This is a genomic window from Streptomyces sp. SID12488 (genome assembly GCF_010548275.1).
In the GTDB taxonomy this organism is placed as follows: Bacteria; Actinomycetota; Actinomycetes; order Streptomycetales; family Streptomycetaceae; genus Streptomyces.
Window position 1 is genome coordinate 1 of the sequence record NZ_JAAGLT010000030.1, and the last position, 114,317, is coordinate 114,317.

General features: G+C 69.9%; 96 protein-coding genes and 8 pseudogenes. 46 read left to right on the forward strand and 58 right to left on the reverse strand.

The annotated features are described in order from the left end of the window. Positions 1-562, reverse strand: a pseudogene (locus tag G3I56_RS33575) (aminoglycoside phosphotransferase family protein); the annotation flags it as partial. A 297-nt stretch (positions 563-859) separates the two neighbouring features. On the opposite strand from G3I56_RS33575, the gene G3I56_RS33580 reads away from it, so the two are divergent. The 6 genes from G3I56_RS33580 (at position 860) to G3I56_RS33605 (ending at position 6,446) form a co-directional block, all read left to right on the forward strand. Continuing rightward, complete coding sequence (locus G3I56_RS33580; RefSeq protein WP_343240126.1) at positions 860-1,651, forward strand: HAD family phosphatase; 792 nt, start codon at positions 860-862, stop codon at positions 1,649-1,651. Continuing rightward, entirely contained in the window at positions 1,632-3,062 is a 1,431-nt protein-coding gene (locus tag G3I56_RS33585) for a ferritin-like domain-containing protein (RefSeq protein WP_164415694.1), read from the forward strand. Before G3I56_RS33580 ends, G3I56_RS33585 begins: the two co-directional genes overlap by 20 nt. An 86-nt stretch (positions 3,063-3,148) precedes the next feature. Further along, complete coding sequence (locus G3I56_RS33590) at positions 3,149-3,991, forward strand: hypothetical protein (RefSeq protein WP_164415696.1); 843 nt, start codon at positions 3,149-3,151, stop codon at positions 3,989-3,991. Next, positions 3,988-5,673, forward strand: a complete 1,686-nt coding sequence (locus G3I56_RS33595; protein ID WP_164415698.1) for an alpha-amylase family glycosyl hydrolase — start codon at positions 3,988-3,990, stop codon at positions 5,671-5,673. Before G3I56_RS33590 ends, G3I56_RS33595 begins: the two co-directional genes overlap by 4 nt. A gap of 179 nt (positions 5,674-5,852) precedes the next feature. After that, a complete protein-coding gene (locus G3I56_RS33600) occupies positions 5,853-6,044 on the forward strand; it encodes a hypothetical protein (protein WP_164415700.1) in 192 nt (63 codons plus the stop codon). 99 nt (positions 6,045-6,143) lie between these two features. Then, entirely contained in the window at positions 6,144-6,446 is a 303-nt protein-coding gene (locus G3I56_RS33605) for a helix-turn-helix transcriptional regulator (RefSeq protein WP_164415702.1), read from the forward strand. A 138-nt stretch (positions 6,447-6,584) separates the two neighbouring features. On the opposite strand, the gene G3I56_RS33610 is transcribed toward G3I56_RS33605, so the two are convergent. The 3 genes and pseudogenes from G3I56_RS33610 to G3I56_RS33620 all read right to left on the reverse strand — a co-directional run. Then, positions 6,585-7,700, reverse strand: coding sequence for a prephenate dehydrogenase (locus tag G3I56_RS33610; protein ID WP_343240128.1), 1,116 nt, complete (start codon positions 7,698-7,700; stop codon positions 6,585-6,587). Between the two features lie 65 nt (positions 7,701-7,765). Continuing rightward, a complete protein-coding gene (locus tag G3I56_RS33615; protein WP_164415704.1) occupies positions 7,766-9,040 on the reverse strand; it encodes a hypothetical protein in 1,275 nt (424 codons plus the stop codon). A gap of 222 nt (positions 9,041-9,262) precedes the next feature. Then, positions 9,263-9,433 (reverse strand): annotated as a pseudogene (locus tag G3I56_RS33620) (MFS transporter); the annotation flags it as partial. 478 nt (positions 9,434-9,911) lie between these two features. Between G3I56_RS33620 and G3I56_RS33625 the strand changes: the two are divergent. Further along, positions 9,912-10,535, forward strand: coding sequence for a hypothetical protein (locus tag G3I56_RS33625; protein ID WP_164415706.1), 624 nt, complete (start codon positions 9,912-9,914; stop codon positions 10,533-10,535). Between the two features lie 13 nt (positions 10,536-10,548). On the opposite strand, the gene G3I56_RS33630 is transcribed toward G3I56_RS33625, so the two are convergent. Further along, positions 10,549-11,676 (reverse strand): helix-turn-helix transcriptional regulator, encoded by a 1,128-nt coding sequence (locus G3I56_RS33630; protein WP_343240129.1) that lies wholly within the window; start codon positions 11,674-11,676, stop codon positions 10,549-10,551. A gap of 488 nt (positions 11,677-12,164) precedes the next feature. Between G3I56_RS33630 and G3I56_RS33635 the strand changes: the two genes are divergently transcribed. The 5 genes and pseudogenes from G3I56_RS33635 (at position 12,165) to G3I56_RS33655 (ending at position 16,490) form a co-directional block, all read left to right on the forward strand. Further along, on the forward strand, positions 12,165-13,166 hold the full coding sequence (locus G3I56_RS33635; RefSeq protein WP_164415708.1) for an amino acid ABC transporter permease: 1,002 nt from the start codon (positions 12,165-12,167) through the stop codon (positions 13,164-13,166). Then, positions 13,163-13,957 carry an amino acid ABC transporter ATP-binding protein gene (locus G3I56_RS33640; protein ID WP_164415710.1) on the forward strand — a complete coding sequence of 265 codons (795 nt, stop codon included), beginning with the start codon at positions 13,163-13,165 and terminating at the stop codon, positions 13,955-13,957. Before G3I56_RS33635 ends, G3I56_RS33640 begins: the two co-directional genes overlap by 4 nt. A gap of 98 nt (positions 13,958-14,055) precedes the next feature. Further along, positions 14,056-15,066 (forward strand): transporter substrate-binding domain-containing protein, encoded by a 1,011-nt coding sequence (locus G3I56_RS33645; RefSeq protein ID WP_164415712.1) that lies wholly within the window; start codon positions 14,056-14,058, stop codon positions 15,064-15,066. Between the two features lie 392 nt (positions 15,067-15,458). Continuing rightward, positions 15,459-15,950: pseudogene (locus tag G3I56_RS33650) on the forward strand (radical SAM protein); the annotation flags it as partial. A gap of 12 nt (positions 15,951-15,962) precedes the next feature. Then, the gene (locus G3I56_RS33655; RefSeq protein WP_164415714.1) at positions 15,963-16,490 is read left to right on the forward strand and encodes a GNAT family N-acetyltransferase; all 528 of its coding nucleotides are present in this window, start codon (positions 15,963-15,965) and stop codon (positions 16,488-16,490) included. 13 nt (positions 16,491-16,503) lie between these two features. On the opposite strand, the gene G3I56_RS33660 is transcribed toward G3I56_RS33655, so the two are convergent. After that, complete coding sequence (locus G3I56_RS33660; RefSeq protein ID WP_164415716.1) at positions 16,504-17,085, reverse strand: adenylosuccinate lyase; 582 nt, start codon at positions 17,083-17,085, stop codon at positions 16,504-16,506. A 415-nt stretch (positions 17,086-17,500) separates the two neighbouring features. Here G3I56_RS33660 and G3I56_RS33665 point away from each other — a divergent pair, with 415 nt between their 5' ends. The 9 genes from G3I56_RS33665 to pssA all read left to right on the forward strand — a co-directional run bounded on the left by G3I56_RS33665 (position 17,501) and on the right by pssA (position 28,443). After that, on the forward strand, positions 17,501-19,306 hold the full coding sequence (locus tag G3I56_RS33665; protein WP_164415718.1) for a 3-hydroxyacyl-CoA dehydrogenase: 1,806 nt from the start codon (positions 17,501-17,503) through the stop codon (positions 19,304-19,306). Between the two features lie 172 nt (positions 19,307-19,478). Next, the gene (locus tag G3I56_RS33670; RefSeq protein WP_203691291.1) at positions 19,479-20,291 is read left to right on the forward strand and encodes a TetR family transcriptional regulator; all 813 of its coding nucleotides are present in this window, start codon (positions 19,479-19,481) and stop codon (positions 20,289-20,291) included. A 413-nt stretch (positions 20,292-20,704) separates the two neighbouring features. Continuing rightward, entirely contained in the window at positions 20,705-22,048 is a 1,344-nt protein-coding gene (ccrA, locus tag G3I56_RS33675) for a crotonyl-CoA carboxylase/reductase (RefSeq protein WP_164415723.1), read from the forward strand. Between the two features lie 15 nt (positions 22,049-22,063). Then, positions 22,064-24,091 (forward strand): protein meaA, encoded by a 2,028-nt coding sequence (locus G3I56_RS33680; protein ID WP_164415725.1) that lies wholly within the window; start codon positions 22,064-22,066, stop codon positions 24,089-24,091. Beyond that, a complete protein-coding gene (locus G3I56_RS33685) occupies positions 24,088-25,053 on the forward strand; it encodes a CoA ester lyase (protein ID WP_164415727.1) in 966 nt (321 codons plus the stop codon). The genes G3I56_RS33680 and G3I56_RS33685 overlap by 4 nt, the downstream gene beginning before the upstream one ends. Before the next feature lie 5 nt (positions 25,054-25,058). After that, on the forward strand, positions 25,059-25,571 hold the full coding sequence (locus tag G3I56_RS33690; protein WP_164415729.1) for a MaoC family dehydratase: 513 nt from the start codon (positions 25,059-25,061) through the stop codon (positions 25,569-25,571). Between the two features lie 2 nt (positions 25,572-25,573). After that, on the forward strand, positions 25,574-26,779 hold the full coding sequence (locus tag G3I56_RS33695) for an acyl-CoA dehydrogenase family protein (RefSeq protein WP_164415731.1): 1,206 nt from the start codon (positions 25,574-25,576) through the stop codon (positions 26,777-26,779). A 169-nt stretch (positions 26,780-26,948) separates the two neighbouring features. Beyond that, positions 26,949-27,605 carry a phosphatidylserine decarboxylase gene (locus G3I56_RS33700; protein WP_053747193.1) on the forward strand — a complete coding sequence of 219 codons (657 nt, stop codon included), beginning with the start codon at positions 26,949-26,951 and terminating at the stop codon, positions 27,603-27,605. Positions 27,606-27,621: 16 nt separating this feature from the next. Then, entirely contained in the window at positions 27,622-28,443 is an 822-nt protein-coding gene (gene pssA, locus G3I56_RS33705) for a CDP-diacylglycerol--serine O-phosphatidyltransferase (protein ID WP_164415860.1), read from the forward strand. Between the two features lie 93 nt (positions 28,444-28,536). Here pssA and G3I56_RS33710 read toward each other — a convergent pair whose 3' ends face one another. The 5 genes from G3I56_RS33710 to G3I56_RS33730 are packed head-to-tail and all read right to left on the reverse strand — an operon-like array spanning position 28,537 to position 33,530. Beyond that, positions 28,537-29,808: an ABC transporter substrate-binding protein gene (locus G3I56_RS33710; protein WP_164415734.1), complete on the reverse strand. Its 1,272-nt coding sequence runs from the start codon at positions 29,806-29,808 to the stop codon at positions 28,537-28,539. Next, entirely contained in the window at positions 29,805-30,869 is a 1,065-nt protein-coding gene (locus G3I56_RS33715; protein WP_343240131.1) for a branched-chain amino acid ABC transporter permease, read from the reverse strand. The genes G3I56_RS33710 and G3I56_RS33715 overlap by 4 nt, the downstream gene beginning before the upstream one ends. A gap of 34 nt (positions 30,870-30,903) precedes the next feature. Beyond that, positions 30,904-31,794, reverse strand: a complete 891-nt coding sequence (locus tag G3I56_RS33720; RefSeq protein ID WP_164415737.1) for a branched-chain amino acid ABC transporter permease — start codon at positions 31,792-31,794, stop codon at positions 30,904-30,906. Beyond that, entirely contained in the window at positions 31,791-32,561 is a 771-nt protein-coding gene (locus G3I56_RS33725) for an ABC transporter ATP-binding protein (protein ID WP_164415862.1), read from the reverse strand. The genes G3I56_RS33720 and G3I56_RS33725 overlap by 4 nt, the downstream gene beginning before the upstream one ends. Positions 32,562-32,612: 51 nt before the next feature. Next, a complete protein-coding gene (locus G3I56_RS33730) occupies positions 32,613-33,530 on the reverse strand; it encodes an ABC transporter ATP-binding protein (protein ID WP_239135263.1) in 918 nt (305 codons plus the stop codon). A 198-nt stretch (positions 33,531-33,728) separates the two neighbouring features. Between G3I56_RS33730 and G3I56_RS33735 the strand changes: the two genes are divergently transcribed. Then, the gene (locus tag G3I56_RS33735; RefSeq protein ID WP_164415739.1) at positions 33,729-34,970 is read left to right on the forward strand and encodes a helix-turn-helix domain-containing protein; all 1,242 of its coding nucleotides are present in this window, start codon (positions 33,729-33,731) and stop codon (positions 34,968-34,970) included. Positions 34,971-35,002: 32 nt separating this feature from the next. Here G3I56_RS33735 and G3I56_RS33740 read toward each other — a convergent pair whose 3' ends face one another. Beyond that, the gene (locus G3I56_RS33740) at positions 35,003-36,121 is read right to left on the reverse strand and encodes a glycerate kinase (RefSeq protein ID WP_164415864.1); all 1,119 of its coding nucleotides are present in this window, start codon (positions 36,119-36,121) and stop codon (positions 35,003-35,005) included. A gap of 257 nt (positions 36,122-36,378) precedes the next feature. On the opposite strand from G3I56_RS33740, the gene G3I56_RS33745 reads away from it, so the two are divergent. Beyond that, on the forward strand, positions 36,379-36,870 hold the full coding sequence (locus G3I56_RS33745; RefSeq protein WP_164319242.1) for an NUDIX hydrolase: 492 nt from the start codon (positions 36,379-36,381) through the stop codon (positions 36,868-36,870). Between the two features lie 20 nt (positions 36,871-36,890). Here the strand turns inward: G3I56_RS33745 and G3I56_RS33750 are convergent, their stop codons facing one another. After that, positions 36,891-37,097 (reverse strand): DUF2191 domain-containing protein, encoded by a 207-nt coding sequence (locus tag G3I56_RS33750; RefSeq protein WP_164415741.1) that lies wholly within the window; start codon positions 37,095-37,097, stop codon positions 36,891-36,893. Between the two features lie 106 nt (positions 37,098-37,203). On the opposite strand from G3I56_RS33750, the gene G3I56_RS33755 reads away from it, so the two are divergent. Next, a complete protein-coding gene (locus tag G3I56_RS33755; protein ID WP_164415743.1) occupies positions 37,204-37,941 on the forward strand; it encodes a Sir2 family NAD-dependent protein deacetylase in 738 nt (245 codons plus the stop codon). Between the two features lie 11 nt (positions 37,942-37,952). On the opposite strand, the gene G3I56_RS33760 is transcribed toward G3I56_RS33755, so the two are convergent. From G3I56_RS33760 to G3I56_RS33770, 3 genes are all read right to left on the reverse strand, one after another. Next, the gene (locus tag G3I56_RS33760) at positions 37,953-40,526 is read right to left on the reverse strand and encodes a sugar-binding domain-containing protein (protein WP_239135264.1); all 2,574 of its coding nucleotides are present in this window, start codon (positions 40,524-40,526) and stop codon (positions 37,953-37,955) included. Positions 40,527-40,724: 198 nt separating this feature from the next. Further along, the gene (locus G3I56_RS33765) at positions 40,725-41,207 is read right to left on the reverse strand and encodes a methylated-DNA--[protein]-cysteine S-methyltransferase (protein ID WP_164415745.1); all 483 of its coding nucleotides are present in this window, start codon (positions 41,205-41,207) and stop codon (positions 40,725-40,727) included. A gap of 33 nt (positions 41,208-41,240) precedes the next feature. Then, complete coding sequence (locus tag G3I56_RS33770; protein WP_164415747.1) at positions 41,241-42,797, reverse strand: AlkA N-terminal domain-containing protein; 1,557 nt, start codon at positions 42,795-42,797, stop codon at positions 41,241-41,243. 72 nt (positions 42,798-42,869) lie between these two features. On the opposite strand from G3I56_RS33770, the pseudogene G3I56_RS43390 reads away from it, so the two are divergent. Further along, a pseudogene (locus tag G3I56_RS43390) lies at positions 42,870-42,989 on the forward strand (transcriptional regulator); the annotation flags it as partial. Between the two features lie 127 nt (positions 42,990-43,116). Here the strand turns inward: G3I56_RS43390 and G3I56_RS33775 are convergent. Beyond that, entirely contained in the window at positions 43,117-43,629 is a 513-nt protein-coding gene (locus G3I56_RS33775; protein WP_164415749.1) for an O-acetyl-ADP-ribose deacetylase, read from the reverse strand. Beyond that, a complete protein-coding gene (locus G3I56_RS33780) occupies positions 43,626-45,035 on the reverse strand; it encodes an NAD(P)/FAD-dependent oxidoreductase (protein ID WP_164415751.1) in 1,410 nt (469 codons plus the stop codon). Before G3I56_RS33780 ends, G3I56_RS33775 begins: the two co-directional genes overlap by 4 nt. A 96-nt stretch (positions 45,036-45,131) precedes the next feature. Here G3I56_RS33780 and G3I56_RS33785 point away from each other — a divergent pair, with 96 nt between their 5' ends. Continuing rightward, positions 45,132-45,794 carry a hypothetical protein gene (locus G3I56_RS33785; RefSeq protein ID WP_164415753.1) on the forward strand — a complete coding sequence of 221 codons (663 nt, stop codon included), beginning with the start codon at positions 45,132-45,134 and terminating at the stop codon, positions 45,792-45,794. On the opposite strand, the gene G3I56_RS33790 is transcribed toward G3I56_RS33785, so the two are convergent. The 3 genes from G3I56_RS33790 to G3I56_RS33800 form a co-directional block, all read right to left on the reverse strand. Then, the gene (locus G3I56_RS33790) at positions 45,730-46,575 is read right to left on the reverse strand and encodes an inositol monophosphatase family protein (RefSeq protein WP_164415755.1); all 846 of its coding nucleotides are present in this window, start codon (positions 46,573-46,575) and stop codon (positions 45,730-45,732) included. The two genes, G3I56_RS33785 and G3I56_RS33790, sit on opposite strands and share 65 nt — an antisense overlap. Positions 46,576-46,661: 86 nt before the next feature. Then, positions 46,662-48,536, reverse strand: a complete 1,875-nt coding sequence (locus tag G3I56_RS33795) for a gamma-glutamyltransferase (protein WP_164415757.1) — start codon at positions 48,534-48,536, stop codon at positions 46,662-46,664. Positions 48,537-48,646: 110 nt separating this feature from the next. Beyond that, positions 48,647-49,480 (reverse strand): class I SAM-dependent methyltransferase, encoded by an 834-nt coding sequence (locus G3I56_RS33800; RefSeq protein ID WP_164415759.1) that lies wholly within the window; start codon positions 49,478-49,480, stop codon positions 48,647-48,649. A 285-nt stretch (positions 49,481-49,765) separates the two neighbouring features. Between G3I56_RS33800 and G3I56_RS33805 the strand changes: the two genes are divergently transcribed. After that, on the forward strand, positions 49,766-50,428 hold the full coding sequence (locus tag G3I56_RS33805; protein ID WP_164415761.1) for a hypothetical protein: 663 nt from the start codon (positions 49,766-49,768) through the stop codon (positions 50,426-50,428). Positions 50,429-50,459: 31 nt separating this feature from the next. On the opposite strand, the gene G3I56_RS33810 is transcribed toward G3I56_RS33805, so the two are convergent. The 9 genes from G3I56_RS33810 to G3I56_RS33850 all read right to left on the reverse strand — a co-directional run bounded on the left by G3I56_RS33810 (position 50,460) and on the right by G3I56_RS33850 (position 61,869). Further along, a complete protein-coding gene (locus tag G3I56_RS33810; protein ID WP_164415763.1) occupies positions 50,460-52,010 on the reverse strand; it encodes an NCS1 family nucleobase:cation symporter-1 in 1,551 nt (516 codons plus the stop codon). 169 nt (positions 52,011-52,179) lie between these two features. After that, the gene (locus G3I56_RS33815) at positions 52,180-53,199 is read right to left on the reverse strand and encodes a TIGR03842 family LLM class F420-dependent oxidoreductase (RefSeq protein ID WP_164415765.1); all 1,020 of its coding nucleotides are present in this window, start codon (positions 53,197-53,199) and stop codon (positions 52,180-52,182) included. Between the two features lie 16 nt (positions 53,200-53,215). Then, positions 53,216-54,619 carry a dihydropyrimidinase gene (gene hydA, locus G3I56_RS33820; RefSeq protein ID WP_164415768.1) on the reverse strand — a complete coding sequence of 468 codons (1,404 nt, stop codon included), beginning with the start codon at positions 54,617-54,619 and terminating at the stop codon, positions 53,216-53,218. A 127-nt stretch (positions 54,620-54,746) separates the two neighbouring features. Next, positions 54,747-55,589, reverse strand: a complete 843-nt coding sequence (locus G3I56_RS33825) for a nitrilase-related carbon-nitrogen hydrolase (RefSeq protein WP_164319275.1) — start codon at positions 55,587-55,589, stop codon at positions 54,747-54,749. Positions 55,590-55,778: 189 nt separating this feature from the next. Beyond that, the gene (locus G3I56_RS33830) at positions 55,779-57,347 is read right to left on the reverse strand and encodes a PucR family transcriptional regulator ligand-binding domain-containing protein (RefSeq protein WP_164415770.1); all 1,569 of its coding nucleotides are present in this window, start codon (positions 57,345-57,347) and stop codon (positions 55,779-55,781) included. Between the two features lie 33 nt (positions 57,348-57,380). Beyond that, a complete protein-coding gene (locus tag G3I56_RS33835; protein WP_164415772.1) occupies positions 57,381-58,667 on the reverse strand; it encodes an aspartate aminotransferase family protein in 1,287 nt (428 codons plus the stop codon). Further along, positions 58,664-59,506 (reverse strand): nitrilase-related carbon-nitrogen hydrolase, encoded by an 843-nt coding sequence (locus tag G3I56_RS33840; protein WP_164415774.1) that lies wholly within the window; start codon positions 59,504-59,506, stop codon positions 58,664-58,666. Before G3I56_RS33840 ends, G3I56_RS33835 begins: the two co-directional genes overlap by 4 nt. 173 nt (positions 59,507-59,679) lie before the next feature. After that, positions 59,680-61,446, reverse strand: coding sequence for a hypothetical protein (locus tag G3I56_RS33845; RefSeq protein ID WP_164415776.1), 1,767 nt, complete (start codon positions 61,444-61,446; stop codon positions 59,680-59,682). Positions 61,447-61,608: 162 nt separating this feature from the next. Then, positions 61,609-61,869 carry a helix-turn-helix transcriptional regulator gene (locus tag G3I56_RS33850; protein ID WP_164415778.1) on the reverse strand — a complete coding sequence of 87 codons (261 nt, stop codon included), beginning with the start codon at positions 61,867-61,869 and terminating at the stop codon, positions 61,609-61,611. 32 nt (positions 61,870-61,901) lie between these two features. Here G3I56_RS33850 and map point away from each other — a divergent pair, with 32 nt between their 5' ends. Together map and G3I56_RS33860 are read left to right on the forward strand one after the other, a co-directional pair. Continuing rightward, positions 61,902-62,693 (forward strand): type I methionyl aminopeptidase, encoded by a 792-nt coding sequence (map, locus tag G3I56_RS33855; protein ID WP_164415780.1) that lies wholly within the window; start codon positions 61,902-61,904, stop codon positions 62,691-62,693. Positions 62,694-62,704: 11 nt separating this feature from the next. Continuing rightward, positions 62,705-63,271 (forward strand): GNAT family N-acetyltransferase, encoded by a 567-nt coding sequence (locus G3I56_RS33860; RefSeq protein WP_164415782.1) that lies wholly within the window; start codon positions 62,705-62,707, stop codon positions 63,269-63,271. A gap of 1 nt (position 63,272) precedes the next feature. On the opposite strand, the gene ggt is transcribed toward G3I56_RS33860, so the two are convergent. Further along, positions 63,273-65,081, reverse strand: a complete 1,809-nt coding sequence (gene ggt / locus G3I56_RS33865) for a gamma-glutamyltransferase (protein ID WP_164415784.1) — start codon at positions 65,079-65,081, stop codon at positions 63,273-63,275. Positions 65,082-65,184: 103 nt separating this feature from the next. Between ggt and G3I56_RS33870 the strand changes: the two genes are divergently transcribed. Further along, positions 65,185-65,946, forward strand: a complete 762-nt coding sequence (locus G3I56_RS33870; RefSeq protein ID WP_203691295.1) for a hypothetical protein — start codon at positions 65,185-65,187, stop codon at positions 65,944-65,946. Positions 65,947-65,978: 32 nt separating this feature from the next. Beyond that, entirely contained in the window at positions 65,979-66,311 is a 333-nt protein-coding gene (locus G3I56_RS33875; RefSeq protein ID WP_164415787.1) for a hypothetical protein, read from the forward strand. A gap of 105 nt (positions 66,312-66,416) precedes the next feature. On the opposite strand, the gene G3I56_RS33880 is transcribed toward G3I56_RS33875, so the two are convergent. Together G3I56_RS33880 and G3I56_RS33885 are read right to left on the reverse strand one after the other, a co-directional pair. Beyond that, on the reverse strand, positions 66,417-67,160 hold the full coding sequence (locus tag G3I56_RS33880; RefSeq protein WP_164415788.1) for an amino acid ABC transporter ATP-binding protein: 744 nt from the start codon (positions 67,158-67,160) through the stop codon (positions 66,417-66,419). 124 nt (positions 67,161-67,284) lie between these two features. After that, positions 67,285-67,725, reverse strand: a complete 441-nt coding sequence (locus G3I56_RS33885; RefSeq protein ID WP_164415790.1) for a DUF6278 family protein — start codon at positions 67,723-67,725, stop codon at positions 67,285-67,287. A gap of 260 nt (positions 67,726-67,985) precedes the next feature. On the opposite strand from G3I56_RS33885, the gene G3I56_RS33890 reads away from it, so the two are divergent. Beyond that, positions 67,986-69,701, forward strand: coding sequence for an SGNH/GDSL hydrolase family protein (locus G3I56_RS33890; RefSeq protein WP_239135265.1), 1,716 nt, complete (start codon positions 67,986-67,988; stop codon positions 69,699-69,701). Between the two features lie 121 nt (positions 69,702-69,822). On the opposite strand, the gene G3I56_RS33895 is transcribed toward G3I56_RS33890, so the two are convergent. From G3I56_RS33895 to G3I56_RS33910, 4 genes are all read right to left on the reverse strand, one after another. Beyond that, positions 69,823-70,602 (reverse strand): exodeoxyribonuclease III, encoded by a 780-nt coding sequence (locus G3I56_RS33895; RefSeq protein ID WP_164415794.1) that lies wholly within the window; start codon positions 70,600-70,602, stop codon positions 69,823-69,825. A 46-nt stretch (positions 70,603-70,648) separates the two neighbouring features. Then, positions 70,649-71,281, reverse strand: coding sequence for an MBL fold metallo-hydrolase (locus G3I56_RS33900; protein WP_164415797.1), 633 nt, complete (start codon positions 71,279-71,281; stop codon positions 70,649-70,651). 85 nt (positions 71,282-71,366) lie between these two features. Then, positions 71,367-72,662, reverse strand: coding sequence for a 4-carboxymuconolactone decarboxylase (pcaC, locus tag G3I56_RS33905; protein ID WP_164415799.1), 1,296 nt, complete (start codon positions 72,660-72,662; stop codon positions 71,367-71,369). A 32-nt stretch (positions 72,663-72,694) separates the two neighbouring features. Then, the gene (locus tag G3I56_RS33910; RefSeq protein WP_203691296.1) at positions 72,695-73,792 is read right to left on the reverse strand and encodes an IS110 family transposase; all 1,098 of its coding nucleotides are present in this window, start codon (positions 73,790-73,792) and stop codon (positions 72,695-72,697) included. Positions 73,793-74,613: 821 nt separating this feature from the next. Here G3I56_RS33910 and G3I56_RS33915 point away from each other — a divergent pair. Next, entirely contained in the window at positions 74,614-74,817 is a 204-nt protein-coding gene (locus G3I56_RS33915; RefSeq protein WP_164319327.1) for a cold-shock protein, read from the forward strand. Between the two features lie 620 nt (positions 74,818-75,437). On the opposite strand, the pseudogene G3I56_RS33920 reads toward G3I56_RS33915, so the two are convergent. Together G3I56_RS33920 and G3I56_RS33925 are read right to left on the reverse strand one after the other, a co-directional pair. Next, positions 75,438-75,719, reverse strand: a pseudogene (locus G3I56_RS33920) (hypothetical protein); the annotation flags it as partial. Between the two features lie 98 nt (positions 75,720-75,817). Continuing rightward, the gene (locus G3I56_RS33925) at positions 75,818-76,042 is read right to left on the reverse strand and encodes a hypothetical protein (RefSeq protein WP_164415801.1); all 225 of its coding nucleotides are present in this window, start codon (positions 76,040-76,042) and stop codon (positions 75,818-75,820) included. Between the two features lie 1,183 nt (positions 76,043-77,225). Here G3I56_RS33925 and G3I56_RS33930 point away from each other — a divergent pair. From G3I56_RS33930 to G3I56_RS44285, 4 genes and pseudogenes are all read left to right on the forward strand, one after another. Then, positions 77,226-77,600, forward strand: coding sequence for a hypothetical protein (locus G3I56_RS33930; RefSeq protein WP_164415803.1), 375 nt, complete (start codon positions 77,226-77,228; stop codon positions 77,598-77,600). A gap of 259 nt (positions 77,601-77,859) precedes the next feature. Continuing rightward, complete coding sequence (locus G3I56_RS33935; protein WP_164415805.1) at positions 77,860-78,579, forward strand: hypothetical protein; 720 nt, start codon at positions 77,860-77,862, stop codon at positions 78,577-78,579. Between the two features lie 348 nt (positions 78,580-78,927). Beyond that, positions 78,928-79,062 (forward strand): annotated as a pseudogene (locus G3I56_RS45140) (DUF4158 domain-containing protein); the annotation flags it as partial. A 428-nt stretch (positions 79,063-79,490) separates the two neighbouring features. Then, a complete protein-coding gene (locus tag G3I56_RS44285; protein WP_239135268.1) occupies positions 79,491-80,903 on the forward strand; it encodes a hypothetical protein in 1,413 nt (470 codons plus the stop codon). Between the two features lie 264 nt (positions 80,904-81,167). On the opposite strand, the gene G3I56_RS45145 is transcribed toward G3I56_RS44285, so the two are convergent. After that, a complete protein-coding gene (locus G3I56_RS45145; RefSeq protein ID WP_343240132.1) occupies positions 81,168-81,641 on the reverse strand; it encodes a transposase in 474 nt (157 codons plus the stop codon). Further along, positions 81,530-82,879 carry a transposase gene (locus G3I56_RS45150; RefSeq protein WP_203691298.1) on the reverse strand — a complete coding sequence of 450 codons (1,350 nt, stop codon included), beginning with the start codon at positions 82,877-82,879 and terminating at the stop codon, positions 81,530-81,532. Before G3I56_RS45150 ends, G3I56_RS45145 begins: the two co-directional genes overlap by 112 nt. Before the next feature lie 97 nt (positions 82,880-82,976). Between G3I56_RS45150 and G3I56_RS33955 the strand changes: the two are divergent. Further along, a pseudogene (locus G3I56_RS33955) lies at positions 82,977-83,960 on the forward strand (IS630 family transposase); the annotation flags it as partial. Between the two features lie 21 nt (positions 83,961-83,981). Here the strand turns inward: G3I56_RS33955 and G3I56_RS45155 are convergent. Continuing rightward, a pseudogene (locus tag G3I56_RS45155) lies at positions 83,982-84,149 on the reverse strand (IS982 family transposase); the annotation flags it as partial. Between the two features lie 7 nt (positions 84,150-84,156). Continuing rightward, complete coding sequence (locus tag G3I56_RS33960; protein WP_164415807.1) at positions 84,157-84,663, reverse strand: MarR family transcriptional regulator; 507 nt, start codon at positions 84,661-84,663, stop codon at positions 84,157-84,159. Positions 84,664-84,755: 92 nt separating this feature from the next. Between G3I56_RS33960 and G3I56_RS33965 the strand changes: the two genes are divergently transcribed. The 4 genes from G3I56_RS33965 to G3I56_RS33980 are packed head-to-tail and all read left to right on the forward strand — an operon-like array spanning position 84,756 to position 87,526. Then, positions 84,756-85,604, forward strand: a complete 849-nt coding sequence (locus G3I56_RS33965; RefSeq protein WP_164415809.1) for an alpha/beta hydrolase — start codon at positions 84,756-84,758, stop codon at positions 85,602-85,604. Between the two features lie 16 nt (positions 85,605-85,620). Further along, positions 85,621-86,118 carry a hypothetical protein gene (locus G3I56_RS33970; protein ID WP_164415811.1) on the forward strand — a complete coding sequence of 166 codons (498 nt, stop codon included), beginning with the start codon at positions 85,621-85,623 and terminating at the stop codon, positions 86,116-86,118. Continuing rightward, positions 86,115-87,128 (forward strand): hypothetical protein, encoded by a 1,014-nt coding sequence (locus G3I56_RS33975; protein WP_164415813.1) that lies wholly within the window; start codon positions 86,115-86,117, stop codon positions 87,126-87,128. Before G3I56_RS33970 ends, G3I56_RS33975 begins: the two co-directional genes overlap by 4 nt. Then, the gene (locus tag G3I56_RS33980) at positions 87,125-87,526 is read left to right on the forward strand and encodes a hypothetical protein (RefSeq protein ID WP_164415815.1); all 402 of its coding nucleotides are present in this window, start codon (positions 87,125-87,127) and stop codon (positions 87,524-87,526) included. The genes G3I56_RS33975 and G3I56_RS33980 overlap by 4 nt, the downstream gene beginning before the upstream one ends. A gap of 335 nt (positions 87,527-87,861) precedes the next feature. Here G3I56_RS33980 and G3I56_RS33985 read toward each other — a convergent pair whose 3' ends face one another. The 7 genes from G3I56_RS33985 to G3I56_RS34015 form a co-directional block, all read right to left on the reverse strand. Then, the gene (locus G3I56_RS33985; protein ID WP_164415817.1) at positions 87,862-88,065 is read right to left on the reverse strand and encodes a hypothetical protein; all 204 of its coding nucleotides are present in this window, start codon (positions 88,063-88,065) and stop codon (positions 87,862-87,864) included. Between the two features lie 29 nt (positions 88,066-88,094). After that, positions 88,095-89,429: an alpha-L-fucosidase gene (locus G3I56_RS33990; protein ID WP_164415819.1), complete on the reverse strand. Its 1,335-nt coding sequence runs from the start codon at positions 89,427-89,429 to the stop codon at positions 88,095-88,097. A gap of 252 nt (positions 89,430-89,681) precedes the next feature. After that, positions 89,682-92,156 carry a carbohydrate binding domain-containing protein gene (locus G3I56_RS33995; RefSeq protein WP_164415821.1) on the reverse strand — a complete coding sequence of 825 codons (2,475 nt, stop codon included), beginning with the start codon at positions 92,154-92,156 and terminating at the stop codon, positions 89,682-89,684. Between the two features lie 109 nt (positions 92,157-92,265). Further along, positions 92,266-93,123, reverse strand: a complete 858-nt coding sequence (locus G3I56_RS34000) for a glycoside hydrolase family 43 protein (RefSeq protein ID WP_164415823.1) — start codon at positions 93,121-93,123, stop codon at positions 92,266-92,268. Positions 93,124-93,163: 40 nt separating this feature from the next. After that, on the reverse strand, positions 93,164-94,114 hold the full coding sequence (locus tag G3I56_RS34005; protein ID WP_239135269.1) for a carbohydrate ABC transporter permease: 951 nt from the start codon (positions 94,112-94,114) through the stop codon (positions 93,164-93,166). A gap of 25 nt (positions 94,115-94,139) precedes the next feature. Beyond that, the gene (locus G3I56_RS34010; RefSeq protein ID WP_164415825.1) at positions 94,140-95,012 is read right to left on the reverse strand and encodes a sugar ABC transporter permease; all 873 of its coding nucleotides are present in this window, start codon (positions 95,010-95,012) and stop codon (positions 94,140-94,142) included. 86 nt (positions 95,013-95,098) lie between these two features. Further along, positions 95,099-96,367, reverse strand: a complete 1,269-nt coding sequence (locus tag G3I56_RS34015; RefSeq protein ID WP_164415827.1) for an extracellular solute-binding protein — start codon at positions 96,365-96,367, stop codon at positions 95,099-95,101. A 330-nt stretch (positions 96,368-96,697) separates the two neighbouring features. Here G3I56_RS34015 and G3I56_RS34020 point away from each other — a divergent pair, with 330 nt between their 5' ends. The 3 genes from G3I56_RS34020 to G3I56_RS34030 all read left to right on the forward strand — a co-directional run bounded on the left by G3I56_RS34020 (position 96,698) and on the right by G3I56_RS34030 (position 100,135). Then, positions 96,698-97,783 carry a LacI family DNA-binding transcriptional regulator gene (locus G3I56_RS34020; protein WP_343240130.1) on the forward strand — a complete coding sequence of 362 codons (1,086 nt, stop codon included), beginning with the start codon at positions 96,698-96,700 and terminating at the stop codon, positions 97,781-97,783. A 394-nt stretch (positions 97,784-98,177) separates the two neighbouring features. Further along, positions 98,178-99,158 (forward strand): acetylxylan esterase, encoded by a 981-nt coding sequence (locus tag G3I56_RS34025; RefSeq protein ID WP_164415831.1) that lies wholly within the window; start codon positions 98,178-98,180, stop codon positions 99,156-99,158. Between the two features lie 527 nt (positions 99,159-99,685). Next, a complete protein-coding gene (locus G3I56_RS34030) occupies positions 99,686-100,135 on the forward strand; it encodes a hypothetical protein (protein WP_164415832.1) in 450 nt (149 codons plus the stop codon). Positions 100,136-100,158: 23 nt separating this feature from the next. Here the strand turns inward: G3I56_RS34030 and G3I56_RS34035 are convergent, their stop codons facing one another. Both G3I56_RS34035 and G3I56_RS34040 read right to left on the reverse strand, forming a co-directional pair. Further along, positions 100,159-101,754: a hypothetical protein gene (locus G3I56_RS34035; RefSeq protein WP_164415834.1), complete on the reverse strand. Its 1,596-nt coding sequence runs from the start codon at positions 101,752-101,754 to the stop codon at positions 100,159-100,161. Positions 101,755-102,321: 567 nt separating this feature from the next. Further along, positions 102,322-102,516, reverse strand: coding sequence for a hypothetical protein (locus tag G3I56_RS34040; RefSeq protein WP_164415836.1), 195 nt, complete (start codon positions 102,514-102,516; stop codon positions 102,322-102,324). A gap of 283 nt (positions 102,517-102,799) precedes the next feature. Between G3I56_RS34040 and G3I56_RS34045 the strand changes: the two genes are divergently transcribed. Continuing rightward, positions 102,800-102,976, forward strand: a complete 177-nt coding sequence (locus tag G3I56_RS34045) for a hypothetical protein (RefSeq protein ID WP_164415838.1) — start codon at positions 102,800-102,802, stop codon at positions 102,974-102,976. Between the two features lie 316 nt (positions 102,977-103,292). On the opposite strand, the gene G3I56_RS34050 is transcribed toward G3I56_RS34045, so the two are convergent. The 6 genes from G3I56_RS34050 to G3I56_RS34075 form a co-directional block, all read right to left on the reverse strand. Further along, the gene (locus G3I56_RS34050; RefSeq protein WP_164415840.1) at positions 103,293-104,030 is read right to left on the reverse strand and encodes a hypothetical protein; all 738 of its coding nucleotides are present in this window, start codon (positions 104,028-104,030) and stop codon (positions 103,293-103,295) included. A 236-nt stretch (positions 104,031-104,266) separates the two neighbouring features. Further along, positions 104,267-107,242, reverse strand: a complete 2,976-nt coding sequence (locus tag G3I56_RS34055) for a restriction endonuclease (protein WP_164415842.1) — start codon at positions 107,240-107,242, stop codon at positions 104,267-104,269. A 187-nt stretch (positions 107,243-107,429) separates the two neighbouring features. Next, the gene (locus tag G3I56_RS34060) at positions 107,430-108,614 is read right to left on the reverse strand and encodes a Wadjet anti-phage system protein JetD domain-containing protein (protein ID WP_164415844.1); all 1,185 of its coding nucleotides are present in this window, start codon (positions 108,612-108,614) and stop codon (positions 107,430-107,432) included. Position 108,615: 1 nt separating this feature from the next. After that, on the reverse strand, positions 108,616-112,032 hold the full coding sequence (locus tag G3I56_RS34065) for an ATP-binding protein (RefSeq protein ID WP_164415846.1): 3,417 nt from the start codon (positions 112,030-112,032) through the stop codon (positions 108,616-108,618). Continuing rightward, a complete protein-coding gene (locus G3I56_RS34070) occupies positions 112,029-112,655 on the reverse strand; it encodes a DUF4194 domain-containing protein (protein ID WP_164415848.1) in 627 nt (208 codons plus the stop codon). Before G3I56_RS34070 ends, G3I56_RS34065 begins: the two co-directional genes overlap by 4 nt. Continuing rightward, positions 112,652-114,136 carry a DUF3375 domain-containing protein gene (locus G3I56_RS34075; RefSeq protein ID WP_203691299.1) on the reverse strand — a complete coding sequence of 495 codons (1,485 nt, stop codon included), beginning with the start codon at positions 114,134-114,136 and terminating at the stop codon, positions 112,652-112,654. The genes G3I56_RS34070 and G3I56_RS34075 overlap by 4 nt, the downstream gene beginning before the upstream one ends. Positions 114,137-114,317: the final 181 nt, after the last annotated feature.

Below are 114,317 nucleotides of genomic sequence, written 5' to 3' on the forward strand. Positions count from 1 at the left end.
GCAGCCGGGTGCCGGCCTCGTCCAGAGCGGCCTGCCAGTTCTCCTCGGCGACCAGCGTGGGCAGGGGTACGGGGGCCAGCCGGGCGGCGAGGTCCGCGGGGACGTCGTCCAGGGCGGCGCGCAGGGCGAGCCCCGTGCCGACGACGGCCGCGGCCTGCTCGGGCGTGGGCCGCGCGGCGGCGGTTCCGGGGACGAGCGGGATCACCTCGCACGGGTGCCCGTCGTGCCAGGCGGCCGCCTCGCCCGCGGCGGTCGGCAGGGCCAGCGGCAGCGGGACGCCCCGGTCCGCGCAGCCCGCCATGACCTGGTACTTCAGCGCAGGGAACGCGGGGCCGCGCACCGCCTCCTGGGTCAGCTGGACCTTGAAGAGGCAGGGGGCGCCGCGGTGCGTGACGCGCCACAGGCCGGCGGTGTGGGAGAGCGGCGGGTCGCCGCCGGGGCCGCACAGGGGGCGCGGCGCGCCGTCGGCCCACGAGGGTCCCCAGTGCCGTGCGAGCGCCTCGCCCACCCAGCGGGCGTCGCCCGCCCGCAGGGGAGCGCGGTGGTCCTGATCGACCGACATCCTGGGTCAACCCCTTTCCGGCCTCGGGGGCCTGCCGCGGCGGCTCGGGCGCCGCGGCGGCTTCAGCACTGCGGCGTCAGAGTCGCCCGCCGCCGCCGGATGTCACATCACCCCATCGGGTAGGCCCCTCGGCGGCCGCCGGCCGGGGATGTGCCGCCTGCCCGCCCGGGTGGTGTGGGGCGCCCGCGGGCGCGTCCAGCATGAGCGGCGGGCCGGGAGGGTGCCGCGGACCGGCCGGGGCGTGAACGGGCCCCGGGCCGCGGGGCGTTGCCCTCCGCGACGACAAAGGAGCTCGATGTGCAGGTGGATCCGGATCCGCTCGGGACGCGGGAGGCATGGCCGCGGGCGGTGGTCTTCGACCACGACGGGGTGCTGGTCGACTCCATCCGCCCCGACTTCCAGGCGTGTCTGCGGGTGTTCGCCGAACACGGCGTGGAGCTGCCGGCGGAGCGCTGGGGCCGGGAGGTGTGCGGCAACACCGGTGGCTACACGGCGCTGTTCCAGCTCCTGACGGACCCGGCCGACTGCACGGGTGACGCCCGCGTCAGCGACGCCGGGGCCCTCGTTCCGTCGCGCGAAGGTGTGTCCCGGCCCACCGTCGAGGAGTTGCGTGCCCGGCTCGAGGCGTACTGGGACGAGCTGCTGGTCCCGGCGAACGTGCCGCTCATGCCCGGCGTGCGCGAGCTGCTGACCCGGCTGACCGCCCGCGGCGTCCGGCTGGCCGTGGCCTCCTCGGCCGACCGCCGCTGGGTGACGCGCATGCTGGCCCACCACGGGCTGGCCGGCTTCTTCGAGACCGTGGTCGGCGGCGACGACGTCGCCCGCGCCAAGCCCGCCCCCGACGTCTACCGGGAGGCGCTGTCCCGGCTCGGCGTGGCGCCGGAGCACGCGCTGGCCGTGGAGGACTCGCTGACCGGCGTGTCGGCGGCCCGCGCGGCCGGACTGCGGGTGGTGGCCGTGCCCACCCCGTACACGCGCTCCCTGGACTACGGCGCCGCACACGCGCGCATCACCGGTCTGCCCCTGCTCACCGACGACCTGCTGAACCGGCTCCTGGAGGAGGACGAGCATGTCCCCTACGTCCGCTGAACCCGTCTCCCTCGGCGCGCCCGACGTCCGCGCCCGACTCGTGGAGTACCTGTGCGAGGCCGCCGAGGTCGAGCACTCGCTGTGCCTGCAGTACCTGTACGCCGCGTTCTCGCTGCGGGCGAACCCGCCCGAGGACGGGCTCGACGAGGTGCAGATCGAGACGATCCGCGAGTGGAAGGGCCAGCTGCTGCGGCTCAGCCGCGAGGAGATGCTCCACCTCGGCCTGGTCCTCAACCTGCTGGCCGGGGTGGGCGGCGCCCCCTATCTCCAGCGCCCCAACTTCCCGCAGCCCGAGCGCTACTACCCGCTCGGCGTGGTCTCCTCCCTCACCCCGTTCTCCCGCGAGTGCGTCGAGCGGTTCCTCGTCTACGAGATGCCGACGGTGCTGCTCTCCCGGATCAACGCCGGGCTCGGCGCGGGCCCCGCCGCCACCGATGCCGGCGCCTCGCCGGAGACCGGTGACAAGCAGATGACGGTCGGCCTGCTCTACGAGCGCATCCGCGAACTCGTCCTGAGCGTCCCCGAGAAGGAGCTGTTCATCGGTCCGCCACACCGGCAGATCGACACCGCGGCCGTCATCGACCCCGACCATGTCTTCGAGGACGACGTGCTGGTCGGATACGGCGTGGAGCCCTTCCCGGTGAACAGCCACGCGTCGGCGATGCGCGCCATCGACCTGATCATCGAGCAGGGCGAGGGCGCCGAGGAGGACACCGAGGACTCGCACTACGGCCGGCTGCTGCGCATCCGCGAGGAGTACGACCGCGAAGAGGCCGCCGCCCGCGCGGCGGGACGCGACTTCGTGCCGGCCCGCCCGATGCTGGACAACCCCGCGGTGCGCACCGCTCCGGACGCGCACGGGGTCGGCCTGATCACCGAGCCGCTCGCCCGGGAGGCGGCCGAGTTGTTCAACGCGGGCTACGGCCTGATGGTGCTGATGCTGCTGCGCTTCTTCGGCCGGTCCGGGGAGTCGAGGGCGGAGCTGCGGACCCTGCAGTCGGTGGTGTTCTTCCCGCTGATGACCATGTTCGTACGGCCGCTGGGCGAGCTGCTGGGCGAGCTGCCCGCGGTCGCCGGCGACCCGGCCACGACCGCGGGGCCGCCGTTCGAGTTCGGGCGCGGCATCCAGCTGATCCCCGAGCGCGAGGTCGCCGAGCGGGTCTTCCTGGAGCGGCTGCGGGACCTGGCCGCCCGGGCGCACCGGGTGGCGGGCCTGGCCCGCTCCGGAGACACCTCCGGCCGGGTGGTGCGCCGCCTGGAGTTCCTGGCGGAGAACGTGCGGCGGATGGCCGACCAGTACGCGGTGGACACCGGACCGGACGCCGTCACGCCGGACACCGCGGGCCCGCACGGGTCCGGCCCGCACGCCGCCGGTCCTGCCGCGCCCCACCCCCTCGCACCCACCGTCTGAGCCGTCCGAACAGCACGAGCAGTCCGAGCAGTCCGAGCAGTCCGAGCAGTCCGAGCAGTCCGAGCAGTCCGACAAGGAGTCCCGCCATGGCACGTGAGCTGACCATCGAGTACGGCGGCTGGTTCATCGCCCGTCTCGCCACCGACCCCGACCCCACCGACGAGCCTCGCGGCGTCAGCGGCAGCACCTTCGCGCTGGCCGGCGAGCCCGACCTGGACCGGGTCATCGTCCTCAACGACCCCGACCCCGCGGTGCTGCGCAGCCACATGCCGCCCATTGGCGTGTCGGTGACGCGGGCCACCGCGGACGGCGCGCAGGTGTCCGGCCTCGCCGGGGCCAAGGTGGACCTGCTGGGGGACCCGGTCTTCGAGAACCGCAACTTCGTGCTCACCTTCGCGGGCCGTGAGCCCATCGTCCCCTTCCACCTGGAGATCACCGGGCCGGAGCTGCGGCTGGAGCGCCGGATGGTGATGTGGGACGAGCAGCCCGACGCGGCGGTGTACGAGATCCCGCGGACACAACTGGAGAAGTTCGGCGGCCGCACCTTCCGCACCGACGCCGAGCTGGTCCTGGGCGAGACCGGCATCGGTGACCCGCACACCAGCCGGATCGAGCGCCGCGACCTGCTCCGCGCCGACCTCGCGGCCGAGCCGGACCCGGTGCGCCGGGCCGGTCTGGAGAAGCGGATCCGGGAGCTGGAGATTGCCGTCGGCGACCCGGCCGACGAGCGGGTGGTCAACCTGACGGCCCTGGAGGAGTTCTGCTTCCCGCTGACCGGCAAGGTGGTGGCCGACGGCGCGGTGCTCGCCCCGCTGCCGCTGGACCAGGAGGCGCCCTGGACGGCCGAGTTCTGGATGGGCGGCTGGGACGCGGACCTGATGTGCGCCTACCTCAAGGGCACGCTGACCGTGCCGCTGCTGGACGCATGACGCCCCGCTCCCCCGCACCGTCCGCGGCCGGTGCGGTCGCCGAGGCCGCGCCCTGGTGGCGCGAGGCGGTCTGCTACCAGGTGTACCCGCGCTCCTTCGCGGACGGCGACGGCGACGGCGTCGGGGATCTGGCCGGGCTGCTCGGCCGCCTGGAGCACATCGCCGCGCTGGGCGTGGATGCCCTGTGGGTCACCCCGTTCCACCCGTCCCCGCTGGCCGACGGCGGCTACGACATCACCGACCACACGGCCGTCGCGCCGGAGCTGGGCACCCTGGCCGGCTTCGACGCGCTGACCGCCCGGGCCCACGCCCTGGGCCTGCGGGTCCTGGTCGACCTGGTGGCCAACCACACCTCCGTGGAACATCCGTGGTTTCGCGCGGCCCTGGCCGCCGGGGAGGGCCCGGACGGTGCGGCGGCCCGCGACCGCTACGTCGTCAGGACCGGCCGGGGCCCCGACGGCGAGGAGCCCCCCAACGACTGGCGGTCGGCCTTCGGCGGCCCGGCCTGGACCCGGCTGCCGCACACCGGGAGGGGACCGGCCCGCTGGTACCTGCATCTGCACACGGCCGACCAGCCGGACCTGAACTGGCGCAACCCCGAGGTGACCGCGGAGTACGACCGCGTCCTGCGGTTCTGGATGGACCACGGCGCCGACGGCTTCCGCATCGACGTGGCCCACACCCTGTTCAAGGCCGAAGGGCTGCCCGACGCGGGCCCGGGCCAGCACAGCGAGCCGTGGCGCAACCACCTGCTGCCGTACCACGACCAGCCGGAGCTGCACGAGCTGTACGCCCGGTGGCGCGAGCTGGCCGACGGGCATCCGGGCCCGGACGGCACACCGCCCGCGGGCGGGCGCCTGCTGGTCGGCGAGGCGATCCTCTTCGACCACGCGCGGCTGGCCCGGTACGTACGCCCCGGCGGCCTCGGCCACGTCTTCGACTTCGCCTGGACCGACGCCCCCTGGGAGGGCCGGGCGCTGCGCGGGGTGATCGAGGGGTCGAGTGCCGCCGTGGCCGCGGTGGGCGCCCCTGCGACCTGGACCCTGGCCAGCCATGACGCGGTCCGTACGGTCACCCGGTTCGGCGGCGGTCGGGCCGGGCTGCGCCGGGCGCGGGCCGCGGCCCTGGTGACCCTTGCGCTGCCCGGCGCCGCCTACGTCTACCAGGGCGAGGAACTGGGTCTGCCGCAGGCACCCGTGGCCGAGGAGCGGCGGCGCGACCCGGTATGGACGCTGTCCGGCGGCACCGACGAGGGCCGGGACGGCTGCCGGGTCCCGCTGCCCTGGAGCGGCCCCGTCGCCCCCTACGGGTTCAGTACGGCGGACCCCGGGCACTGCTGGTTCCCGCAGCCCGCCGACTGGCCGCCGCTGACGGTGGCCGCCCAGGAGGGCGACCCGGCCTCGACGCTCTCCCTGTACCGGGCGGCGCTGCGGCTCAGGCGCGCCCACCCCGCGCCCGCCTCCGCTCCCGTGCGGGTGACGGGCCCGGAGAGCGGGGCATGGTTCTCCTTCGACCGGGGACCCGGACTTCGCTGCCTGGTCAACTTCGGTCCGGCGCCGCTGGACCTGGACCCGGCTGACACGGTGCTGCTGTCGAGCGCCCCACTGGCCGGCCCGACCCTCCTGCAGGACACCGCGGTCTGGCTGCGACCCGCGGAAGGTGCCCGTTTTCCTCTCACATGACACCGTCTGCTCTATTTCGCCCCCCGCTCTCTTTAGTGCTGAACAACTTGGTGAACAGGCTCAGCGGTGGCTTCGGGGGGACGGCGGCGATCATCCTGGAACGGCGGAGGGGAAAGGAAGTGAACCACCGGCTCCTTCCCCTCCAGGGACCACGATCGGTTTACCTTCCAGGAGAAGTCATGAAGATTGCCCGGATCCTCGGTGTCGCCTTCCTCGGCATGTCGGCGCTCGTCGGTTTCGCTACCGAAGGAATCTCCGCGCAGTCCGGCGGCGACCGCGTCAGTGTCGCCTCGCCCACCGCGGACACCGTGGTCTCCTCCCGTGCCATCACTGAGGGCGACAGCGGTTGGGGCCGCCGGAGCGGAGGCTGAGAAACAAGGTGTCACGCAGGTGCCGGGCCGCGTCGCGGGGGAAGCCGCCCACTCCATGCACCGGTGCGGAGAACGACGAAGGGAAAGGGACGCGACTCCGTGAGCGATGAATTCCAGCAGGTCGTCAGCAGACTCAGCGACCGGGAAAAAGAAGTGCTCGGGCACCTCGTACACGGGGACACTTACGCGGCGATCGCCCACCGTATGAACGTAAGTCCGCACACCGTGGACACCTATCTGCGCAGAATCCGCGCGAAGACCGGGGCACGCAGTCGTATGCATCTGCTGCTGCTCGCGCTGTCCACGGGGAACGCCCGGGCCGGCGCCGCCGGCGGTGCCCCCTTCGACGAGGCTCCGCACCTGCCCGCCCGCCCCGGCTGGGCCGACGGACACCCCGTCTGAGCCCCGGCACCCGCACGAGCGGCACCAGCCGGACCTGGGCCGAGGGGGCCGACCGCACCGGTCGGCCCCCTCCCCGTGCGCCCGTACCCGCCGTCCCCCTCCCGGCGCGGAGAGGGGGACGGCGGTGCCGCGTCGCGCTCAGCCCACCGAAGCGGCCGGGGCAGGAGCGGGGGCCGGGGCAGGAGCGGGGTCGGGAGTACGGCCGGGCAGCACGGTGCGGTTGCGGGGACCGGGCGCGAGGCGGGCGCCCTCCAGCCGGACGCGGCCGGTCCGCCCGCGCTGCAGCACATCGGCGAGCTGCCGGCCGCCCAGCGCCGTACCGGCGCCGGCCAGGGCGCGTAACGCGGCGACGGCCTGGCCCAGGTCCTCGGCCAAGCCGTCGAGCACGTCGGCGACCGCCTCGGCGTTGGCGGCGAGGATGTCCGTCCACAGGACGGGATCGCCCGCCGCGATCCGGGTCATGTCGCCCACGCCGCGCCCCGACAGGCGCAGCGCGCCCGGCGGTGCCTGCACGAGCCGGGCCGCCATGAGCGACGACACCAGGTGGGGCGCGTGGGAAACCAGGGCCACCGCCCGGTCGTGGTCCCCCGCATCCATCACCACGGGCGTCGCGCCGCACGCGGTCACCACGTCGAGGGCTGCGTTCAGCGTGTCGGTACGGGTCCGCGGCAGCGGGGTCAGCGCCCACGGGCGGTCGCGAAACAGGTCCGCGCGGGCCGCCGCGGGCCCGGAGACCTCCCGGCCTGCCATGGGGTGCCCGCCGATGTAGTGCGTGGTGTCGCAGCCCAGGGCGGCGACATCGGCGAGGGGCGCGGACTTGACGCTGGCCACGTCCAGTACGTGGGTGGCGAGGCGGCGGCGCTGGCAGTCGCGGACGACCGTGCCGACGGCGGCGGGCGGCACGGCGACGACGGCGATGTCCACCGGCGCGCCGGGCGGGTCGAGCGTGCCCGCGCCGAGCGAGGCGGCCACGGCGGCGGCCTCGGGGTCGGCGTCCTCCAGGTGGACCCGCACACCGCCCGCGGTGAGCGCCAGCGCGACGGAGGTGCCGATCAGACCGGTCCCGACGACCACGGCGGTGCGCAGCGACAGCTGCGGCCGCACGGGCGGCGGGCCGCCGAGGTCGACGGACCGGGGGAAGGGCGGTACGGCGGCGGCACGGACCGGTGCCCCGGACACGGTGACAGCGTCGCCCGGCGGGGCCGGTCCGGACGGCGGCGGTACGGCCGGCACGGGGGACGGTATGGCCGACACGGATGGCTCCTCGCTCTGAACGGCCGACACGGGCGGCTCCTGGGTCGTCGGACGGAAGGCGGGCCTCACGCGGTCAGGAGCCCGTAGGTGACGCCGTAGACCGACCAGGTGTGCCGGGCGTCGGCGGTGACCTGCTCCGTGGAGCCGCCGACGAAGGTGAACCGGCCCGCCGCCCGGTACAGTTCGCCGACGCCGGTGAAGGTGTCGCCCATCCGGGCGAGGCTGCTGCGGACCACGGACCCCGGCAGCCGGTCGGCACCGTCGACCCGAACCACCCGCTGGTCGCCGCCGGTCGGCGAGAGCACGTGCAGCCAGCCGGAGGCGGCGACACCGGTCTCGAGGATGGTGCGCGGGCCGTCGTGGCGGGGCGGCTCGCCCAGGCAGACGCGCAGCGCCTCCTCGGCCAGGTCGACCCCGTACGCGTAGTGGATGTGGTCCGCTATGCCGCCGCCACCGGGCCGCCCGGCGACCTCCAGGAAGGTCAGCCGGCCGTCGGGGCGGACGAAGAGCTCCAGGTGGAAGACGCCGTCCGCCAAGCCGACCGCGTCCAGCACCCGCGTGGTCAGCTCCTCCATGGCGGCCAGCAGGGCGGGGTCGTCGACGCTGACCGAGCCGAGCGGGAGCCCGCCCTCGGTGACCACGTCGTAGGGGGGTGCCAGGTACGTGGCGGCGCCGATGAACAGGACGCGGCCGCCGCGGACCAGGCCGTCGACGTGGCACAGGTCGCCGGAGACGAACTCCTCGACCTGGTGGCCGGCCGCCAGGCCGCCGTCGCGCACCCGGTCGACGAAGCGGGCGGGGTCGGTGAAGACCTCGACGCCCATCGCGGCCGCCTGCGAGCGGGGCTTGAGGACCACGCCGCCGGGCATCAGCGCCGCGATCCGGGCCGCCTCACCGGCCGTGGTGTCCGGGCCGACGGGCAGGAAGTGCGGGGTGTCCACGCCTGCGGCGCGCACCGCCTCCTTCATCCCCACCTTGTCGCGCAGCAGCCGGGCCGTGTCCGGGCGCATCCCGGCCAGTCCGAGGTGTTCGCGCAGTCGGGCGGCGGGCAGTACGGACTCCTCCGTCAGGCCGACCACGGCGGCGGGCGCCCCGAACTCGGCCGCGAACTTGTCGGCGTGGGCGGCAATCTGGTCGAAGGCGGAGTCGTAGTTGCCGAGGTCCGCCTCGGCCGGCACCTCCAGCTCCCCGACCGCGGCGAAGCGGTCGCGGAGCCCGGCCGGCAGGGCCCCGGCCGACGCCTCGTCGAGCAGCAGGGTCGAGCGGTGCTCGGGGCGGAACAGCCTCTCGTGCTTCCGGTCGAATCCGATGTGGACGACGTGGGAAGGCTGTCGGTTCATGGGTACTCCGATGAGACATGCAGGCCGTCGAGGATCGGGCCTGCGGGCATGTCCCCAAAAGCGTGCCGCTGCCCCGGCGGCCCCACATCACCCATGCGGGCAGGTGCCCTCGCGACCGGTGGAGTGCGGGGCCGCGGGCACGCCGTGCGGCGGCCCGGCACCCCCGGACACGCCGGTTCGGCCCGGCACCAGCCCGAGGCTGAACTCCCTGCGGGCGGCGGGGCTGACGAAGCCGCTGGCGAAACCGGTCAGCAGCCGCACCGCCATGAAGACGCCCGCGGCACCGGGGCTGCCCGTCACCTGGTACACGAAGACGTTCAGAGCCACCATGTTGAGGTAACTGCCGTACGCCGATATCCCGTTGCCGAGCACGAGCAGCCGGAAGTGCTTCACCCGCACGACCTCCCGAGCGACGGTCGGCAGGCCCGAGCGGTACGGCAGCAGGAGCGGGGCGGCCTCTCGCGCCTCCCGTTCGGGTCCGGTGCGCACGACGCGGCGGGGCTGGTCGGTCCATGGGTACTCCGGTGAGGGACGTGCGGGCCCGTCGGGGAAAGGCCCGCGGGCACATTCCCCGAAGCGTGCTCCTGTCACGGCGGCTCCACACCCCCCACGGGGGCAGGTGCCCTCACGGTCCTCGGCGCCCTCCCGGGAGCGGCCCGCGCACCCGGCCCACGTGGCCGCCGCGGCCGGAAGCCGTGCCCCGTGAACGCGTGACTACGCACAGCGCCCCCGGCGCGGCACAATACTGCCGATACGACCGTCAAGCAGACGCGGTACGTCCCGCAGCTCCGGGCCGAGGGCACGAAAGCATCCGAACCCGGCGGCCTCCCTCACCTCCCCGCGGCCGCGCGCCGTGGGAGATCGGAGAACAGTGCCCGGCCACAACCGGCTCCCCCGGCCGCTCCAGTCCTTCGTCGAGGAACTGGCGCTGTGCGTGGCGACCAACGGCGACAAGGGACCCGCGCTGCTGTGGCCCGAGGACGCGGAGTCGCTGCCCGCGCTGCTCCGGCTGTGGCCGCCGGCCGAACTCGGCGACGGCGGCACGGCCTCGCCGGACGGGCCGGTACGCACCTCGGCCGGGCCCGCGGCCGACCGGCTGACGGCCGCGCTCGGCACCCTGCTGGGGCTGCACGTGGTGGCGTACCGCCATTTCCTGACGGCTCGTCAGTCCAGCCCACCGCACGCGTCCGGGCCCGCCGAGCGCACCCTCACCGTCCTGGAGAGCGCCTGCCGCTGCGGGCTCTCCAGGACGACCGGGGGCCCGCGCCGGGCCGCCGCCCCGGACGGCACGGACGGCGTCGACGGCCCGGTTGCGGCACTGGGGGGCGACACCCTCGAAGCGGTGGCGCAGGAGGACGGCGCCCTCGAAGAGGTGCTATCCCTGCGGCTGCGGGCGGGCGACACACTCTTCGTCCCCAGGGGCTACACCTACCGCCTGTCGGACGTGCACACCCCCACCGTGCTGCTGGAGCTCGTCCTGGGCGATCCGGTCTGACCCGCGCGCCCGGTCAGGATACGGCTGGTGCGCCGACGCCGTCCCCGGCGCCCGTGGGGTTCCCGGGGTTCCCGGACGGTTCCTCGTCGCAGGCGAGCAGACCGCGCGTGGCCACGGCCACGCCCGCCTGGAAACGGCTCTCCGCGCCCAGGGTCTGCATGATGTCGGCGATGTGTTTGCGTGTCGTCCGGAGCGACATCCCGAGCCTCCGGGCGATCGTCTCGTCCTTCAGGCCGGTCGCGAGCAGGCGCAGGATCGTGCGGTCCAGGTCCTTGGCGACCGCCTCGAGACCGTCGGCCGCGGCGTCGGAGAACGGCTGGGCCTGCGACCACGTCTGCTCGAACAGCTCGCACAGGAAGTGCACGATCGACGGTTCGCGGATGACGACCGCGCCCCAGTTGCCGTGCCGGTCGGGCAAGAAGGCCAGTTCCCGGTCGAAGACGATGAGCCGGCCGAACAGCTGGTGGGCGGTGCGGTACTGGGCGCCGAGGGCACTGGCCGTGGCCACGTACGCCTGGCTGGGGCCGTTGAACCGCGCGGTGTGGTGGTAGAGGGTGCGGATGCTCACCCCGCGGGCGAGGAGTTCGCTGTCCCGGGCCAGCGCGTCCTTGAGGACCTCCGGCGCCCGGGTGCCCCCCGGCTGGACGGTGATCATTTCCTCGCGGCACCGCTCCGCGGCCCGGTTCAGGGCCGCCCGCACCTCGGTCAGACCCGGGATGGTCTGGAGTTCGGCGGGCGCACCCCGCAGCCCCTCCTCGTAGTGCTCGGCCAGTTGGGCGAACTGGTCACGGAAGGCCCGTAGCCGGGTCTGCTGTTGACGGATCGTTTCCTCCAGAGGGCCGGTGACCACGGCGGCCACCAGGTGCGGGTCGACCGCCCACACCCGGCCGCCGTCGCCTTCACCAGGGTCCTCGGACTGCACCAGGCCCAGCCCCACCCCGCCCTGGTGGGGCTGCACCAGGCCCAGCCCCATCAGGGCGTCCACGGCCTCCTGGGCCTGCTCCCGGTCGAGGCCGAGATCCTGGGCCATCCGGGCGAGGCTGAGCCGGCCGTGTAACGCGAGCCACCGGTAGACCTCCACCTCCGCGGCGCTGAGCTGGTTCCCCGCAGTGAACAGGTCGTCACTCGCCTGCTGACCCACATCTACCCCCGCCTGTGCTGCCTCGTGCCGCGGCTGCGCGCCACGTTCTGGTCCCCCGGTTTCACTCTGACCGTCTCCGCTGCCGGATTCCGCCGCCTTCCGCCCGTCACCCGCCCGGTGCCGAGTTCTCCTCGTACGACTCTTCTCGTACGACGGGACACGTCGAAAGCAGTGGATCGCGGTGACCTGCGGTGCAAGGCAATCCTAAGGCGGCGGGCACGGCCGGCGGTGGCGTGGCTCTCTTCACACCCGTTCCGACGCCCCTCGCCCCGGACGTCCTACGAACTCCCCATGTTTTCACGCAGGTTGCGCCTACCCGGGGTCGGCGCGCCGCGGCCTGTCGATCCCACCCGATCGAACGTGGTGGCCGCCCTCCCGCACTGCCGACAGTGATCGTCAGCCCTTCGGCCCGCCCAATCGTCCCCTGTCCCCCCGTTCCCCGGCCCGTGCGCCCACGGGTGTCCGGGGCACCCCCAGTGGAGCCACCCATGCAGCGACCCCCAGGTACGATCGCGGCCCCGGCCGACCCCGCCGACCGGCGCGCGGATCCACCGCCCCCGGCGGACAAGAGCGGGGACCCTGGGACGGCCCGGGTGCTGCCGCTGCGCCACCCCGGCCGCTGGCTCGCCACCGCCGTGGTGACCGTGCTGGCCGCCCAGTTCGTCCACGGTCTGGTGACCAACCCCTTCTACCAGTGGGACCGATTCGGCTACTGGATCCTGCGCCCCGCCGTCCTCGACGGGCTGGTCATCACCCTCGAAGTCACCTCCCTCAGCGCCGTGTTCGGTCTCCTGGGCGGCATCGTGCTGGCCCTGTGCCGGCTCTCCCGCAGCCCGGTAACGCGCGCCGTGTCCTGGACCTACATCTGGCTGCTGCGCTCCGTCCCGCTGATCGTGGTGCTGCTCTTCCTGTACAACTTCAGCGCCCTGTACCGCACGCTGAGCCTCGGCATACCGTTCGGCCCGGCGTTCTTCACCTTCGACGAGTCCCGGCTCGCCACCGACATGGCCGTGGCCGTCTTCGGCCTCAGCCTCACCGAGGCCGCCTACGCCGCCGAGGTGGTCCGCGGCGGCATTCTCTCCGTCGACCAAGGCCAGCACGAGGCCGCCGCCGCGCTCGGGCTGCCCAGGACGTATCAGTTCCGTCGGATCGTCTTCCCCCAAGCGCTGCGGTCGATCACCCCGAACTACGTGAACCAGCTCGTCGGCCTCATCAAGAGCACCTCGCTGGTCTTCTACGTCTCCCTGCTCGACCTCTTCGGCACCGTGTCGAGCCTGGGCAGCACCTACCCCGGTGACATCGTGCCGCTGCTGATGGTGGCCACCGTCTGGTACCTGGTGCTCACCAGCCTGCTGTCGGTCGTCCAGTTCTACGTGGAACGCCACTTCTCCCGCGGTGCCCTGCGCGCCCTGCCGCCCACCCCGCTGCAGAACACCCGCTCCGCCCTGCGGAATCTGCGCACCCACCTGCGCAAGGAGTCCCTCGCATGACCCCCACCGCCACCGGCGCTCCGGCCCCGCAGCCCGCCGCGGTCGAGGTGCGCGGCGTACGCAAACGCTTCGCCGCCCACACCGTCCTGGACGGCGTCGACCTCAGTGTGCGCCCCGGCGAGGTCACCGTGATCCTGGGCCCCTCCGGCTCCGGCAAGTCCACCCTGCTACGCGTCATCAACCACCTGGAGAAGCCCGACGCCGGCCATGTGGAGGTGGGCGGCGAACCGGTCGGCGTCCGCCGCAGCGGCCGGCACTTCAAGGAGCTGAGCGAGCGTGCCGTGCTGGCCCAGCGCACCCGTATCGGCTTCGTCTTCCAGAACTTCAACCTGTTCCCGCATCTGACCGCCCTGGACAACGTGGCCGCCGCACCCGTGGCCACCGGTCGGCTGACGCGGCCGCAGTCGCGCGAGCGGGCCCGTGAACTGCTCGGCCGGGTCGGACTCGCCGACAAGGCCGACGCCTATCCGCGCCAGCTCTCCGGCGGGCAGCAGCAGCGCGTGGCCATCGCCCGCGCGCTCGCCCTGGATCCCAGCCTCATCCTCTTCGACGAGCCCACCTCCGCCCTCGACCCCGAGCTGGTCGGCGAGGTTCTCCAGGTCATCAAGGACCTAGCGAACGGCGGCACCACGCTCCTCGTGGTGACCCACGAGATCGGCTTCGCCCGCGAGGCCGCCGACCGCGTCCTCTTCTTCGACCGGGGCCGCATCGTCGAGGACGGCACCCCCGCCGAGGTGCTGGACCGCCCGCGCCACGAGCGCACCCGCCACTTCCTCAGCCGCGTGCTCTGAAGACCGTCGTGGTTCTGCGACGCCTGCCGCCACCCTCCCACCCGTTCCCCGGCGGGCCAGCCGGCCCGCCGGCCGTCCACCACACGACCAGGACCGCCATGCACACTTCCCGTCCCCGTTCCGTCCCCCGCTGGCGCGCTCTCGCCGCTGCCGCCGGGCTCTCCCTCGCCGTGGCCCTCACCGGGTGCGGCGCCGGTACCGACGCCGCCCGGGCCGACGCCGCGGGCACCGTCACCGTGGGTCGCTTCTCCAACGGCGCCGCCACCGAGACCGCGCTGAGGATCGCCGAGGTGAAGTCGATCAGCGCGGAACTGCCCGAGGAGGTCGCCCGCACCGGGAAGCTCGCCATCGGCCTGGGCGGACTGCCCGACGGGATCGCCCCTCTGGTCTTCACCGGCGACGACCAGAGGACCGCCACCGGCGCCGAGCCCGACCTCGGCCGCATGGTCGCCGCCGTCCTCGGTCTTGAGGCGGAGGTCACCAACGCCACCTGGGACAACATGTTCGTCGGCCTCGACAGCGGCAAGGTCGACGTGGCGTTCTCCAGCGTCACCGTCACCGAGGAGCGTAAGAAGAAGTACGACTTCGTCGCCTACCGCAAGGACGACCTCGCCTTCGAGGTGACGAAGAACAGCGACTGGCGCTTCGACGACTGGCACAGCCTGGCCGGCCGCACCGTGGCCGTCGGCGCGGGCACCAACCAGGAGAAGATCCTCCTCGGCTGGAAGAAGAAACTGGCGGCCGAGGACGAGGACCTCACCGTCAAGTACTTCCCGAACAACAACAGCCTCTATCTGGCCCTCGGCGGCGGCCGCATCGACGCCCACTTCGGGCCCAATCCGACGGTCGCCTACCACGCCACCCAGACCGCGGGGACCCCGAACGCCACCCGCAACGCGGGCACCGTCTCCGGGGCGGGCGACACCCTCCAGGGGCTGATCGGCGCCACCACGGCCAAGGGCGACGGGCTGGCCGCGCCGATCGCGAAGGCGGTCCAGTACCTCATCGACCATGGCCAGTACGTCTCCTGGCTCAAGGCCTGGCACCTGTCCGACGAGGCCGTGGAGAAAGCCGAGACCAACCCGCCGGGGCTCCCCGAGGGATCCTGACCCGGTCCGCCGCGCAGGACGCGGACACGCTGGTGCGCGCCGGCGGACGGATCCGGTGGCGCGCACGGGAGCGGGGCGGCCGGTGGCGGGAGACCTCCCACCCGCATCGGCCGCCCTCCTCCGAGGGGTCAGCCGGTCGAGGACACGAAGGTCGAGGGGGAACCAGGTGGCGGAGCCCCGGTCCTCCCTCGACCGGTTCAGCACGGCGGACGCGGCGATCAGCGCTCGGTCGTCCCCGACGTCGTTGGCGCAAGGCCTCACGCTCGGCCGCTGGAAACAAGGTCGCCGCCCGCCGATCACGCGGGGACCGCTCGCCGTCAGCCGCAGCTCGACGTGAAGCACCCCCAGCTCCGGCCCAGAGCCCGGACTGCGGCGGCCACGACCCCTTCAACTTCACCGACCCCGACCTGTGGCGCACGGTGGAGCCGGGCGCCCCCGCTCCGGAACGGCGCCTGGACGTCGTACGGGCACTGGGCGAGCACGGCATCGGCTGCGGGGTGCTGATGGCGCCGGTGCTCCCCTTTCTCAGCGACGACCCGACCCAACTGCGGGCCACCGTGCGGGCGATCGCCGCCTCCGGGGCGACCTCCGTGACCCCGCTGGTGCTGCATCTGCGTCCCGGCGCCCGCGAGTGGTACATGGCCTGGCTCGGGCACCATCACCCGCATCTGGTGCGCCGGTGCGAGCGGTTGTACGCGGAGGGCGCCTACGCCCCCAAGTGGTACCAGCGCCGGATCACCCGCCAGGTCCACGAGCTGGCCCAGGAGTACGGAATGGGCCCCACGCGCGCGGGGATGCCGCGCAGGGCTCCGGCACCCACCGAGCCCGATCCCGCCGGACCCGGTACCGAGGCACCCGAGCCGGTCCAGCTGACTCTTCTCTGAAAGAGTGCCGCCATGAACGACCGGATCCTCGTGCGCGAGATGACCCTCGACGACTGCGACCGCGTGTCCGAGATACGTATCCGAGGCTGGCAGCACGCCTACAAGGGCCTGATGCCGCAGTCGCATCTCGACGCCCTCAGCATCGCCGAGGACGCCGAGCGCCGGCGGACGTTCTTCGTGCGGGCCGGGTCGGAGGTCGTCGACCTGGTCGCGGAACGGGCCGGCGAGGTCGTCGGCTGGGCCTGTCACGGGCCCTACCGGGACGGTGAGATCCGCACCGACGACGCCGAGTTGTACGCGATCTACGTGGACGCCGCGCAGTTCGGCGCCGGAGTCGGGCAGGCGCTGCTGCGGGAGGCGGTCCGCCGGTGCGCCGATGCCAAGCACCCGCGCATGCTCCTGTGGGTTCTCAAGGGCAACGAACGCGCCCGGCGGTTCTACGAGCGGGCGGGGTTCGCGGCCGACGGCGCCGAGGAGCCCTTCGACGTGGACGGGGTCGCCGTACCGGAGGTGCGGTACGTGCGGGAACTGCTCGGCTGACAGTTCCCCGGGTTCACCTCTGTCCGGGGATGCGCGCCAGCGCGTGCACCGCCGCCTCGGCGAGGGCCGGGTGTGCGAGGGCCTCGTTCAGGACAGGCGCCGCTCGCCGGTCCCCCAGCGTGCCCAGCGCCTCGACGCAGGCGAGCGCCACCCGCCGGTGGGGATCGTGCGGTTTCAGGCGGCGGGCCAGCGTGGTGATCAGCGCGGGCACGGACTCGGGGGCGCGCAGCCGGCCCAGCAGCCGGACCGGGTGCAGGGCGTAGGCGACGCGCAGTTCGTTGGTCGCGAGGGCGGCTGCCGCGCGGGCCGTGCGCGGATCACCGAGGCGGGCCAGGGCGTACGCGGCGGAGGCGCAGCGCTGCGGGTCACGGTGGTTGAGGAGCAGGACGAGGGCCTCGAAGGCTCGCCGGTCCCCCGCGAGCCCCAGCCGGAAGGCGGCCAACTCCCTGGCCCACAGCGGCTGTCCGGGGGCGGTGAGGACATCGGCCAGCTCGTCGAGGCCGTCGGTCGCCACCAGTTGTTCGTATGCCTCCGAGGTATCCGCTCCGGCCTCGGCCCGTAAGCGCTCCGTGAGTGATCGCAACTCTTCGTCCATGATGCCGAGGTTAGGTGCGGGAGCGAGGCCGCGTGGGCAGGATCCCGGGACCTACATCACAAAGCCGGGGGCTGGCGCGCTCGTTACCCACCGGTTAAGCTCAGACGAGCGAGTTACCCACTCGCTTGCAATGCTTGCTGACGACGGCCTGGTGACGCAGCCGTCGTGAGCGCGACACGGCTTGGGACAGGGCCGGTCGGACCTCACCGTTCTCCGGGCGTGTGCACGCCCGCGACCACGGCACCGGGCGTGTGCGCTTCGCAGCCCGGCAACACCCGCACTCAGCGTTCCGCACTCCTCTTCTCGCACCCGGTGCGCCACCCACAGGGCTTCCCTGTTCTCAGGGTTCTCATGGCCTCCCTCCGGCGCACCCGGGCGCGCTCCCAGTCGTCACCCTCATTCCTGGAGTCCCGCGATGGCCACTCCCCTGTCCCACACCTCTCCGTCCCCGATCAGGACCGTCGCCGTGGTCGGCCTCGGCACGATGGGCACCGGCATCGCCGAGGTCCTCACCCGCGCCGGCCGCGAGGTCGTCGGCATCGACATCAGCGAGGCCACGGCCGCGAAGGCCGTCACCGCGCTGGAGACCTCGACCGCCCGTGCCGTGGTGCGCGGCCGGCTCACCGAACAGGAGCGCGAGGATGTCCTCGCCCGCTTCCGCACCTCCACCGACCTGCGCGAGGCGGCCGACGCCGACCTGGTCATCGAGGTGGCGCCGGAGTCGTACGAGGTCAAGCACCAGATCTTCCGCGCCCTCGACGACATCGTGCGCCCGGAGACGATCCTCGCGACCGGCACCAACGCCCTCTCCGTCACCCGCCTCGCCGCCGACTCGGCGCGCCCCGAGCGCGTTCTGGGCCTGCACTTCTTCAACCCGGCCCCGGCGATGAAGCTGGTCGAGGTGGTCTCGTCGGTGCTGACCGCGCCGCAGGCCGTCACCGCGGTCACCGATCTGGCGATCGAGCTCGGCAAGGAGCCCGTCGCGGTCGGCGACCGGCCCGGATTCGTCGCCGACGGGCTGCTGTTCGGCTATCTCAACCAGGCCGCCGCGATGTACGAGGCGAAGTACGCCTCCCGCGAGGACATCGATGCGGCGATGCGGCTGGGCTGCGGGCTGCCCATGGGTCCGCTCGCCCTGCTCGACCTGATCGGCATCGACACGGCCCGTACGGTCCTGGAGGCCATGTACTCCGAGTCCCACGACCGGCTGCACGCCCCGGCCCCCATCCTCAAGCAGCTCAGCGAGGCGGGCCTGACGGGCAGGAAGACGGGGCGCGGCTTCTACTCCTACGAGGCGCCCGGCGGCGCGACGGTCGTGGCGGACGCGCTGACCCCGCCGGCCGACGCTCCCGAGACCGGCGGTCGCACCGTCCGCTCGGTGGGCGTCGCCGGCTCCGGCACGATGGCCTCCGGCATCGCCGAGGTCTTCGCGAAGGCCGGGTACGCGGTGGTCCTCGCCGCCCGCAGCGAGGAGAAGGCCCAGACCGCCAAGGCCAGGATCGGCAAGTCGCTGGCCCGCTCCGTCGACAAGGGCCGCCTCACCGCCGAGGCCGCCGCCGAGACCCTGGACCGGATCACCGCGGCGGGCTCGTACGACGCCTTCGCGGACGTCGATCTGGCCGTCGAGGCCGTCGCCGAGGACCTGGAGGTCAAGCAGCAGCTGTTCGCGACCCTGGACAAGGTCTGCAAGCCGGGCGCGGTGCTGGCCACCACCACCTCCTCGCTGCCCGTCGTCGCGTGCGCCCGTGCCACCTCGCGTCCCGAGGACGTGATCGGCATGCACTTCTTCAACCCGGCGCCCGCGATGAAGCTGGTCGAGGTCGTCCGTACGGTGCTGACGGCCGACGACGTCCATTCAACGGTCCGTGAGGTCTGCGTCCGGATCAAGAAGCATGCCGTCGACTGCGGCGACCGGGCCGGATTCATCGTCAACGCACTGCTCTTCCCGTACCTCAACAACGCGATCAAGATGGTGCAGGAGCACTATGCGTCCCTTGACGACATCGACGCGGCGATGAAGCTGGGCGGCGGCTACCCGATGGGCCCGTTCGAACTGCTGGACGTGGTCGGGCTGGATGTCTCCCTGGCCATCGAGAAGGTCCTGCACCGCGAGTTCCGTGACCCGGGTCTGGCCCCCGCGCCGCTCCTGGAGCACCTGGTGGCCGCGGGCTGCCTCGGCCGCAAGACGGGCCGCGGCTTCCGCGAATATGCCCGCCGCTGACGGGGCCGGCGACTGGTCCGGGCCCGACTTCGGACAGGGGTTCGGGCGCGTTCCCGGGCATGACGAGGACTGGGGCGGCCTTCTCGACCCGGCCTCCCCGCCCCCGCCCGCCCTGGGCGGGGGTGATCCCGGACGTGCGCGCCACCCTGCGCGGATGCAGTACGTTCGGGTCATGTCCCAGCCCGCCAAGTCCTCCCGTACCCCAGCCACGCCCGACGCGCCGGAGAGTGCCGCGGGCGGTCGCGCCGCCGCCCAGCGGCTCAAGATGCGCCGAGAGCTGGCGGCGGCGGCGATGGAGCTGTTCTCGACCAAGGGCTACGAAGGCACCACCGTCGACGAGATCGCGGCCAGGGCCGGCGTGGCCCGCCGCACCTTCTTCCGGCACTTCCGTTCCAAGGAAGAGGCGATCTTCCCGGACCACGACGACACGTTGATCCGGGCCGAGGCGGTGCTGAACGCGGCGCCGGCGCACGAGCATCCGCTCGACACCGTGTGCCGGGGCATCAAGGAAGTCATGAAGATGTACGCGGCCCGGCCGGAGATCTCGGTCGCCCGCTACAAGCTGACGCGCGAGGTCCCCACCCTGCGGGAGGCGGAGATCGCGTCGGTCGCCCGCTACGAGCGTCTCTTCACCCGCTATCTCCTTGGCCACTTCGACGAGCACGCCCACGACGACGACGCGAACGACGATCCGCTGCTGGCCGAGGTCGCCGCGTCGGCCGTGGTCACCGCCCACAACCACGTCCTGCGGCGCTGGCTGCGGGCGGGCGGCCAGGGCGACGTCGAGGCACAGCTCGACCACGCGTTCGGGATCGTACGGAAGACCTTCGTCACGGGCATCGTGGCCGGGCGTGACACCGCCACCCGGAGCGTTCCGGCCTCGGTGGCCTCGCAGGGAGAGGTGCTGGTCGCCGTGGCGCGGACCGACGCCCCCCTCGACGAGGTGATGCGCACCATCGAACAGGCGCTCAAGGAACGGTCGTAGGACATAAGAGCCGTACGTACGGAACAGGCGGGTCGCAGAAATCGCGGCCCGCCTCTTCTGTGCCCCGCGAGGGCTACTCCTCAGTAGCCTTTGATCGATCATCGCTCATTTGTTACGTAAAGATTTCACCTGAGGCCATTTTCTGGCACTCAGTGCCTTGTCACCTGACACGGGGTGTCATACCTTGAAGGTGTCCGGGCGGCCGGCGTGCAGAGACCATTCGTACGTCGGCTGTCCCCGCAAACCCACGTGTTTGCGCGCCCGGCCGCCTGCGTCACAGGCAACCTCCCGCGCCACCACGCGCTGCCGAAGCACCACCCGCCGAACCGACGGCACGTCTCACCCAACCCTCAGCAGTACCGACGTAACCCTCAGCGTCTTCCCTCGAGACGCCATTCGCCGGAGGCAACACCGTGACCGTGAAGGACATCCTGGACGCGATCCAGTCGCCGGAGTCGACTCCGGCCGATTTCGCCGCTCTGCCGCTCCCCGAGTCGTACCGTGCCATCACCGTGCACAAGGACGAGACGGACATGTTCGCGGGCCTCGAAACCCGCGACAAGGACCCCCGCAAGTCGATCCACCTGGACGACGTCCCGGTGCCGGAACTCGGCCCGGGCGAAGCCCTGGTGGCCGTCATGGCCTCCTCGGTCAACTACAACTCGGTCTGGACGTCGATCTTCGAGCCGATGTCGACCTTCGGCTTCCTGGAGCGTTACGGCAGGCTCAGCGAGCTCACCAAGCGCCACGACCTGCCGTACCACATCATCGGTTCCGACCTCGCGGGCGTCGTCCTGCGCACCGGTCCCGGCGTCAACTCCTGGAAGCCCGGAGACGAGGTCGTCGCGCACTGCCTGTCGGTGGAGCTGGAGTCCTCCGACGGGCACAACGACACGATGCTCGACCCCGAACAGCGCATCTGGGGCTTCGAGACGAACTTCGGCGGCCTCGCCGAGATCGCCCTCGTCAAGTCCAACCAGCTGATGCCCAAGCCGGACCACCTGAGCTGGGAGGAGGCCGCCGCACCCGGGCTGGTCAACTCCACCGCGTACCGCCAGCTGGTGTCGCGCAACGGCGCCGGGATGAAGCAGGGCGACAACGTCCTCATCTGGGGCGCGAGCGGCGGGCTCGGCTCGTACGCCACGCAGTTCGCGCTGGCCGGCGGCGCCAACCCCATCTGTGTCGTCTCCAGCGAACAGAAGGCGGACATCTGCCGGGCGATGGGCGCCGACGCGATCATCGACCGCAACGCCGAGGACTACAAGTTCTGGGCGGACGAGCACCACCAGGACCCGCGCGAGTGGAAGCGGTTCGGCAAGCGCATCCGCGAGCTGACCGGCGGCGAGGACGTGGACATCGTCTTCGAGCACCCCGGCCGCGAGACCTTCGGCGCCTCCGTCTACGTCACCCGCAAGGGCGGCACCATCGTCACCTGCGCCTCCACCTCGGGCTTCAACCACGAGTACGACAACCGCTACCTGTGGATGTCCCTCAAGCGCATCATCGGCTCGCACTTCGCCAACTACCGCGAGGCCTGGGAGGCCAACCGGCTGGTCGCCAAGGGCAAGATCCACCCGACGCTCTCCAAGGTGTACTCCCTGGAGGAGACCGGGCAGGCCGCCCACGACGTCCACCGCAACGCCCACCAGGGCAAGGTCGGCGTCCTGTGCCTCGCCCCCGAGGAGGGCCTCGGTGTGCGCGACGAGGAGAAGCGCGCCCAGCACATCGACGCCATCAACCGCTTCCGGAACATCTGAGACCGGAGGTCATCGATGACTGAGCGTCAGAAGGACCGGCCGTGGCTCATGCGCACGTACGCCGGTCACTCCACGGCCGAGGCGTCCAACGAGTTGTACCGGCGCAATCTCGCCAAGGGCCAGACAGGTCTGTCGGTGGCCTTCGACCTGCCGACCCAGACCGGGTACGACCCCGACCACATCCTCGCCCGCGGCGAGGTCGGCCGGGTCGGCGTCCCCGTCTCGCACCTCGGTGACATGCGCCGGCTGTTCCAGGAGATCCCCCTGGACCAGATGAACACCTCGATGACGATCAACGCCACCGCCATGTGGCTGCTGGCGCTCTACCAGGTCGTCGCCGAGGAGCAGGGTGTCGACATCACCACGCTCCAGGGGACGACCCAGAACGACATCGTCAAGGAGTACCTGTCGAGGGGCACGCATGTGTTCCCCCCGGGACCCTCGCTCCGGCTGACGACCGACATGATCTGCTACACGGTCAACCACATCCCCAAGTGGAACCCGATCAACATATGCAGCTACCACCTCCAGGAGGCGGGGGCGACCCCGGTCCAGGAGATCGCGTACGCGATGTCGACGGCCGTCGCGGTGCTGGACGCCGTACGGGACTCGGGGCAGGTGCCCGCCGAGAAGTTCGGTGATGTCGTCGCCCGTATCTCCTTCTTCGTGAACGCGGGCGTCCGGTTCATCGAGGAGATGTGCAAGATGCGGGCGTTCGGGCGGATCTGGGACCAGGTCACGCGCGAGCGGTACGGCATCGAGAACCCCAAGCAGCGGCGCTTCCGGTACGGCGTACAGGTCAACTCCCTCGGGCTGACCGAGGCGCAGCCGGAGAACAACGTCCAGCGGATCGTGCTGGAGATGCTGGCGGTGACCCTCTCGAAGGACGCACGCGCGCGTGCCGTGCAGCTCCCCGCGTGGAACGAGGCGCTGGGACTTCCCCGGCCCTGGGACCAGCAGTGGTCGCTGCGGATGCAGCAGGTGCTCGCCTACGAGAGCGATCTGCTGGAGTACGAGGACATCTTCGCCGGGTCGCACGTCGTCGAGGCGAAGGTCGCCGAGCTGGTCGAGGAGTCGCTCGCCGAGATCGGCCGTATCGAGGAGATGGGCGGCGCGATGGCCGCCGTCGAGTCGGGCTATCTGAAGTCGAACCTCGTCGCCTCGCACGCCGAGCGGCGGGCCCGTATCGAGTCCGGTCAAGAGAAGATCGTGGGCGTCAACATCTTCGAGTCGACCGAGCCGAACCCGCTCACGGCCGACCTCGACGCGGCGATCCAGACGGTCGACCCGGCCGTCGAGGCCCAGGTGACGTCGGCGCTCCAGGGCTGGCGCGACACGCGCTACCAGCCCCCCTTCAACCACCCGCGCCCCTGCAAGGCGCTGGAGCGGCTGAAGGAAGCCGCGAAGGGCACCGACAACCTCATGGAGGCCACCCTGGAGTGCGCCCGCGCCGGCGTCACGACCGGCGAGTGGGCCGGGGCCCTGCGCGAGGTGTTCGGGGAGTTCCGGGCACCGACCGGTGTCTCGTCCGCGCCGGTCGCGGTGGCCGCCGCCGAGGGCACCGGGCTGGCGCTGGTCCGCCGCAAGGTGGAGATCACGGCGCGGGAGATGGGCGTCGGCAAGCTCCGTTTCCTGGTCGGCAAGCCGGGTCTGGACGGGCACTCCAACGGCGCCGAGCAGATCGCCGTGCGGGCCCGCGACGCCGGCTTCGAGGTGGTCTACCAGGGCATCCGGCTCACCCCGGAGCAGATCGTGGACGCGGCGATCGCCGAGGACGTGCACGGCGTGGGCCTGTCCATCCTGTCCGGATCGCACGCCCAGCTGGTGCCGGACGTGCTGGAACGGCTCCGTGTGGCCGGTGCCACAGACGTACCTGTCATCGCCGGTGGGATCATCCCCCATGGTGACGCCGAAAAGCTCAGGGCTGCGGGCGTGGCCGCGGTCTTCACCCCGAAGGACTTCGACATCACCGGAATCATCGGCCGCATAGTCGACGAGATCCGGAAAGCGAACAAGCTCGACCCCCTGGAGGTCCCCGCATGACCACGCCCCTCAACCGTCTGCGTCCGCGACGCTCCTGTCTCGCGGTCCCCGGGAGCAACCCCCGTTTCCTGGAGAAGGCCCAGGGTCTGCCGGCCGACCAGGTCTTCCTGGACCTGGAGGACGCGTGCGCCCCGCTGGCCAAGCCCGAGGCGCGGCACACCATCGTCAAGTTCCTCAACGAGGGCGACTGGACGGGCAAGACGAGGGTCGTGCGCGTCAACGACTGGACGACCGAGTGGACGTACCGCGATGTCGTGACGGTGGTCGAGGGCGCGGGCCCGAATCTCGACTGCATCATGCTGCCGAAGGTGCAGACCGCCCAGCAGGTCGTCGCGCTGGACCTGCTCCTCACCCAGATCGAGAAGACGATGGGCTTCGAGGTCGGCAGGATCGGCATCGAGGCGCAGATCGAGAACGCCCAGGGCCTCAACAACGTCAACGAGATCGCCACGGCGTCCCCGCGCGTCGAGACGATCATCTTCGGCCCGGCCGACTTCATGGCGTCGATCAACATGAAGTCGCTCGTCGTGGGTGAGCAGCCGCCCGGTTACCCGGCGGACGCCTACCACTACATCCTGATGAAGATCCTGATGGCCGCCCGCGCCAACAACCTCCAGGCGATCGACGGCCCCTACCTGCAGATCCGCAACGTCGACGGGTACCGCGAGGTCGCCCGGCGTGCCGCCGCCCTCGGTTTCGACGGCAAGTGGGTGCTGCACCCGGGCCAGGTCGAGGCGTCCAACGAGATCTTCTCCCCCTCGCAGGAGGACTTCGACCACGCCGAGCTGATCCTCGACGCGTACGAGTACTACACGTCCGAGGCGGGCGGCAAGAAGGGCTCCGCGATGATCGGCGACGAGATGATCGACGAGGCGAGCCGCAAGATGGCCCTGGTCATCTCGGGCAAGGGTCGCGCGGCCGGCATGCGGCGCACCTCCAAGTTCGAAGCCCCGGAGGCCTGAGCACCATGCAGTTCGGACGCACCTACGAGGAGTTCGAGGTCGGGGCGGTCTACAAGCACTGGCCCGGAAAGACCGTCACGGAGTACGACGACCATCTGTTCTGCCTCCTGACGATGAACCACCACCCGCTCCACATGGACGCCAACTACGCGGAGAACACGACCGACTTCGGCAAGAACGTCGTCGTGGGGAACTACATCTACTCGCTCCTGCTGGGCATGTCCGTGCCGGACGTGTCGGGCAAGGCGATCGCGAACCTGGAGGTCGAGTCGCTGAAGCACGTGGCGCCGACCTTCCACGGCGACACGATCTACGGCGAGACCACGGTCCTCGACAAGACGCCCTCCCGGTCGAAGAACGACCGCGGGATCGTCTACGTGGAGACCAAGGGCTACAAGCAGGACGGCACGCTGGTCTGTGTGTTCCGCCGCAAGGTGATGGTGCCGACCGAGACGTACATCAAGGAGCGCGGCGGCGAGCAGCCCGGCCGCCCCGAGCTCAAGGAACAGGTGAAGTAGCCATGGCGCGACTCGCCCAGACCGCCGGTCTGACCGACGTCCAGCAGGAAATCCTGTCCACCGTCCGGGACTTCGTGGACAAGGAGATCATCCCGGTCGCGACCGAGCTGGAGCACCGCGACGAGTATCCGCAGGCGATCGTCGACGGCCTCAAGGAGTTGGGCCTGTTCGGCCTGATGATCCCCGAGGAGTACGGCGGCCTCGGCGAGTCGCTCCTGACGTACGCGCTGTGCGTCGAGGAGATCGCGCGTGGCTGGATGTCGGTCTCCGGGATCATCAACACGCACTTCATCGTGGCGTACATGCTCAAGCAGCACGGCACGCAGGAGCAGAAGGACCACTTCCTGCCGAGGATGGCGGCGGGCGACGTCCGCGGCGCCTTCTCGATGTCGGAGCCGGCGCTCGGCTCGGACGTGTCGGCCATCACCTCGAAGGCGGTCCGGGACGGCGACGAGTACGTCCTCAACGGCCAGAAGATGTGGCTGACGAACGGCGGAACGTCCAACCTGGTCGCCGTACTCGTCCGAAGTGACGAAGGACACCCGGAGGGAACCGCGCCCCACAAGTCGATGACCACCTTCCTGGTCGAGAAGGAGCCGGGCTTCGGTGAGGTCCGGCCCGGGCTCACCATCCCCGGGAAGATCGACAAGATGGGCTACAAGGGCGTCGATACCACCGAACTCATCATGGACGGCCTGCGAATTCCGGCCGATCGCGTGCTCGGGGGCGCCACCGGCCGAGGTTTTTACCAAATGATGGACGGTGTCGAGGTGGGGCGCGTCAACGTGGCGGCGCGTGGCTGCGGTGTCGCTCAGCGTGCGTTCGAACTCGGCGTCTCGTATGCCCAGCAACGGCACACTTTCGGCAAGCCGATCGCCCAGCACCAGGCGATCCAGTTCAAGCTGGCCGAGATGGCTACCAAGGTCGAGGCCGCCCATGCGATGATGGTGAACGCGGCACGCAAAAAGGACTCCGGGGAGCGAAACGACCTCGAAGCAGGGATGGCGAAGTACCTCGCCTCCGAGTACTGCAAAGAGGTCGTGGAAGACGCCTTCCGGATCCACGGCGGCTACGGCTTCTCCAAGGAGTACGAGATCGAGCGCCTCTACCGGGAGGCCCCGATGCTGCTGATCGGCGAAGGGACCGCCGAGATCCAGAAAATGATCATCGGGCGCAGGTTGCTCGAAGAGTACAAATTCCAGGGCTGATTGTCCGCTTCGGGGTGTTTTCTTGGAGAAGAAGGTCACACCCCGTCAGCACTCCTCAGCCGCCGACTCCGCTTCCTGGCTTACCCAGTTGTGGTCGTGAGCCGCTACGATCGATGGAAAGCCGCCGTCCCCTGATACAGCGCGGCATCATCCGCTACGAAGGTCATCCATGCCCCACAGCCAAACCTCTGCACCTCGCGACAGCCTGGCAGGCGTACGCCTGGCGCGCGGAGCATCGCCGTGGCTCCTCCCGACCGTCGCCACCGCAGCCCTCAGCCTGGTACGCGCGCGCAAGTCCGGCGCCGCCAAGGCCGTGGCCGTACCCGCCACCGCGCTGGCGGCGGGCATGCTGTGGTTCTTCCGCGACCCCGAGCGTGAGATCACTCAGGGCCGGGTGATCTCACCCGCCGACGGCGTGGTCCAGAGCATCATGCCCTGGAAGGACGGCCGCACCCGCGTCGCGATCTTCATGAGCCCGCTCAACGTACACGTCAACCGCGCGCCTCTCTCCGGCACGGTGACGTCCGTCGAGCACATCCCCGGCGGGTTCGTTCCGGCGTTCAACAAGGAGAGCGAGAACAACGAGAGAGTTGTCTGGCACTTCGACACCGAGCTCGGTGACATCGAGATGATCCAGATCGCCGGTGCGGTCGCTCGCCGCATCGTCCCGTACGTCCCCCAGGGCACGAAGGTCGAGCAGGGCGACCGGATCGGCCTGATCCGCTTCGGTTCGCGCGTCGACATCTACCTCCCCGAGGGTGTCGAGGTCGCGGTCGAGGTCGGCCAGAAGACGGTGGCAGGGGTGACTCGCATTGACCGTGATTGATCCCGAGACCCAGTGGGTGCCGGAGGCCGACGAGGTGGGTGACGACGAGGAGGAGATGCCTCTTTCTCTCCGCCTCTCAATAGCGGACACCCTCACCCTCGGCAACGCCACCTGTGGCTTCATGGCGGTGTACTTCACCACCACGGGCATCCTGATCCCGCACCTCACCGGCAGTGACGAGTCGGGCATGGCCCGTCACTCGGCGGCGACCGCGGTGATCCTGATGCTCTGCGCGGCGGTCTTCGACCTCTTCGACGGTCTGGTCGCCCGCAAGCTGCGCTCCTCCCCCATGGGCGCCGAGCTGGACAACCTTTCCGACCTGATCAGCTTCGGTCTCGCGCCGGCCTACTTCGTGCTGGTGTACGGCATGGTCGCGGACGACGCGTACCAGAAGGTGGCCGCGGTCGGCGCGATCGTCGTCCTGCTCGCCGTGGTGCTGAGGCTCGCGAGATTCTCGTGCGTGACGGTGAAGGACGGCACCTTCCAGGGCATGCCGAGCCCCTTCGGCGCCCTGACGGTCGTCTCGATCGTGCTCCTCGAGCTGCCGTTCGTGGCCACGCTCATGGCCATCGTCGGCACCGCCTGGCTGATGGTGAGCCGGGTCGAGTACCCGAAGCCGCGGGGTCCGCTCGCGATCGCGATGATCGCCTGGATCGTCTCCGGAATGGGCCTCCTGGCGGCCTGGGCCTTCGACGCCCCCGGTGGCCAGCTGCTCCTCCAGACCGGCTGCGCCCTGCAGCTCGTCCTGGGCGCGGTGATCCCGCTCTTCGCCACGGCCCGCCGTGTGAACAACTTCCGCGGCACCCGCCGCGAGGCACGCGCGGCGCAGCTGCCGTAGCGGTCGCGCGATGTGCTTGTACGGAGGCCCCCGAACCGGACGGTTCGGGGGCCTCCGCGTTGTGTGCGGGGTTCTCCGCGCCAACGCCGGGGCTCACGCGCCCGGCGAGTAGCCCTCCGCGACGGACGACGCCTCGGACTCCCGGGCAACCTTCATGCCTCCCGTGACGCTCTTGTCGGGCTGGAGGATCACGCTCTCCTTGGACGAGGGCGCCTTCGGGTCGGTGAAGTCCTGCGGGCTGCCGAAGCCGGCGTCGAACGCGTTGATCGTCAGCAGGGCCTTGTCCACTCCCGCGCGGGTGAGGTCCTTGTTCGCGCAGGCCTTCTTCAGTGCCTCGCCGAAGGCGGAGACCGCCGTCCAGCCGGCCACCACACCGTTGTCCAGCGAGTCACCCGGGTACGCGGCCCGGTAGTCGGCCACGAGCTTCTGCGCCTGCGGGGTGTCCGCCCCGATGGGCAGGGCCGGTGAGGCGACCCAGTAGTTCTTGGACAGGGCCGGGCCCGCCTGGGTGGCCAGGAGCTGCGGGGCGAAGGCCGAGTTGTTGCCGATGACGGGCACGTTGAAACCGCCGGCCGCGGCCACTCCGACCAGTGAGGCGGCCTGGCGCGGGCCTGCGCTGATCACGATCGCCTTGACACCCGCCTGCTTCAACGCGGCGACCTGGGCAGTCATGTCGTTGTCGGTCGGCTTGATCTTCTGCTCGACGACCGTCAGCCCCGACTTCTCCGCCATGTACTTGGCACCGGCCAGGGCGCTCTCCCCGTAGTCCCCCTCGAAGTAGACATGACCGATCTTGTCGCCCTTCTTGATCCCCTTCTCATTGATCAGGAAGTCGACCGCGTTGATCGTCTCGATGTCGTACGTTGACCCGATCACGCGTATGTACGGACTGCCGAGCAGCGAGGCCGCCCACGCCTGCGGCAGCACCAGGACATGGTCCTGGCCGTCGATGCGTTGTTTCACCGCCGCGACGAACGGCGAGCCGATGAACTGGGCGAAGCCCAGCACCTTCGGTGCCAGTTCCGTGTAGCCGGAGACGGCCTTCTGCGGGTCATAGCCGTGGTCGCGGACCGTGAGGGCCACCTGTCGGCCGCAGACGCCTCCGGCGGCGTTCAGCTGCTTCACGTACAGCTGCTGGGCCTGGGTGACGCTCTTGCCGAGGGTCGCGTAGACCCCGGTCATGTCCGTGAGCGCGCCGAGCGTGATCGTCTTGGCGGACACGCCCACGTCGGTCTTGACGCCGCCCGCCGAGGCCGAACCCTTGTCGCCCCCGTCGTCGTCCTTGGCCTTGGAGCTGCACCCGGCCACTGTGAGCAGCACGGCGAGCGCGCCCGCGGCGGCTCGGGCCGCGTATCTCGTGGTCATCGTTCCTCCCCTGGATTGCGTCCGAAGCGGCGCCGGGCGGCGCCCAGTCTGACCAGCCCTCCCGGCAGGAAGAGCACCACCGCCACGATGGCGGCGCCGTACAGGTACCGGGACGCCTCGCCCGGTGCGATCCCGCCCGTGCCCGGGGCGGAGACCAGGGGCAGGGCGTCGCTGTAGCGGGTCAGCAGCTGCGGCAGCAGCGAGACGAAGGCCGCGCCGACCACCGCCCCGGAGACCGAGCCGAGCCCGCCGATGACGATCATGGCGAGGTACTCCAGCGAGAGCGTGATGCCGTAGTAGTCGGGCACGGTCCGCTGGAAGACGAGGGCGAGCAGGACGCCGGCGAGCCCCGCGTACATCGAGGACAGGACGAAGACGGCGGCACGGTAGCGGGCCACGGGCACGCCGATCACCCCGGCGGCGATGCGGTGGTCGCGGACGGCGTTCATTGCCCGACCGGGCCGCCCGCGCAGGACGCCACGGGCGAACAGGGCGCCCCCGAGCAGGAGGACGAGTCCGGCGTACCAGAGCTTCTCGGCGGAGCCGAACGGCACGTTGGCGACAAGGAGTTCACGGTCGTCGAAGGTGAGGCCGAAGAGGCTCAGCGGCGGGACGTCACGGCCGTTGAAGCCGCCGGTGAGGTCACGGGCGTTGAACAGCACGTGCTGGCCGATGAAGATCAGGGCGATGGTGGCGATACCGAGGTAAGGGCCGCGCAGGCGCCCGGCGATCGGACTGAACAGGCCACCCGCGGCGCCCGCGACGAGCGTGGCCAGCACGACAGCGAGCCAGGTGGGCAGCCCGAGCCCGGTCAGCCCGTCGCCCCCGTCGGCGGCGAACACGCAGTAGCTGTAGGCGCCGACCGCGAGGAAGAAGGCGTGGCCCATGGAGAGCTGGCCGGTGGCGCCGGTGAGGAGGTTGATCCCGATGGCGCCGATCCCGGCCGCCATGGCGAACAGACCGGCCTGGAGCCAGAAACGGTCCAGGTAGAACGGGAGGGCGAGGAGCAGAAGGGCGCCCGCGACAGCCGTGTACGTACGCGCGTGCGGCCGGCGGAGCACGCTTCGGGGCTTGGCTGCCGGGTCGGCGAGAACGTCAGACACGGGCGGGCTCCTTCGTGCCGAAGAGCCCGGCGGGCCGGACGAGCAGGATCGCGACCATGACCAGATAGGGTGCGAGGTCGCCGAGGCCCCGGCCCATGAAGGCCAGGTCGCTCTGGTAGCCGGTGGCGAGGGACTCGGTGACGCCGACCACCAGGCCGCCCACGAGCGCGCCGGTCGTGGAGTCGAGGCCGCCGAGGATGGCGGCCGGGAACGCCTTGAACGCGGCGAGCGACGTGGCCCGTTCCAGGCCCGGGGTCGGGAAGACGGTGAGGAAGAGGGCGGCGACGGCCGCGAGTCCGCCCGCGACGGCCCAGGCGCCGAGCGAGACCCGGCCCAGCCTGACGCCCATCAGGGCGGCCGTCTCCGGGCTCTCGGCCGCCGCGCGCATCGCCACGCCCCAACTGGTGTAGCGGAAGGCGAGCAGGAAGGCCGTGATGAGCAGGGCCGCGGCGACGAAGGCGGCGATCCGGGTGTGCGCGAGCGAGATCGGGCCGAGAGTGAGGACCGCGTCGCCCCAGGGGTCGCCCAGCGCGAGGACGTCCGTACCGAGGCGGCGGGTGAGTTCGGTGGTCAGCAGGATGTCGACGCCGATGGTGACGATGGCCAGCACACTGTGGTCGCCGCCCCTGGCACGGCGCATCACCAGGAACTCCACGGCCGCACCGACGAGCGCGGCACCGGCGATTCCCGCGAGCAGCGCCGGCCAGAAGCCGATGTCGTCGTGGAGGGAGGCGGTGACGTAGCCGCCGGCCAGCAGCAGTGAGGCGTGCGCGAAGTTGACGACTTCCGTGGCCCGGAAGATCACGACGAAACCGAGGGCGATGAGGGCGTAGACACTGCCCATGGAGATGCCGTTGAGGAGCAGCTCGGCGAAGGTGCTCACGGGGTGGCCTCCTCACCGAGATAGGCCCGTACGACGTCCGGGTCGTTCTGTACGTCCGCCGGGGCCCCGTCCGCGATCAGTCGGCCGAAGTCCAGGACCGTGACCGTGTCCGCGAGTCTCATCACCACCCCCATGTCGTGCTCCACCAGGACGATCGAGATGCCGAGGCTGTCGCGGACCCCGGCGATGACGGCCGCTACCCGGCGCCGTTCGTCGGCGGTCATCCCGGCCACCGGTTCGTCGAGGAGCAGCAGCCGCGGCTCCATGCACAGGGCCCTGGCGAGTTCCGCGAGCTTCTGCTGCCCGTAGGGCAGGGAGCCTGCGGGGCGTCCCAGATGCGCCTCCAGACCGACGAACTCGGCGATCTCCCGCACGCGCGCCCGGTGCCTGCGTTCCTCGTGCGCCGCCGACGGCAGCCGGAGTCCGGCGGCGACGAAGCCGGTTTTCGTCAGCCGGTGCCGCCCGAGCAGCAGGCTGTCCTCGACGGTGGCGTGGGGCGGCAGGGCGAGGTTCTGGAAGATCCGGGCGACGCCCAGGCCGGCGATGCGGTGCGGGGGCATGCCGGTCAGCTCGTGCTCGCCGAAGCGGACGCTGCCGGAGGTGGCCCGGTAGACACCGGACAGGACGTTGAAACAGGTGGACTTGCCCGCGCCGTTGGGGCCGATCAGGGCGTGGACGGTGCCGGGGCGGACCGTGAAGGTGACGTCGTCGAGGGCGAGCAGGCCGGCGAAACGGACGGTGAGGTGATCAACATTGAGGGAGGGCACGGTGTGGGCGTCAATGGTGGACGCCGGTCCGTCAAGTGCGGTCAAGGTGGATCAACCCTCCCATCTGGTCAACCTCGGAGTGGACCGCGTCAACCCGGATGCACCCGCTCCACCCATCACCCCTGCCGCGTCCGCCGCCGCATCCTCGTCCACCACGCCCAGATAGCGGCGCCGTACCTCGTCGGAGGCGGCGAGTTCATCGCAGGGGCCGGAGAGGGTGACCTCGCCGACCTCCAGGACGTAGGCCTGGGTGGCCAGCCGTAGCGCCAGGGCGGCGTTCTGTTCGACGAGCAGGACGGAGGTGCCCTGGGCGTTGATCTCGCGGACGGTGTCGGCGATCCGCGCGGCCATCAGCGGGGCCAGGCCGAGTGACGGCTCGTCGAGGAGCAGGACCTTGGGGGCGGCCATGAGGGCACGGGCGACGGCCAGCATCTGCTGCTCGCCGCCCGACAGCAGCCCGGCGCGCTGCTGGGCGCGCTCGGCGAGGACGGGGAACAGTTCGTGCACGCGCCGCATGGCGGCGGCCCGTTCCACGCGTCCGCCGCTCGCGCCGAGGGCTCCGGCGCGCAGATTGTCGGCGACGCTCATCCGGGCGAACACCCGTCGTCCTTCGGGTACTTGGGACACCCCGGCGGCCACCACCCGGTCGGGGGCCAGCCCGTCGATCCGGCGCCCGCCGAGCGTGACGGTGCCGCCGGTCGTCGCCCCGCCCTGGAAGGAGAGGGTGCGGCTGATGGCCCGTAGCAGCGTGGACTTGCCGGCACCGTTGCCGCCCAGCACCGTCACGACAGCCGCCTCGGGCACCTCCAGCGACACCCGACGAAGGGCACGCACGGGCCCGTACCCGACCGACAGGTCCCGTACGACGAGACCGGCGCCGCCCGGAGAGCCGCCCGAAGTCCCGCGCGGAGAGCTGCCCGCGGAACCGCCCGGGGTGCCGCCCGGAGATCCCCTTGTCCCACCGCCCATGGCGTCTGCTCCTTCCCGCACACACGTCCGGTGTGGCGCTCACCCCAGCACCGCGGCGGGCGTCCGTCCACGGGTCGCGACCGAACCCGCGCCGAAACGTGGCCGGGGACCAGCCGACTCCACCGCCCGTTGTGCGCGTGCACAACACTGCGTGTCAGGGGCCTGCCGAAGGGGAGCGGAGGGTGGCATCCTCCGTTCATGGGACCGCGCAGAAGGCGTACGGGTCATGACTGGCAGGTGCTCGCCGAGGCCTGCGCGGCACTGCTGGAACGGGTGCCGGAGCTCGTGGACGAGCATGTGCGGCAACTGTCGGAGCACTCCCCCGTCTACGACCAGGTCCTCCCGCCGGACCAGCAGTGGCGGGAGGCGGAGGAGGCGATGCGGATCGGCATCGGGACGATCTCCGCGCCCCGGGGCTCACCGCGCCGCGACCTGGAGTACGCGGAGGACGCGGGCCGGCGCCGCGCCCAGCAGGGGCTGCCGCTGGAGCTGCTGGTGCACGCGTACCGGAGTGCGGGCTATCTGGTGTGGGACGCGCTGCTGGAGGGCGCGGGCGGCCAGGAACCGGAGCGGCTCGGCGTGCTGATGCGGTCGGCGACCCTGGTGTGGTCGGCGATCGACGCGCAGGCGGCGACGGCGACGGAGGCCTACCGGGCGACCGAGACGGAGTTGCGTCGGCGTACGGACGAGCAGTTACAGGCGTTACTGGACGCCCTGCTCGACGGTCAGGAGTCTCCGGGGCTGGCCGCCAGGGCCGCGGCGGGGCTCGATCTGCCGGAGCGGGGCGCGTACGCGGTGGTGGTGCTGCGGGCGGAGCGGCGGGATCCCCGGGAGGCCTTCCACCGGCCGTTACGGGGCGCCGGATACCGGTTCGTGTGGCGGATGCGGGCCGACCGGGAGGTGGGCGTGGTGCTGCTGGGGCCCGACCAGGGGCTCGACGCGGTGGCGCAGGCGCTGAGCGGGCGGTGCTCGGGGGCGGGCGGGATCAGTCCCGTCGTACCCGGGCTGGCCGAGCTGGGGCGGGCCCGGCGGCTGGCCGAACTGGCGTTGCGCACCTGCCCGCCGGACGCGAGCGAGGTCGTACGCCTGGATCAGCGCATGCCGACCGCCCTGGTGGTGAGCCAGCCGGAACTCGCGAACCGGCTGGTCTCGGCCGTCTTCGGCGCCCTGGCCGGGCTGGAGCCCGCCGACCGGGAGGTGCTGCTGGAGACGCTGGACGTGTGGCTGGCCTGCGAGGGGTCGGCGGGACGGGCGGCCGGGCGGCTGTACTGCCACCGCAACACGGTGTTCAACCGGCTGCGACGGCTGGAGCAGCTGACGTCCCGGTCACTGGCCAGACCACGCGATCTGATCGAGATGACCCTCGCCCTGGACGCGTACCGGCTGTCGGGACCGGCGGGCGCGCAGGAGGAGACCGCGCGCCTCGCCGGAAGCGGGTGAGGCCGGGAGGGACTCACTCCTCGCCCTCACCGTCAGACCAGGAAGTCCCGTCCGATGTTCTCCGCGACCCGCTCCAGGAGCGGCCCTGCGTCGGAGACGCACTTCGCGAGGTCCGGCTCGATCTCCGTCAGGGGGTACGCGCGCCGGATGCCGGCCCGGCCCAGTGCCTCCGGGCGCAGGGCGAGGCGCCCGCAGACCGCGACGACCTCGCGGCCCTCGGCCCGGGCCGCCGCGGCGACGCCGGCCGGGGCCTTGCCGTGCAGGGTCTGCTCGTCGAGAGAGCCCTCGCCGGTGATCACCAGCGTGGCGCGGTCCAGGGCGGACGCGAAGCCGAGGACGTCGAGCATGACCTCGATGCCGGGCCGGAACCGGGCGCCGAGGACCAGGGCGCCGTAGCCGATGCCCCCGGCGGCGCCCGCACCCGGCGCGGTCGCGTACTCGGCGGCCTTCGCGCCGAGCGCTGTCTCCAGGATCTTCGCGTAGTGCGCGAGAGCCTCGTCCAGGGCGGCCACGTCGTCCGGGGAAGCGCCCTTCTGCGGGCCGTACACCGCGGGTGCGCCCTTCGGACCGGTCAGCGGGTTGTCCACGTCGCTGGCCAGCACGAAGTCGACGTCCGCGAGGCGGGTGTCGAGGCCCGAGAGATCGGCCGTGGCGAGTCCGTCCAGGCCGCCGCCCCCGGGCGGCACGGGCTCGCCGTCGGCGTCCAGGAAGCGCGCGCCGAGCGCGGAGAGCATGCCCGCGCCCCCGTCGGTGGTGGCGCTGCCGCCGACCCCGAAGACGATCGTGCGCGCGCCCGCGTCGAGCGCGGCCCGCAGCAGTTCTCCCGAGCCGTACGTCGATGCCGTGAGCGGCGCGAAGACGCCCGCGGGCAGCCGCTGGAGCCCGCTCGCCTCGGCCATCTCCACCACGGCGGTGTCGCCGCGCAGCGCGAACGCGGCCGTCACCTCGTGCCCGAGCGGTCCCGCGACCCGTACCTCACACCGTTCGAATCCGGCGGCGACAGCGGCGTCCACGGTCCCGTCGCCGCCGTCGGCCACGGGAAGCGACTCGACCTCGACACCGGGGGCGGCCTTGCGCAGCCCGGCGGTCACCCGCTCCGCGACCTCCACAGCCGTCAGTGATCCCTTGAACTTGTCGGCGGCGATCAGCACCCGAGTCGTCCGCACACCTGTCACCTTCGCCGTAACCGCAGCGTCCGCCACCCTGTGTTCCCCTTGCTCTTGGCCCCGTACACGTCAGGGCAGTCGCGCCGCTGCGACCTTAACCGCAGGAGACCCGCCCCGTCATTCCCTCCTCCCCGCTCACAGCCAGGACATCCGCGCCCGCGCGAAGTGGTGGACCCCACCCGCAGGTGTGACGGAACGCCGACGGACGTCGCCGGGTCATCTCCCCTGGTTACGCTTCCCGGATGACCATTCAAGACTTCGCCACGTACATCGCCGGCCTGCCCCGAGTGCTCGCCGGCGCCGCCGCGCTCTTCCGGGACGCCGACGGACGCATCCTGCTCGTCGAGCCCAACTACCGTGAGGGCTGGGCCCTTCCGGGCGGCACGATCGAGTCGGACGACGGAGAGACCCCACGCCAGGGGGCACGCCGGGAAACCCTCGAGGAGATCGGCCTCGACCGGGAACTCGGCCGTCTGCTGGCCGTCGACTGGGTCCACATCGCGGGCCACCCGCCGCTGGTGGCGTATCTGTACGACGGTGGCGTCCTCGGCGAGGACGAGCTGAAGTCGATCACATTGCAGGAGGAGGAGCTGCTGTCATGGCGGCTGGTAGCGCGCGAGGATCTCGCCGGATACCTCCAGGGCTCCCTGGGCCGCCGGGTCCTGCACGCCCTCGACGTCCTGGCGGAGGGCGGGGGAACGGCGGAACTGGAGAACGGCAGCCGGGTGGCCTGACAGGTACTCCCGGACGCGGTTCAGCCCTGGACGTCCGGCGGCTTCACGTCGTCCCCCGCCCGTCGCGCGTCGTCGCGCTCGGCGACCCGGGCCTCCGTGCGGTGACCGCGGGCGATGTAGTCCCGTACGACGAGTTCGACGGCGTCCTGGGGGTTCCCGACGCCCGCGAGCACCATGACCTCGACGACGAGTTCGGCGTCGAGTGAGACGGAGACCTTGGCTGCCATGGGCGGACCCTAACACCGGGCGCCTGTTCGTACACCGGCTGTGGGAGACGGGCCTTGGGCCGTAAACCGGTCGCCGCCCCGAACCCCGGCACCTACCCTCGGCAACATGACCAAGCCCCTCGTCGCCATCCTCAGCGGCGCCGGCATCTCGACCGATTCAGGAATCCCTGATTATCGCGGCCCGAACGGCCTGTGGCGGCGGGATCCCGGGGCCGAGAAGCTCGTGACGTACGAGTACTACATGGGCGATCCCGAGATCCGGCGCCGTTCCTGGCAGATGCGGCGCCAGAACCGGACCCTCCGGGCCGAGCCCAACGCCGCGCACCTGGCCGTGGCCGAGCTGGAGCGTACCGGGGTGCCCGTGCGGGTGATCACGCAGAACGTCGACGGGCTGCACCAGCTCGCCGGGATGCCGGCCCGGAAGGTGCTCGAACTGCACGGCACCGCAAGGGAGTTCGTGTGCACCAAGTGCCACGCGCGCGGGCCCATGGAGGACGCCCTCGACCGGGTCGAGGGCGGCGAGGACGATCCGCCGTGTCTGGTGTGCGGCGGGATTCTCAAGTCGGCGACGGTGATGTTCGGTCAGCGCCTCGACCCGGTCGTCCTCGGCGATGCGCTCGCCATCACCAAGGCCTGTCAGGTGTTCATCGCCGTCGGAAGCAGCCTCCAGGTGCAGCCCGCCGCCGGGCTCGTCGGTGTCGCCGCCGACCATGGCGCCCGGCTCGTCATCGTCAACGCCGAGCCGACCCCGTACGACGACCGGGCCGACGAGGTCGTACGCGAACCGATCGGCACGGCCCTGCCCCAACTACTGGGTGAGCTGAGGCAGTCCGGGGCAGCATAGGCGCGTGGAGTTCACAGCGGCGGTGGCTCCGTGAGTCCCCCCGTCGTCACGACAGGTGTGGAAGTGACCGTCACCGTGGCGGCGGCCAGGCCGCTGCGCGTGGCGCGGACGGTGATGGCACCGGCGATGCGCGTCGTGCGTACGAAGACCCTGTTGATGCCCGCCTCCGTGCTGACGTAGGACTGGAACACGCTGTACGGGACGCCCGGGTTGTGGCCGCCGAGCAGTTTCGCCGGGCCGGTGACCGCGAAGTCCACGCGGGCCTGGTCGGTCGGTACGCGGCGGCCCGCCGAGTCCACCGCCTCCACGTCGATCATCGCCACGTCGGTGCCGTCGGCCTTCAGGCCGTCGGGTGAGACGTGGGCCGTGAGCCGGAGCGCGGTCGGTGTGCCCGTCGTCTGTTTCTGGGCGCGGGTCAGTTCGGTGCCTGCCGAGTCGTAGCCGACGGCGGTGATCGTGCCGGACTGCCAGGTGATGTTCGTGAAGGTGTGCAGGAAGTCGTACTGCGGGGAGGTGGACGTACCGACGGTCCTGCCGTTGACCAGCAGGTCCACCCGGGAGACGCCCGCAGCCATGACGTACACCGGCTTCACCGTGCCGGACGGGTAGGTCCAGTGGCCGACGATGTGGAGGTCGGGGGTCGGGCTCTGCATGACGCGGTGGGTGTAGTAGGTCTCCTTGGGGATGCGCACCGCGTCGACGCGGCCGGAGAGCCTGCACGTCTCCCAGTTGTACTGGCGGCCGTGTTGGTTGGAGTCCGCCCAGGTCAGGGCCGCAGCGCCGGAGTAGCGCCGGCTGCCCGGGCCCTGGATTCGCTGGCTCCAGAACTCGTAGCGGGTGCTCGCGGCGACGGTGGCCGCGAAGTCCTCCGAGGTCCAGTGGTAGGTGACGTCGGGGCCGGTGACGTAGCCGAAGTCGGGTGGGGAGGCGGTGTCCCAGACACGGCGGGGGGCCTCGTCGCGGGTGAACTCGGACTCGATGAGCGGCATGCGGTCGCGGGCGTAGTCGCTGTAGTGGCGGTTGAGCATCGTGCCTATGTACTCGCACTGGTCAACGGCGGCCGTGCCGCCGTAGGCGGAGTTGTCGGAGGTCGCCCGGGAGCCGATCGCGCGCATGCCGCCGGGGTCCCAGGTCTGCTTCAGCGCACGCATCTGCTGCTGGTGGTCGGCGGTCAGCCAGTTGTTGCCCGACTCCCAGAACAGGATGCTCGGGCTGTTGCGGAAGTAGATCATCACGTCCCGCATGGCGCCGAGGCGCTGGTCCCACTGCACGCCGGTGGCGTCGGCCTCCTTGTCCCCGGCGGGCTGGACCGACACCAGTCCGTACCGGTCGGTCATCCGGATGTTCGTGGGCTGTGCGGCGAGGTGCATCCAGCGGATCAGGTTGGCGTTGCTCTCCCGGATGAGCCGGCCGTCGTGGTCGCGCAGCCATTCGGGGACGGCGTCGCCGAGCACCGCCCATTCGTTGGTGGCGCGCTGCGCGTAACCGGTGAGGAAGATCTGCTTCTCGTTGATGTACACGCCGCCGGTGCTCGCCCCGCCACGGAACTCGGCCTTCCGGAAGCCGGTGCGCACCGTGTACGTGTCCACGACCGTCGTCCCCTCCGCGAGCGTCAACCGCACGGTGTGGAGAGCCGGGTACGACGGCGACCAGAAGTTCAGCCTGCTGATCCGGCTGCTCACCTTGAACACGTGACTGGTGTTGGCGGCCAGCGTGACCGTCGAGACGGGCAGCGTGCCCACCAACGCGCCCTGCTCGTCCAGGACTTCGGCCGACACTGACAGCGTCCGTGACCGGTCCTCCTCATTGCTGATCTGCGCCTCCGCGTTGACCGTCGCGGTGTGACCGGAGACGTTGACGGCAGACGGGTAGACGTAGGTCCCCGTGGTGCCCAGGTTGCTGTAGAGCGGGAGCGTGAAGTGGGTTCTCGGGACGACGTGGAGGATGACGTTGCGGGTGAGGCCGCCGAAGGTGGGGTTGAAGTCCCGGGTGTCCCACTGGAAGGGCATCCCGGTGGCGGATTCCGGCCGCCACTTGGTGTTGTCCGCGCAGATCGCGAGCACGTTGTCGGCGCCGAACAGGATCTCGTCGGTGAGGTCGAAGCCGAAGGGGGTGACGCCTGCCTCGTAGCTGCCGATCAGGACGCCGTTCAGGTGGACAGTCGCCGCCTGTCGGATGCCCTCCAGCTCGAGGATCACCTTGCGGCCCGCCTGCTCGGCAGGTAACTGAAAGCGCTTTCGGTACCAGGTCGACTGCATCGCCACGGAGGACTCGCCCGAGCTGCCGATCCAGTTGTCGAAGGAGTCCACGTCGTTGTAGGTGTGCGGCACGCTGACCACGGCCCACCCGGAGTCGTCGAAGGTGATCCGTTCGGCGCCGGCGACATTCGACCTGATGAACCGCCAGTCGAGGTTCAGGCTGAATCTCTGCCGCTCAGCGGCCTCGACCTGCGCAGTCGACGCCGCCCCGTCCGTCGGCAGGGCCGCCACGCCCACGCCCGCGACGGCCCCTTGCAGTACGCGCCGTCTGCTCACGCCGTCGGGACCGGACGGCGTGGAACCCGCGGAACGGCTGGTGAACTCCATCGTCTACCGCCCTTCGAGGGCGCGCGCCCATTGGCGCACCCGTCCAGATTATTGCCATGAACGCGACAGAAAGCGCTTCACATCATGCGCCGGGGTGTGGCGGGCGACAAGGTGCGGGACGAAGGTCGTTCGGGTGAGAGGTGAGGCAGAAAGGCGCAGGGGGTCCAGAAGGAGCAGGAGGAGCAGGAGCAGGAGGAACTAGAAGAGCGCCGGCCCTCGTTCGAAGTCCAGCAGTCGCTGCTTGCGCTCCAGGCCGCCCCCGTACCCGGTGAGGCTGCCGTCGGCGCCGACCACCCGGTGGCAGGGCACGATGATGCCGACCGGATTCCTGCCGTTGGCGAGGCCCACGGCACGCGAGGCCTTCGGATTGCCGAGGGCGTCGGCGAGTTCACCGTACGAGCGGGTCTCGCCGTACGGGATCCGGCACAGCTGCTCCCAGACGCTGCGCTGGAAGTCGGTGCCGGGCAGGCGGAGTTCAAGGGTGAACTCCTTCAACTCGCCCTGAAAATAAGCCTTCAGCTGGTCAGCCACTTCCCCGAAGGGTGTGTCGTCGCGTGCGCCGAAGTTCTCCTCGGGCGGACGGTGACGTTGGTCGACCATGTAGAGACCGCAGAGGACTCCGCCGTCGGCCACGAGGGTGAGGGGGCCGTACGGGCTGTCGATGACCGTGTGCTGCTTCACTGCTGTTCCTCACGTCCTTGTACGTCATGTGTCTTATACGGGGAGGAAGTTGATCGGGTGGCTGTCCGTCGCCCACAGGTACTGGACCGCGTAGGCCCGCCACGGCCGCCAGGCCGCTGCGCGTGCGGTGAGCGCCGCCGGCGTCGACGGGAGGCCCAACTCCTGGGCCGCGCGCCGGATTCCGAGGTCCGTGGGAAGAAACGCGTCGGGGTCGCCGAGGGCCCGCATCGCGATGACGTCGACGGTCCAGGGCCCGAATCCGGGGAGGGTGAGGAGTCGGGAGCGGGCCTCCGCCCAGTCGCTCTCGACGCCCAGGTGAAGGACACCATCGGCGAGTTGACCGACGAGGGTGGTGAACGTGGTCCTCCGGGTGCGGGGCATGGCCAGAGACTCGGGGTCGAGGGCGGCCAGGGTCTGCGGGGTCGGGAAGAGGTGGGTGAGGCCGCCCTCCGGATCGTCGACCGGGTCGCCGTACGCCGTGACGAGACGGGCCGCGTGGGTACGGGCGGCGGCCGTGGACACCTGCTGGCCCAGCACCGCCCGTAAGGCGAACTCCGCTTCGTCGACCGTGCGCGGGACACGTCGCCCCGGGGCCTTCGCGACGAGCGGCGCCAGCACCGGATCCGTACGCAACTGCTCGTCGACCGCGACCGGATCGGCGTCCAGGTCGAGCATCCGGCGGCATCGACTGATGGCGACGGGCAGATCGCGCAGGTCGGTGAGGGTGAGGCGGCATGCGATGTGGTCTGGCTTCGGGGTGAGGGCGGCGATGCCGTGTCCGTACGGGAGGCGCAGGGTCCGGCGATAGGCGCCGTCGCGCCATTCCTCCACGCCGGGTACGGCGGTCGCGGCGAGGTGGCCGAAGAGGTTGTCGGGGTTGAGCGGGGCGCGGAAGGGGAGGCGGAGGTTCAGCGCGGCCGGGGTACCGACGGGCGTGCCTGTACCACTCGGACGGGCATCGGTGCGGGCCTTGTCGATGCCCCTCTGAGCAGTACGTGTCTTGTCGGTGCGTGTCTTCGGGAGGCGGTCTCGGAGTGCGCTCGGGGAGAGGGCGAAGACCTCGCGGACGGTGTCGTTGAAGGTCCGGATCGAGGAGAAGCCGGCCGCGAAGGCGATCTCCGCCATGGGCAGCGCGGTCGTCTCGGCGAGGAGCCGCGCGGTCTGGGCACGTTGGGCGCGAGCGAGGGCGAGCGGGCCGGCGCCCAGTTCGGCGAGGAGTTGCCGTTCGATCTGGCGGATGCTGTAGCCGAGGCGGGCGGCGAGGCCGGGGACGCCTTCGCGGTCCACGATCCCGTCGCCGATCAGCCGCATCGCGCGGGCCACGAGGTCGGCTCGCTGGTTCCACTCCGGTGAGCCGGGGCTGGTGTCGGGCCGGCACCGCTTGCAGGCCCGGAAGCCGGCCTGCTGGCAGGCCGCCGCGCTCGGGTAGAAGGTCATGTTCTCGGGCTTGGGCGGCACCACCGGGCAACTGGGCCGGCAGTAGATCCGGGTGGTCAGGACCGCCGTGAAGAACCAGCCGTCGAAGCGCGCATCCTTGGACTGGACGGCACGTACGCAGTGCTCGGTGTCGGTGTGCATCGCGTTCCGCATACGTCCAGCATCGGCGATGGGCTGGGCCGGAGCTGGCGAGAATCCGACATCGAGGTGGCGTGTCCAGGGAGGCTCCGGGTCGCGCGGACCATCCTGTCCGGCGTGCCGGCCGGACAGGCGGAGCTGCTGGCCGACCTGCAGGCGGCCCAGGGGAAGAGTGAACCGTCGTCCTGGCGTCGCGACGGCCCGTGACAGATCCGGCACCGGCCTGCCCGTCGCCGGGTCCGGTGTCCCGGGCCTCGCCATGGGCCCCTCGGCCCGGGCAACGTCAACCGCCCACCGGCACCGGCACCGATGGGCGCAGACCGAACCCCCTCCGTCAGCAGCGCACTTGCCCGGCGAACGCCTCGAACGCCTGATCGTCGAAGAGGACGAACCTCGCCTCCTCGACCTCGGTCTCCGTCGTCCGCACGGTCTCCACCGCGATACGAGCCGCGTCCTCCATCGGCCACCCGAAGATGCCGGCGGAAACCGCCGGGAACGCCACCGTGCGGGCGCCGAGTTCGTCGGCCACCCTCAGTGACTCCCGGTAGCACGAGGCCAGCAGTGCGGACCGGTCCTCCTCGGGGAGGAACCGGGGCCCCACCGTGTGGATCACCCAGCGCGCGTCCAGGTTGCCGGCGGTCGTGGCGACCGCCTTGCCGACGGCCAGACCCTTGCCGTAGTGCGAGGCGCGCAGCGCTCGGCAGGCCGCGAGGATCTCGGGGCCGCCTCTCCGATGGATCGCCCCGTCGACGCCTCCGCCACCCAGGAGTGACGAGTTCGCGGCGTTGACGATCGCGTCGGCACTCTGTCGGGTGATGTCGCCCTTGACAAGCGTGATGGCGGTCATGACTGCCTCAGCCTTCTCCAGACGGCCTTCGCCGCGTTGTGTCCCGACATGCCGTGCACGCCGGGGCCCGGCGGGGTGGCCGAGGAGCAGATGAAGACGGCCGGGTGCGGGGTGGCGTACGGGAACAGGGAGAGCTTGGGCCGCAGCACGAGCTGGAGGCCGCTGGCCGCGCCGGATCCGATGTCGCCGCCGACGTAGTTGGCGTTGCGGGCCGCGAGTTGAGGTGGGCCGGCGGTCGCGCGGGCAAGGACCTGGTCCCTGAAGCCGGGGGCGAAGCGCTCCAGTTGGCGTTCGATGGCGTCGGTGAGGTCGCCCGTCCAGCCGTTCGGGACGTGTCCGTAGGCCCAGAAGACCTGCTTGCCCTCGGGGGCCCGGGAGGGGTCGACGACGCTCGGCTGGACGGTGATCAGGAAGGGGGTGTCGGGTGCCTTGCCCTCGCGGGACGCGGCGCGCAGGGCGGTGTCGATCTCTGCCCTGTCCGCGGCGACCTGGACGGTGGTCGCCGTGCGGGCCTCCGGCGCCGTCCAGGGCACGGGGCCGTCCAGCGCGTAGTCGATCTTGAAGACGCCCGCGCCGTAGCGGTAGCGCTCGTAGTAGCCGCCGAAGCCCGCGATACGGGCCAGCGCGGTGGGTGAGGTGTCGAAGATGTACGCACGTGCGGGTGGCAGGTCGTCCAGCCGCTTGACCTCGTAGTCGGTGTGGACGGTGCCCCCGAGGTCCGTCAGATACGCGGTGAGCGCGTCGGAGATCGACTGGGAGCCGCCGCGGGCGACCGGCCAGCCGCGGGCGTGTGCGGCCAGCGCGAAGACCAGGCCGACCGCACCGGTGGCGACCCCGTCGAGCGGAGCCATGACGTGTCCGACGAGGCCTGCGAACAGGGCTTTCGCCCGCTCGTCGCGGAAGCGGCGCATCAGCCAGGTCGAGGGCGGCAGGCCGACCAGACCGAAGCGGGCGAGCGTGACCGGGTCGCGGGGCAGCGAGGTCAGGGGAAGCGACATGAAGTCGTGGGCAAGCGTGTCCCACCTGCTGAGGAACGGCTCGACCAGCCTGCGGTACGCGCCCGCGTCACGCGGCCCGAAGGAGGCGGCCGTCTCGGCCACGGAACGGGACAGCACCGCGGCCGTGCCGTCCAGGAAGGGGTGGGCCATGGGCAGGTCGGCGTGCAGCCACTCCAGTCCGTACCTCGCCAGCGGCATCGCCCTGAACGCCGGGGAGTTGATGCCGAGCGGGTGCGCCGCCGAGCACGGGTCGTGCCGGAAGCCGGGCAGCGTCAGCTCCTCCGTTCGGGCGCCACCGCCCACGGTGTCGCGCGCCTCGAAGACGGCCACGGAGAAGCCCCGTCGGGCCAGCTCCACGGCAGCCGTCAGCCCATTGGGCCCCGCCCCCACCACGACCGCATCGAGCATCGACGGCACCTTCGGACTCCTTCGTCAGCCGACGGCCACTTCAGATCAGGATATGCCGGGACACCGACACTGCCCGGCGCGGGTAACCTCGGCCGGATGACGCGCCGTTTCCGCATCCAATCGCCCGGCGAGGACGCCGACGACACCGCCTGGTACTGGTTCGAGGTCGAGGACGACGGCTGGGTGCTGCGGCAGGCGGTGTTCGAGGCAGCACTGGAGGTCCCGCGCTCGTGCGAGCCCGTCCAGAACCCCGACGGCACCACGTCCGGCGGTGCCTCGATGGCCGCCGCACAGGCCCAACTGGCCCTCGTGCGCGAGCGGTTCGGGCGCCTTGGCGTCCAGCTCTACCAGACCGTGTACGGGGCGTTCACCGAGGGCGCTGTGGAGGTGCCGCCGGAGGCGGTGGACGTGACCGAACCGGAGTTCGAGCGGGCGTGGTCCACGGCCCTGCGGCACCGGCATCTGAGCCACTACCTCACCGGCCCGCTGCCGGAGGGGGCCCTGCTCACCGGCATGGTGTGCGCGCTTCCGTGGGGGCCGGGCCGGACGGGTCTGTTCGTCGACATCAACCTGCCGGTGGACGCCTTCGTGGACGTCGCCTGGCTGCCCTTCGACCCCGCGGACTGGCCGGCGGTGGGCACCGTGGCCGAGTTCGAGGTCGTCACCCTGCGTTTCAGCTCGGCCCGCCCGCAGATCAGGCTCCGCCCGACAGCAGCTCCACCACCCGGCGAGCCGTGGCCGCGTCGCGCGCTGCGGTGAACGGCAGCACGTTGCCGCCGGTTATGCGGAACGGGTCGCCCGCGCGGGTCAGGTGCGCGCCGCCGGCCTCCTCGACGAGGAGGATGCCCGCGGCGTGGTCCCAGGCGGCCTCCCAGGAGAACGCGGTGGCGTCCAACTCGCCCCGGGCGATGGCCAGATACTCCAGGCCTGCCGAGCCGCAGGCGCGCGGACGGACGCCGTCCGTCCACAGGCCGAGCAGCGCGCGCTTCTGTTCGTCCGTCGTGTAGTCCGGGTGGGAGGTGGCCACCCGGAGGTCGCGGCCGGCCTCGGGCGCGCCCGCGTGCAGGGGTGTGCCGTCGAGGAAGGCGCCCTGTCCGCGGATCGCCGTGGCGAGCTGGTCGCGGGCCGCGGCGAACGTCCACGACGCGCGGACGACCCCACGGTGTGCGAGCGCGACGAGCGTGCAGAAGCCGGGGTCGCCGTGGACGAACTGCCGGGTGCCGTCCACGGGGTCGACGATCCAGACCGGCGCCTCACCCTGTATCGCCTCGTACGAAGCGGGGTTGGCGTGCACGGCCTCCTCGCCGACCACGACGGAGCCGGGCAGCAGCTTGGGCAGCACTTCGGTGAGGTACAGCTCGGCCTTGCGGTCGGCGTCGGTCACCAGGTCGTGCGGGCCGCTCTTCTGGTCGACCTCGTGGGCGGCGAGCTGCCGGAAGCGCGGCATGATCTCCGTGGCCGCCGCCTCACGGACCGCTTCTTCGACGTCGGACGCGTGCCGGGCGAGAAACTCTTCGATGGTTTCGTTTTCTTCGATCATGACTCCATGAGAGCACGCGGCACTGACAATCCACTCCGGTCCGGTGGACATGGGATGGAATCCGCCTGAAGACCAGGATTCGGACATCAGCGCCCGACCGCGTACCCCTGCATCCCCCGCGGATTCGCCGCCGCCGACAGGACACCCGTCTCCGGGTCCCGGCCGACCGCGCACAGCCGGCCCTCGGACCAGGCGCCACCGATCGTCACGTCATGCCCCCGGCGGCGCAGCTCCTCGACCACTTCGCCTGCCGTGCGGGCCTCCACGGTGACGCTCCCGGGGCGCGTGCCGCGGGGGTAGAAGGACCCCGGGAAGCTGTCGTTGTGCCAGTTGGGGGCATCGATCGCGCCCTGGAGGTCCAGGCCGCCGCGCACTTCGGGGCACAGGGCGACCGCGAGGAAGAAGTGCAGCTGCCACTGGTCCTGCTGGTCCCCACCGGGCGAACCGAAGGCCAGCACCGGCACCCCGTCGCGCAGCGCGACGGAGGGGGTGAGGGTGGTCCGGGGTCGGCGGCCGGGAGCGAGGGAGTTCGGCAGGCCCTCCTCCAGCCAGGCCATCTGGAGCCGGGTGCCGAGGGGGAAGCCCAGTTCGGGTACGACGGGGTTGGACTGGAGCCAGCCGCCGCTGGGCGTGGCCGCGACCATGTTGCCCCAGCGGTCGACGACGTCGAGGTGGCAGGTGTCGCCCCGGGTGGAGCCGTCGGAGGCGATCTCTGGCTCGCCGGACACGGGTGCGGCCGGGTGCTCGGCGACGGTCGGCTCCCCGGCCCCCGGCGGGCCACCGACCGCGACCGTCGGCTCCCCTGCCCCCAGGGCGCTGGATCCGGGCTCGTCCGTAGTCACCACGCGCGCGTGTGCGCACAGTCGCGGGGTGCGCCCGCCGGGGCTGCCGGGCCGTAGCTCGTACGAGGCCTTGTCTCCTACGAGCGTCCGACGGTCGGCGTTGTAGGCGTCGGACAGCAGTTCGTCGAGCGGTACGTCGGCCCCGCCGGACGCGTCCCCGTACCAGGCCTCCCGGTCCGCCATGGCCAGCTTGCAGCCCTCGATCAGCAGGTGGACGTAGTCGGCGGACCCGTACTCGGGCAGTTCGGGCGGGAGGAGCGCGAGCTGCTGGAGGAGGGCCGGGCCCTGACTCCAGGGGCCGGCCTTGCAGAGGGTCCAGCCGTGCCAGTCGTAGGTCGCCGGGGCCTCGTAGGACGCGGACCAGGAGGCGAGGTCGGCGGCTGTCAGGGTGCCGGTGTGGTGCGTGCCGCTGGTGTCGAGGGTGGGCCGCGCGGACTGCTGTACGAGCGCCTCGGCGATGAAGCCGGTGCGCCACACCTCCCGTGCCGCTTCGATCTGGGCGACGCGGTCCCCCGCCCCGGCGACCTCGGCGAGCAGGCGCTTCCAGGTGGCGGCCAGCGCGGGATTGCGGAACAGCTCGCCTGGCCGGGGCGCCTGTCCACCGGGCAGGTACACGTCCGCGGAGGAGGTCCACTCCGTCTCGAACAGTTCCCGTACCATCTCCACGGTCGCGCCGACGCTCTCCACGGGCGGGTGCCCGTCCTCGGCGTACCCGATGGCGTATTTGAGGACATCGGCGAGTGGCTTGGTGCCGTGGTCGCGGAGGAGGAGCATCCAGGCGTCGAAGGCGCCGGGCACGGCGGCGGCGAGGGGCCCGGTGCCGGGTACGAGATCGAGCCCCAGTCCCCGGTAGTGCGCGACCGTGGCCCCGGCGGGCGCGACGCCCTGCCCGCACAGCACCCGCACCTCGCCGCCGGCCGGGGCGATGATGATCGGCACCTCACCGGCGGGCCCGTTGAGATGCGGTTCGACGACGTGCAGGACGAAGCCCGCGGCAACGGCGGCGTCGTACGCGTTGCCGCCGGCCTCCAGGACGGCCATCGCCGACTGCGAGGCCAGCCAGTGGGTGGAGGACACCATCCCGAAGGTGCCCTGGAGTGTGGGTCGAGTGGTGAACACGGGCGACTCCTTCACACTGCGGCACGTGATCCGATGATCGTACGTACCCCACGCCGCGCCCCCGGTATACCCGGTACCGGATACACCGCCCGCGCCGACTCACCTCTCGGCTACGGCCGACGCCGTCCAGCCGTCAGCACGTGGCCGCTCGCACCGAGCAGCGTCGGCTCGGACTCGATGCGGCGGGTCGCGGACATGACCGCCTCGCGGCGTTCCGGGTCGTCCAGCCACTGCTCGACGCCGCCCATGAGCCACGCGACGCCCTCCAGTCCGTACTGACCGTCCGGGACGAGTCCGGCCGCGCTGAACTCGGCCGGTACCTCGGTCGGTTCGGCGAAGTAGGCGGTCGTGAACAGGCCGCCTATGCCGTGTCGGCCGGTGGCGCTGACCTCGTCGGTGTGGGCCCGGTGGGCCGGGTCGAAGTAGCGCTCCTCCCGCAGCAGGTCGTGCAGCGCGGCATGGCGGTTGATGGTGGCCGCGACGACCAGTCCCCCGGGCCGGACGACCCGCAGAGCCTCGCCCAACGCCCTCACCCGGTCCGGCCGTTCGGGCAGGTGGTAGAGCGGTCCGAGCATCAGGACCACGTCGCGGGACGCGTCGTCCGCGGGCAGCGCACGGGCGTCCCCGAGCCGCGCGGTGACACCGGGCAGCCGTCCCGCCTGCTCCAGATGCAGCGGCACGGGATCGACCAGCTCGACCTCGTACCCGTCCCGCGCCAGCCACTCCGCGTGCACCCCACTGCCCCCGCCGACGTCCAGCACGCGCGCGGGGGCCGCGGGCAGCAGCCGCCGGAGCACGTCCTGGGTCCGCCAGAACTCCAGCCGTCCGGAACCCCGCCGGATACGGGCGTCCTCCTCGCCGCGCGCGTAGTAGGCGAGGATCTCCTCGGGCACGGCGGGGCGGTCGACAGGCGTGTCGTGCGTGGTGGGCGATGTGGAGGACATGCCTCAAGCCTCCGAACGGGCACGGAACGGCGCAAGCCGTTATCGGCGTGCCCGTCTCATCACTTATGAGAGCTTCGCGACAATACCTGGCATCGATGGCGAATTGGGCGTCATCGACGTCGATTTGCGCATTCGGACGGACAGTACGGGCGGCGGACATTGAGTGACAGTCATCGCACAGCCACGGAACGAGTTCCTACTTCCGCCCCACAGGCAGTCATGTGACACTGGCGTCCCGTCCGGAGTGCGGACCCCCTCCGCACCGTCCCCCACGAGAAGTGCACCTTGAGCCTTCCCTTGCCGCTCGCACTCACCACCCGCCTGGCGCCCGTCGCCGTGCTCGCCACGGCCGGCTGGGCGCTGTCCGCGGGTCCGCTCGCCGCGGCGCCGACCGACAAACACGAGACGGCGGCCACCACGGGTGCGTCCGCGTCGCCCACCGCGCCCTCGACCTCGGCGGCGACGAAGACCTTCACCGCCGCACCCGCGCCCTGCTCGGCCGTGACCCCTGGGACGATCAAGTCCCTTGTCCCGGGCGCCAAGGCGGCCGGCAAGGAGATCCCGTCGACGGACACGGACGCGCGCCGCACCTGCTCCTGGAACGCGCTCAAGGAGTACGACTACCGCTGGCTCGACGTGTCGTTCGAGCTGTCCGACACGGACGCGGCGGCGGAGAAGACGTACAAGGACCGGCTCTCGGAGAAAAGCGGCGGCGGGGTGGTGCCGGGTCTCGGTGACGCCGCCTACTCCGTCGTGAACCTGACCACCGAGGACAAGCAGCAGACCCGCGAGGGTGTGGTCCTGGTCCGCGCGTCGAACGCGCTGGTGGTGATCACGTACAACGGCAGCGACTTCGAGTCGAAGAAGGCACCCAGCACGGATGTGATCAACAAGGGCGCCATCAAGGCCGCCCGGGACGCGGTGGCAGCGCTTGAGGGCGGCCGGTAGAACCGGCCGCCCTCAAGGGCACAGCACTGGGTCAGACCGTGGTCGTCTCCGTCTCCGTCACCTCGTCCCGCCCCTGGCCGGTCGCCAGCATCAGCACCAGGTAGAGCACCATTGAGGTGCCCAGGCCCACGGCCCAGCCGTAGTCGGCCAGTGAGGACAGTGCCGGGATGGGCCGCCCGTCGATGATGGGCGCGAAGTTGGCGCCGCCCACGGCCAGTACGCCACCGACCACGAACGCGACGACCGCCCGCCAGTTCCAGCCGTTGTCGTACCAGTAGCGTCCGCCCGCCCGGTACAGGTCGGCGAGGTCGAGCTTGCCGCGGCGCAGGATCCAGTAGTCGGCGATGAGGATGCCCGCGACCGTGCCGAGGAGACCGCCGACCAGGCCGAGCCAGGTGAAGATGTAGCCCTGCGGGTCGGAGTACAGCTTCCACGGGAAGATCAGCACGCCGAGTACGCAGGTGGCAAGCGCGCCCGTCCGGAAGCTGATCTTCCGGGGCGCGATGTTGGAGAAGTCGAAAGCCGGGGAGACCAGGTTGGCCGCGACGTTCACGGACAGGGTCGCCACCAGCACGGTGACCAGGGCGAACAGCAGCCCGAAGACGTTGTCGGTCTTGGCGGCGAGCTGTACCGGGTCCCAGATGGCCTCGCCGTACACGGCCTGCGAGCCCGAGGTGACCATGACGGACAGGAACGCGAACAGCGTCATCGTGGTGGGCAGGCCGAGCGCCTGTCCCCATGTCTGGGCCTTCTGGCTCTTCCCGTACCGAGTGAAGTCCGGGATGTTCAGGGACAGCGTGGACCAGAAGCCGATCATGCCCATGAGGGCGGGCGCGAAGATCTTCCAGAAGTCCGCGCCATAGCCCAGCTTGGAGGGCTGGTCGAGCAGCGGACCGAAGCCGCCGGCCTTGTCGGCCATCCACCACAGCATCACGCCGGCGCCGAGGAGCACGAAGGGCGCGGCCCAGTTCTCGAACCGGCGGATGGTCTCCATGCCCCGGTAGATGATGGCGACCTGGATCGCCCAGAAGATGGCGAAGGACAGCCACATCGTCCAGGCGTAGCCCCCGATGTGCGAGGCGTTCGCCCAGCCGTCACCGATGAGCTTTCCGGCGAGGAAGTAGATCGCCTCGCCGCCGATCCAGGTCTGGATGCCGAACCAGCCGCATGCCACCAACGCTCGTACGACAGCGGGGAGGTTGGCGCCGCGCACCCCGAAGGAGGCGCGGGCGAAGACGGGGAAGGGGATGCCGTACTTCGGCCCGGCGTGCCCGGTGAGCAGCATCGGGACCAGCACGATCACGTTCGCCAGGGCGATCGTGAGCACTGCCTGCTTCCAGTCCATGCCCACGGCGATCAGACCCGAAGCAAGGGTCCAGGAGGCCGTGTTGTGGGCCATGCCCACCCAGAGGGCGGAGAAGTTGTACGTGGTCCAGGTGCGCTTCTCGACCGGAACCGGCAGCAGGTCCTCGTTGGCGTACGGCCCGGTGGGAGCGGGCGCGTCGGGGGAGATCTCCACCCTGCCGTCGGGGAGGGTGAGTTGGGAGGACGGCGGTATGGCCGTGGGAGCGGTGTCGGTCATGGGCAGGCCAATCAATGAGGTGGGTCGGGAAAGGCCGTGCGGGTGGCGCGTTGGGGGATGCGCACAGGACACCCGGAGGAGTCCTGACCCTCTCCCCGGCTACCTGAACGCCGGGGAGAGGGAGATGGTGGGGACGTGCGGGACGTAACACGGCAACCGGTGTGCGTCGTCAGGCGTTGACGGCCGGGATGACCGTCGACCCGTAGGCGTCGATGACGGCTTCCTGGGCGTCGTGCATGTCGTAGAGGGCGAACTGGTCGACGCCGAGCTCACGCAGCTTGTTGAGCTTCTCGATGTGCATCTCGGGGGTGCCGATGACGCAGAACCGGTCGACGATCTCGTCGGGCACGAACTGGGTGTCGGGGTTGTCGGCCCGTCCGTGGTGGGAGTAGTCGTAGCCCTCACGGGCCTTGATGTAGTCCGTGAGTTCCTCGGGTACGGCGGCGGAGTGCTCGCCGTACTTCGACACCAGGTCGGCGACGTGGTTACCGACCATCCCGCCGAACCAGCGGCACTGGTCGCGGGCGTGGGCGAGCGCCTCGGGCGAGTCGTCCTCGGTGATGTACGCGGGGGCGGCGACGCAGATCTTCACCTCGGACGGGTCACGTCCGGCGGCGACGGCCGCGTCCTTCACCGTCTTGACCATGTACTCGGTCAGATAGAGGTCGGAGAGCTGGAGGATGAACCCGTCGGCCTCCTCGCCCGTCATCTTGAGCGCCTTCGGGCCGTACGCGGCCATCCAGACGGGGAGTTCGGCACCCGGCCGCACCCACGGGAACTTGATCACCGTGCCGCCGAGGTCGGCCTCGTCGCCGCGACCGAGCGAGCGGATGACCTTCATCGCGCCGCTGATCCGGGCCAGGGTGTTGGGCGTACGGCCGGCGACTCGCATCGCGGAGTCGCCGCGGCCGATGCCGCACACCGTGCGGTTGCCGAACATGTCGTTGAGGGTGGCGAAGGTGGAGGCGGTGACCTCCCAGGTGCGGGTGCCCGGGTTGGTGACCATCGGGCCGACCGTCAACTTCTCGGTGCTGGAGAGGATCTGACTGTAGATCACGAACGGCTCCTGCCACAGCACGGCGGAGTCGAAGGTCCAGCCGTACGTGAAGCCGTTGCCCTCGGCGCGCTGCATCAGCTCGATGACACGCGAGGCCGGCGGGTCGGTCTGCAGGACGAGGCCGAAGTCCATTAGCGCTGCTCCTAGTTCAGATCAGGTACTGACAGGTGGAGCGGGGGGTGTAGACGCCGTGACCCGCGCGCCCGGTGAACTCCCGCTCGGTGATGACGAGTTCGCCGCGCGAGAGCACGGTCTCGACGCGGCCGGTGAGCCGCTTGCCCTCGTACGCCGAGTAGTCGACGTTCATGTGGTGCGTCTCGGCGGAGACGATCTGCTCGGCCGTGGGGTCGTAGATGACGACGTCGGCGTCGGCGCCCGGGGCGATGGTGCCCTTCTTCGGGTAGAGGCCGAACATCCGGGCCGGGGTGGCGCAGGCGATCTCGATCCAGCGACGGCGGCTGATGTGCCCGTCGACGACACCCTGGTGGAGGAGGTCCATGCGGTTCTCGACACCCGGAAGCCCGTTGGGGATCTTCGAGAAGTCGCCGCGGCCCAGCTCCTTCTGCCCCTCGAAGCAGAACGGGCAGTGGTCCGTGGAGACGACCTGGAGGTCGTTGGTCCGCAGGCCCCGCCAGAGCGCGGCCTGGTGGTCCTTGGGGCGAAGCGGCGTGCTGCACACGTACTTCGCGCCCTCGAAGTCCGGCTCCGCGAGGTTGTCGGTGGACAGGAACAGGTACTGCGGGCAGGTCTCGCCGAAGACGTTGAGGCCCTCGTCACGTGCCCGTGCCAGCTCGGCGACCGCCTCCTGCGCCGAGACGTGGACGACGTACAGGGGCGCGCCCGCGACCTGCGCGAGCTTGATGGCTCGGTGCGTGGCCTCGGCTTCGAGGAGGGCCTTGCGGACCTCGCCGTGGTAGCGGGGGTCGGTCTCGCCCCGGGCCAGCGCCTGCTCCACCAGCACATCGATGGCGATGCCGTTCTCGGCGTGCATCATGATCAGCCCACCGTTCTCGGCGGAGCGCTGCATGGCGCGCAGGATCTGGCCGTCGTCGCTGTAGAAGACGCCCGGGTAGGCCATGAACTGCTTGAAGGAGGTGACACCCTCCTCGACCAGCAGGTCCATCTCCTTGAGCGTGTCCTGGTTCACGTCGGAGACGATCATGTGGAAGCCGTAGTCGATGGCGCAGTTGCCGTCGGCCTTGGCGTTCCAGGTGTCGAGTCCGTCGCGCAGCGACTGGCCGACGCTCTGCACGGCGAAGTCGATGATCGTGGTCGTACCGCCCCAGGCGGCGGCCCGGGTGCCGGTCTCGAAGGTGTCGGAGGCGGCCGTACCGCCGAACGGCAGTTCCATGTGGGTGTGCGCGTCGACACCGCCGGGGATGACGTACTTCCCGGTGGCGTCTATGGTCCGCTCGGCCGTCCAGGCCTCGGCGGTGGCGCTTCCGCTGGTGGCGAGGGCGGCGATTCGGCCGTCCTCGATGAGGACGTCGGCGTGGATCTCGTCCGACGCGGTGATGACTAGGCCACCCCGGATGACGGTACGGCTGCTCATGAAATTACGCTCCGCTGGTTGTGTCGAAAGGTGCGGGTCGTTTGTGGTTGCTCGCGCCCCGCGGCGGAGCCGCAAATGGACGCTGCCCCGCGCCCCTTGCGGGGCGCGGGTACGGACGGTCGACTTGCTACGGCGCGGTCAGGGGGCCGTATGCGTCCGGGCGGCGGTCGCGGAAGAACTGCCAGCGGTCGCGGACCTCGCGCAGCTTGGCCAGGTCCAGGTCGCGGACGACGAGTTCGGTCTCCTTGTCGCTGGCCACCTCGCCGACGAACTGCGCCTCCGGGTCCACGAAGTACGAGGTCCCGTAGAAGTCGTTGTCGCCCAGTTCCTCGACACCGACCCGGTTGATCGCGCCGACGAAGTACTCGTTGGCGACGGCCGCCGCGGGCTGCTCCAGCTGCCACAGGTAGGCGGACAGACCGCGCGACGTGGCCGACGGGTTGAAGACGATCTCGGCGCCTTCGAGGCCGAGCGCACGCCAGCCCTCCGGGAAGTGCCGGTCGTAGCAGATGTAGACGCCGATCTTGCCCACGGCCGTGTCGAAGATCGGCCAGCCGGCGTTCCCCGGGCGGAAGTAGAACTTCTCCCAGAAGCCCGCGACCTGCGGAATGTGGTGCTTGCGGTACTTGCCGAGGTACGAGCCGTCGGCGTCGATCACGGCGGCCGTGTTGTAGAGGACGCCGGGCTGCTCCTCCTCGTACATCGGCAGGACGAGGACGATGCCCAGTTCCCTGGCGAGCGCCTGGAAGCGCTTGACGATCGGGCCGTCCGGGATCTGCTCGGCGTACTCGTAGAACGCCTTGTCCTGCACCTGGCAGAAGTAGGGGCCGTAGAACAGCTCCTGGAAGCACATGACTTGAGCACCCTGCGCCGCGGCGTCGCGGACCGCCTGCTCGTGGACCTGGATCATCGACTCCTTGTCGCCCGTCCAGGCAGTCTGGAAAATGGCGGCGCGAATCACCCTGCTCATCGGGACCTCCGGTCACTCGGTGTACGCCGAGCCTAGGAAGCCTGGAGAGCGGGTTTGAGTTGCACGGTGTCACGCCTGCGGACGTCCGGCGTTCCACGGTGTCACCCTGGCGTCGGCCCATGTTTCACCACTGTTTTCCCTGGTCCTCTGATGTTTCGGAGCGGTAAGACGGAGCGCTGGAGAGAGCGGTCATCGGCCTTGCTGGGCGTCGTGCGCGAGGAGCGCGATATGCACGGACGCGGCCTGCTCGAAGTCGTCGAGATCGAGCCCGAGCCGCGTCTCTATCGCTTCCAGCCGCCGGTAGAGCGCGGGCCTCGAGACATGATGCAGTTGCGCGGTACGTGATTTGTTGCGCCCGGTGGCGAGATAGGTCCGCAGTACGGGCAGCAGTTCCGACTCGCCCTCGGTCCCGCACAGCAGCCCGTCCAGCTCCCGCTCCGCGAACGCCTGGACGTGCGGATCGTCCCGCAGCAGCCGGACCAGCCCGCGCAGCCGTACGTCCCGCAGGTGCACCAACACCGGCAGCTCCTGCCCCGCCGGCGTGTCCGCGACGGCGGCGGCGACGTGGAGTGCCTCGCGCAGTCCGGTGGGTACGTCGTCCCAGTTGGCGAGTGCCTCGGCGGCGGCCACGACGGTCCGGCCGCCACCGGTCTCGGTGCGCAGCCGGAGCGCGAAGTGCGCGGCGAGCGCCTTGGCGTCCTGGTCCCGGGCGAGGCTCAGCAGTACGGCGGTGGCGTCGTCGGCCAGCTCGGCGACCAGTCCCGGCAGTCCCAACAGCCGCAGTACGCGGTCGAGTTCGGCGGGGTCGCCGTCCCGTACGACGAGCGGCACGAAGGTACGCCGGTTGACGGGCAGCCCGGCCGCCCGCGCGCGCGGCAGCAGCTGCCGGGCCGGTACGACTCCGCTCACCAGGTCCGTCAGCAGACTCTGCGCGGACTGCTCCTCCCAGGTGTGCACGGAGCCCCCGAGCATGCGGTGCAGGACGAGTGCCTCGGCGCCCCGGTCGGCGAGCAGCCGCCCGGTGGCGGCGTCACCGCGGTACCCGCACAGCACGATCCGCCCCCAGCGTTCCCCGCGCCCGCCCAGCTCGGCCCGGATCCACCCGTCGCCCTCACTCCCGCCGGCCTGCCTGGAGATCCGCTCCCAGTCCCGCAGCACGTCGTCGACGGCCGACCGCTCCCCCGCCGTGGCGAGGACCCGATGGGCGAGGTTGGTGACGACGACGGGGCAGGCACTGTGGGAGGCGACCTCGTCGAGGAGGTTCTGCAGCGGGGCGCCGGAGGTGATGAGCCCCGTGAGAGCGGTCCGCACCGCCTCGGACAGGCTCACTGCGGCGAACTTCCGTCGTACCAGCCGGGACTGGACCTCTTCCGTCAACTCCGCGAAGGGGAAGGGCCGGTGGAGCACCACCATCGGCAGCCCGCACCGCTCGGCCGCTCGTCGCATGACGTCCGGCGGCGCCGGAAAGGCACGGCCGAGCCCGAGGACGACGGCGGCGGCCTCCGCCCGGTGCAGCGAGCGGATGTACTCGACCTGGGCCTCTTCGTCCCCCGCGAGCAGCACCCCGGTCGTGAGGATCATCTCACCGCCGCTGAGCATCACACCGACGTCGGCCGCCTCGGCGACATGCACCCAGCGCACGGCCCGGTCGAGCTGGCCGGCGCCGGCCACCACCTCGGGCTCGCCTGCGAGCACCCGTTCCAGGCCGAGGACCTGGCGGACCGACAGGGCGGGTTCCAAGGTGGTGGTCGTGAGCATGACGGTCTTCCTTGCTGTGGTCCTGCTGTGGTGTTACTGGACGCAGCTCCTCAGAGCACGTTCGAGAATCGCGGCGCCCTCCTCGGCCTCCGCGACGGTGAGCGACAGTGGCGGTGCGATGCGCAGCGCGCTGGTGTTGTGGCCGCCGCCCTTGCCGAGGAGCAGCCCTTCCTCCCGGGCCGCTTCGAGCACGGCGGCGGCGGTCTCCGGGTCGGCGGTGTCGGTGCCCGGCTTCACCAGCTCGACGCCGATCATCAGCCCGCGCCCACGGACCTCCCGTACGCCCGGAAGCTGCGCGGCGACGGCCCGGAGCCGTTCGATGAGCAGTCCGCCGACGCGCCGGGCGTTGCCCTGGAGGTCGTGTTCCAGGAGGTAGGTGAGGTTGGCGAGGCCGGCGGCCATGGTGATCTGGGTGCCGCCGAAGGTGGAGATGGAGTTGGAGTCGAGGCAGTTCATGATCTCGGCGCGGGCCACGACCCCGCCGATGGACATGCCGTTTCCGATGCCCTTGGCGAAGGTGATGATGTCCGGCGGACCGTTCTCCGCGTGTGCCTGCCAGCCCCAGAAGTGCTCGCCGGTGCGGCCCCAGCCGGTCTGCACCTCGTCGGCGATCCAGAGGATGCCGCGTTCCTGGAGCACCTGGCGGAAGGCCGCGTACAGCCCGTCGGGCGGCGAGGTGAAGCCTCCGACGCCCTGGATGGGCTCAGCGATGAGGGCCGCGGGCGGGCGGACGTGCCCGAGCAGGTCCTCCAGGTCGGCGACGCACGCGGCGATGAAGTCGTCGTCGCTCAGATCGGCGTACGGACCACGGGTGCGGACGCCACCGTGGACGTACAGGGTCTGGAGCGGGGACAGGGAGGTCGGGGACCAGCCCTTGTTGCCGGTGATGCCGACCGTGCTGAAGGAGCGACCGTGGTAGCTGTTGCGCATCGCCAGGATCTGGTTGCTGCGCCGGTAGGAGGTGGCGAGGAGGAGTGCCGTGTCGTTGGCCTCCGTCCCGGAGGTGGTGAAGAAGACGCGTGCGTCCGGGATGCCGGACAACTCCGCGACGCGCTCGGCGAGTTCGACCATCGGCCGGTTGAGGTAGAGCGTCGACGAGTGGATGATCCGCCCGGCCTGTTCGCTCACCGCCTTGGTGATCTCGGGCAGCGCGTGCGCGGTCATCGTGGTGAGGATGCCGCCGAAGAAGTCGAGGTACCGCTTCCCGGCCGCGTCCCACACGTACCGGCCCTCGCCGTGGGTGATCTCGATCGGGTCCGCGTAGTAGAGGGCGAGCCAGTCCGGCAGAACCGCCTTGTGACGCCCGTACAGATCGCTCACGGCTGCACCAGCCCCTCGTACGCGTCCGGCCGCCGGTCCCGGTAGAAGGCCCACTGCTGCCGGACTTCCTCGATGAGATCGAAGTCGAGATCCCGCACGACGAGTTCCTCGTCCTTGTCGCTCGCGACCTCGCCGACGAACTGGCCGCGCGGGTTCACGAAGTACGAGGTCCCGTAGAAGTCGTTGTCCCCGTACTCCTCCTGGCCGACCCGGTTGATGGCGGCGATGAAGTACTCGTTGGCGACGGCCGCGGCGGGCTGCTCCAGCTGCCACAGGTGGGAGGAGAGGCCCCGGTGGGTCGCGGACGGGTTGTAGACGAGCTGCGCGCCGTTCAGACCGAGCTGACGCCAGCCCTCCGGGAAGTGCCGGTCGTAGCAGATGTAGACGCCGATCTTCCCCACTGCCGTCTCGAAGACGGGCCAGCCGAGATTTCCGGGTTTGAAGTAGTACTTCTCCCAGAACCCCTTGACCTGCGGAATGTGGTGCTTGCGGTACTTGCCGAGGTAGGTCCCGTCGGCGTCGATCACGGCCGCGGTGTTGTAGTAGAACCCGGACTGCTCGACCTCGAACACGGGTACGACGATGACCATGCCGGTCTCGCGCGCCAGCTCCCGCATACGGGTGACGGTCGGCCCGTCGGGCACGGGCTCGGCCCAGCGGTAGTGCTCGGGCTCCTGGACCTGGCAGAAGTACGGGGCGTTGAAGACTTCCTGGAATCCGATGACCTTGGCGCCCTGCCGGGCGGCCTCACGGGCGTGCTCCACATGTTTGGCGACCATGGACTCGGTGTCACCGGTCCAGGTGGCCTGAACCAGAGCGGCACGTACGACGTTGGCCATGACCTGTTCCTTCCGGCTGGACGTCAGAGAGCCTCTACGCCCGTAGACAGAGGTCGTAGGGGCTTGAAAGTAAGCCTCCGGAGGAGCCTTGCCAAGACCATCGCCGTTAACCCGCGGAGTCGATCACGTTTCACACCCCGGTGGGCGAGTCGCAGGCAGCCGGGTCAGCCCGGTCAGGCACTGTGGCCGGCGACCCGGAGGGCGTGCACCAGATCCCAGTACCGGTCCTCGGAGGCACCCCGGGCCGCCTCCAGGAGCAGCGGTACGAGGCGCTGGGGGTCGGCGGCGACACTGCGGGCGGCCTCCTCAGGAGTGCGGACCCGGACGTACGCGTCGAGCAACGCACGCACCTCACGCTGCCTGCCCTCCTCGGCGAGGCGGAGCACGGCCTCACCCACCTCCTGGGCCGGCCGCACGATGCCCTGCCGCAGGATCTGCTGGCCGTCGAGTCCCCGCCCCGCCGCGACGAGCGCGTCGGCGGCGGCGACCAGCCGGTCGGCCGGCAGGGAGGCGGCCTCCCAGAGCAGGGTGGCCCAGTCGGCGCCGAGCCCCGCGCGGTTCAGCTCGGCGGCGAGCAGCGGAAAACGGGCGGCGGGCCAGTGGGAGGCCTCGACGAGCAGCGCGTGCGCCTCACCGCTGCGCCCTTCACCTCGCAGTCGTACGAGGGTGCGGACGGCGCCGATGGTGTCGTGCCGGGCGTCGTCGTCCAGCGCCTCCCGTACGGGCACGGCGGGCTTGGCGGCGGACTTGGCGAACCGGGCCCCACGCGGGCTACGGCGGCTCGGGGCGGCGGGCGCGGGCACGGCCGGTGCGGGGGTGGGGATGGGGTCGACGACGGGCGTGGCGCCGGTGTCCGCGTCGTCCGTCATCCCGGCGAACCGGGCACCGCCACGGGCACGGCGCTTGGAGCGCTGCTTGGGGGCGGGGCGGGGATCCGCGGGGACCGGTTCGGGGGCGGAGGGCTCGTACCAGTCGGCGGGGAGTCGCGGTGCCGTGCTCTCGGCGGTGGGCTCCGGAGCGTCGGCCGGGCGGGGGTCGTCGTGGTCGTCCGCCTGGCCGGAGCGGCGGATGTGGTCGCGCCAGGGGCGCAGGTCGTCGTCGGAACGTGGCCCGCCGGGGCCGCGGTCGTCTTCATGGCGGGCGGGACCGGAGCCGGAGCCGTCCGAGGGTTGCTGCTGGGGGCCGGGCCCGTTGTCGTATCCGGCGGCCGGACGGGCGTTCGTACGCTGTCTGCGGGCGTCGCGCTCGTCGTCGTACCAGGCGGCCGTGTCGCCGTCCGGGCGCTGCCCGTCGGAGTCGGTGCGTTGTCCCGGCAGGGTCACGGGGTCGCCGTCGTGCCCGTCGGAGGGGTGCGGGGCGTTGTGGGCACGGCCGGCGAAGACGTCCGCCTCGTCGTCGCGGTCGCGGCCTCGGAAGGGCGCCCGGCTCATCGTCAGGCGGGCCAACTGGTCCAGGCGGTAACGGAGTTCGATGCATCGGGCGGAGGCGCGTTCATGGTCGTCGTGGGCCCAGGCGAGGTCGAGGCGGATACCCTCGGCCACCTCGTGGGTGGCGGCGGAGGCGAGCGATCGCCCCAGTTCGGCGAGCCGTTCGGCGGCGTACCTCTGCTCCCGGAGCATCACGTCGAGCCGGTCCCCGAGGGTGTCTCGGGCGCCGGTGCGGGCGTCGAACGCGGCGAGGGAGGCCTGGTGCAGGGCACGCGCCTGCTCGCCCTCCGGAGCCACGGCGCCCGGTCCGAACCCGGCGGCGAGATCCTGGAGCAGCGCCTCCACGACGTCCCAGGGCGGCACTTCGCGCCCCTCCAGGCAGGCACGCATACCGTCGGGATCGCGCTCCCAGAACACGCCGCACCAGCCCGCGCCCTGATCGAGGCGGGCCAGCAGGCCGTTCAGATACCGCGCGAACTCCCGCACCTGCCCCGGGAGCTGTTCCACCGCCATGACGTCCACCCCATGCCCGACCGGAGTTCTCCGCCCCGTAGAAAACACCAACCGTGTTACGGACGGGCTACGAAGGGTTTTCGGACCGGACGCAGAGTACCGCGCACCCAGCGGAACGTGACGTGAACCACTGACACATTGGCCAAAACCGCCCCCCAGGACTCACGCCGCGGCCGGGGCCAGAGGCTCGCACCGCCCGACCAGTTCGTCCATGGACAGCCCGAGGACCCGCGCCAGCGCCGCGACCGTGAAGAACGCCGGGGTCGGCGCACGGCCGGTCTCGATTTTACGGAGCGTCTCGGGGGAGATACCGGCGCGGGCCGCGATCTCCCCCATGCTGCGGCCACCACGCGCCTCACGCAGCAACCGGCCGAGCCGCTCGCCGCGTTCACGCTCTTCGGGGGTGAGAGGAGTGCGTACCATGTCACCATTCTAATACCGGTATAGTAATTGGCATGGTGGAACTCAAGACGGACCCAGAGATCGATGCCATGTACGAGGCCGGCCAGGTGGTCGGCAGCGGCCTCACGGCCGTCCGGGAAGCCGCCGCCGTGGGCGTTTCCCTGCGGGAGCTGGACGAGGTGGCGCACGAGGTGCTGCGCGCGGCCGGGGCGACCTCCCCCTTCCTCGGTTACCGCCCCGCCTTCGCGCCCACGCCGTTCCCGGCGGTGCTCTGTCTCTCGGTGAACGACGCGATCGTGCATGGCATCCCGGACGACTACCGGCTGCGCGACGGCGACCTCGTCTCCGCCGACTTCGGCGCCGAACTGGACGGCTGGGCGGGCGACTCGGCGATCAGCTTCATCGTTGGCGAACCGCGCCCGGCCGACGTACGGCTCATCGAGACCGCCGAGCGGGCCCTCGCGGCGGGCATCGCGGCGGCGGTCGTCGGCAACCGCGTCGGCGACATCGCGCACGCGATCGGCGAGGTGTGCCGTACGGCGGGCTATGGCGTCCCGGAGGGCTTCGGCGGCCACGGCATCGGCCGCCGGATGCACGAGGACCCGCCGGTCCCCAACGAGGGCCGCCCGGGCCGGGGCATGCAACTTCGCAAGGGTCTGGTCCTGGCGATCGAGCCGATGCTGATCGGCAGCGGCAAGGACGGCTACCACGAGGCCCCGGACGGCTGGACCCTCCGCACGAACGACGGCTCCCGCGCGGCCCACGCGGAACACACGGTGGCGATCACGGAGTCGGGACCGCGGGTGCTCACGGCCCGGCAGGAGGCGCACACGAGCCGGGCGTAATCTACGGCCGCATGCGCATCAGGAACGGCACCTCCGCCGACGCGGAGAGCATCGCGGCCCTGCACACGGCCAGTTGGCGCAGCGCGTACCGCGCGCTGATGCCCGCCGCATATCTGGACGGCCCGCTGGCGGCGGAGCACCGCGCGAAGTGGCGGGCCCGCACGGCGGCACTGTCCGACGACCGGTGTCTGCTGCTCGCCGAGCAGGACGGCGAGCTGCGCGGCTTCGTCCATCTGGACACGGCAGCGGACGGCCGGGTCCACGTGGACAACCTGCACGCCCGGCCGGCCCACGTAGGCACCGGTGTCGGCCGCACCCTGCTGCACCACGGCCTCGCCTGGGCGGCCCGTCGGCACCTGGGCCGGGACGTCTACCTGGAGGTGCTGGACGGCAACGCCCGCGCGATCTCCTTCTACGAACGCGCGGGCGGCGTGCGTACCGCCGAGCGCCCGCTGCGGATGGCCGCGGGCTTCACCCTGGCGGAGATCGAGTACACCTGGCCCGCGGCGGCCGTCAGTCGCTACCTCGAGGGCGGGCGGCCGGCCTCGGACACCGTGCCGCCGCCCGCCGCCGGGTGAGTCAGGACGCCGGCCGCACCACCATGGCCGACCCGCCACCCCGTCGTACCGTCTCCGCCGCCGCCAGCCACTTGCCGTTCGGCAGGCGCTGGACGCCGGTCGCCGCGCCGATCTCGGGGTTGAGCCGGAAGCCGTGGCCGATCGCCTCCAGCTTGGTCCTCAACTCGCTGTTCCACAGCCCTGGTTCGAGCTCGGTGGTCGTCTGGTTGCGCTGGCTCGCGCGCGGCGCCGCGATCGCGTCGACCAACGGCAGCCCCCGGTCGAGGAAGCCCGTCAGGGTCTGCAGGACGGTAGTGATGATGGTCGCGCCGCCGGGCGAGCCAAGAGCGACCACCGGCTTGCCGTGGGCGTCCAGGACGATCGTCGGGGACATCGACGAGCGCGGTCGCTTGCCCGGGCCCGGCAGGTTCGGGTCGTGGACGGCCGGGCTGGCCGGGGCGAAGGAGAAGTCCGTCAGCTCGTTGTTCAGCAGGAAACCGCGGCCCGGGACCGTGATGCCACTGCCGCCGGTCTGCTCGATCGTCAGCGTGTAGGACACGACGTTGCCCCACTTGTCGGCCACCGTCAGATGCGTCGTGTTCTCGCCCTCGTACGTCGTCGGCGCCGCGATGCCGGTACTCGTGCAGGCCGCCGGGTGACGCGGGTCGCCGGGCGCGACCGGGCTCGTCAGCACCGCGTCGTCCTTGATGAGGCACTCCCGCGAGTCGGCGTACGACTGCGACAGCAGTTCCTTCGTCGGTACGTCCTCGAAGGCCGGGTCGCCCACCCAGCGCCCCCGGTCCGCGAAGGAGATCCTGCTCGCCTCGATGTAGCGGTGCAGGAACTGGACGTCGCTCGCCTTCGAAAGGTCCGTCCGCTCAAGGATGTTGAGGGCCTCACCGACCGTCGTACCGCCCGACGAAGAGGGCGCCATGGAGTAGACACCCAGGCCGCGGTACGACGCCTTCGAGGGCGCCTGCCGCTTCGCCCTGTACGCCGCGAGGTCCTTCAGCGACAGCTCGCCGGGACGCGCGTTGTAGCCCGAACCCGGGTCCACCGGCGGCTTGTTGACCGTGTCGACGATCTCCTTCGCCAGCTTCCCCCGGTACAGGAAGCCGACGCTCTTGCGGGCCAACTCCGCGTACGTGCGCGCCAGATCGGGGTTCTTGAAGGTAGACCCGACCACCGGCAGCGCGCCGCCGGGCAGGAACAGCTTCGCCGTGTCCGGGAAGTTCCTGAACCGTGCCTCGTTCGACGCGGTCTGCGAGCGGAACGTGTCGTCCACCGTGAAGCCGTCGCGCGCGAGCCGCTCCGCCGGCTTCAGCAGCGTCCCGAGTCCCTTGGTGCCCCAACTGTCCAGCGCCGCCTGCCAGGTCGCGGGGGTGCCCGGCGTACCGACGCCGAGCCCGCTGGTGACTGCGTCGGCGAAGGCGATCGGCTGCCCGTTCTCCAGGAACAGGCCCGAGTCGGCGGTCAGGGGTGCCGTCTCACGGCCGTCGATCGTGCGTACCGTACGGGACTTGGCGTCGTAGTAGACGAAGTAGCCGCCCCCGCCGATGCCGTTGGAGTAGGGCTCCGTGACCCCGAGCGCGGCGGCCGTGGCGACGGCGGCGTCCACCGCGTTGCCGCCCTTGCGCAGGATCTCGATCCCGGCGGCGGAGGCGTCCGCGTCCACGCTCGCCACGGCACCGCCGTACCCGACGGCGACCGGGACCTTCCGCGGAACCGGGCCCGCCGGCGTGGCGCCGGAAGGTGGCGCTGCCGCCCCCACCGAGACCACTGTTGCCGAAACCGCCAGGACCGCCAGACTCCGCGCGACAGGGCGACGCATCAATACCTCCAGTCAACAGCCGTCCGCGCAGCGTAACCGCATCCCCGCGGTCCCGTAAGGGCCTCTCGAACACCGTTGCGGTTGACCGCTACCATGCGCGCCCATGACTGACGATGTGCGCAATATCGTCCTCGGTATGGTCGCGGCCGGTATCAGCGCAGCCCTCGGCTGGCTGGCCCGCACCTATCTGTGGAAGCGCAAACTCCGCCGTAAGCAGGCCTTCTTCGGGCTCCCGGACAACTCCGAGTCGCTGCTCGTGGTGAACCGCGAGGCCGGTGGCCCCGAGTTGACCGTGATGCGGCACGACGTGTTCGCGCTGCTGGAACTCGCCGCCCTCATCAAGGACTGCAACGCCCACGCCCAGGTCGTCGCCCACGACGCCGCGCAGCAGGGGTTCGGCGAGCGGACCGAGTTCTGTGTGGGTGGCCCGGCCTCCAACCGCCGCATGCTGGCGCATCTGCACTCCCTGCTCCCCGGCGTCCGCGTCAACGTCGACGCCGAGCCCGGCCCGGACCGCGGCGCCTTCCAGATCGGTACGGAGCGCTACCGGCTGGAGGGAGGCAGGAGCGAGTACGTGATCCTCGCACGGCTCACAGCCGGCCAGCGCGGCGAGGCCCGGCCGGTCTTCCTCTTCTGCGGCCAGCGCGCGATCACCAACCAGGCGGCGACCCGCTACCTCGCCCGCAACCACGAACGGCTGGCCCGCAAGCACGGCAACAACTCCTTCGCCCTGCTCCTGAAGGTCGTCAACTCGCAGGCGTACGGACCCGATGTCGTCGAGGTCGTCACGGACATCACCCGTGCCGCGCAGACGCCCATTCCGGTAGCGGCCGTCGCTCCACCCAACTCCCACCGCGCCTCCTAGCGGCGCGTGCGGGAGAACGGGAGAACGATCACGTGGCACACGACGGTCCGGTCACCGGAAACAAGGAGAGCGGCACCCGCGTCGCGTACCTCTGCGACGTGGGCCCGCTCGGCCTCGGCAGGCCGGCCGGCCAGGTCGACCCGTCTGCGTCGAGCACAACCCGACCGGCGCAGCTGACCTTCCGCCCGCCGGAGCACGACCCCTCACGGGTGTCGGACCCCTGCGCGAGCAGTGATCTCCGGCTGCCGCCGGGCGAGCGCATGCCCTTCTACCGCTGCCTGCCCGGCAGCAGCGTCCCTGATTCGGCCGGTGCGACGGCCTCGGCCTCGGTCCACATCCCGATGGGGATGAACGGCAAATCGTAGTCGAGGTTCGGCGCGGCCGATTTTCCGGCCCTGGCCGCTGCCGGGAGGTTGTCCGTCAGCAGGTTGACGACATCCTCAACTCCCTTTGCGGCCAGTGGTGTTGCTTCAGTGCCGCAGGATCTTGGAGAGGAAGTCCTTGGCCCGGTCGCTGCGCGGGTCTGTGAAGAACTCCTCGGGGCTGCGGTCCTCGACGATGCGGCCGTCGGCCATGAAGACGACCCTGTTGGCGGCCGAGCGGGCGAAGCCCATCTCGTGGGTGACGACGACCATCGTCATACCCTCGCGGGCCAGTTGCTGCATGACCTCCAGAACCTCGTTGATCATCTCCGGGTCGAGCGCCGACGTCGGCTCGTCGAAGAGCATCACCTTGGGGTCCATGGCCAGGGCGCGGGCGATGGCAACACGCTGCTGCTGGCCGCCGGAGAGCTGGGCCGGGTACTTCGGCGCCTGCGAGGCGAGTCCCACCCGGTCGAGGAGCTCGCGGGAGCGCCTGTCGGCCTCGTCCTTCTTGCGCCCGCGCACCTTGACCTGGCCCAGCGAGACGTTCTGGAGGACGGTCTTGTGGGCGAAGAGGTTGAACGACTGGAAGACCATCCCGACTTCGGCACGGAGCCGCGCGAGCGCCTTGCCCTCGTCGGGCAGCAGTTGACCGTCGAGCAGAATCGTCCCGGACTCGATCGGCTCCAGCCGGTTGATCGCCCTGCACAGAGTGGACTTGCCCGACCCGGACGGGCCGATGACAACGACCACCTCCCCCCTGCCCACGGTGAGGTCGATGTCCTGGAGGACATGCAGCTCACCGAAGTGCTTGTTGACTTCATGCAGCTCGATCAACGGATCGACAGCCATGCCCAGCCCTACTCACTTCAGCTGTGTCGTGGTTGCCGCAAACTATCCAGACAAGAGTGGAGTTAAAGCGCGACACGCACTTTTCGGTCATTAGCCGTATTTACGCCAGATGCGCGCGCCGTGATTACGACTCCGCGACCTCCGCGTACAGCTGCGACAGTTCGGGAACGCCGCTGGACGCCCACTCGTGTCCGGAGGCGACGACATCGACCTCACGGCCCGACGACAGCCGTACGACGGGATGGCCGTTCGGCCAGAAGTCCCAGGCGGCACCGGCAACCGTCCGCACGATGACCGTGCCGAGATAGAGGCCCGCATCGTTGCCGAGCCAGGTCAGCGACTCCTCGTCGTCCCGCCAGCCCGGCACCAGCTGGTCAAGAGCCTCCAATGAGGCTGCGGAGTCGTCGAGTTCGACGCCCTCCCGGTACGCCTGGGAGCGGAGCAGCTCGCACTCGGAGAGAAGCCCGGCGACCCCCTCGGGGTCGTGCTCCCCCTCGGAGTACACCGCCACACCTCGGGCGGGTCCATGTCTCTTGCGCCAGCTGCCCAGGAAAGGGATGTTCATACGTCCAGCGTGTCATTCACACCGCCGACCGCACCACAGGGCGCGCGGGGCCGCCGGTTCCGGCCAACTTCCCCGTCCGCCCGCGTCCGGCGTCCCTGCCGCATTGACTGGCCCCTGGCGGCTCTTTAGCTTCACACTGCGTCGAACGGCGAGCCCAGCCGACCGGAGGGACGGACATGCGCCGAGGTGGCCGAGACAGATGGGGGCAGAGAGCACGGAGTCTCTGGGGACCGGGCGTCGTCCTCGCCCTGTGCGCGACGATGACACCCCTGCCGTCCACGGCCCACGCCGCCGAACCCCTCCCCCTCATCCGGTACTTCGACAACACCGCCGTCAGCGACGACGCCCTTCCCGACGCGGCCGACTTCGACGGCTCGGGCGCCTCCGTGTCGGCCCAGGACCTGACGGCCGCCGGCTGGACCAGGGGCCGCGCCCTCACCGTCCAGGGCGCCCGGCTGACCTGGCCCTGCCGGGAACCGGGCCGACCGGACAACGTCCGCGCCGCCGGCCAGGACGTGCGCGTCCACGGGGAGGGGGACGCCCTCGCGTTCCTCGTCGCCGGCACCGGTGGCGCCGACGTGAGCGGCGCGGGCACCGTCGCGTACACGGACGGCACGCGGTCCTCGTACCGGCTGACCGCCCCCGACTGGCGCGCCGGCCCGCTCGGCGCCAAGGCGGTCGCGCTGCCGCATGTGAACACGCCCACCGGCCAACTCGCCGAGAAGGCACGGCTGTACGTCGTCACGGTGCCGATCGCACGAGGGCACCAGGTCGACTTCGTCCAGCTGCCGTACGCGGCCGACCTGCATGTGTTCGCCCTCTCGGTACGCCCCGACACGGCCGGCTGGACCGGCAGTTGGGCGGCGCCGACCTCGACGTACGCGACCGTCGGCCCGTGGACCGACCGGACACTGCGGCTGGTGGTGCACACGTCGGCCGGCGGGCCACGGGTACGGGTCCGCTTCGACAACACCTTCGCGTCGGCGCCGGTACGGATCGGCGGCGCGACGGTGGCCGTGCAGGCGGCGGGCGCCACCGCGAGCGGTACGCCGGTACCGCTGACGTTCCAGGGCGCACGCGGGGCCGAACTCCCGGCAGGGGCACAGGCGTTCAGTGATCCGCTGGACTTCGCGGTGCCCGCGGACGCCAATCTGCTGGTGAGTTTCCATCTGCCGGGCACGGTGACGGCGGCGCCGCTGCACCGGCTCGCCCAGCAGCGCTCGTACGTCAGCGAACCGGGCGACCACACGGCGGACGGCTCCCCGGCGCCGTACACCTCGACGCTGACGACGTGGCCGCTGCTGACCGGCGTGGACGTCGGTGACGGACCCGGGTCGGTCGTGGTGCTCGGCGACTCGATCACCGACGGCGAGCGCTCGACCCAGGACGCGAACCGGCGCTGGCCCGATGTCCTCGCCGACCGGCTGCTGGCGCAGAGCGCGGTCCCCCGCTACGGCGTCCTCAACCAGGGCATCTCCGCGAACCGTGTCCTCACCGACCGCTACCCGGGCGACGGCGTCTCGACCGACTCCGGCGGGGTGAGCGCCCTGCACCGCGTGGACCGGGACGTCCTGGCCCAGACGTCGGCGCGTACGGCGATCGTCTTCCAGGGTGTGAACGACCTGCGGACGGGTGCGTCGGCGGCGGATGTCATCGCCGGTCTGGAGGAGCTGGCGGAACGGGTGCGTGCGCGGGGGATGCGGGTGCTGGTCGCGACGATCGGGCCGTGCGCGGGTGAGGCGCGGTGCACCTCTGTCGTCGACGGTCAGCGGGTTGCCGTCAACACCTGGATCCGCGAGGAGGCGGTGTCCGACGGTGGTTTCGAGGGTGCCGTGGACTTCGACGCGGTGTTGCGGGATCCGGCACAGCCGACGCGGTTGCGTCCCGCGTATGACAGTGGAGACCATCTGCATCCCGGTGATGCGGGGTTGGCTGCGCTGGCGGGGGCGGTGCAACTGGGGGCGCTGGTTCCGTAGGCACCGTGGGTGTGGTGGCCGTCCCTGGGGGCTCCGCCCCCAGACCCCCGTTCGGCCTGAACGGCCTCGTCCTCAATCGCCGGACGGGCTAGGGGTGCGCGTCCGGCGCTGAAACAACCCCCTACACCTCCAGGTCCACCACCACGGGGGCGTGGTCCGACGCCCCCTTGCCCTTCCGCTCCTCGCGGTCCACGTACGCGTCCTTCACCGCCTGGGCGAACGGCTCGTTGCCGTAGACCAGGTCGATGCGCATGCCCCGGTTCTTGGGGAAGCCGAGCTGGCGGTAGTCCCAGTACGTGTACGCGTGGTCGTACTTCAGGGGGCGGGGGATCACGTCCGTCAGGCCCGTCTCGCGCAGGGCGGCCAGGGCGGCGCGCTCGGCCGGGGTGACGTGGGTGAGGCCCTCGAAGGCGGCCAGGTCGTAGACGTCGTCGTCAGCCGGGGCCACGTTGTAGTCGCCCAGGACGGCGAACGGGCGGCTGCCTGCCGCGTCGGCCGCGACCGCCGCCTTCAGCGCCTCGAACCAGCCGAGCTTGTAGGCGTAGTGGGGGTGGTCCACCTCGCGGCCGTTCGGCACGTACACCGACCACACGCGGACCGGGCCGCAGGTCGCGGAGACGGCTCGGGGCTCCTCGACGCCCTCGTAGCCGGGGTCGCCGGGCAGGCCCCGCACCACGTCCTCCAGGCCGACGCGGGAGATCACCGCGACGCCGTTCCACCTGCCCGTCGCGTTGACCGCCACCTCGTAGCCCAGCTCGCGCAGCTGGTCGGACGGGAACTGTTCGGCGGCGACCTTGGCCTCCTGGAGGCACAGCACATCCGTGCCGGTGCTCTCCAGCCAGGCCAGCAGCCTCGGCAGGCGGGCGGTGATCGAGTTCACGTTCCAGGTCGCGATGCGCATGCCTCACAACCTACCCGCCGGGTCTGACAACGCCCTTCAGACCTCCTCAGACCTCCGCCGACGTCCCCGGCGTCAGCCGCGCGTGCTCGGCACCGCCCCGGGCGCCGACCAGCCGGCCGTAGATCGGGAGGGCGAGGTCCGTGAGGAGGGCGTCGTGGATGTCGTACGCGCGCCGAGGCTTGACCTCGCGGACGTAGTCGACGACCTCTGAGAGCTTGCTCCACGGGGCCATGACCGGGAGCAGCAGCGTGTCGACCGGGTGGTCGGGGACGGTGAGGGCGTCTCCCGGGTGGAAGACGGCGCCGTCGACGAGGTAGCCGACGTTCGTGATGCGCGGGATGTCCGGGTGGATCACGGCGTGCAGTTCGCCGTGGACCTGCACGTCGAAGCCCGCGGCGGTGAACGTGTCGCCGTGGCCGACGGTGTGGACGCGGCCGGGGAAGGCGGCGGAGAGCTGCTCCGCGACCGCGGCGAGGGTCCAGAGCTCGGCGGCCGGGTTGGCGTCCAGGGCGGCGCGCAGGCGTCCCTCGTCGTAGTGGTCCGCGTGCTCGTGCGTGACCAGGATCGCGTCGGCGCCGGCGGCCGCGTCCTCCTCGCTGAATCCGCCGGGGTCGAGGACGAGCGTCTGCCCGTTCTTCTCCAGGCGGACGCAGGCGTGCGACTTCTTCGTGAGCTTCATGGGTCCATCCTGCCGCGCGGGCCCGGGCTGTGAGCGGCTGGGGCCGGTGCTCTCACCACCCGGCTCGGGGGTCGCCCCGCGAGCGTCATCCCTCGGGCGTCGTCTCCTCGCGGATGACCTGCTGGGCCACCTTGAACGCGCTGTTCGCGGCCGGTACCCCGCAGTAGACGGCGGCCTGGAGCAGCACTTCCCTGATCTCGACCGGGGTGAGTCCGTTACGGAGGGCGGCGCGGGTGTGGAAGGCGAGTTCGTCGAGGTGGCCGCCCGCGACGAGGGCGGTGAGGGTGACACAGCTGCGGGAGCGCCGGTCGAGGCCGGGCCGGTTCCAGATCTCGCCCCACGCGTACCGGGTGATGAAGTCCTGGAAGTCCCCGGAGAACTCGTCCGCCTGCGTGAGCGCCCGGTCGACATGCGCGTCGCCGAGCACCTCACGCCGGACCTTCAGCCCGGCGTCGTACTGGTCCGGGCGGCTCTGCGCCTCGGGCTGCGGGGCGGGCGGCGCGATCTCCGCGATGGGGGTGATCGGCTGGAGTGCGGCCGGAACCGGCTTGAACGGGGGCGCCGAGACGGCCGCCGGGCCGGTTCCGGTGTCGTACACGGGCTGCCACGCCGTCGAGAAGTGACGTACGAGGAGGTCGGTGACGGCCGCGGGCTGCTCGACCGGCACCAGGTGGGAGGCGCCGGGCACCACGGCGAGGCGGGCGTCCGGGATGCCCGCGACCAGGGTGCGGGCCTCGGCGGGGCCGGTGACCTGGTCGTCGGACCCGACGAGGACGAGGGTCGGCACACCGACACGGGCCAGTTCGCCCCGTACGTCGAAGGAGGCGAGCGATTCGCAGGCCGCGATGTAGCAGCCGGGGTCGGTGGTGCGGACCATCTGTACGGCCCACTCGGTGATCGCGGGCTGCGCGGCGGCGAAGCCGCTGGTGAACCAGCGCTCGGGTGACGTACGCGCGATGGGGCCGAGCCCGTTCGTCCGGACGATCACCCCGCGCTGGCGGAACTCGTCGGCCGTCCCGAAACGCGGCGAGGCGGCGATCAGCGCGAGCGAGGCCAGCCGCTCCGGGTGGCGCAACGCCAGTTCGGCGCCGATCGCACCGCCGAGCGCGCAGCCCGCGTAGCCGAAGCGCTGCACGCCGACCGTGTCGAGCGTGGCGAGCAGACGGGTGGCCAGGCCGGCGACCGACCCGGCGGGATGCGCGGGTGCACCGCCGTGCCCGGGCAGATCGAACCGGAAGACCCGCCACTGCTTCACCAGCTCGGGCACCTGCCGGTCCCACATGTGCCATGTAGTACCCAGGGAGGGACCCAAGATCAGGACCGGAGCCTCTTCTGGCCCGTCAAAGCGGTATTGCAGGGTGTTCGGTGGTGTCTCGCTCACCCGTCAAACCCTCTCATCTCTCACGGACGCCCCTATGACTGGGGGGCGATCGATACCGTCCTGACCAGGTTGAAGACCTCTCGGGCGGCATACCGCTTGAGGCATCGGATGATCTCACGGCGGGTCTTGCCCTCCTGGGTGCGGCGTTCGTAGTACGCCTGGGTGCGCGGGTCGTGGCGCAGCCGGGTGAACACGATGCGGTGCAGGGCGGCGTTCGCCTGTCGGTCGCCGCCGTGGTTGAGCCGGCGCGTGCTCCGCCGGCCCGAGGAGTACTCGACGGGGCTGACTCCGCAAAGGGCGGCAAAGGATGCCTCGGTGTTCAGCCGCTCGGGGTTGTCTCCCATGGTGATCAGGAGAGTGACGGCACTGTCCGGGCCGATGCCCACCGGTACGAGCAGCTGCGGGGCGTGGCGTTCGACGAGCCGGGTCAGGCGCCGGTTCAGCTCATCGATCTGCCCGGTGAGCTGCTCGATGCGCTCGGCGAGCATGCTCAGGGTCATGTGGGTGGCCTGGGCCACCGCGTCCTCGTCGCCCCCGCCGTCGCGCAGGCCGAGGCTCGCGCACGTGCGGAACAACTCGGCATTGCCCAGGCTCGACAACCGCTCCCGCAAGGCAGGGTCAGCTATGACCAGGACGGCCTTGAGCTGGTTGATCGCCTGGGTGCGGGCCTTGACCGCGGAGTCCTTGGCGAGTTTGAACATCCGGGCACTGTGCACCGGACCGTCGCCGGTTTTAGCCCGGGCCCGGGCGCGACCGCTGAGCACAGCTCGCGCGGCAGCCTGCGCATCGAGCGGGTCCGACTTCCCGAGCAGACGGCGGGCCGAGCGGTCGGGCCGGTTCACTTCGTACACCTGGACGTCCTGAGCCAGCAGATAGCGGGACAGGCCCGCACCGAAGGTACCGGTGCCCTCCACACCAGCCCGGCGCACCACCCCCAGCCTGCGGGCCCAGACGAGCAGCCGAACATAGCCGGTCGCCGTAGCCGGAAAGGACTCAGTACCCAGGACCTCCCCCAACGGGGAGACCACGGCCGCAACGTGAATCTCGCCGTGCGTGTCCACGCCCAGAACGACCTCGCGCCGAACGGGAGGATCCGTGCTGGAGGAAGTGCTGCGCTGTCTGGTCGTCATGATGGTTCGCCTCCCGCGTGGTGACGTACTGGGTGGCTGGCACCGGCCTGGACGGGCGGTCTGAACCGTGATGGCGCCTGAACTTCGGCAAGGCCCCTATTGGGACACGCCCTGTGGCTCGGTGACAGCAGACACCATCCCGCAACGACAGTCGACAAGCCTGTGACTGGACACTTCGGTCATAGATCTCATGAGTCAGACCCCGCCCGGGACAGCACCACGCAACAGTCCCACCAGCACCGGCACAAAGGCGACGTCCGATCACTCTCGGAAGACTTCGTCCGGACCGGAGACCAACTGCTGACTCCAGACGAGAGGATGGCCTCACCCTTCGTCTGCTCGTGACCGGCATTGACAGACACCCAAGTCACCCGCCGCACCAGCCGGATACGACCGGCACGCGCCCGTACGGTAGTTGGGCGTTGGCCCAGTCCCCGGCGACGGTCCGACGACCACGAACTCCCGTCCAGCGGGGGTCTCATGTCAGGAACCGTCATGGGCATCAAGGAGACAAATACAGCCTCGGAGCAGCGCCGGAATCACCCGATACCGGGGAGGCTGCCGCCCCCATGTCGGCACACGCGCAGTTACCTTGTCCGCGGCATCACCGTGATCGAGCTCCACGGAAGCATCGATGTCCTCGTGGTGCGAGCAGAACAGTGCGTGTACCGTCTGCGGTAGCTGTCATGGTTCCGAAGTACCGGTCGCCCGTGAGCACACCCTCACGGGCGATTTTGTTGTTCACCGTCTCTGAGGACCAGGGCGATCACCTCCGGTTCCCGCACGGTGCGGGACCGATTTCGAGTCCCCTTGGAGGACACATGGCCAGCGGCATCGTTAAGTGGTTCAACGCCGAAAAGGGTTTCGGCTTCATCGAGCAGGACGGTGGCGGCCCGGACGTCTTCGCCCACTACTCGAACATCGCCAGCTCCGGCTTCCGCGAGCTTCAGGAAGGCCAGAAGGTGAACTTCGACGTCACCCAAGGTCAGAAGGGCCCCCAGGCGGAGAACATCACCCCCGCCTGACGCTCGTCTGTTCAGCAGGCGCCGCCAGGTCACTGGCGCACGCCCTGTGAAAAGCCCGGCCGGGCCGTTACTACCGGCCGGGCTCTTCTATGGCGCGTATCTCCACGGACGGCGGGCCGTCCAGGTAGCGGTCATTTCAGGTCCCTGCGGGCGGACAGTTAACCTCCCTGTCCGGTATGACTTTCGTCCCCTGGATGGGGGCATGGGCCGTGGGTGAAGCCGTGCCGCGGAGGCCACGCATGCCTGACCGCTCCGCCTCCGGCGTCGTTGGCACCAAGGGGGCCGGCACCACGACCACCCTCACACCGCGAGCCGAGGGGCACACGGGCCGGGACACCCCCATCAGGGCCCACGATGAGGCGCCGTACCGGCAGGGCCCGCCCCATCCCCGGGCCGCTGTACCAGGCATCGGGCCCTGGGCCCTTGTCTTGTGACCGCGACCTTGATCGAGCCACCGCCAGCACCTCTACGCGGAAGCGGTGTGCAGGAACGGGAAGGCCGCCGCTCATCCCGGGCAGCCACACGATCCGGGAACAGCACACCCAGTATCCGAGACCGTTCCGATTCAGGATGCCGACTCAAAACCTCCATGACCGCCCTGTAGACGGCCGGACCCTCGATCACCGGGGAGTCCTCGCCAGCCCCTGGTAGTGGTCGGCAACCACCCGGGCCATGGCCCCGATCTTGTCCGCCTTCACCTCCTTGGCAGCGAAGAACACGTGCCCCCGCACCTCCGGGTGCTCCTTGGCGAGAGTCAGATGCCGGGAAAGCTCCGCCGGGTCCTGCCACTCCGCAGGCTGCGCCGGGTCACCCGCCTTGTAGAGGGCCTCCCCGATGTAGAGCCGTGTCCCAGACCCCTTCGCGACTTCCGCCCACCAGGGCAGAAGGACGGCATAGTTGGCAGGAACCTGCTGGTCAAGCGGGTGTGCCGACCAATACAGCTGCGGACAGAAGTTCTGACATCACGTCAACCTCCTTCGCAGCTACGACACTTCGACGATCAGCCCCGTAGGCGTTCGCCCATGCGGGCGCCATCTCCATGCCGGAACAAGCCCGCCCGGGCATACTTGCGCACCGCGCGGCGGTCCAGGCCGAGCTCCCGGGCCATGGCACCGTACCTGTGGCTGGATGCGGTCAGGGAGTGCAGGGCCTGGAACAGCCTCCTGGCGTGCCGTCCGGCCCGGATGTCCGCTGCGGTGTCCTCGGCGGTCTCGTCATCCGGCACCGGGTCTGCCTCTTCGGCCGGCGGAAGAGCCGCGGGCAGGCAGCCCCGATGGGCAGCCGCGACATCCTGGACACGACGCGACAGCCCCTGCCACATATGGAAGCGGTCGCTGACCTCGGCCTTGGTACTGGTGGGCTCGCGTATTCAAGTGTCGCCAGTTCTGGCGCTTGGGAGACGGGGCAGTGACTGTGCGCGTTCATGGAAGTCGACCGGGCCACGATGGGCCCCGAATGCCTCGCCGCCCAAGGTGACCTCGTACGAGCGCCTCTACCGCTACGTGCCCGCGGTCCCGGGGCGCTGCCCCCCCAGGGACTTACCGAACCACCGGAACGCGAAACCCCCGCTGATCATCGTCCCTCAAACAGAGCCGCACCCTTCGAAGTTGCCTCAACAGGTCGACTCATGCCGCAAATTGCTCGATATTAACCGATTTACCTGGTGATATTTCAGAGCGGATGAGGCGGGGCTACTGTCATATGCGAGCCACTGCTCCCACCGGGGTGCAGTACCGGGGGCGGGGGGGCTGCCGTGAGGGTGCTACTCACACGTGGGGTCGCAGTGACCGTACTGTGCGCGGTCATGGGCTGTGGAGGAAACGAGCCGTCGCCTCCCACGCCGGATCCTGATCCACCGACCACATCACTCAGCTCCCCGTCCGAGCCTCCTGCGCCCACGACGCCCACGCCGGGGCAGGTCCCGGAGGAACTCGTCGGAGAGTGGGACGGCGACGGTGTGGGCAGTGCGCGCGCGACAAAGATCGATTTCTTCGCCGACGGATACGTGGGCGATGCACTACAACAACGGTCAGGTGCTCCGTGGGCCGGCGGTAGTGGAGGGCTCCTCGATGACTCTTCACATTCCTGGCGGTCCTCTACAGGTCAGTGAGTGGTCGATTACGCCCTTCGACGGGGGCTACGGATACAAATTCGAGAACCTGCTGCTGGACGGCGTGAGCTACGTACGGCAAGTCAGCGGGGGATGACCGACCGGGCTTTCTCAGGCACTGCGGCGCGGGGGGCGGCTGATGATTCTCCATGCACTTTCACACGGAGCCCGTACGGCGTTAACGATTTTGCTGGCGGCGGTGGCCACAGCGGCATGCTCCCCGCCCTCGGACGGGCCCAGCCCCACGCCGACCCCGACGATCTCTACTTCCCCGGCGGCTCCCACTCAGGCCAGTGTGATGCCTGAGATCCTGGTCGGAGCCTGGGAGAGCGCGCAGCCGGGTTCGAACACCACGCTCGCGTACCGCTTTACTGGCGATGGCAGGTACGCGTACGCGGGCGTGCTGACCTACCCCCGGTCCGAGCAGAAGGACGACTTCTATCTACTGAAGACCACCGCCGTAGGGAAAGTTGACATTGACGGTCAGCAGCTGACCCTGCGTCCCTCGTCTGCTTCCACAACGAGGAAGGACCCCCGGTTTCCCGGGGATGATTACACCGACCGGCCGGAACCCTTGACCCCGAAGAACTTCACCTGGGCGGTGGCCGACGAGGTACTCACCCTGACCGGCGAGGACGACCTGCAGTTCGTGTTTCTGCGGGCCGCGTCGTGACCGCTCCGACCCCGCCGGCACCAGCGCCAGCACCGGGGCCCCGCCGGCGGTTCAGCGTTCGCATCCGCGTCCAGATCGGGCTGATCATCATCGTGTCGCTGGGGACACTGGTGTGCACCTGGCAGTTCAGCCAGGCAGGCGGCGCCTATCAGGACGCTGTCCGCGAGGACGTCAAACGGCAGGCAGCCGTGCAGGACGATGTCCGCCGAGTCTATGCCGACGAAGCCCCGCTGGCCTTGCCGCTGTCATCGCCGCGAGCGTGCTCAGGCCCGTCGCATGGCGACGGCCCCCACCGCCTGACATTCGCATTCTGCGAAACCCTGAGATCATCCCGCAGCCGGCAACCACCCCACCCGAGCAGCGCCGGGCCGCCTGGTTTCACCTGCTCGTCTTCAGCCTGCTCTTCTTCCTTCCACTGGGTCAGCTCGCCGCAACAGGCAGCGAACAGCGCGCCCAGGCCGAAGCGGCGCGCCGGGCGGTCCAGCTCGCCACCAGCATCGCCGCGAGCGGCGAACGCTCAGCATTCCTCACCAACAGCGTCCAGGCGGCCCACACTGCCGACATACAGGCAGCTGTGCGCACCACGATGGCGTTGGAGACCACAACCGCTCGGGACACACAGCCCGAGCTGGAGGTAGCCAACGCCGAAACAGCCGTCGCCGCCCAACTGCGGCGCATGGCCGAGCACATGGGCCGGATACCCAGCCACGCCGACGGCGGTATTGACCCGGCTACGATCACCGCGCTCGGCGCAGAACCAGAGCAATGGCCTGCCATGCGAGTCGAACAGAACCGCCAGGCAGACCTCGCCGAGCAAGCAGGCAACCGCGCACTGCTGCTCGCGGCCGCCACCGCGATCGGCGTAGTGGCTGAATACCTGATGGCAGCTGCGATCTCCGCCGGGCGCCGCCGCTGGCTGTACTGGCCCGCCGGCGCTGCCGCGGTCTCGGTCGTCCTTGCCGCTGCCGCCTTCATCTGATCCCTCCGGGCACCCGCCCGGAACGAGACCGGGCCATCGGGCGCAGCGCACCTTGATGCACGAGGACATCGCCGAGGTCGCTGCCTACCCGTCCCCGAAACGCCGGTGCCCCCAAGGGGCCCAGCATCCCCATAGGGACCCCAGCGTCGTGCTGTTACCCGCCAAGCACGCGTGGTGTGCCGCTTCCTAGACCGGCTCATCGCTCACTTCGGGGTCTCCTACTGGACCAACGGAACAGCCATTAGCGCTAAGCACTTGATCTTGGTCGTTTAGCACACATGATCGACTCGTCGGGGGTGTTCAGCGGAAGATCCACGTTCGCTCGCCTCGGCTGGTTACGTCCGCGATATGCCCGTGGAGTTGTTGACTGATGAGCAGGCCACCGCGTTTGGATCGTTCGCGGATGAGCCGACGAGACCTGAGCTGGAACGGTTCTTCTTCCTTGATGGCGAGGCCCGGAAGCTGATCGCGAAGCGGCGTGGTGGGGGCTTCCACTTGGCCCTTCTGGCTCGTCACTCGTGGGGCCAGTTCAGATCGTCGCGGTACAGGCTTCACCAATTGGGGCCCGCGGAAGCGCCTTGGTGGAGCCGGAAGAGCACGCCGCAGCCAAGCTCCGGGAGCCCCGGGATCGGGCGCCGGTGCGCACTGCGTGCCCCAGGCTGGACGAACTCCCTCTCACTCGATCGGGTGAAAGTCGCTGCCGCGGGGCTCGCGTTGCCCATACTCGGTAGGACGAACTGGTAACGAGGGGGCGGCTGTTGCGCTTGAAGATCTATGTTGCCGAGGGGGACATTGCCGATCATCGGTGGCGACCGGGCGACGAGGCGTACAACAGACTGTTCGCTGATGACGGGCCGTTCGCCGAGCCGGGTACGGAACGCTGGCGGGCCCTTGGCCGGCACGTTGACGGGATGATGATCGAAGTTTCCGTGCCGGAGTGCGCGACGGTCGGCGGGCTCATCCAGGCGGCCTTCGCCGAAGCACGTGCAACGAAGATCTCACGCTGGCCGACACAGCCGTTGGACATGTGGCTCGACGATGCCGTGACCAGCGAGAAGCTACCGGCCGACCAGCGCATCGCCGACCTCGGCCTGGCCGAGGACGACCCGCTGGTGCTGTGCATTGAGCATCCTCAAGAGGAGCAGTACAGGCTCGCCCCCATCAAGGACTCGGCCGCGCTGATCCGCAGGCTTGTACTCGCCGAGGGGGTTCTCCCGCCGGACGGTGGCCCGCGTCTGTGGGGCGTGTTGCTGTACACCGATGCCGACACGGAACTCGCGGCCTACGTCCGTACGCATTTCGACGATCTGAACGCCCTCTCCGGCCCGGCGACCCGGGTGTTCGTCGTCGAGCGGCCCACTGACTGGCGGACGGCCAAGAGGTACTGGCGGGGGCACCTGGAACCGGAGCTGTACCGGACGTTGGCCATGATGAGGTGGCTGAACTGGCGGCCCTACGACCGCCAAGGCGCCTACGAGATCGCCGACTTCATGGGGCTCGACCACACGCTCCTGCCGTGTCTGGTGTTCTTCCAGCCGACCGGAGGGTCACCGGCCGAGGCGGAGAAGGTCGTGTTCCGCATCGAGGACGTCTCGGTCGGCTCCTTCCGCTCCCTGTTCGGAGGTATCGCGACTGCACTCCGCGCCATGCGCGGCACCTCTGCTCCCAGCATCCAGGCGGAGATGCGCGCAGAGGAGACCGTGGCTCACGAGCGGTTTGAGGAATGGTTCGCCGAAATCCAGCGGCAAGATCCCGAGTGGTGGCGCAAGCCGCTGCCCACCAGGCCCAAGCCGTCGCCCCAGGACGTACTGGGTATCCTCGCCACCACGGGACGGGCCGCCGACGCCGAGGCGTTCGCGCGCGTACGCGCGGCGGCGGATGCCATCAAGGGCCGACTGAGCACCGTACAGTCGTCCCGCACGGATCACGCCCATACGTTCGTCAACTGCCGAGTCGTCGTCACGTCAGGAGCAGCGGTGTCGGAGAACTTCATCTTCCAGGGCGAGAAGACCACGTTCGTCAACCGCCCGAAGGACACGGTGATTCGCGACTTCCAGAACACGTACGGGCCGAGCGCGGGCGGTGATGATCTGACCCGGCTCCTCGAACTGGTTCTGTCCAGCAGGGCCCTGTCCGACGACCAGCGCGACGAGGCGGCCGGCACGATACACGACCTGGCTCGCCTGACCAGCGAACCCGAACCGGACGTGCCCGCCGTCCGCACCCGCATGGACCGCCTCCGCGAACTGCTGGCCGGCAGCGCGGACATCGCGCAACCCGCCCTGGCCATCATCGCGTCGGTGGCAGCGCTCTTCGGGGGCTGATCGGAGGTCACGCCTCCTCAAGCGGTGACCGCGCTTCACCTGGCGCCGTCTGCTGCCGCGACGCTAGTGTCCTGCGCCAGTAGTTGATCGTTAGTTGGTGTGTGACTTCTGCTGCTGGTGCGTCAGTTCCTCGTCGGGGCCCCAAGTTGGTGCCGTTGCTGCTGTCCGCTGAGGAGCGGGCGGTGTTGGAGCGGTGGACGCGTCGGGCGACATCGGCCCAGGCTTTGGCTTTGCGGGCACGGATGACTCTGCTGCGCAATTCGTTCAGGCGGAGAGTCTGTAGCTGAGTCGTTCGAGTCTGCTGGTGCGGGGGCGGTTGAGGGGGCCTGTGGTCCAGTGGGCGTCGAGCCTGATCACGTTGAGTGCGGTGGCGGAGAAGGCGTGTTGGAGGCGGACTTTCGGCAGGCCGCGGTAGCGGGCCCGGCGGATGCCGGTGATGTCGAGGGCCTGGTTGATGGTGCCCTCGACTCCGGCACGCAGGGCGTACTTGTTCTTCCAGGTGTCGGTCTTCTGCTCGGCGCGGGCCCGGGCGAGGTTCTCGTGGAGTTCCGCGGGACGCAGGGTGAGCATGCGGCGCCCGGTCTTCGAGGTGGTGCACTGCTTCTGGAGAGGGCAGTCCCGGCAGGTCAGGACGCTGAAGGTGATGACGATCGCGTCTTTGCCGTGCTGTTTGACCGGGTTCCAGTGGGAGCTGGTCCTGCCGGCGGGGCAGCGGACCTGGCGGGTCTTCCAGTTGATGGTGAAGGCGTTCTTGTCGAAGCCTTCGGCGGCCTTGGCCTGGTCAGAGTGGTCCTGGAGGACCGGGTGACCATGCGGATGCCCTGTTTCAGGGCCTTGGTGATCAGGTCGGCCGACGGGTAGCCGGAGTCGAGGTAGTGCTCGCCGGGCTGCACTCCGTGCTCGGCGAGCTTGCGCTGGATCGGGGCGGTCGCCTTCACATCCGGCACGGTCGCGTCGGTGGTGTGCACGTCGGTGATCAGATTCGGCATCACCCCTGTGCCCACGTCGGCGTCGGCGTCGGCGTCGGGGAGGGTGGTGCAGGTCTCCGTGAGATGGATCTTGTAGCCCATCCAGAACAGGTCGTCGCCCTTGGCCGCCCAGCGTGCGTCGGAGTCGTAGGGGGAGGCCAGGCGGAGTTGGCCGGGCGGGACGCCGTCGTCGGCGTCCCGCTTCTTGATCACCTGCCGTCCCCGGGCATCGGTCCGGACGATGTAGGTCTGCACGAGGACCTGCCGCAACAAGCCCACGGCCTCGATCTCGCGAATCCAGGCCGGAGCGTCATCGGCCCAGGCCGCCCGGCACAAGGCGATGGCATCCTGCCCGAAGACCTGGGCGAGACGGTCACGTTTCGTCTGCGAGGGCGGCATGCGCCAGCCGTCGACCCGCGGCCCGTACCGCTCGGCGAACTCAGTGACGTTGATGTGTCCGGCCAGCCAGGCCGGTGCCGCGACCGCGAGGGCCTCCAGGGCCGCCCGCACACTCTCCCCGGCCAGCTCCAGACGGTTCAAGTCCCGCACCGCACTGATCACATGGGTGGAATCGGTGCGCTGCTTGCCTCCGGCCGCCACCAGGCCGGCGTCCTTGCAGTGCTCAAGGAGCCGGTCGAAGACCACCCGCTCCATACCGTTGTCCGCGAGCCGGGCCCGGAACCGGCACAGCACACTCGCGTCGAATCCGGTGTCCGTCAGCTCCGCACCGAGCGCGTACTTCCAGTCGATCGCCCGCACCGCCATCGCCGCGGCCTGCCGATCCGTCAGGCCCTCCGCGAACTGCAACACCATCACCAGCGACAACACCCCCGGCGACAGTCCCGGCGCCCCGCGCACCCCGAACGCCTCCGTGAACGGCTCATCGACGAAGACCTCCGCGAGGCGATCCCGCACTCGTATCGCCAGGCTCCCCTTCGGAAACGCCGCCCGGGCCACCACCACCGTCTGTTCCGGGATCTCCGGCAACCCCACCGGCCGCATCGACATCCGTACCGCCTCCAGGACCGCACGACAGGAAGGCGACCCCGCCAACGATCATCGCCGACCCGGCCTTACCCCCGCAGCGAATTGCGCAGCAGAGTCACGGATTGTCCTGGCGTGTGCGGGGGCGGAGGTGCCGCCGATCGTCGCGGTCGCCCGGGAGCTTCGGGTGACCGCGGACACGGTCCGCAAGTGGCGGCGGCGTTTCCTCGCCGAGCGGCTGGACGGTCTGACCGACGAGCCGAGGCCGGGCAGGCCGCCCACCATCAGCGTCGACCAGGTCGAAGCGGTCGTGGTCACCACGCTGGAGAAGCTACCGAAGAACGCCACTCACTGGTCCCGGAAATCGATGGCCCAGCACAGCGGCCTGTCGAAGTCCACGGTCGGCCGGATCTGGCGGCAGTTCCAGCTCAAGCCGCATCTGGCGGACACGTTCAAGCTGTCGACGGATCCGTTGTTCGTGGAGAAGGTCTACGACGTCGTGGGGCTGTACTTCAACCCGCCCGAGGGTGCGGTGGTGCTCTCGGTGGACGAGAAGTCGCAGATCCAGGCGCTGGACCGGTCCCAGCCGGTGCTGCCGATAATGCCGGGCATGCCCGAGCGGCGCACCCACGCCTACGTCCGCAACGGCCTGACCACGTTGTTCGCCGCGTTCGACGTCGCCACGGGAGAAGTCATCACTGCCCTGCACCGCCGGCACCGGGCCGCGGAGTTCAAGAAGTTCCTGATCCGGATCGACAAGGCGGTCCCCGCCCACCTGCAGATCCACCTGATCGTGGACAACTACGGCACCCACAAGACCCCCGCGATCAAAGCCTGGCTGGCCAGGCACCCGCGGTTCGAACTGCACTTCACCCCGACCGGCTCCTCCTGGATCAACCAGGTCGAGCGGTGGTTCGGCTACCTCGCCCACCAGATGATCCGCCGCGGCGCACACAAAAACATCCAGGCCCTCGAAGCCGACATCCGCGCCTGGGTCAAAGACTGGAACGAAGACCCCAAGCCGTTCATCTGGACCAAGACAGCCGAAGAGATCCTCGACTCCCTCGCCCGCTTCTGCCGACGGATCTCCGGCGCAGGACACTAGCGCCGCTGACCAACGTTGCGTCAGCCGGCGTGCCTCGGAGTGCTGGCCGAGGAGCGCCTGGGCCACCGCCAGGCAGACGAGTTCGGAGTCGCTGAGACGGGGCGGTCGCCTCATCCATCGGGTCCCTCGGATCTCGTCGTCGATCTTCACATACAGTGCGGTCAAGAGGGTCTCGAGGTCTGTCGTCACAAACAGATCATTGAGGCCCTCGCTTCTTCTGAGGCACGGGACTTGGGGTGAGCAAGCTCGAAGGGTCTCGCTGTGCGGCGACGACCTCGTGCACGTTCAGCAGAAAGCGCTGGACTGTTGCCAGCTCCGTGTCGGAGAAGGTCCGCGTCGCAGCGACGACCTCCGTGATCAGCGGTCCGAAGAACGACTGTCCGAGAGTGACTGCCCGTTCATCAACCTCGAGCAGCACACGGCGTCGGTCGCGGCTGTCTCGTGTGCGCCGCACGTGGCCGAGCCTCTCGAGCCGGTCGACAAGGGCCGTGGTGCCCGCAGAGTTCAGGCCGAGCTGCCGCCCGAGCCAGCCGGGCGTCGCGAGCGTGTGCGCCCGAGCGGCATCCATCAGGCAGATCAGGGCACGCAGGTCGGTCGGATGCAGGCTGTTGTGTTGCGCGAACTCGGCTCCGAGCAGGTCGAGTTCGACGGTGATGGCACGTAGCTGATGCACAACCCGCAGTCCACGCTCTCCTTCAGCCATGCCATTCCGCCCCTTCCACGATCGATCCAGTGTGCATAGTATCTCGCTCGGCGAGATACTTGCTCAGCGACCTATTTCTCTGAGGGTGTCCCATGGCAGAAGACCTGACTCGCTTTCTGGCGGCGTACGACGCCGTCCTGGACCACTGGCCCGTGCCCGTCGACCGGATGGACCTGACGTCGGTGTACGGCACAACCCGGGTCACCGCGTGCGGCCCCGTGGACGGGCAGCCGCTGGTGCTGCTGCACGGTGGCGGCGCCACCTCGGCAGTGTGGTTTGCCAACGTGGCCGACCTGAGCCGCACCCGGCGCGTTTACGCCGTCGACCGGATCGGCGAGGCAGGCCGCAGCCTACGCGGGGGCCGCCCCGTCCGGTCCGTCGACGACCTTCTCGACTGGCTGGACGGCGTACTCGACGGCTTGGGCCCGGGCCGCGCCGACCTGTGCGGGCACTCCTATGGGGGATGGATCGCCCTCACCTATGCACTGCGCACGCCGCAGCGGGTCCGCAAGCTCGCTCTCCTCGATCCCACCCAGTGCTTCGCCGGATACAAGGCCGGGTACCTGTTACGCGCCCTTCCCATGCTCATCCGGCCCACCGCCCAACGGGCCCGCGCGTTCCTCGCCTGGGAAACCCACGGCGCGGAAGTCGACCCCTCATGGCTGGACCTTTACGGGTTCGCCGCCGAATTTCCGCGCACGAAGGTCGTCGTGGGCAAACGCCCGAGGCCCCGGCAACTGCGGAACTCGACGGTCCCGACGCTGGTGCTGCTTGCCGGGGACAGCAGGGCGCATGACATTCGGCGCGTCGAGGCGGCGGCGCGGCTGCACCTGCCACACGTCGAGACCGCAGTACTCCCTGGCCTGTCGCACCACAGCGGCCCGTTCACCCGGGCTGCCACGTTCAACAGCATGCTCCTGGACTTCCTCGGCAACCCGTGAATGGGCGGAGGGCGTGATGGCCGACGCGCTCGCTGACGCAGAGCGGGCCGCCCGGGACGCGCATGCCGAGGTCGTCCGCCGCCGCGGCAGCCCCACCGTCATCCAGAGCGGCAGCACACCGGCACAACTGACAGGAGCCGGCCTGGCTCCAGGAACCGCACACGACCTGGCCCATGGGCACCTCGACACGGCTTGGAGTGCCTGCGGGGACTTCCAGCATCACCCGGAGACCGGCAAGCCCTGCGGCGACTCGTTCCTGCTCTGCTTCCTCTGCGGCAACTGTTTGATCACCCAAGATCACCTACCGCGTCTGCTGGCTCTCCTCGAGGCACTGGGACGTCTGCGGCAACGGATGAGCGAGGACGAGTGGTGGAAGCGCTACGGCCTCGTCTGGGTCGCTGTCCGCCGCGACATCCTCGGCAAGTTCACCCCGGCACAAGTCGCCCAGGCACAGAAGGAACAGGTCCCCGACGCCCTCCTCGATCTCGTAGCAGCACCCTGGGAGACGCCATGAACAACCTCATGAGCGCGGGCATCCACGACGCGCCACGGCAGAGCGAGAACGCCCACGTCTTGGCTGGGCGCCCGTTGCGGCCGGGCAGCCGCCTGGAGGACACCGCGCGCTTCAGCGACGATGTCTGGCGCCTGGCACCGGCGATCGTCCAAGTCCAGGAGCGGACAGTAGTGCTCAACTTCCCCACGATCCCGGCGCGATTCCGCCCCGCCACCAAGCGCTTGTTCTATGCCCTGCTCTGTCCGGAACTGGAATCGCCGCCTGGCGAGGACCGCCCCGCGATCGCCTCGGTCCGCACCGCTTTCGGCGAAATGAAGCGCCTGCTGACCTGGCTCGACGCCCAATGGCCCGCCGACCGAATCGAGCTGTCCGCCATCTCGCCCGCCGACCTGGACCGCTACAACCGACACCTGCTGACCCTCTTCCCTCACCGGGACGGAACCCGAGAAGCTGCTCGAGCCGCACTACGACTTCTCTGGCGTTGGCGCATTCACCTCGGGAATGACCAGCTCCGATTCGATCCGCTGGATCTCGATGGATGGAGCGAAAAACGAACCCAACGTGGTCGGGAGAACGGGACCGACCGCCTCCCCGAAGGCGTTCTGGGTCCCTTGCTGGTCTGGGCTCTGCGGTTCATCGACGACTTCGCAGGCCAGGTCGCGCTGGACAGACACCGCCCCAAAAGGATCATGAAGCGTCACGACCCGGCGATCTATCCCGGCGAGTACATCACCTGCGTCAACGATCCGGCCAAGGCCCTCTGCGAGAAGGCCCGCAGAGGCAACGGCGAAGGACTTCCCTCGCACGGCGGCTGCCTGCCGCTGGCCTGCCGCAAGGTCACGCTCACCCCCCAGAACATCACCGCCTGGCAAAGCGAGATCGTCCGCATCGACGGGCGCGTTGCCTCGCGGCCGACGCTGCCGCCCCGCCTTCGCCAACTCCTTGAGAGCCGACGGGCCGAGATCGTCGAGTTCCTGACGGCGAACGGGCAGGAGGCCGTTCCGGCATGACCCGCAACGTCCCCGACCTGCCCAAGGCTCTGGTCCGCCAGCACCTCCAGGAGGTGCTGGACACCTGCCGAGAGACCAACAAGCAGCCCAGCGTCCTCATGCTGGCCCGCCGCCTCGACCTGACCAACACCACCTTCCGCCGCCGCTACCCCGACATCGCACGAGAGATCGCTGATCACCGAGCCGCCCCCACCACCCCTCGCAGCGGTCCGACCGCGCACGACAGACTCGTCGCCCGCAACGCGAAGCTCCGCCGACACAACCGTGAGCTGACCGCTCAACTCGCCCTCGCTGCTGCCCAGATCCAGGATCTTGCCCTGTGCAACGAACGACACCAAGAGGCGCTGGGGGAGACATCGAACGTCACGAGCACCAGCAGCAGGGCCCCACGTCGTTGAACAAGAAGCCACAAGATCATCGCCCGCCGACCGGGCGGCGTCGTCGCGCGCGCCCTCGTCGCCGAGATCGGTCACCATCGATCTGAACCGGCCGAGCCATCCAGCGGCACCCGCCGCGAGCTGGATCGGCTCGCTGCCCGGAACGCCAAGCTCCGCCGCAGGAACCAGGAGCTGAACGATCAGCTCAAGCTCGCCGTCGCACAGATCCAGTTCCTCGCCCTCCGCGCCGCTCAGCTTGAGGAGGCGTGGGAGGCTGGGACGAAGGTCGCCCACATCAACAACCACCGTCGTCTGGGTTGACGGACAAGACCTTCCGAATGCCAAGGCTCCGCCGGTCAGCGGGCCGTTTGGGGCTGACGCTTCACAGCGGCACGGCGCGTTGCGCCGAACATCTCTGGTGCTTCCCGCGGGCGCATCGGCGGGGCGCCGGTGGTGTAGAGGTTCGCGGCCTCGGCTGCCGAGCCGGCCGCGTAGACGGCGCGTTCGGCGGCCTCCGGGCTCAGGCCGGGTTCGCAGGCGTCCAGCCAGAAGTTGGCCACGCCCAGCGAACGACCGGGTCAGCGGTCGGTCACCGTGCGGCGAAGCGGATCGCGGTGGGCAGCGGCGTGTCGAGACCGCCGGACGTGACGTGGACGCCCTCCGGTCCCGATTCGGCCTTGACGGGTTGGCCGTCCAGGCGTTCTGCCGTATCCGGATCCAGCAGGCCCGGACGCGCCTTCAGCACGATATGCCCGTCGGCCCCGTCGGCCCCGTCAGGAACGTCGGCCACGAAGGCGTAGACGTGGCGCTCGTCGCGGGTCCAACGCACCCAGGGGCCGCCGTCCTGCGGGTCGGCGGAACCTGGTTCCAGTGGCCTGGTGGCGTGCACGGCCTCGGAGTGGCAGGCCATCCATGACGCCATGCCTTCCAGAACGGCGCGTTGCTCCTGCGGGAGGGTGCCGTCGGCCTTCGGACCGACGTTGAGCAGCAGGTTCCCGCCGCGTGAGACGACGTCGACCAGCAGGCGGACGGCGCCTGCCGGATCCAGCATGTGCTCGGGGCCTTCCACTTGGTTGTAGCCGAAGGAGAATCCGATTCCCCGGGTGTTCTCCCAGCAGGCTGCCCCCTCGTTGGCCCGGTCCAGCTCGTACTCGCTGGTGAGGTAGTCGGCGTGGGCGCTGTCCCAGCGGTCGTTCACCACGCCTTCCGGCACGGTGGCGTAGTAGTGCGAGAACAACTCCGGCAGTTCGGCCCGGCCCGCTCGGGGCCAGCCCATGTCGTTCCACAGCACCGCGGGGTGATACCGCTCGATCAGGTCGAGGACCTGCCGGTGCGCGTAGGCGGCGTAGGCGGCCTCATGGGGCCTCCCATCGTCCATCCGGTCCTCGTGGAGAACGGGGTCCCGGCGTCCGGCGTACCAGTCGATGCCGCCGGAGTAGTACACGCCGAACCGCAGGTCGCGGGCGCGGACGGCGTCGGCGAGGTCGGCGATCAGGTCGCGGCGTGGGCCGCGGTGGACGGTGTTGCGGGTGCCAGTGCCCGGGGCGTCCCACAGGGCTATCCCATCGTGGTGCTTGGTGGTGGGGACGACGTAGCGCGCACCCGCCCGGGCGAACAGCTCCACCCAGTCCGCGGGGTCGAAGAGCTCGGCCTTCCAGGCGTCGAGGAACTCGTCGTAGGGGCGTCCGCCGTGCCCGGTGCGATGGTGTTCCTGGGCGGGGCTGCCCTCGATCTGGATGGTGTTCCAGTACCACTCGGCGTACGGGTTGTGCTTGAACCACACATCGGGGTCGACGTCGCCGAGTGCGCCGATGGGCTCGGCCCAGGCCGGCACCGAGTACGCGCCCCAGTGGATGAAGATGCCGAATTTGGCGTTGGTGAACCACTCAGGGACCAGCCGACCGCTCAGAGGGAACTCGTTCATGCTTGAAACTCCCGATACATCGGATTCTTTAGGCGAGGAACCGTGAACTGGGGGCGAGGAGGCGCCGGATGCGGGCGACCTGGGACATCGACAGGTTGGAGGTATTGCGGTGTGTGTGAACCTCCCGGCGCTTCCCCTTCAGCTAGCAGTCCTCGACAGCGCCTGGGAGGCCCTGTGGCCCGGGGAGCCCTCGGGCGGGCCGGGCGAGCCGACCCGCCCGGGGGAGGGGACTTCCTGGTGAGCCGGTGACGGTCAAGAGAGCTTGATCAGCGTGTAGTCGTCGCAGTATCCGGCGGAGGTGCCGGAGTTCTTGTAGCAGTAGACGGTGGCGGAGGTGTTGCCGCTTCCCGTGGTGAGGAAGATCGGCTGCTGGGCGTAGGCGGTACCGGTGGTATTCGAGAAGCTTTCGGTGCCGCCGAAGTTCTTCACGCCGACGGCGACCTGCTCGCTGCCGCCTGCGGCCTTGGCCCAGCCGGTCAGCAGGTAGGTGGCGCTGGACGACAGACCGCCGGTGGCCTGGTCCACGCCGCTGCTGGAGGCTCCGGTCTGCAGGGAGTGAGTGCCGGTGCGGGCGTTGGAGGTGACCATGGAGGATCCGCTGCCGCTGAGGGTCCACGGGCTGAGCGAGCCGGATTCGAAGCCGGCGTTCGTCAGGAGGTTTGCAGGGGTGGACACGCGTTCCACCGCGATGTCGTCGCAGTTCCCTGCAGCGGTGCCGCCGGAGTTCTTCCAGCAGTACAGCGTGGCCGTGGTGTTGGTGGAGCCGGTGGTGAACAGAACGGCGGCCTCGGAGTACGAGGTTGTGGCGACGTTGGTGAAGGTCTCGGTGCCGCCGTAGTTCTTGACGCCGATGGCGAGAGTCTCCCCGGCGTTGGCCACCTTGGCCCAGCCGGTGAGCAGGTAGGTGGTGTTGGGGGTCAGCCCGGTCAAGTTCTGGTTGGCGCCGCTACCGGAGGCTCCGGTCTGCAGGGAGTGAGTGCCGGTGCGGGCGTTCGAGGTGACCACGGAGGATCCGCTGCCGCTGAGGGTCCACGGGCTGAGCGAGCCCGTCTCGAAGCCGGCGTTGGCCACGAGGTTGCCGCCGGTGCCGTTGTAGGCGCCGATGTTGGGCGCGGCCGTGGCGGAGACCGGGTTGCCGAAGGCGTCCTGGCCGCCGTTGTTGCTGATGACCGCCCCTGCCCGGACCACGGGGGAAGAGGGGTGGACCTGGTAGGCGTCCATTCCCGCGTACGGGGAGTTGGTGTTCGCGTTGCCCGGGTTGCGGAACTCGGGGTCGGTGACGACCTTCGCGGCGTCCGCGGGCTCGGAGGAGGGGTGCCGGCCGTAGAAGAGGTTGTTCGAGTAGACGGAGCCTGCGCCGGTGGCGAGGTAGCCGCCCGAGCCGTAGTTGAAGACCGCGTTGTTCTCGAAGGACCAGGCCCCGGAGACGCTGGTCCTGCCGCGGCCACCCGTGATCCACGTGCTCAGGCCGTCCCTGACGTAGAACGTGTTGTTGTAGAACAGCGGGGCCATGCCGCTGCTGCCGCTCTTGTTCGGGATGTTGCCGGGCATGTCGATGAGGGAGACGGTGTGGTTGGAGGTACCGGACTCCGGGCAACCCGAGTTGGAGCCGTCGTTCTCGCTGACGTTGTAGCGCACCACCGTGCCGTCGCTGGGCACGGTCGCGGTGGGCTCGTTGGGGCTGGAGGAGGAGGCCGGCATCAACAGCAGGAAGCCGCCGAGGTTCTGGTGGCTGTAGTTGTACTGGATGGTGGTGTTGTGGTTGCCCCAGTCGACGTCGTACGCCTGGCCGTCCTGGAAGTTGGCGTGGCAGTACACCTCGTTGCCCTGGATCACGCTGTCCTGACTGCCTGCCACCCAGATGCCCGCGGACGCTCGGTTGCAGATCTGGCCCGAGGGCGGGCAGGTGCTCTTCAGCCCGCCGTGCCCGGCCTTGTTGTTCTCGATGAGGGCGCCACTGCCCTTGACCACGAGGACGTCGTCGGCGCCGTCGTAGGTCATCGTGTTGCCGCGGATGACCGTGCCCGTGGTCAGGCCGGTGCCCTGGCCGCCCCCGTCCGGGGTGACGGCGACGGCGATGCGGTCGACGTGGTCGAAGGTGTTGTTCTCGACGACGACGTCGTCGAAGGTGGAGACGGGGGTGGTGTGGTCGGTCTGGACGCCGACGCCGGCGTTGGTGGAGTACCAGCCGCCCGGCCAGCCGCTGATGTTGTGGATGTACATGTCGTGCACCCGGATGTGGTGCAGGATCCCGCCGGAGCTGTTCTCGGCGAAGACTCCGGAGCGGTAGTCCGGGGAGGCCGCGGGGTTGGTGAGTTCCAGGCCGCCGATCTCCCAGTACTGCTGGTTGAGGAGGTGGATGACGGGGCCAGTGGCGCCTTTCGCGTTGATGACCGGCTTGGCGCCGGTGCCGTAGGCGCCCATGGTGACGGGGCTGCCGGAGGTGCCCGAGCCCTGGGGGGTGAGCTGGCCGGTGCAGGTGGTGCCGGCGGCGAAGAGGATGCTGTCGCCCGCGCCGAAGGTGGTGTTGTTGACGCTGGTGACGGAGTTCCAGGGGCTGGCCTGGGTGCCGTTGCCGTTGGAGGCGGCCGAGCAGTTCACGTAGTACGTGGTGCCTGCGGCCATGGCGGCCTGGGCGGGCAGCACGAGGACGCCCGCCAGGGTGGCGAGCAGGGTGAGGACGCGGGATGCCCGGCGTATCGGGCGGTTTGTTCTGCGACGCTTCATTGCGACGCTCCTTGCTGGGTGACGGTGTCCTCCGCGCCGCGGGCTGCGACGCGGATCTTCCTACGCCGGGCGGGCACCGAAGCGGCCCGCCCGCAATCCGTGGCGACGCTCAGGTCGCTGACAGTGATGTCGGGATGGATGTGGCGAGGACGGAGGCGTGGCGCATGCCAGGCGGTGGCGCGAAGGGGACGGGGTCCCAGTCCACGCCGTCCTTGCTGCGGACCGCCCCGTACCTCCCCTCCAGGAAATGGTCGAAGATCATGACCCACTCGTCTCCGCGGCGGAAGAGACACGGTCCTTCCACGAGTGAGGGGGTGACCGGCCCCGTGGGGGCGGAGTACGGGCCGCCGGGGGTGTCGAACGTGGTCACATGGATGTCCTTGTGGGCGGTGGCGGGGTCGTTGGCGCCGCGTTCGTCCTTGAAGGCCATGAGGAATCCGCCCTCGGCCAGCTCGTGCACGGTGGCGTCGATGACCGAGTGACCCGGGTCGAAGAAGACCGCCGGGTCCGAGAACGTCCTGAAGTCCTCGGTGGTGCAGTGCCAGATGCGGTGGTCCTGGCTGACGTACTCGAAGTTGCGGCCCTCGGCCGTGCTGCCCGCCTCGACGACCGATGACCAGATGAGGTGGTACAGCCCCGTCGCGCGGTCCAGGAAGAACTCCGGAGCCCAGGCGTTGTGAGCCCCCTCCACACCGGCCATGACCGGGACGAGTCGCTGCTCCGACCAGGTGCTGAGGTCCGTCGAGGTGGCGTGGACGATGGAGGGGCTCGTCCAGCCGTCGGTGGCCAGCAGATGGAACAGGCCGTCGGGGCCCACCCTGATGAACGGGTCCCGCAGCCGGCCGGTGCCGACCGTGCCCCGCAGAACGGGCCGGCCGCCGTTCACCGTCCTGAACTCCTCGCCGTCGTGGCTGTAGGCCAGATGCAGGGCCTCGTCGGCGCTGGTGAAGTAGGAGAGCACGTACATCGGTGGGAGGTTCCTTCCGGAACGTCGAGGCGAAGGTGGTTCACGACTTGACCGCGCCGGCGGACATGCCGGCGACCACCTGGCGCTGCAAGAAGACGAAGATGATCAGCAGCGGCAGCACTCCGAGCAGGGCGGCCGGGAACAGGGTGGTCGGCTGCACGGTGTGCGGGTCGATGAAGGAGTAGGCGTTCACCATGACCGTCCGCTTGCCGGGGTCCTGCACGAACACCAGCGGAACGAGCAGGTCGTTCCAGACCTGCAGGGAGATGAACGTCAGCAGGGTGCTGGTGACCGGCCGGAGCAGCGGCAGGATGATCGTGATGAACGTGCGCAGGGCGCCGCAGCCGTCGAGTGCGGCCGCCTCCTCCAGGTCGCCCGGGATCGAGCGGATGAAGCTGGTGTAGAAGAACACCGCGACCGGGAGGTTCAGGGCCGTGTAGATCAACACCATGCCCGCGTAGCTGTCCAGCAGGTTGAGGTCGCGCATCAGCAGGTACAGCGGCGCCACGACGACGAACACCGGAACGGACGTACCGAGGATGAACAGCCGGTACACGGTGGTGGACCAGTGCTGGGTGATCCGGGCCAGCGGATAGGCGGCGAGCGAGCCGATCACGGTGACGGCCACGCATGACAGTGCGGTGATGAACAGGGTGTTGAGGGTGCTGGGGCCGTAGTGGATCTGGTTGAAGGCGTCCGTGAAGTTCTTCAGGGTCAGCGAGTGCGGGATGCCGAGCGGGGAGCGGGCCAAGTCCGCCGCGGTGCGCAGAGAGGTGACGACCGTGAAGAGGAACGGCAGGACGAACAGGACGGTGCCCAGGCACAGCAGGACGGTGCCGAAGCCGCCGGTCAGACGGCGCAGCGTGATGCGCGGTGTTCCGGACGGTGTCCTAGGGGGGCGGGGTGAGGGCCGGTCCGAGCTCCTGCGGGCGTGCGCGGGGGGCGGGGTTCCGGTCGGGGGCACGGAGATGTTGGAAGTCATGGTGGCCATCCGTCAGTTCCTGGGGGCAACCCCGTCAGATACGTCGCTCGCGGAGCCGGAGCAGGGAGGAGGTGGCGCTGGAGAGGATGACGACGGTCACAAGGAGGACCACCGACAGCGCGACGCCGTAGGCGAACTTCCCGCCGCCGAAGACATTGCGGTACACGAGCATGGTCAGCGTGTCCGTGGAGCCGGCCGGGCCGCCGTTGGTCAGCACGAGCGGGAACTCGAAGACCTTCAGCGAGCCGATGAGGCTGAGGGTCACATTGACGGTGAGCGCGGGGGCGAGCAGGGGCCACTCCACACTGCGAAAGCGCCGCCAGCCGCTCGCTCCGTCGAGCGCGGCCGCTTCCAGTAGTTCGGCCGGCAGGTTCATGTAGCTGGCGAGGAAGATCGCGCAGGAGTAGCCGGTGAACATCCAGATGTTGACGGCGGCCACCGCGTACAGCGCGGTGGAGGTGTCGCCGAGCCACACATGGCTGAGGCTGTGCAGGCCCACCAGGTCGAGGAGCGCGTTGATGCCGCCGCTCGGGGCCAGCAGGTAGGACCAGATGAAGGCGGCCATCACCGGCGAGATCAGCGCCGGCGTGAGCAGCACGACGCTGAGCCCCTTGCGGACCCGGGGACGGCGGAACAACATGCTCGCGAAGAGCAGCCCCAGGCCGTTCTGCACGACCACGACCACCGCGGCGTACAGCACGGTGTGCCACAGGGCGGCGGTGACCTTCGGGTCGTCGGCCATGGCGCGGTACTGGTCGGTGCCGACGAAGTGCGCGATCGGGCCGCCGAGGCTGTCGGTCATGCTCAGATAAATCCCGCGGGCCAGCGGGTAGAGCATGAACATGCCGTACACGGTGATCGCCGGGAGCAGGAAGGCGGCCATGGTGGCGCGCCGTCGGTGAAACACGGGGGTCCTCCTCTTGCCCGGACGGGCCGTGGCGGGGGCGTCAGGAGCCGCCTACCGCCCCTCACCACGGCCGGCTTCGGGATGGGTTACTTGGCGGACGCCGCGGTCTGGATATCCTTCAGGGTCTGCGCGGCGGACGCCTGGCCCAGCAGGTACGCCTGGATCTTGGAGCCGGTCTCGGTCTCGGCCGCGCCGCCGTACCAGGTGTTGGACGGCATGATCCGGTAACGGCCTTCCTTGAAGGCCGTGGTGAAGGCCGTCGTCTCGGGGCTCTCCGGGGTCGTGCCACCGGTGAACGGCGACTCCGCGTGCTCGGCCTCCAGATACTTGGCCAGGTTCTCGCTCTGCGACCAGAACTTCACGTACTCGCGTGCCGCGTCGGCCTGCTGGGACTGGGAGTTGACCGTCCACATCGTGCCGGAGAAGACCATGCCGTTGGGCTTGGTGCCGGCGGCGCCGCCCGGCCACGGTGCGAAGGAGACCGGGAAGCCGGCCTTCTTGACGTTGGAGACCTGCCACGCGCCCTGGAACCAGAAGGCGTTCTTGCCGGCGCTGAAGTCCTGCGGGCCCTGGGCCCAGTCGTCGACGCCGAGTTCGTTCTTCCAGTTGACGTACCCCTCGTCCTCAAGGGTCTTCAACTGCTGCAGCGGCGCCTTCCAGTCCGGGTCGAAGCCGGTCTTGCCGCCGAGGAAGTCGGCGTCCCACTGCTTGTTCTTCTGGTAGACGAGGGTCGAGCCGCTCGCCTGGAAGACGGCCTCGCCGGTCCAGCCGGACTTGTCGGGCAGTGCGATGGGGGTGATGCCGGCCTTCTTGACCTTGGCGAGGTCCTTCAGGAACGTCGGCCAGTCGGCGGGCACTTCGGTGATGCCCGCCTTCTTCAGCAGGTCCATGTTGGCGTACAGGCCGATGCCGATCAGCTCCATCGGCATGGCGAGCGTCTTGCCGTCCGCCTGCGCGAACGGCTTGGCGTCCGGGGCAATGCGGCTCGCCCAGGACTCCCCGGACAGGTCGGCGAGGTAGCCGGAGGCACCCCACTTCCCCATCTTGTCCGTGTCGGCCATGATGACGTCGCCGGCTTTGCCGCCCAGCAGTTCGGTCTGGAGCTTCTGCGTGTAGGTATCGCCGGCCGTGATGTACTCGAAGTCGACCTTGATCTTCGGGTGGGTCTTCTCGAACGCCTTGTTGATCTCCGCGACGTTCGCCGGCTCCGCGCCGCCGCCCTTCCACGCCTCAACATGGAGGGTCACCGTGCCGTCACCGGAGGCACCGGACGACCCGCCCCCGCACGCGGCCAGCGACATCGCCAGGGCGGCGACCGTGGTGGCGACCGCGAGAGTTCTCCCGGAATGCTTCATTGCATACCTCACTCATCGTCGGTGAAGAACCGACTCGTCATGATCAGAAGGATGGGGACAGGTCAGCCTGCTTCCGTGTGGGTGCAGTTTTGACATGTCCGCAAAGGGCCGGTCGACCCGGAATGCGGCGAACGGTGCTCGCCGATGGCCGGGACTGTAACGCAAAACTTGGATGACATCTATACGTAACTTTCCGTGCTCGAACGGATGGTCCAAATCACCGGTCCCCTTGGCGCGCAGACTCGGTTTCATTGACGATCGACCAGCCTTATCGTTACAGTGTCGGGACCCGACAAGCGGGTCGGAGGGGGGCAAGGGGTGGCAGGGCGAGTGACCATCGCGCAGGTGGCTGAGGAGGCCGGCGTCTCCGCGATGACGGTGTCCAACGTCATGAACGGCAAGCCGGGGGCCTCCGAGGGCACCCGGCGCCGCGTCACGGAGGTGGCCGACCGGCTCGGATACCGGCCGAATGTCGCGGCCCGCAACCTCAAGGCCGGACGCAGCGGGCTCGTCGGACTGATAGCGCTGGACCTGACCAGCCAGTACGGGCTGGAGATCCTGCGCGGCGTCGCCGACGAACTGGCCAGTGCCGAGCAGGAGCTGCTCGTCAACGCCAGCTACCACGACGCGGTGCGGGAGAAGGACCGGGTCGAGTTCCTGGGACGTGGCCTCGTCGACGGGATGCTCATGATCGCGCCGGTCCTGGAGGACGAGACGGTCGCGCTGCTGCGCCGGCAGACCGTGCCCTGCGTCATCATCGACCCACGGCGCATGGACGTACCGCTGCCCCGTCTCAGCGTCGACAACTACCACGGCATGCGCCTGGGCACCCAGCACCTGATCGACCTGGGGCACACCCGGATCGCCTACCTCCGCGGCCTCGACGAACTCGAGAGCACGTCCATCCGCTTCCAGGGCTTCCAGGACGCGATGCGGCTCGCCGGGCTGGACGTCGACGAACGGCTCGTCGCCTCGTGCGACTTCTCCTACGCCAGCGGCTTCCGCGCCGCCATGCGCCTGATCGACGATCACCAGCCGACGGCGATCGTCGCCGGCGCCGATCTGCTGGCGCTCGGCGCCGTCGACGCCGCACGGGCGCACGGCCTCAGCGTGCCCGCCGACTTCTCGGTCGTCGGCTTCGACGACCTCCCGCAGGCGGCGCAGAGCTTCCCCGGCCTGACCACCGTGCGTCAGCCGCTGCACGACATGGGCCAGAAGGCGGCCCGCGCGCTGCTGTCCCTCATCGACGGGCAGAGGCTACTCATGGAGCACATGGAGGTGGGCACCGAACTCGTGGTGCGCAACTCCACCGCCCCACCGGCGGCGGCACGGCCTGACCCTGCGATGCCGCACCGGCTCGACGCGAACCAGGCAGACCCTGAGGGCGGCGCCCGAAGGGCGTCCGCGAACAGATGACGGCCCTCCGCTCCAAACTTTCACCCGGCCGTGGCATCGGGAACGAAGGGCTCGTCCGGGCTCGTGGGCGAAGGGCGCCCCACGCGTCGGAAGTTGCCCCGCCGGCCCCAGGTGCGGCCGTTGAGCGGACGGCCGGTCACGCCCGCTTCGTCTTCGAAGCAGATGAACGCGCCGGTCGCCGCCCGGAGGGTTTACCTCCTGCCAGGTCACATCCCGCCATGCGGTGATCGCGTCTTCGTGGCGGGCCGGGCGGGCACCTACGCCTCTCGTCTACGGAGGCGCGCCGCCCGAGCCACTCTGGGTGCGAGACACCCATACAGGTCACATAGCGCCATAACCGACGGCCCGCCCGTAGGAGCGGCGGGCCGCCCCTTCCCGACACCCAAGGAACGTCATGCCACTGACAGACATGCCACTCGACGACCTCGTCGGCTACCGCCCGCAGTGCCGAGCCCCGGAGGACTTCGACGCCTTCTGGGCGGACACCCTCGCCGAGGCCCGTCGCCACGGCGAGGCCGTCAAAGCCGAGCCGGTGACGGACGGGTATCTGCTGCGCACCGTCGAGGTGGACGACGTACGCTTCCCCGGCTGGCAGGGTGAGCCGGTGGCCGCCTGGCTGATCCGGCCGCGCAGCGCCCGGGGGCCGCTGCCGGTCGTCGTCACCTACATCGGCTACAGCGGTGGCCGGGGCCTTCCCACCGACCACCTGCTCTGGTCCGCGGCCGGCTACGCACAACTCGTCGTCGACACCCGCGGCCAGGGCCACGACACCCCCGACCGCGGTGAAGGCCACGGAACACAGTGGGCCGCAGGCTTCATGACCCGCGGCATCGACTCGCCCCGGCACTACTATTACCGGCGGCTGATGACCGACTGTGTCCGCGCGGTGGACGCGGTGGCCGAACTGCCCGGCCTCGACCCTGAGCGCGTGATCGTCACCGGCGGCAGCCAAGGTGGTGGTCTTTCCCTCTCCGTAGCGGGGCTGGCGCCGGACCGGGTGGCGGCCGTCCTGCCGGACGTCCCCTTCCTGTGCCACTACCGCCGGGCCGCCGAATGCGCCGGGGACGGGCCGTACGAGGAGATCGCCGCGTATCTGCGCTGGCACAGCCGCCACGGGGTCACGGACGCCTTCGCCACCCTCGCCTACTTCGACGGCGTCCACTTCGCCCAGCGGGCCACGGCTCCCGCCCTGTTCAGCGTCGGCCTGATGGACCCCGTCTGCCCGCCCTCCACCGTCTACGCGGCCTTCAACCACTACACGGGCCAGGACCGCTCCATGACCGTCTGGCCGTTCGCGGACCACGGCGGCGGCTACGGCTCCAACCCGCCCGTCCAACTGGCCTGGCTCCGCGAGCGCGGCCTCACTCCTGGGTAGTGACCCTTCGTCCGCCGGCTGCCCATGAGCTGGTCCTCGCCACGACTTCCCACAGACCTATGAGGTATCCCAGGTGAGTTCCCCGCCTTTCAGCCAGAATCCCGGTGTCGGCGACGGGGGACTCAGCCGCCACTGAGACGAAATCCAGACGGCGAGAGACACAGCCCCACGGACCGTGCCCCTCCTGCCTTCGCGTCTCACGGACGCCCCTATGACTGGGGGGGGCGATGGATACCGTCCTGACCAGGTTGAAGACCCCTCGGGCGGCATATCGCTTGAGGCATCGGATGAGTGGCTCTAACACTGGGAACTGGCCCCGTCTGTGAGCTTGGGTTCTGTAGGTCGTTGCAAGACCTGTCCTGAGGGATGTTGCGATGACCAAGCCGCGTCGGGCTGGCTGGTGGGCCCAGAGGACCCGGTCGTAGCCAATCGTCATACGCACGCGACAACCGTTCACCACCTCAGTGCTGTCAGTGCCTGGTGGGACGATGACGGAGTGAGGTCCGAACGGCAAAGGAGGGGCTGCTGTGGCTGTTGACTGGGAGCGCATCGGGCAGCCGCAGTTCGATCGGATCGTCGAGGCGCTGGTACACCGTATGTACGACGCCACCACGACGGTCGAGGCGGTCAACGGGCGTGGCGGTGACGGCGGGATCGACATCAAGGTCACCAGCGGGCGGCGGGTGCGGATCTTCCAGCTGAAGTACTACCCGGACGGCTTCCCCACCGCCTCTTACAAGGGACGCCGCACGTCGATCCTCAAGTCGTTCGAGCGGGCCATGCTGCACGACCCCTGGGAGTGGATCCTGGTGGTGCCCTGCACATTGACCCCCGCCGAGCGGGCCCTACATCAGCGGCCTGCCCGGCGAGCGCTCCGTACGGGTGCGGGTGATGGACCGGGCGGAGCTCGACGACCGGCTCGCCGTGGACGACCACTGGACGGTGGACTTCTCCCGGCAGGGTGCGGGCCGCGGTGACGGTTGCGCTGAGGCGAATTCGCCTAAACCGTCTTGAGTATCAGGTAGATCAGCGCCATACCGGCAAGTAGGGCGACGAGCAGGACAATACTGAACGCGATCACTGTCCAGGTCACCATGGCCAAGAAGCCGAGCACGAGCAACCAGGCCAGGTAGGGAGCGAGCCGAGACACTTGGAGGAACAGGCCGGAAGGGGACTCGGTGTCCGCGCTTGGTCGCGAGCCATCACGGATGTAGCGCACGACATCCGGGAGTCGCTGGTCCGTCAGTCCGGCACCGTGGCCGCCTGCGAGGTGGAGGAACTCCACGGTGCCCTGCGGAGTGACGTCGAAACCGCTGAACCCGCCGGTCCCGATGTCTCTCATGCCAAGCCCGCGCAGACCGCTGCACAGCCAGCCCACAGGCTTGTCCTCGGCGCCGCAGGCGTTGACCAGCGTGCCGATCTGATTGCGGTCCGCGAGGTCGCGCCAGGCGAACTGCCGTGGGAGGACGCTGCCGGCGAGATAGACCCGCTCGAAGCGCAGGGTTCGTACCTGGGAGATGGATTGGCCGAGCATGTACGTGCCGTTGCTGTGCCCGACGAAATGGATGTGCGCGTCCGGATGCCGGGCCGCCAGATAGCTGTACTGGTCCTGGAACCAGCGTAGGGTCCGGCGCCTACTGATCGGGAAGGCGAAGTTGAACGCCGACAGCCATCCGTAGGAGGCCCGTAGCACCATGGTGTTGTGCGAGTCGTCGCCGTTCTGGAGCGCGTCGCCCAGGTCGGTGACCCAGGCGTTGATACCGGCACGGATCCCGTGCAACAGGAAGACGATGTCGGTGACATTCTCTTCCTCCTCGGGGAGCGGCTCCGGCTCGGTGATCTCGACGGTGCCGATGATCGCCCGGCGCAGGATTGCGTACCGCTGCCCTTTCCTGTCCTCTTTCACGCCGCTGACCCTCACGATGTCCCCGTGGGTGGCATCCGGGACATACAACCCCGCGCCCGTCACGCCGCCCTCGACGTCCCGGCTGTCCTCAGGCTCGACCAGGGGATCTGCGGAACCTCGCACCTGCACGACCAGGGGCGCCTCGGCACCGAGCTCGCGGAACAGCCGGATCCATTCCAGGCGAAGGTCTGTCATGAAGGCGGCCCCGGCCAGCAGCCCAAGCGCCGCGAACTTCCGGGCGACGCCGGCCGCGATGATCGTGACGATCCGCGTGGGCCACGGCAGCCGGGACGGTTCCACGCCACGGTTCGGCGCCGCCAGCAGCACGATGCGGCTCACGTGACGCGTCCACGCGGATTCAGACCCGCCCAGTCGGCCCTGGCCACGCAGGTAGGCGTACCGCAGCAGTACGCCGCCTGCGCTGTGTCCGACGAGAACCACCTCGTGTGGGCGCCCGCCGTCCACCCAGTAGGCATCGATGCGCTGATGGAGGGTGTCGCCCAGCGCAGCCAGAGAACCGCGTGTCAGCGGGCGCACCCGGTCCGCATACCACCACAACTTGTCGTCGGCGTGCCCTGGTTCGTTCCGCAGCTGTTCGAAGAGCTCCATGCAGTCGTCCCGCCGCTCAGTTAGCCCAGCGACGTACACGATCAACCGCCCGCTCCTGGCAGGCGCGTACTCGTCGGCCATGGCGTTCCCCACGTTCGTCCGTCCATAGATATTCCCACTGTCAAGAGTGACGCAGGTCACACCCCTCTGTCATCTCGGGCGGAGTACGGAGGGATTCCAGGTCCGTCGGCGTCAGCGCTCCACCCCGGGCCCGTGCCAGGTGGCGGGCAGGTCCGTGCGGACCGGAGGTCGAGTTTGCGGTAGATCCGGGCCAGGTGGGCCTCCACGGTCTTGCGTGACAGGAAGTGGACCGTCGCAGCCTCTCCATCGGTGAGGACTTGCCGGTCGCGCGCTGCCTGGAGCTGCCGCGCTGTCAGGAGTTCGACCCGTACTGATCCCGGTGCTCCGTGTCCCGCGGCGGCGAGATCCCCACAGGCTCGCATCCTCCACGGCCTAGAAGTGGACGATGCGGGCCACTTCTGTCCCTGAAGTCGCAACCCCTGCCCTGCGCCTCCGTAAAGCCAGGTCGACGTCATGTTGCACGACGAACCGGTCGACGCCGTTCGGCTCCGACACCGTGAACGGGTTCACCCCAGGGACCTCCGTACCAGATCTCCTGATGGGCGTGCGTCGGCTGACAGGGCGCAGTCATTTGTAGCGGTAGAGCTGGTGGAGGACGTCGGTCTGCCACTGCGAGCGGGCTGCCTGGGCCTCACCGGGCGCATCCCGGCTCCGCCGGTTCGCCACCCTCCCGTACAGGAACGGCGAGTTCGTGTCGGTGGCGGCCAGCAGCGCTGTCAGAAGCGGCTCCTCCGCCGAGGTGTTGGCGTCGACCTGAATCAAGACCTCCACCTGATCGTCCAGGTGAAGGTGATGGGGCAGGACGGAGCCGAGCTGACGGCGCAGCTGCGGCCAGGACGTCGCGTAGGCGCTCGCGGGCGGCCTTCTTCAGCGCACCGCGCACCGCGGCTGCCACCTCGGTGGCCTTCTCCTCAGTCAGCCGCTCCCGTTCCGTGCTCCTTGTACCGTCCTGTCCTTTGGCCCCGTCGGCGGCGTCACGTGGCCGGCCCGGGCTTCGGGGCCCCGCCGCCTGGGCCGGGCTCCGCTCAGGACGGGACTGCGGCGTATGCAGGCGCGCGATCCATCCGTCTGCCTGGCGCCACTGCGCCCACGTCACCTCGCCGTCGGCCTCGCAGAGTTCCTTCTCCAGCAGCGCGATCTGCCGCCGGGTTTCGCGGGTGAGTGGCCGGTCGGACAGGCGGCTCAGATGCTGAAGGGCCGTGGCGACGCGGTACTGAGCTGACGTAGGCGGTGGGTCCCGAGGTGGCCGGTGGAGCGCGTGGGTGGCCGTCACCCAGGAGTCGATCTCTTCGCGTTGCAGCGCGGTGACGTGGTCGGCGGCCTCATCGGCGGTCTTCTTCAGCTGGCCGATCATCCGGTTGACCTCACGCTCGGGCAAGCGGTTGGCCAGGCGCCGCAGATCGCCGAGCCGGTCACGCATACGACGGTGCGCAGCCGCGTCTGGATCCGACCGCAGGGAGACTGCAGCCACTCCCGGGCCACGGGAGGACGGGGTGCGGATGCGGGAGAACTTCGGTCCGCGGACGGGAGGCGCCGCATCACAATGCTCCCACCCAGCCGTCCGCTTCTGCTCCTCCAGGAACATGCCTGCGGCGCGGATGGCCTCGTCCTCCTCCCGGGAACGGTCGTGACCAACCGCGGTCTCGACCTTGACCAGCAGGGAGCACACCTTCACCGACGTGCGGTCCCGGACGGCCTGCCACAGCTGCTGCACCAACTCTCCGCGGATCTCGCGCTGCCCGAGCGAGGAAGGTGTGCGCGTCCTCCAGGGCGACGGTCAGGTCCCCGGCTCCGTCCCCCAGCGGCAGGCCAGCGTCGAGCTCCTGGCACAGGGCGGCTATGGCGGGCAGCAAACCGGCCCGCAAGGCGTCGCGTAGGCGCCGCACCCAAGCATCCTGGCCGACCGCGACGGATCCGGATCCAGCCGCCGGGATGCGAGAGAATGCCACCTGGCGGGGTGGCGGTGTGCGGTGGGAGCGGCCGATCTGTTCAACCGCCGGGGTGCGCAAGCCGTCGTCGTTCATCTCGCAGTCGTCCAGGCCGAACCATTCGGTGGGCCGCGCGAACGCCTGCGTGCCGATGCTGACCTCCCGGGTGGTGCCGACACTGTCGAACCGCACCCGCTGCACATACCAGCGCCGTACGAGCACGTCGTCATCGACGGGCACCGACATCCCCAGCACCGGCTCGATCACATCGTCACTCCACACCGGCGCGATCGCCGGATCGAGATGCACACGCAGAGCGCGACCACCCCGTTCGAAAGCGATGTCCAACAGCGACCGATCGGCACCCCACCCGGCTGCGCGAACGCGAACCGGGCACGCTCGCCGCGGCCAGCCATCCACACCTGGGCCGCCGCCTTCAGGTACAGGTGATCCGCGCTGGAGACGGGCCTTGACCAAATGCGCTGGTAAGGACCCGCCTCAAACAGATGCAGTGCCGACCCGGTCTCATCGATGGCCTCATAGTCAAGCCCGGGCTCAACCTCCAGCCCCTGTAGCCCCAGCCATTAAAGATCTCTAGCAATCTGCCCATCGGCTTCCAAACCATACTTACGCAAGCGATCGCCTTCATCATGACGCCCTATTTCCTTCAACAGATCCACCATCTCGGCGATAGCAAACGGTTCTCCCGCCAAGATTGCTTTCCTGTACCAGGAAATTGCCTCCTCGCCGTTGGCTTGTCGCGCAGTGAGGAACGCCGTGAGATAGAGCGCCGACGTGTGGCCTTGTTTGGCGAGTTTCTTCGCGCGCGACACTGCCTCGTCAACTCGCCCGAGCTGTTCAGAAAGCCCTGCCATGCGCCAGAGGGCAAAGACATGTCCTTGCTCAGCCAAGGAGCCCAGCCAACGCAGCGCCTCGTCCTGGCGCCCAGACGCGACCAGCATCTCGACGGCCGTGTGAAGCACTGCCATGTCCACACGCCTCTCGGTCTCCAGACACCAGCGCAGCGCGTCGTCAGAACGCTCTGCCTCCATGAGGATTTCGAGATATGCGGCCGAGGCGAATGGCCGACCGGCCGTCGCGAATGGCTCCAACCACGTTGCAGCTTGCTCGAGTCCTTCACATTCCACGGCCAGGTCAGCTCCGACACCGAAGGCCGTGTCGTGGCCAGCGTCGGCCGCACGCTTGAAGGCCGAGAGCGCCTCGGCCGAACGACCAGCCTGAGCAAGTGTGTTGGCCGTGACCATCAGGTCGGTGGCGCCCTCTTGAGCCAGCTCGTTCAGCCAAGCGAGGGCCCTATCAGGACCATCGGTGTTCCACACCATGCCTACGGACTGCCGGATCGCGGGTGCGTCGCCAGAAAGTGCTGCTCGCCGGTAGAACTCAAGTGCCTCTGCTAGGCGGCCTTGCTGCTGAAGCTTCTCACCGGCTTCGCGGGCGGCAGCAGCATCACCGCGGTCGGCGAGTCCGCCGAGCCAGGAGATTGTCTCATCCGTACTGCGCGAGTCCGCTGTCAGCTCGACGACCCAGGAGAGCGCGAGCTCATCTTTGTCTTCGGCCAGTCGTGTCAGCTGGTCGACTACTTTATCCTTCTGGCCGAATGCCTCGGACAGCTCGACCAGGTTCGCATAGGCGCCCTCGTCCCTGGACTCGACTGCGCGCTGATACCAGCCCAAGGCTTCCTGCGGCTGCTCGGCTCGTTCCATCAGATCGCCCGCGAGCCAGGCAGTGCCTTCGATGCCCGCCGCGTCGGCACGCAGATGGAGCTGGAACGAGTATCGAAAGTGACCGCGGTTTCGGGCTTCCCAGGCCAGCCCGACAAGGTCATTCCTCTGTCCATGTTCGGGAAGCGCACTCCAGAGCGAAGCCGCAGCAGGCCCGGTCGCCCGACTCGACCGTCCATGGTGATCGAGATAGTCGGCAAGACGAAAATGAGGTTCCGCGTGAACTGCCTGACCGGGACGGGGGCGCACCAGGCTGAGAGGACTGGTCGCACCGCGGCAGGACTGTTGAAGCGCGGAGAGGGTTTGGTCGAACCAACCCTCCCTCAGAGCAGACCATTCGTCATCGGTGAGATAGCCGACGGCAGCCAGCTCCAATAGCGTACGAGGCAGTGCTCCACTGCATCCGATCCGGCGGGCATCCATTGCTGCATGTATCACGGCCTGCGCGGGGGCCGGGGCAGTTGTATAGCGCTCCATGAGAGCGAAAGCGGCAGAGAGGTACTGGACAATCCGTCCGTCGCCGACTCGGTGAAGTGCCTCTGCCAACCGCCGGTCCTCATGGGCTGCTCTGCGCGCTTCCAACAGAGCTGGCTCATCGAACGAACGGGGGACGAGGACACTGTGGCCGCCAAGCAGCAGGCGGGCTTCTCGGTGTGCATCCGGTGCGCCCGAAGCGGGCGGCAGGGTAAGCCTTTCCCAGTGCTCCGGCCAGGCTGTTCCCAAGACCACGACCGGGCCCCGGGTGGGATCCTTGAGTAGCTCCCTCAGCGCTGCGGCCGCCTGCTCGCCCAGCTGAGGCGAAGCCAGGTAGGGCTCGATTTCGTCGAGCCAGACCACCGTCCGCGGCCCGACGGACAGCACGCCATTTAGGAGTGCCTCCGCTGGGCTTGGAGCAATCGGATACCAGAGTCGCCAGTCGCCCGGTAGCGCTTGGATAGCCTCCCAGCATGCTCGTGTCTTGCCTGTGGAGGAGTCGCCAACAAGTACGGCCAGAGCGCTCTGTTCGGCGGTGGCCCGTGCGATGAGATGGCCCACTCGCAGGTCGTGTTCCCGGCTGATGTAGGCCGGCAGCGGGGGCAGCCGGTCACCGGGTTCCCTCCCTTCGGCCTCGATGACAGGGTGCACCTCCAGAGCGAACGGATCGGTGAAGTCCCGGATCGGGGAGCCCACCACGGTATGGGGGTGCTGCGTGGCGGGATCCGGACCGTCTGTGCAGAACCCGTCTGCCGTCGCCCGCCCGAAGAAGCGGTCAACCAAGGCACGTTGCGGGAAGAGCAGGTCCGAGAGCTGCTGCCGGCCCCAGAGTTCAATGTCGAGGGGGTGATGCTCCGTACGCAGTTGATGGAGCCGATCCTCCACCGCAGTGTCACTGGTATAGGCAGTGGTGACCAGCACGAAGCGAGTGGCGTCGAAGGGGCGGGTTCCTTCGACATACATCCGAACCGCATCTGAGAGGGCATCGGCGGTGAAACGCTTCCACCGCTTGGCCTGATAGACGGTCAGACTGCCATCGTGGCAGTACCCCACGACATCGATGCCATGCTGCTTCTGCCCGTTCCTGCCGTACAACCTGGACCGGACCGCACCCTCAACTTCACGGGCCAGCGCCACGATCAGATGCTCGAGGCTCTCCCAGGACAACTGCTCGACCTGTAGGAGGAGCGGGGCTGTCACCGTGAGCGGCGGAGGGAGATCTGGAGGTGGATCTACAAGCCTGTGACCAGCATCGATCTCTTCCCAGAGTTGTTCCACGTCCTCTTCTCCAGAGTCGGTTGCGGGAATCGGCTCGGGGGGATCGTGCTGCGGGTTCGTCGTCATGCGGTCATGATGCATTCCGCCACTGACAATGGGACCAGCTCCGCGATCGGACGGCCCTGACAGCCCTCGTGTGCACGCCAGTTGAACACGCCGAACTCCGCACTGAGCCCAAAGAGACCTGCGCATGAAAATTCAATCTCAGCGCCCATCTTCAACACCGACAGCCCGGCTGATGACTCCTCAACACCTAGCGAAGCTCGTTGAGGACGTCCTCAAGCAGGTGGAACCGCACGCGTTCTTGTTCGAGCCGCACGTTCGGGCCGAACTCGCCGTCCACGAGGCTGTCGTAGACATCGGCTTCGTCGGGTGTGAGCGTGCCGAGTGGCCGGTGGGTGGGCGTATCTTCCTTCACCCACTGCCCGCGGTGCTCCAGGAGGGTGGGCCGGTTCATCAGGATCGACTGCGTGTGCGCGAAGCTCCGGCGCAGCCGGTCAAGGATGGTGAAGCCGTGGGTGTCCACATCGCCCCAGTAGACCAGGCGTACGTCATGCAGCCAGGACAGGGCGGACAGTTGGGTGACGGCGTAGCCGCCGCCGTGGATCACGATGCTGTGGGGCTGGTCGGGAAAGGCGAGGTAGGTGGTTTCGTTCTCGACGACATACACAGTCGTGATGGCGGGCGGGGGCGCGGTGAACTCGTCCGCGCGCACCGTGAGTTCACTGAAGCCCGCCAGTGACTCGCCGCCAAGCAGCCGGAACCGCAGGTAGGCGGGTTTACGCAGGAAGCGGAAGCGGGCAGCGAAGTCGTTGCGCGCGGCATCGGCCTCGATGCGGTCTTCGGGAAGGCAGTGCTCGAGCAGGGTGGTCAAGATGGCTCTGTGCTGTTCCATGAACTTGGTGTCCACGCCGGGTACGTCGAGCTGGCGCAGGTAGACGGCCGGACCGCGGTAGTCGGTGATCCAGCGGATGGTGGCTTGGAGGCGTGGCCAGTCGGCTTCCCGTTGGACAACTTTCATCGGGTTCTCGGCCATCCACGTGGCCAATGGGGGCAGGGTCTCGTTTGCGGCGGCGAGGAGGGACGCGTAGCGGTTGACCGTGTTGGTGACGCCGAGGAGTTTGAACAGGTCGTCGCGGCGCTCGATCCAGACCCGGGCGGGGGCGTTGTTCACGCCGGCGAGGCGTCCGCCGAGCCGCCGGTATTCGATGCGCAGGTGTCGGTGTGCTGCGGGAGCCCAGGACGTTGCCCAGGCGAGGACGTCGTCGTAGTGCCGGGTGATGTCGCCGGCCTTCGGGCCGCGCAGGGGGACGGCGAGGGGTTCCCAGTCGCTGCCGTCGGCGACCTGGCTGAGGAACTCGCCGCGGTCCCAGCGCTTGCGCAGGCGAGCGACGACGTCGCGGGGCGTGGTCCAGTTCGGGGTGCTGGCGGTTGCCATGTCAGCTCACCTGTCCGGATACGGGCTGCAGGGCGGCCAGGGTGTGGGCGAGGCGTTCTTGGCGGTACTGGGCGATGGTCAGGGTGCGCAGGCGGGAGTGGTGTCCGGTGGGGTTGTCGACGAAGCCGACGGCGGATACGTAGGGCTCGATGACGTGAATCTTCTGCAGGGGCGTGACGATGAGGAGTTGCAGGCCGAGACGCTTGAAGAGGTCCAGGGCGAAGCGGGCGGATTCCTCCGAGCCGCGGCCGAAGGCTTCGTCGATGACAACGAACCGGAACGTGCGGCTCCTGTTGCTGGTGGTGTCGAGCTTGAACTGGTAGGCGAGGGAGGCGGCCAGGATGGTGTAGGCGAGCTTCTCCTTCTGCCCGCCGGACTTGCCGCCGGAGTCGGAGTACACCTCGTACTCGGAGTTGTCCTCGCGGCGTCGTTCGCTGGCGCTGAAGACGAACCAGTAGCGCACGTCGGTGACGCGCTTGGTCCAGGCACGGTCCGCATCCGTGTGTCCCTCGCGGCCCTTGAAGCGTTCGATCAGGCGCTGGACCTGGTGGAACTTCTCTTCGGAGTACAGGTCGGAATCGTCGCCGGACAGGACGTCGTCGGTGCAGGCTCGCAGTTCCGCGGTGAACTCGCGGATCTCGGTGTTCGGGGTCTGCTCGGGCTTGAGCATGATGTAGCGGCCCGGGTTGTAGTCGATGCCGGCCAGCGACTCGTTGATGGTGGCGATGCGGTCGCCGATCTCATCGGCCCAGATGTTCAACTGTGCATGGAATCCTGCGACTTCGCGGATCACGTTGGTCTTCAGATACGTGCGGAACTGATCCTCAAAGCGCGGCAGGTCGTCGGCGACGAGCCGTTGGTGCAGGGCGCGGTAGCCACCGGCGGAGGCGACGGAGTCGTCGAGCTCGTTGGTCTCGGCCGGGTAGTTGGTGCGGAAGGTGCCCATCTGGGAGGCGATCGTCTGGGCGAGGCGGGTCTGCTCTTTGCCCCAGCGGCTCTTCTGAGCTGTCAGCTCCTCGCGCAGCCGGGTCTCGGTCTGGCCGCACTCCTGCGCGGTACGGCACGTCAACCGGGCGGCGGTCAGGCGCTGTTCGAGGGCCGGAAAGTGGGCCTGTGCATCGGCGGCGGCCGGTTCATCGAGTACGGCGCGGGCCGCATCGCGGGCGTGGATGGCCGTGTCCCGCTCGCCCGACACCTTCCCCCAGTTCTGGTTCGCCTTCTCGTAGGCGGCTTCCTGCTCGCCGATCTCGACGGCGATCTCTTCCAGGTGGCGGGTGAGTTCGTCCAGGTCCTTGGAGTCGGCCTGAAGGCGCTGCTTCTCCTTGGCCAGCTCGGTGATGTGCCGCACAGCGGAGGTCCAGTCGATCTCGCTGTAGTCGCGCATCGCCGCCAGCCGGTCGAGGACCTTGTCGCGGCTGATGGAGTCCTCGTGGGCGGCTTCCAGGCCGCGCTTCTTGCCGGCCAGCTCGCGCTGGGCGGCGTGGACCCGGCCCGCCTGGTCCACGAGGGCATCGATCTTCGCCTGGTTCGTCCAGCCCAGCACGTAGGTGCTGCGGTCGTCGATGCGGGTGCTGTCGTTCTTCTCGTGGCGGCCCCGCGCTCCCTTGATCAGTCCCTGTGCGGTGACGGCCAGTTCGGCATGCCGGAAGTCCTCCATGGTGAGCACGCAGGTGTGCGACGCACGGCGTTCGAGCTCACCGGCCACCCACGGGGCGAAGGATGAGTCGTCGCGTACTTCGAGTTTGGCGAACAGTGCGGCCGAAGGGGCTGCTTGGGGGCGCCGGGGCGGGAGCTTGCCGGGGACGCGGAAGTAGACCAGCTTCGTCCCCAGGTGGTGGTTGTTGATCCACTCGGAGACGCGGGCGTACTGATCGCCAGGGACGAGGAGGGACAGGGCGAAGCCGCGCAGCAGCCGCTCGGCGGCGCCGGCCCAGGCTTGTTCCCCGTCGCGCACCTGGACGAGTTCGCCGGAAAACGGCAAGGCGCTCTCCTCGATGCCGAGTTCGCGGCACAGGCGGGCGCGTACCTCCAGCTGCCGGCGAGGGACGTTGCTGCGGCGCGAGCGCAGGCTGACCAGATCCTTGTTGAGGTCCTCTGCCTGCTGGTGCAGGCGATCGGCGTCGACCGCGAGCGTCTCCAGGGCCGTGAGCGACTCCTGCTTGTCCGCGGCGACGTCGTGCTGGGCCCGGGAGATCTCCTCCAGGCGGTCGGTGAACTGGGCCTGATCAGTGACCGGGGCCAACTCGGCCTGTTCCAGCAGGCGGGCGTGCTCGCGGGCGCGCCTGTCCCGTGTCGTGCGCAGTCGCTCCGTCTCCTCGATCTGGCGCTCCAGTTCACCCAGGCGCCCACCGCCCAGGCCCTCACGCTGCAGTTCCCACCGGCGCTCCTGGCCCCGCAGCCGCTCCAGCTCGTCCTTCGCTGCCTTCATCTGACTGTCCAGGCGGGCCAGCGACCGTTCCAGGTCGGTGCGCTCGGCCTCGTGCAGGACCGAGGTGCGCTCGGCGATGAAGTACCGCAGGGCGGCCTGCTGGGCCTCGGCCTCCTCGATCCGCGCGGCCAGGCCCTCGTAGGTGTGGCAGTCCTTGAGCAGCGGGGTGAGGGCCTCGATCTGGGCGCGGGCCCGCTGAACGGATTTGTAAGTGGTGGTCAGGGCGTCGAAGTGGCTGACGATGTTGTCGGTCATGGCGGCCGCGTCGAATGGTTCGAGCATGTGGCTACGCACGAAGTCGTCCAGGCTGCCCACCGACTTCATCGACACCGTCTGGTGGAAGAGATCCAGGGCCTGCTCGGACTCGATGCCCATGCGGCGCCGGAAGTCCTTGCTGTAGGGTGGGAACGTCTTGTGCACGCGGACATCGTCGGCGTCGAGGCGCTTCTTCAGGGCCCGCACTTCGGTGCCGAAGTCGGCGAAGTCGCCGGCGACGGACAGAGCCCGGTCTGCGACGAGGAACAGCCGCTCCGGACTGGTGGCGTTGGCGTCGGCCAGCCAGAACACCTGTCCCAGCGTGACGGTCGACTCCAGCGCCGGGTTGCGGAACACCCCCAGGATGACCGAGTAGTTCCCGGGCTTGCGCAAGGCCACCGGCTTGGTGAAACCGGTCTCTTCGTTGCGTTCGGACTTGTAGTGGCCCAGGACGTAGGAGCGCAGGCTGCGTTCGCGGCTCTCCGCGCCGGCCGCCCGGTTGTAGGCGATCTTGTGGGCGGGCATGAACAGGGTGGTGATCGCATCCACCAGGGTGGACTTGCCGGAGCCGATGTCTCCGGTCAGCAGTGCGTTGGCACCGCCGAGGCCGAACGACCACACGTGTTTGTCGAACGTGCCCCAGTTGTAGACCTCCAAGCGCTCCAGCCGGAACCCGGCCGCGGCAAAATCGGTGGAGGTGGCCGTGCCGACGGAGCCGGACTGAGCGGGAATCACTGCTGCTTCTCCTGCGGGGTGTGGGAGGCCGCGTACTGGGCCAGGTTCGTTTCGAAGTCGGCGAGCCACTGCCCGTCGACGAAGGCTTTGATGATCCGCTGCACCTCGAACAGCTGCTCCTGACCGCGGGCACGCCGCAGGAACTGCAGGTCGACCACCTTGTTGATGTGGCCGTCGATCTGGTCGACCAGGCGCGCCTCGTTGGTGCCGGCCGGGAGGAACGTGCGGATCATCTCGACAATTTCGTCCCTGGTGATCATGAGCCGGGTGCCGTCGGCGCCCGCGTCGAACTCGGCGAGCCGCTTGCGCAGCAGCACGACCAACAGGCTGACCGGGTAGGAAAGCGACCGGCGGGGCATCAGCCGCGGCGGCCTCGTACGCGGATCGTGAACTTCGTCTTCGGCGTCGGGCTTCGACTGGAGGAAGGCGTAGCCCTCCACCTCGTCGATCACCACGCGCAGGCCCATGACCTCGACGTAGTCCTTGACGCGGGCACTCATGTGCAGCAGCGCGTCCCAGGCCCGCTCGTGCTGGTCGCGGAAGATCGGCCCTTTGAGTAGCTGGTTGACGGGCAAGGAAAGGGTGTGGGATGGCTGCGCGGTGAGGTTGGAAGGCGTGGTCATCGCCCCTCCTTCTTCTGGCTGGTGGCCCAGGCGACACCGGGGCTGGTGCGGGCGAAGGTGACCACGGGCACGGTGGCGACCTGCCGGACATCGTCCTCGCCGATCCAGGTGATCTCTTCTTGGCGGTGGTCGTCGAAGACTGTGGTGAACCCGTCGTCCGGGAGGGCGAAGTAGGCGACGAGTTCGGCCAGTCCCTGCTCGAGCGGGTGCTCGCGCAGCGTCTCGGCAAGGGAGACCTGGGTGCGGGTGCCAAGGGCGCGGTGGACCGCGGCCGTGAGCCGGGCGGGATCCACGTACACCGCCTCGAACAGGACGTCAGCGGCGAACTCCTCGTCGCCCGCCTGGATACCGGTACTGTCGATCGGCGCCTTGACCACCGGTGTGTACAGGGGCCGTTCCATCGGCAGCACGATGGCCGGTGCCGTGGCGTCGAGCTCAGCTATCAGATCCACACCGGGAACGTCGCGCAGGGCCAGGGCCCGGGACTCGATCCCGCGCACCAACTGCAGGACGCGGCGGTCCTCCGAGCGCACCTGGTCATCCAGGAAGCGGCGCAGCTGGTCCGAGAGCTGCCGCACCGTGCCCTGGGTGCGTTCGGCGGCCTCCAGCCAATCCCGGGGCATGCGCCGCATCCTCGGGTCGGGCTCGCCGATGGCCTCCATGGTCTCGACCTCGGCCAGCAGCGTCTTGAGTTCGTCCTGTCGGCTCGGGGCGAGCAGGAAGTCGTAGAACGCCTGGAAGGTCCGGCCCTGGTCCGACTCGGCGATGCTCTCGCGACTGCCCAGCACCTCATCGAGGAGTCCGGCCTTGGCCCCGTCCCACGCGGCGATCTTGCTCCGCAGGTCGCGGTCCAAGTCCCGGAAGTTCGCCTCGACCTCGCGGAAGTCGGCCAGCAACCCGTACGCGGTCGCAGTCATCTGCTGATAGCGGTCCCGCAGCCCCGCGCTGTCCAGCACATCTACCTCGCCGGCCTCAACCCGCTCGATCTCCTGGTCGATCTCGTGCCGACGCCGGGTGAGCTCTGCCAGCCGCGCATCGGGGTCGGTCTCGGCCCCGAACGTCATCTGCCGCAGCAGATCGAAGATCGTGTTCAAGCGTGACTCGGTACCGACGAACGAGCGCTCCTCCAGCGACCGGATCCACGAGATGGCCTTCTCCACCGCAGCCGTGGCGTCAAAGTGCGGCTCGTCCGAATCCGGCGGGTAATACTTGCGCAGCCAGCCATTTTCCGGCGCCGACCAGACATCCAGATACGCCTTCGCAGACTGGGGAAACGTGCTCCGCCCCAGCCGCTCATTGAGCGCGAACAACTCGTCGTCCAGCCGTTCAACAAGCTCCGCACCGGCAATCGAGCGCGCCCCCTGCTCGACGAACACCTTGTTGAAGAAGCTCAACATCAGCGGCGCGTTACCGGCCGTCAGCAGCCGCCACGCGGAGCTCTGCTTCCGCAACGCGACCAGACGGTCGTAGTCCAACTCCATGCATCCTGCTCCTCACTACCCCACCGCGTACGACGGTATTTCTCGCCAGCGGCGAAAACACACGCCCCACACGGCCGACGCCCACGCCCGCACAAGCCGTGCACGGACATTCCGTGGCGGCCACAAAAGAACCGTAGAGGCCACCACTGACAACGGAGCTGCGCAGGAAAGGCAGCCGGAT

Excerpts from the sequence above, each read along its gene's own strand:
- G3I56_RS33845 (WP_164415776.1), bottom strand. The coding sequence starts at position 61,446 with ATGGCGGTGGAACAGCTCCCGGGGCAGGTGCGGGAGTTCGCGCGGTAT.
- G3I56_RS34070 (WP_164415848.1), bottom strand. The coding sequence starts at position 112,655 with ATGACCACGCCTTCCAACCTCACCGCGCAGCCATCCCACACCCTTTCC.
- G3I56_RS34005 (WP_239135269.1), bottom strand. The coding sequence starts at position 94,114 with ATGGCCACCATGACTTCCAACATCTCCGTGCCCCCGACCGGAACCCCG.
- G3I56_RS33830 (WP_164415770.1), bottom strand. The coding sequence starts at position 57,347 with ATGCTCACGACCACCACCTTGGAACCCGCCCTGTCGGTCCGCCAGGTC.
- G3I56_RS33850 (WP_164415778.1), bottom strand. The coding sequence starts at position 61,869 with ATGGTACGCACTCCTCTCACCCCCGAAGAGCGTGAACGCGGCGAGCGG.
- G3I56_RS33640 (WP_164415710.1), top strand. The coding sequence starts at position 13,163 with ATGACCCCCACCGCCACCGGCGCTCCGGCCCCGCAGCCCGCCGCGGTC.
- G3I56_RS33585 (WP_164415694.1), top strand. The coding sequence starts at position 1,632 with ATGTCCCCTACGTCCGCTGAACCCGTCTCCCTCGGCGCGCCCGACGTC.
- G3I56_RS33690 (WP_164415729.1), top strand. The coding sequence starts at position 25,059 with ATGCAGTTCGGACGCACCTACGAGGAGTTCGAGGTCGGGGCGGTCTAC.
- G3I56_RS45150 (WP_203691298.1), bottom strand. The coding sequence starts at position 82,879 with ATGTCGATGCGGCCGGTGGGGTTGCCGGAGATCCCGGAACAGACGGTG.
- G3I56_RS44285 (WP_239135268.1), top strand. The coding sequence starts at position 79,491 with ATGATGATCGAAGTTTCCGTGCCGGAGTGCGCGACGGTCGGCGGGCTC.
- G3I56_RS33665 (WP_164415718.1), top strand. The coding sequence starts at position 17,501 with ATGGCCACTCCCCTGTCCCACACCTCTCCGTCCCCGATCAGGACCGTC.
- G3I56_RS33615 (WP_164415704.1), bottom strand. The coding sequence starts at position 9,040 with ATGAACCGACAGCCTTCCCACGTCGTCCACATCGGATTCGACCGGAAG.
- G3I56_RS33775 (WP_164415749.1), bottom strand. The coding sequence starts at position 43,629 with ATGACCGCCATCACGCTTGTCAAGGGCGACATCACCCGACAGAGTGCC.
- G3I56_RS33965 (WP_164415809.1), top strand. The coding sequence starts at position 84,756 with ATGGCAGAAGACCTGACTCGCTTTCTGGCGGCGTACGACGCCGTCCTG.
- G3I56_RS33635 (WP_164415708.1), top strand. The coding sequence starts at position 12,165 with ATGCAGCGACCCCCAGGTACGATCGCGGCCCCGGCCGACCCCGCCGAC.
- G3I56_RS33895 (WP_164415794.1), bottom strand. The coding sequence starts at position 70,602 with ATGCGCATCGCGACCTGGAACGTGAACTCGATCACCGCCCGCCTGCCG.
- G3I56_RS33880 (WP_164415788.1), bottom strand. The coding sequence starts at position 67,160 with ATGGCTGTCGATCCGTTGATCGAGCTGCATGAAGTCAACAAGCACTTC.
- G3I56_RS33815 (WP_164415765.1), bottom strand. The coding sequence starts at position 53,199 with ATGGACTTCGGCCTCGTCCTGCAGACCGACCCGCCGGCCTCGCGTGTC.
- G3I56_RS33900 (WP_164415797.1), bottom strand. The coding sequence starts at position 71,281 with ATGAAGCTCACGAAGAAGTCGCACGCCTGCGTCCGCCTGGAGAAGAAC.
- G3I56_RS33735 (WP_164415739.1), top strand. The coding sequence starts at position 33,729 with ATGGGACCGCGCAGAAGGCGTACGGGTCATGACTGGCAGGTGCTCGCC.
- G3I56_RS33710 (WP_164415734.1), bottom strand. The coding sequence starts at position 29,808 with ATGACCACGAGATACGCGGCCCGAGCCGCCGCGGGCGCGCTCGCCGTG.
- G3I56_RS33810 (WP_164415763.1), bottom strand. The coding sequence starts at position 52,010 with ATGACCGACACCGCTCCCACGGCCATACCGCCGTCCTCCCAACTCACC.
- G3I56_RS33770 (WP_164415747.1), bottom strand. The coding sequence starts at position 42,797 with ATGCGGAACGCGATGCACACCGACACCGAGCACTGCGTACGTGCCGTC.
- G3I56_RS34015 (WP_164415827.1), bottom strand. The coding sequence starts at position 96,367 with ATGAAGCATTCCGGGAGAACTCTCGCGGTCGCCACCACGGTCGCCGCC.
- hydA (WP_164415768.1), bottom strand. The coding sequence starts at position 54,619 with ATGAGCAGCCGTACCGTCATCCGGGGTGGCCTAGTCATCACCGCGTCG.
- ggt (WP_164415784.1), bottom strand. The coding sequence starts at position 65,081 with ATGCGTCGCCCTGTCGCGCGGAGTCTGGCGGTCCTGGCGGTTTCGGCA.
- G3I56_RS33680 (WP_164415725.1), top strand. The coding sequence starts at position 22,064 with ATGACTGAGCGTCAGAAGGACCGGCCGTGGCTCATGCGCACGTACGCC.
- G3I56_RS33745 (WP_164319242.1), top strand. The coding sequence starts at position 36,379 with ATGACCATTCAAGACTTCGCCACGTACATCGCCGGCCTGCCCCGAGTG.
- G3I56_RS33600 (WP_164415700.1), top strand. The coding sequence starts at position 5,853 with ATGAAGATTGCCCGGATCCTCGGTGTCGCCTTCCTCGGCATGTCGGCG.
- G3I56_RS33800 (WP_164415759.1), bottom strand. The coding sequence starts at position 49,480 with ATGTCCTCCACATCGCCCACCACGCACGACACGCCTGTCGACCGCCCC.
- G3I56_RS33990 (WP_164415819.1), bottom strand. The coding sequence starts at position 89,429 with ATGAACGAGTTCCCTCTGAGCGGTCGGCTGGTCCCTGAGTGGTTCACC.
- G3I56_RS33970 (WP_164415811.1), top strand. The coding sequence starts at position 85,621 with ATGGCCGACGCGCTCGCTGACGCAGAGCGGGCCGCCCGGGACGCGCAT.
- G3I56_RS33660 (WP_164415716.1), bottom strand. The coding sequence starts at position 17,085 with ATGGACGAAGAGTTGCGATCACTCACGGAGCGCTTACGGGCCGAGGCC.
- G3I56_RS34045 (WP_164415838.1), top strand. The coding sequence starts at position 102,800 with ATGCAGGCGCGCGATCCATCCGTCTGCCTGGCGCCACTGCGCCCACGT.
- G3I56_RS33930 (WP_164415803.1), top strand. The coding sequence starts at position 77,226 with ATGCCTGAGATCCTGGTCGGAGCCTGGGAGAGCGCGCAGCCGGGTTCG.
- map (WP_164415780.1), top strand. The coding sequence starts at position 61,902 with ATGGTGGAACTCAAGACGGACCCAGAGATCGATGCCATGTACGAGGCC.
- G3I56_RS33910 (WP_203691296.1), bottom strand. The coding sequence starts at position 73,792 with ATGACGACCAGACAGCGCAGCACTTCCTCCAGCACGGATCCTCCCGTT.
- G3I56_RS33700 (WP_053747193.1), top strand. The coding sequence starts at position 26,949 with ATGCCCCACAGCCAAACCTCTGCACCTCGCGACAGCCTGGCAGGCGTA.
- G3I56_RS33760 (WP_239135264.1), bottom strand. The coding sequence starts at position 40,526 with ATGGAGTTCACCAGCCGTTCCGCGGGTTCCACGCCGTCCGGTCCCGAC.
- G3I56_RS33590 (WP_164415696.1), top strand. The coding sequence starts at position 3,149 with ATGGCACGTGAGCTGACCATCGAGTACGGCGGCTGGTTCATCGCCCGT.
- G3I56_RS33870 (WP_203691295.1), top strand. The coding sequence starts at position 65,185 with ATGACTGACGATGTGCGCAATATCGTCCTCGGTATGGTCGCGGCCGGT.
- G3I56_RS33890 (WP_239135265.1), top strand. The coding sequence starts at position 67,986 with ATGACACCCCTGCCGTCCACGGCCCACGCCGCCGAACCCCTCCCCCTC.
- G3I56_RS33915 (WP_164319327.1), top strand. The coding sequence starts at position 74,614 with ATGGCCAGCGGCATCGTTAAGTGGTTCAACGCCGAAAAGGGTTTCGGC.
- G3I56_RS33755 (WP_164415743.1), top strand. The coding sequence starts at position 37,204 with ATGACCAAGCCCCTCGTCGCCATCCTCAGCGGCGCCGGCATCTCGACC.
- G3I56_RS33645 (WP_164415712.1), top strand. The coding sequence starts at position 14,056 with ATGCACACTTCCCGTCCCCGTTCCGTCCCCCGCTGGCGCGCTCTCGCC.
- G3I56_RS33685 (WP_164415727.1), top strand. The coding sequence starts at position 24,088 with ATGACCACGCCCCTCAACCGTCTGCGTCCGCGACGCTCCTGTCTCGCG.
- G3I56_RS33885 (WP_164415790.1), bottom strand. The coding sequence starts at position 67,725 with ATGAACATCCCTTTCCTGGGCAGCTGGCGCAAGAGACATGGACCCGCC.
- G3I56_RS33670 (WP_203691291.1), top strand. The coding sequence starts at position 19,479 with ATGTCCCAGCCCGCCAAGTCCTCCCGTACCCCAGCCACGCCCGACGCG.
- G3I56_RS34060 (WP_164415844.1), bottom strand. The coding sequence starts at position 108,614 with ATGGCAACCGCCAGCACCCCGAACTGGACCACGCCCCGCGACGTCGTC.
- G3I56_RS33840 (WP_164415774.1), bottom strand. The coding sequence starts at position 59,506 with ATGGCCAACGTCGTACGTGCCGCTCTGGTTCAGGCCACCTGGACCGGT.
- G3I56_RS33695 (WP_164415731.1), top strand. The coding sequence starts at position 25,574 with ATGGCGCGACTCGCCCAGACCGCCGGTCTGACCGACGTCCAGCAGGAA.
- G3I56_RS33780 (WP_164415751.1), bottom strand. The coding sequence starts at position 45,035 with ATGCTCGATGCGGTCGTGGTGGGGGCGGGGCCCAATGGGCTGACGGCT.
- G3I56_RS34000 (WP_164415823.1), bottom strand. The coding sequence starts at position 93,123 with ATGTACGTGCTCTCCTACTTCACCAGCGCCGACGAGGCCCTGCATCTG.
- G3I56_RS34075 (WP_203691299.1), bottom strand. The coding sequence starts at position 114,136 with ATGGAGTTGGACTACGACCGTCTGGTCGCGTTGCGGAAGCAGAGCTCC.
- G3I56_RS33790 (WP_164415755.1), bottom strand. The coding sequence starts at position 46,575 with ATGATCGAAGAAAACGAAACCATCGAAGAGTTTCTCGCCCGGCACGCG.
- G3I56_RS33730 (WP_239135263.1), bottom strand. The coding sequence starts at position 33,530 with ATGGGCGGTGGGACAAGGGGATCTCCGGGCGGCACCCCGGGCGGTTCC.
- G3I56_RS33980 (WP_164415815.1), top strand. The coding sequence starts at position 87,125 with ATGACCCGCAACGTCCCCGACCTGCCCAAGGCTCTGGTCCGCCAGCAC.
- G3I56_RS33785 (WP_164415753.1), top strand. The coding sequence starts at position 45,132 with ATGACGCGCCGTTTCCGCATCCAATCGCCCGGCGAGGACGCCGACGAC.
- G3I56_RS33825 (WP_164319275.1), bottom strand. The coding sequence starts at position 55,589 with ATGAGCAGGGTGATTCGCGCCGCCATTTTCCAGACTGCCTGGACGGGC.
- G3I56_RS33960 (WP_164415807.1), bottom strand. The coding sequence starts at position 84,663 with ATGGCTGAAGGAGAGCGTGGACTGCGGGTTGTGCATCAGCTACGTGCC.
- G3I56_RS33750 (WP_164415741.1), bottom strand. The coding sequence starts at position 37,097 with ATGGCAGCCAAGGTCTCCGTCTCACTCGACGCCGAACTCGTCGTCGAG.
- G3I56_RS34025 (WP_164415831.1), top strand. The coding sequence starts at position 98,178 with ATGCCACTGACAGACATGCCACTCGACGACCTCGTCGGCTACCGCCCG.
- G3I56_RS34035 (WP_164415834.1), bottom strand. The coding sequence starts at position 101,754 with ATGGCCGACGAGTACGCGCCTGCCAGGAGCGGGCGGTTGATCGTGTAC.
- G3I56_RS33655 (WP_164415714.1), top strand. The coding sequence starts at position 15,963 with ATGAACGACCGGATCCTCGTGCGCGAGATGACCCTCGACGACTGCGAC.
- G3I56_RS33975 (WP_164415813.1), top strand. The coding sequence starts at position 86,115 with ATGAACAACCTCATGAGCGCGGGCATCCACGACGCGCCACGGCAGAGC.
- G3I56_RS33860 (WP_164415782.1), top strand. The coding sequence starts at position 62,705 with ATGCGCATCAGGAACGGCACCTCCGCCGACGCGGAGAGCATCGCGGCC.
- G3I56_RS33995 (WP_164415821.1), bottom strand. The coding sequence starts at position 92,156 with ATGAAGCGTCGCAGAACAAACCGCCCGATACGCCGGGCATCCCGCGTC.
- G3I56_RS34055 (WP_164415842.1), bottom strand. The coding sequence starts at position 107,242 with ATGACGACGAACCCGCAGCACGATCCCCCCGAGCCGATTCCCGCAACC.
- G3I56_RS33595 (WP_164415698.1), top strand. The coding sequence starts at position 3,988 with ATGACGCCCCGCTCCCCCGCACCGTCCGCGGCCGGTGCGGTCGCCGAG.